105 protein-coding genes and 8 pseudogenes (1 of these 113 only partly in view) are annotated in these 111,937 nt (G+C 70.5%); 45 read left to right on the top strand and 68 right to left on the bottom strand.

Annotated elements, in window-relative coordinates:
• Positions 1–56 precede the first annotated feature (56 nt).
• A pseudogene (locus E6R62_RS05860) lies at positions 57–450 on the top strand (helix-turn-helix domain-containing protein); the annotation flags it as partial.
• A 159-nt stretch (positions 451–609) separates the two neighbouring features.
• Here E6R62_RS05860 and E6R62_RS05855 read toward each other — a convergent pair.
• The 3 genes from E6R62_RS05855 to E6R62_RS05845 form a co-directional block, all read right to left on the bottom strand.
• Positions 610–1,071: a DUF5709 domain-containing protein gene (locus tag E6R62_RS05855; protein WP_136212054.1), complete on the bottom strand. Its 462-nt coding sequence runs from the start codon at positions 1,069–1,071 to the stop codon at positions 610–612.
• A 195-nt stretch (positions 1,072–1,266) separates the two neighbouring features.
• Positions 1,267–3,000: an ATP-dependent DNA helicase RecQ gene (locus tag E6R62_RS05850; RefSeq protein WP_136212052.1), complete on the bottom strand. Its 1,734-nt coding sequence runs from the start codon at positions 2,998–3,000 to the stop codon at positions 1,267–1,269.
• 160 nt (positions 3,001–3,160) lie between these two features.
• Complete coding sequence (locus E6R62_RS05845; RefSeq protein WP_136212050.1) at positions 3,161–4,891, bottom strand: SpoIIE family protein phosphatase; 1,731 nt, start codon at positions 4,889–4,891, stop codon at positions 3,161–3,163.
• A gap of 274 nt (positions 4,892–5,165) precedes the next feature.
• On the opposite strand from E6R62_RS05845, the gene E6R62_RS05840 reads away from it, so the two are divergent.
• Together E6R62_RS05840 and E6R62_RS05835 are read left to right on the top strand one after the other, a co-directional pair.
• Complete coding sequence (locus E6R62_RS05840; RefSeq protein ID WP_136212048.1) at positions 5,166–5,609, top strand: ester cyclase; 444 nt, start codon at positions 5,166–5,168, stop codon at positions 5,607–5,609.
• Between the two features lie 10 nt (positions 5,610–5,619).
• Positions 5,620–6,726, top strand: coding sequence for a LuxR C-terminal-related transcriptional regulator (locus E6R62_RS05835; RefSeq protein WP_136212046.1), 1,107 nt, complete (start codon positions 5,620–5,622; stop codon positions 6,724–6,726).
• A 33-nt stretch (positions 6,727–6,759) separates the two neighbouring features.
• Here E6R62_RS05835 and E6R62_RS05830 read toward each other — a convergent pair whose 3' ends face one another.
• The 4 genes from E6R62_RS05830 to E6R62_RS05815 all read right to left on the bottom strand — a co-directional run bounded on the left by E6R62_RS05830 (position 6,760) and on the right by E6R62_RS05815 (position 10,466).
• Positions 6,760–6,975, bottom strand: a complete 216-nt coding sequence (locus E6R62_RS05830) for a hypothetical protein (RefSeq protein ID WP_136212044.1) — start codon at positions 6,973–6,975, stop codon at positions 6,760–6,762.
• Between the two features lie 338 nt (positions 6,976–7,313).
• Positions 7,314–7,787 carry a hypothetical protein gene (locus tag E6R62_RS05825; protein ID WP_136212042.1) on the bottom strand — a complete coding sequence of 158 codons (474 nt, stop codon included), beginning with the start codon at positions 7,785–7,787 and terminating at the stop codon, positions 7,314–7,316.
• Between the two features lie 135 nt (positions 7,788–7,922).
• The gene (locus E6R62_RS05820; protein WP_136212040.1) at positions 7,923–8,867 is read right to left on the bottom strand and encodes an alpha/beta fold hydrolase; all 945 of its coding nucleotides are present in this window, start codon (positions 8,865–8,867) and stop codon (positions 7,923–7,925) included.
• 420 nt (positions 8,868–9,287) lie between these two features.
• Positions 9,288–10,466, bottom strand: coding sequence for a PP2C family protein-serine/threonine phosphatase (locus E6R62_RS05815; RefSeq protein ID WP_240801490.1), 1,179 nt, complete (start codon positions 10,464–10,466; stop codon positions 9,288–9,290).
• Between the two features lie 317 nt (positions 10,467–10,783).
• On the opposite strand from E6R62_RS05815, the gene mscL reads away from it, so the two are divergent.
• On the top strand, positions 10,784–11,248 hold the full coding sequence (mscL, locus tag E6R62_RS05810) for a large conductance mechanosensitive channel protein MscL (RefSeq protein ID WP_136212036.1): 465 nt from the start codon (positions 10,784–10,786) through the stop codon (positions 11,246–11,248).
• Positions 11,249–11,290: 42 nt separating this feature from the next.
• Here mscL and E6R62_RS05805 read toward each other — a convergent pair whose 3' ends face one another.
• The 4 genes and pseudogenes from E6R62_RS05805 to E6R62_RS05795 form a co-directional block, all read right to left on the bottom strand.
• Positions 11,291–13,216, bottom strand: coding sequence for a glycoside hydrolase family 5 protein (locus E6R62_RS05805; protein ID WP_136212034.1), 1,926 nt, complete (start codon positions 13,214–13,216; stop codon positions 11,291–11,293).
• A 229-nt stretch (positions 13,217–13,445) separates the two neighbouring features.
• Positions 13,446–13,691, bottom strand: a complete 246-nt coding sequence (locus E6R62_RS41670) for a DUF2625 family protein (protein WP_276615535.1) — start codon at positions 13,689–13,691, stop codon at positions 13,446–13,448.
• Between the two features lie 118 nt (positions 13,692–13,809).
• A pseudogene (locus tag E6R62_RS41665) lies at positions 13,810–14,112 on the bottom strand (DUF2625 family protein); the annotation flags it as partial.
• A gap of 307 nt (positions 14,113–14,419) precedes the next feature.
• The gene (locus tag E6R62_RS05795) at positions 14,420–15,064 is read right to left on the bottom strand and encodes a dihydrofolate reductase family protein (protein ID WP_136212032.1); all 645 of its coding nucleotides are present in this window, start codon (positions 15,062–15,064) and stop codon (positions 14,420–14,422) included.
• A gap of 274 nt (positions 15,065–15,338) precedes the next feature.
• Between E6R62_RS05795 and E6R62_RS05790 the strand changes: the two genes are divergently transcribed.
• Both E6R62_RS05790 and dmpI read left to right on the top strand, forming a co-directional pair.
• The gene (locus E6R62_RS05790; RefSeq protein ID WP_136212030.1) at positions 15,339–16,229 is read left to right on the top strand and encodes a LysR family transcriptional regulator; all 891 of its coding nucleotides are present in this window, start codon (positions 15,339–15,341) and stop codon (positions 16,227–16,229) included.
• A 64-nt stretch (positions 16,230–16,293) separates the two neighbouring features.
• A complete protein-coding gene (gene dmpI / locus E6R62_RS05785) occupies positions 16,294–16,527 on the top strand; it encodes a 4-oxalocrotonate tautomerase DmpI (RefSeq protein WP_276615532.1) in 234 nt (77 codons plus the stop codon).
• 177 nt (positions 16,528–16,704) lie between these two features.
• Here the strand turns inward: dmpI and E6R62_RS05780 are convergent, their stop codons facing one another.
• The 8 genes from E6R62_RS05780 to E6R62_RS05745 all read right to left on the bottom strand — a co-directional run bounded on the left by E6R62_RS05780 (position 16,705) and on the right by E6R62_RS05745 (position 24,985).
• Positions 16,705–18,213: a DUF4246 domain-containing protein gene (locus tag E6R62_RS05780; protein ID WP_136212026.1), complete on the bottom strand. Its 1,509-nt coding sequence runs from the start codon at positions 18,211–18,213 to the stop codon at positions 16,705–16,707.
• Positions 18,214–18,507: 294 nt separating this feature from the next.
• Positions 18,508–19,272: a dienelactone hydrolase family protein gene (locus tag E6R62_RS05775; protein WP_136212024.1), complete on the bottom strand. Its 765-nt coding sequence runs from the start codon at positions 19,270–19,272 to the stop codon at positions 18,508–18,510.
• 148 nt (positions 19,273–19,420) lie between these two features.
• Positions 19,421–19,882: a hypothetical protein gene (locus tag E6R62_RS05770; RefSeq protein WP_136212022.1), complete on the bottom strand. Its 462-nt coding sequence runs from the start codon at positions 19,880–19,882 to the stop codon at positions 19,421–19,423.
• A gap of 237 nt (positions 19,883–20,119) precedes the next feature.
• Positions 20,120–20,998, bottom strand: a complete 879-nt coding sequence (locus tag E6R62_RS05765) for a hypothetical protein (RefSeq protein WP_136212020.1) — start codon at positions 20,996–20,998, stop codon at positions 20,120–20,122.
• A 10-nt stretch (positions 20,999–21,008) separates the two neighbouring features.
• Entirely contained in the window at positions 21,009–21,572 is a 564-nt protein-coding gene (locus tag E6R62_RS05760) for a papain-like cysteine protease family protein (protein ID WP_136212018.1), read from the bottom strand.
• A gap of 326 nt (positions 21,573–21,898) precedes the next feature.
• Positions 21,899–22,261, bottom strand: a complete 363-nt coding sequence (locus E6R62_RS05755) for a helix-turn-helix transcriptional regulator (protein ID WP_136212214.1) — start codon at positions 22,259–22,261, stop codon at positions 21,899–21,901.
• Positions 22,262–22,440: 179 nt separating this feature from the next.
• Entirely contained in the window at positions 22,441–22,815 is a 375-nt protein-coding gene (locus E6R62_RS05750) for a hypothetical protein (RefSeq protein WP_136212016.1), read from the bottom strand.
• A 193-nt stretch (positions 22,816–23,008) separates the two neighbouring features.
• On the bottom strand, positions 23,009–24,985 hold the full coding sequence (locus E6R62_RS05745; protein WP_136212014.1) for a putative Ig domain-containing protein: 1,977 nt from the start codon (positions 24,983–24,985) through the stop codon (positions 23,009–23,011).
• Positions 24,986–25,263: 278 nt separating this feature from the next.
• Between E6R62_RS05745 and E6R62_RS05740 the strand changes: the two genes are divergently transcribed.
• Complete coding sequence (locus E6R62_RS05740; RefSeq protein ID WP_136212012.1) at positions 25,264–26,085, top strand: TrmB family transcriptional regulator; 822 nt, start codon at positions 25,264–25,266, stop codon at positions 26,083–26,085.
• A 252-nt stretch (positions 26,086–26,337) separates the two neighbouring features.
• Here the strand turns inward: E6R62_RS05740 and E6R62_RS05735 are convergent, their stop codons facing one another.
• Positions 26,338–26,577, bottom strand: coding sequence for a three-helix bundle dimerization domain-containing protein (locus E6R62_RS05735; RefSeq protein WP_136212010.1), 240 nt, complete (start codon positions 26,575–26,577; stop codon positions 26,338–26,340).
• Between the two features lie 256 nt (positions 26,578–26,833).
• Here E6R62_RS05735 and E6R62_RS05730 point away from each other — a divergent pair, with 256 nt between their 5' ends.
• Positions 26,834–27,802 carry a metallophosphoesterase gene (locus tag E6R62_RS05730; RefSeq protein WP_168713982.1) on the top strand — a complete coding sequence of 323 codons (969 nt, stop codon included), beginning with the start codon at positions 26,834–26,836 and terminating at the stop codon, positions 27,800–27,802.
• A gap of 144 nt (positions 27,803–27,946) precedes the next feature.
• Here the strand turns inward: E6R62_RS05730 and E6R62_RS05725 are convergent, their stop codons facing one another.
• From E6R62_RS05725 to E6R62_RS05710, 4 genes are all read right to left on the bottom strand, one after another.
• The gene (locus E6R62_RS05725; protein WP_136212006.1) at positions 27,947–28,528 is read right to left on the bottom strand and encodes a TetR/AcrR family transcriptional regulator; all 582 of its coding nucleotides are present in this window, start codon (positions 28,526–28,528) and stop codon (positions 27,947–27,949) included.
• Positions 28,529–28,588: 60 nt separating this feature from the next.
• Positions 28,589–29,479: an SDR family NAD(P)-dependent oxidoreductase gene (locus E6R62_RS05720; protein WP_136212004.1), complete on the bottom strand. Its 891-nt coding sequence runs from the start codon at positions 29,477–29,479 to the stop codon at positions 28,589–28,591.
• Positions 29,480–29,745: 266 nt separating this feature from the next.
• Entirely contained in the window at positions 29,746–31,341 is a 1,596-nt protein-coding gene (locus E6R62_RS05715) for an FAD-dependent oxidoreductase (RefSeq protein WP_136212002.1), read from the bottom strand.
• 293 nt (positions 31,342–31,634) lie between these two features.
• Positions 31,635–31,811 (bottom strand): hypothetical protein, encoded by a 177-nt coding sequence (locus E6R62_RS05710; RefSeq protein ID WP_136212001.1) that lies wholly within the window; start codon positions 31,809–31,811, stop codon positions 31,635–31,637.
• Between the two features lie 273 nt (positions 31,812–32,084).
• On the opposite strand from E6R62_RS05710, the gene E6R62_RS05705 reads away from it, so the two are divergent.
• Positions 32,085–32,816, top strand: coding sequence for an SDR family oxidoreductase (locus E6R62_RS05705; protein WP_136211999.1), 732 nt, complete (start codon positions 32,085–32,087; stop codon positions 32,814–32,816).
• Positions 32,817–32,881: 65 nt separating this feature from the next.
• On the opposite strand, the gene E6R62_RS05700 is transcribed toward E6R62_RS05705, so the two are convergent.
• The 3 genes and pseudogenes from E6R62_RS05700 to E6R62_RS41660 form a co-directional block, all read right to left on the bottom strand.
• Positions 32,882–33,265 (bottom strand): thiol-disulfide oxidoreductase DCC family protein, encoded by a 384-nt coding sequence (locus tag E6R62_RS05700; protein WP_136211997.1) that lies wholly within the window; start codon positions 33,263–33,265, stop codon positions 32,882–32,884.
• Between the two features lie 87 nt (positions 33,266–33,352).
• Positions 33,353–33,541: a hypothetical protein gene (locus tag E6R62_RS05695; protein WP_240801489.1), complete on the bottom strand. Its 189-nt coding sequence runs from the start codon at positions 33,539–33,541 to the stop codon at positions 33,353–33,355.
• Between the two features lie 9 nt (positions 33,542–33,550).
• Positions 33,551–33,604: pseudogene (locus E6R62_RS41660) on the bottom strand (MarR family transcriptional regulator); the annotation flags it as partial.
• A 213-nt stretch (positions 33,605–33,817) separates the two neighbouring features.
• Between E6R62_RS41660 and E6R62_RS05690 the strand changes: the two are divergent.
• The gene (locus tag E6R62_RS05690) at positions 33,818–34,321 is read left to right on the top strand and encodes an SgcJ/EcaC family oxidoreductase (protein WP_136211995.1); all 504 of its coding nucleotides are present in this window, start codon (positions 33,818–33,820) and stop codon (positions 34,319–34,321) included.
• A gap of 59 nt (positions 34,322–34,380) precedes the next feature.
• The gene (locus E6R62_RS05685; protein WP_306432404.1) at positions 34,381–34,890 is read left to right on the top strand and encodes a DUF3291 domain-containing protein; all 510 of its coding nucleotides are present in this window, start codon (positions 34,381–34,383) and stop codon (positions 34,888–34,890) included.
• Positions 34,891–35,235: 345 nt separating this feature from the next.
• Here the strand turns inward: E6R62_RS05685 and E6R62_RS05680 are convergent, their stop codons facing one another.
• Positions 35,236–37,404, bottom strand: coding sequence for an MMPL family transporter (locus tag E6R62_RS05680; protein ID WP_240801488.1), 2,169 nt, complete (start codon positions 37,402–37,404; stop codon positions 35,236–35,238).
• A 179-nt stretch (positions 37,405–37,583) separates the two neighbouring features.
• On the opposite strand from E6R62_RS05680, the gene E6R62_RS05675 reads away from it, so the two are divergent.
• From E6R62_RS05675 to E6R62_RS05665, 3 genes are all read left to right on the top strand, one after another.
• Entirely contained in the window at positions 37,584–38,216 is a 633-nt protein-coding gene (locus E6R62_RS05675; protein ID WP_240801487.1) for a TetR/AcrR family transcriptional regulator, read from the top strand.
• A 755-nt stretch (positions 38,217–38,971) separates the two neighbouring features.
• A complete protein-coding gene (locus tag E6R62_RS05670; protein WP_168713981.1) occupies positions 38,972–41,974 on the top strand; it encodes a trypsin-like peptidase domain-containing protein in 3,003 nt (1,000 codons plus the stop codon).
• A 16-nt stretch (positions 41,975–41,990) separates the two neighbouring features.
• On the top strand, positions 41,991–42,614 hold the full coding sequence (locus tag E6R62_RS05665) for an NUDIX hydrolase (RefSeq protein WP_136211989.1): 624 nt from the start codon (positions 41,991–41,993) through the stop codon (positions 42,612–42,614).
• Positions 42,615–42,625: 11 nt separating this feature from the next.
• Here the strand turns inward: E6R62_RS05665 and E6R62_RS05660 are convergent, their stop codons facing one another.
• A complete protein-coding gene (locus tag E6R62_RS05660) occupies positions 42,626–43,825 on the bottom strand; it encodes a hypothetical protein (protein WP_136211987.1) in 1,200 nt (399 codons plus the stop codon).
• Here E6R62_RS05660 and E6R62_RS05655 point away from each other — a divergent pair.
• Positions 43,824–44,303 (top strand): CU044_2847 family protein, encoded by a 480-nt coding sequence (locus E6R62_RS05655; RefSeq protein ID WP_136211985.1) that lies wholly within the window; start codon positions 43,824–43,826, stop codon positions 44,301–44,303. The two genes, E6R62_RS05660 and E6R62_RS05655, sit on opposite strands and share 2 nt — an antisense overlap.
• 56 nt (positions 44,304–44,359) lie before the next feature.
• Here E6R62_RS05655 and E6R62_RS05650 read toward each other — a convergent pair.
• A pseudogene (locus E6R62_RS05650) lies at positions 44,360–44,653 on the bottom strand (transposase); the annotation flags it as partial.
• A 422-nt stretch (positions 44,654–45,075) separates the two neighbouring features.
• Positions 45,076–45,813 carry an SDR family oxidoreductase gene (locus tag E6R62_RS05640; protein ID WP_136211982.1) on the bottom strand — a complete coding sequence of 246 codons (738 nt, stop codon included), beginning with the start codon at positions 45,811–45,813 and terminating at the stop codon, positions 45,076–45,078.
• 217 nt (positions 45,814–46,030) lie between these two features.
• Between E6R62_RS05640 and E6R62_RS05635 the strand changes: the two genes are divergently transcribed.
• A complete protein-coding gene (locus E6R62_RS05635; protein WP_136211980.1) occupies positions 46,031–46,846 on the top strand; it encodes a helix-turn-helix transcriptional regulator in 816 nt (271 codons plus the stop codon).
• An 82-nt stretch (positions 46,847–46,928) separates the two neighbouring features.
• On the top strand, positions 46,929–47,444 hold the full coding sequence (locus tag E6R62_RS05630) for a cupin domain-containing protein (protein ID WP_136211978.1): 516 nt from the start codon (positions 46,929–46,931) through the stop codon (positions 47,442–47,444).
• A 112-nt stretch (positions 47,445–47,556) separates the two neighbouring features.
• Here the strand turns inward: E6R62_RS05630 and E6R62_RS05625 are convergent, their stop codons facing one another.
• A complete protein-coding gene (locus E6R62_RS05625) occupies positions 47,557–48,516 on the bottom strand; it encodes an alpha/beta fold hydrolase (RefSeq protein WP_136211976.1) in 960 nt (319 codons plus the stop codon).
• A 196-nt stretch (positions 48,517–48,712) separates the two neighbouring features.
• Here E6R62_RS05625 and E6R62_RS05620 point away from each other — a divergent pair, with 196 nt between their 5' ends.
• Positions 48,713–49,309 carry a TetR/AcrR family transcriptional regulator gene (locus E6R62_RS05620; protein ID WP_136211974.1) on the top strand — a complete coding sequence of 199 codons (597 nt, stop codon included), beginning with the start codon at positions 48,713–48,715 and terminating at the stop codon, positions 49,307–49,309.
• A 187-nt stretch (positions 49,310–49,496) separates the two neighbouring features.
• Positions 49,497–52,046 carry a SpoIIE family protein phosphatase gene (locus E6R62_RS05615; protein ID WP_168713980.1) on the top strand — a complete coding sequence of 850 codons (2,550 nt, stop codon included), beginning with the start codon at positions 49,497–49,499 and terminating at the stop codon, positions 52,044–52,046.
• On the opposite strand, the gene E6R62_RS40235 is transcribed toward E6R62_RS05615, so the two are convergent.
• From E6R62_RS40235 to E6R62_RS05600, 3 genes are all read right to left on the bottom strand, one after another.
• Positions 52,024–52,410: a hypothetical protein gene (locus E6R62_RS40235; RefSeq protein ID WP_206308656.1), complete on the bottom strand. Its 387-nt coding sequence runs from the start codon at positions 52,408–52,410 to the stop codon at positions 52,024–52,026. The two genes, E6R62_RS05615 and E6R62_RS40235, sit on opposite strands and share 23 nt — an antisense overlap.
• 473 nt (positions 52,411–52,883) lie before the next feature.
• Positions 52,884–54,926: a M4 family metallopeptidase gene (locus E6R62_RS05605; RefSeq protein ID WP_136211971.1), complete on the bottom strand. Its 2,043-nt coding sequence runs from the start codon at positions 54,924–54,926 to the stop codon at positions 52,884–52,886.
• 1,147 nt (positions 54,927–56,073) lie between these two features.
• Entirely contained in the window at positions 56,074–56,403 is a 330-nt protein-coding gene (locus tag E6R62_RS05600; protein ID WP_136211969.1) for a hypothetical protein, read from the bottom strand.
• A 272-nt stretch (positions 56,404–56,675) separates the two neighbouring features.
• Here E6R62_RS05600 and E6R62_RS05595 point away from each other — a divergent pair, with 272 nt between their 5' ends.
• Complete coding sequence (locus tag E6R62_RS05595) at positions 56,676–57,869, top strand: beta-lactamase family protein (protein ID WP_240801486.1); 1,194 nt, start codon at positions 56,676–56,678, stop codon at positions 57,867–57,869.
• A gap of 140 nt (positions 57,870–58,009) precedes the next feature.
• On the opposite strand, the gene E6R62_RS05590 is transcribed toward E6R62_RS05595, so the two are convergent.
• A complete protein-coding gene (locus E6R62_RS05590) occupies positions 58,010–59,539 on the bottom strand; it encodes a carboxylesterase/lipase family protein (protein WP_240801485.1) in 1,530 nt (509 codons plus the stop codon).
• 264 nt (positions 59,540–59,803) lie between these two features.
• On the opposite strand from E6R62_RS05590, the gene E6R62_RS05585 reads away from it, so the two are divergent.
• Positions 59,804–60,766 carry a MerR family transcriptional regulator gene (locus E6R62_RS05585; protein ID WP_168713979.1) on the top strand — a complete coding sequence of 321 codons (963 nt, stop codon included), beginning with the start codon at positions 59,804–59,806 and terminating at the stop codon, positions 60,764–60,766.
• A 97-nt stretch (positions 60,767–60,863) separates the two neighbouring features.
• Here E6R62_RS05585 and E6R62_RS05580 read toward each other — a convergent pair whose 3' ends face one another.
• On the bottom strand, positions 60,864–61,778 hold the full coding sequence (locus tag E6R62_RS05580) for an ArsR family transcriptional regulator (RefSeq protein ID WP_136211961.1): 915 nt from the start codon (positions 61,776–61,778) through the stop codon (positions 60,864–60,866).
• A 132-nt stretch (positions 61,779–61,910) separates the two neighbouring features.
• On the opposite strand from E6R62_RS05580, the pseudogene E6R62_RS05575 reads away from it, so the two are divergent.
• Both E6R62_RS05575 and E6R62_RS05570 read left to right on the top strand, forming a co-directional pair.
• Positions 61,911–63,185: pseudogene (locus tag E6R62_RS05575) on the top strand (MFS transporter); the annotation flags it as partial.
• A gap of 92 nt (positions 63,186–63,277) precedes the next feature.
• Complete coding sequence (locus E6R62_RS05570) at positions 63,278–64,168, top strand: PhzF family phenazine biosynthesis protein (protein WP_136211959.1); 891 nt, start codon at positions 63,278–63,280, stop codon at positions 64,166–64,168.
• Between the two features lie 181 nt (positions 64,169–64,349).
• On the opposite strand, the gene E6R62_RS05565 is transcribed toward E6R62_RS05570, so the two are convergent.
• Positions 64,350–66,521: a TerD family protein gene (locus tag E6R62_RS05565; RefSeq protein WP_136211957.1), complete on the bottom strand. Its 2,172-nt coding sequence runs from the start codon at positions 66,519–66,521 to the stop codon at positions 64,350–64,352.
• A 167-nt stretch (positions 66,522–66,688) separates the two neighbouring features.
• Here E6R62_RS05565 and E6R62_RS05560 point away from each other — a divergent pair, with 167 nt between their 5' ends.
• Positions 66,689–67,012: a hypothetical protein gene (locus E6R62_RS05560; RefSeq protein ID WP_136211955.1), complete on the top strand. Its 324-nt coding sequence runs from the start codon at positions 66,689–66,691 to the stop codon at positions 67,010–67,012.
• A 155-nt stretch (positions 67,013–67,167) separates the two neighbouring features.
• A complete protein-coding gene (locus E6R62_RS05555; protein ID WP_136211953.1) occupies positions 67,168–67,644 on the top strand; it encodes an ATP-binding protein in 477 nt (158 codons plus the stop codon).
• Positions 67,645–67,734: 90 nt separating this feature from the next.
• Here the strand turns inward: E6R62_RS05555 and E6R62_RS05550 are convergent, their stop codons facing one another.
• Positions 67,735–68,241, bottom strand: coding sequence for an SRPBCC family protein (locus E6R62_RS05550; protein WP_136211951.1), 507 nt, complete (start codon positions 68,239–68,241; stop codon positions 67,735–67,737).
• Between the two features lie 66 nt (positions 68,242–68,307).
• Between E6R62_RS05550 and E6R62_RS05545 the strand changes: the two genes are divergently transcribed.
• Entirely contained in the window at positions 68,308–68,910 is a 603-nt protein-coding gene (locus E6R62_RS05545) for a TetR/AcrR family transcriptional regulator (RefSeq protein ID WP_240801484.1), read from the top strand.
• 61 nt (positions 68,911–68,971) lie between these two features.
• Here the strand turns inward: E6R62_RS05545 and E6R62_RS05540 are convergent, their stop codons facing one another.
• The 6 genes from E6R62_RS05540 to E6R62_RS05520 form a co-directional block, all read right to left on the bottom strand.
• Positions 68,972–70,336 (bottom strand): amidohydrolase family protein, encoded by a 1,365-nt coding sequence (locus E6R62_RS05540; protein WP_168713978.1) that lies wholly within the window; start codon positions 70,334–70,336, stop codon positions 68,972–68,974.
• 325 nt (positions 70,337–70,661) lie between these two features.
• On the bottom strand, positions 70,662–71,522 hold the full coding sequence (locus E6R62_RS05535) for a helix-turn-helix transcriptional regulator (protein ID WP_136211947.1): 861 nt from the start codon (positions 71,520–71,522) through the stop codon (positions 70,662–70,664).
• Between the two features lie 225 nt (positions 71,523–71,747).
• Positions 71,748–71,906, bottom strand: coding sequence for a hypothetical protein (locus tag E6R62_RS39415; RefSeq protein ID WP_168713977.1), 159 nt, complete (start codon positions 71,904–71,906; stop codon positions 71,748–71,750).
• Between the two features lie 203 nt (positions 71,907–72,109).
• Entirely contained in the window at positions 72,110–72,370 is a 261-nt protein-coding gene (locus E6R62_RS05530; protein WP_136211946.1) for a hypothetical protein, read from the bottom strand.
• Between the two features lie 315 nt (positions 72,371–72,685).
• Positions 72,686–73,588, bottom strand: a complete 903-nt coding sequence (locus tag E6R62_RS05525) for a hypothetical protein (protein ID WP_206308655.1) — start codon at positions 73,586–73,588, stop codon at positions 72,686–72,688.
• On the bottom strand, positions 73,581–73,874 hold the full coding sequence (locus E6R62_RS05520) for a hypothetical protein (protein WP_136211944.1): 294 nt from the start codon (positions 73,872–73,874) through the stop codon (positions 73,581–73,583). The genes E6R62_RS05525 and E6R62_RS05520 overlap by 8 nt, the downstream gene beginning before the upstream one ends.
• Positions 73,875–74,751: 877 nt before the next feature.
• On the opposite strand from E6R62_RS05520, the gene E6R62_RS39410 reads away from it, so the two are divergent.
• Entirely contained in the window at positions 74,752–75,087 is a 336-nt protein-coding gene (locus tag E6R62_RS39410; RefSeq protein WP_168713976.1) for an ATP-binding protein, read from the top strand.
• 177 nt (positions 75,088–75,264) lie between these two features.
• Here E6R62_RS39410 and E6R62_RS05510 read toward each other — a convergent pair whose 3' ends face one another.
• Entirely contained in the window at positions 75,265–75,750 is a 486-nt protein-coding gene (locus tag E6R62_RS05510; RefSeq protein ID WP_136211940.1) for an ArsI/CadI family heavy metal resistance metalloenzyme, read from the bottom strand.
• A gap of 88 nt (positions 75,751–75,838) precedes the next feature.
• On the opposite strand from E6R62_RS05510, the gene E6R62_RS05505 reads away from it, so the two are divergent.
• From E6R62_RS05505 to E6R62_RS05495, 4 genes are read left to right on the top strand one after another with little or no spacing between them, the layout of a single operon-like run.
• Positions 75,839–76,231, top strand: coding sequence for a helix-turn-helix transcriptional regulator (locus tag E6R62_RS05505; RefSeq protein WP_168713975.1), 393 nt, complete (start codon positions 75,839–75,841; stop codon positions 76,229–76,231).
• A complete protein-coding gene (locus E6R62_RS05500; protein WP_206308654.1) occupies positions 76,228–77,001 on the top strand; it encodes an aquaporin in 774 nt (257 codons plus the stop codon). The genes E6R62_RS05505 and E6R62_RS05500 overlap by 4 nt, the downstream gene beginning before the upstream one ends.
• Positions 77,001–77,174: a hypothetical protein gene (locus tag E6R62_RS39405; protein WP_168713974.1), complete on the top strand. Its 174-nt coding sequence runs from the start codon at positions 77,001–77,003 to the stop codon at positions 77,172–77,174. Before E6R62_RS05500 ends, E6R62_RS39405 begins: the two co-directional genes overlap by 1 nt.
• Positions 77,171–77,680 (top strand): GNAT family N-acetyltransferase, encoded by a 510-nt coding sequence (locus E6R62_RS05495; protein ID WP_136211938.1) that lies wholly within the window; start codon positions 77,171–77,173, stop codon positions 77,678–77,680. Before E6R62_RS39405 ends, E6R62_RS05495 begins: the two co-directional genes overlap by 4 nt.
• 55 nt (positions 77,681–77,735) lie before the next feature.
• Here E6R62_RS05495 and E6R62_RS05490 read toward each other — a convergent pair.
• Positions 77,736–78,565, bottom strand: a pseudogene (locus tag E6R62_RS05490) (helix-turn-helix transcriptional regulator).
• 290 nt (positions 78,566–78,855) lie between these two features.
• Between E6R62_RS05490 and E6R62_RS05485 the strand changes: the two are divergent.
• Positions 78,856–79,389 carry a GNAT family N-acetyltransferase gene (locus tag E6R62_RS05485; protein WP_136211936.1) on the top strand — a complete coding sequence of 178 codons (534 nt, stop codon included), beginning with the start codon at positions 78,856–78,858 and terminating at the stop codon, positions 79,387–79,389.
• Positions 79,390–79,400: 11 nt separating this feature from the next.
• Here the strand turns inward: E6R62_RS05485 and E6R62_RS05480 are convergent, their stop codons facing one another.
• Together E6R62_RS05480 and E6R62_RS05475 are read right to left on the bottom strand one after the other, a co-directional pair.
• On the bottom strand, positions 79,401–79,949 hold the full coding sequence (locus E6R62_RS05480) for an NIPSNAP family protein (RefSeq protein WP_136211934.1): 549 nt from the start codon (positions 79,947–79,949) through the stop codon (positions 79,401–79,403).
• Positions 79,946–80,413, bottom strand: a complete 468-nt coding sequence (locus tag E6R62_RS05475; protein ID WP_136211932.1) for a hypothetical protein — start codon at positions 80,411–80,413, stop codon at positions 79,946–79,948. Before E6R62_RS05475 ends, E6R62_RS05480 begins: the two co-directional genes overlap by 4 nt.
• A 62-nt stretch (positions 80,414–80,475) precedes the next feature.
• On the opposite strand from E6R62_RS05475, the gene E6R62_RS05470 reads away from it, so the two are divergent.
• Positions 80,476–81,402, top strand: coding sequence for a YafY family protein (locus E6R62_RS05470; protein WP_136211930.1), 927 nt, complete (start codon positions 80,476–80,478; stop codon positions 81,400–81,402).
• Positions 81,403–81,579: 177 nt separating this feature from the next.
• Here E6R62_RS05470 and E6R62_RS05465 read toward each other — a convergent pair whose 3' ends face one another.
• Positions 81,580–82,224, bottom strand: coding sequence for a dihydrofolate reductase family protein (locus E6R62_RS05465; RefSeq protein ID WP_136211928.1), 645 nt, complete (start codon positions 82,222–82,224; stop codon positions 81,580–81,582).
• 536 nt (positions 82,225–82,760) lie between these two features.
• Between E6R62_RS05465 and E6R62_RS05460 the strand changes: the two genes are divergently transcribed.
• The gene (locus tag E6R62_RS05460) at positions 82,761–83,645 is read left to right on the top strand and encodes an aldo/keto reductase (RefSeq protein ID WP_136211926.1); all 885 of its coding nucleotides are present in this window, start codon (positions 82,761–82,763) and stop codon (positions 83,643–83,645) included.
• Between the two features lie 59 nt (positions 83,646–83,704).
• Here the strand turns inward: E6R62_RS05460 and E6R62_RS40655 are convergent.
• Positions 83,705–84,023, bottom strand: a pseudogene (locus E6R62_RS40655) (ATP-binding cassette domain-containing protein); the annotation flags it as partial.
• Positions 84,024–84,069: 46 nt separating this feature from the next.
• On the opposite strand from E6R62_RS40655, the pseudogene E6R62_RS40225 reads away from it, so the two are divergent.
• Together E6R62_RS40225 and E6R62_RS05445 are read left to right on the top strand one after the other, a co-directional pair.
• Positions 84,070–84,663, top strand: a pseudogene (locus E6R62_RS40225) (ATP-binding cassette domain-containing protein); the annotation flags it as partial.
• 232 nt (positions 84,664–84,895) lie between these two features.
• Positions 84,896–86,284 (top strand): S8 family serine peptidase, encoded by a 1,389-nt coding sequence (locus E6R62_RS05445; protein ID WP_136211924.1) that lies wholly within the window; start codon positions 84,896–84,898, stop codon positions 86,282–86,284.
• 97 nt (positions 86,285–86,381) lie between these two features.
• On the opposite strand, the gene E6R62_RS05440 is transcribed toward E6R62_RS05445, so the two are convergent.
• Entirely contained in the window at positions 86,382–87,833 is a 1,452-nt protein-coding gene (locus E6R62_RS05440; RefSeq protein WP_136211922.1) for an amino acid permease, read from the bottom strand.
• A 233-nt stretch (positions 87,834–88,066) separates the two neighbouring features.
• On the opposite strand from E6R62_RS05440, the gene E6R62_RS39395 reads away from it, so the two are divergent.
• Complete coding sequence (locus E6R62_RS39395; protein ID WP_168713962.1) at positions 88,067–88,243, top strand: hypothetical protein; 177 nt, start codon at positions 88,067–88,069, stop codon at positions 88,241–88,243.
• 176 nt (positions 88,244–88,419) lie between these two features.
• On the opposite strand, the gene E6R62_RS05435 is transcribed toward E6R62_RS39395, so the two are convergent.
• The gene (locus E6R62_RS05435) at positions 88,420–89,160 is read right to left on the bottom strand and encodes a maleylpyruvate isomerase family mycothiol-dependent enzyme (RefSeq protein ID WP_136211920.1); all 741 of its coding nucleotides are present in this window, start codon (positions 89,158–89,160) and stop codon (positions 88,420–88,422) included.
• 172 nt (positions 89,161–89,332) lie between these two features.
• On the opposite strand from E6R62_RS05435, the gene E6R62_RS05430 reads away from it, so the two are divergent.
• Complete coding sequence (locus tag E6R62_RS05430) at positions 89,333–90,721, top strand: CoA transferase (protein ID WP_136211918.1); 1,389 nt, start codon at positions 89,333–89,335, stop codon at positions 90,719–90,721.
• Positions 90,722–90,787: 66 nt separating this feature from the next.
• Here the strand turns inward: E6R62_RS05430 and E6R62_RS05425 are convergent, their stop codons facing one another.
• Positions 90,788–91,210: an ATP-binding protein gene (locus tag E6R62_RS05425; protein WP_136211916.1), complete on the bottom strand. Its 423-nt coding sequence runs from the start codon at positions 91,208–91,210 to the stop codon at positions 90,788–90,790.
• 292 nt (positions 91,211–91,502) lie between these two features.
• Here E6R62_RS05425 and E6R62_RS05420 point away from each other — a divergent pair, with 292 nt between their 5' ends.
• The 7 genes from E6R62_RS05420 to E6R62_RS05390 all read left to right on the top strand — a co-directional run bounded on the left by E6R62_RS05420 (position 91,503) and on the right by E6R62_RS05390 (position 99,516).
• The gene (locus E6R62_RS05420) at positions 91,503–91,847 is read left to right on the top strand and encodes an STAS domain-containing protein (RefSeq protein ID WP_136211914.1); all 345 of its coding nucleotides are present in this window, start codon (positions 91,503–91,505) and stop codon (positions 91,845–91,847) included.
• Complete coding sequence (locus tag E6R62_RS05415; protein WP_136211912.1) at positions 91,847–92,530, top strand: response regulator transcription factor; 684 nt, start codon at positions 91,847–91,849, stop codon at positions 92,528–92,530. The genes E6R62_RS05420 and E6R62_RS05415 overlap by 1 nt, the downstream gene beginning before the upstream one ends.
• Positions 92,527–93,669, top strand: a complete 1,143-nt coding sequence (locus E6R62_RS05410) for a sensor histidine kinase (protein ID WP_206308652.1) — start codon at positions 92,527–92,529, stop codon at positions 93,667–93,669. Before E6R62_RS05415 ends, E6R62_RS05410 begins: the two co-directional genes overlap by 4 nt.
• Positions 93,666–94,097, top strand: a complete 432-nt coding sequence (locus tag E6R62_RS05405; RefSeq protein ID WP_136211910.1) for a response regulator transcription factor — start codon at positions 93,666–93,668, stop codon at positions 94,095–94,097. The genes E6R62_RS05410 and E6R62_RS05405 overlap by 4 nt, the downstream gene beginning before the upstream one ends.
• Before the next feature lie 251 nt (positions 94,098–94,348).
• Positions 94,349–95,221: an oxaloacetate decarboxylase gene (locus E6R62_RS05400; protein WP_136211908.1), complete on the top strand. Its 873-nt coding sequence runs from the start codon at positions 94,349–94,351 to the stop codon at positions 95,219–95,221.
• A 133-nt stretch (positions 95,222–95,354) separates the two neighbouring features.
• On the top strand, positions 95,355–98,060 hold the full coding sequence (locus E6R62_RS05395) for a helix-turn-helix transcriptional regulator (RefSeq protein WP_168713972.1): 2,706 nt from the start codon (positions 95,355–95,357) through the stop codon (positions 98,058–98,060).
• A gap of 499 nt (positions 98,061–98,559) precedes the next feature.
• Positions 98,560–99,516, top strand: a complete 957-nt coding sequence (locus tag E6R62_RS05390; protein WP_136211904.1) for a helix-turn-helix domain-containing protein — start codon at positions 98,560–98,562, stop codon at positions 99,514–99,516.
• A gap of 6 nt (positions 99,517–99,522) precedes the next feature.
• On the opposite strand, the gene E6R62_RS05385 is transcribed toward E6R62_RS05390, so the two are convergent.
• From E6R62_RS05385 to E6R62_RS05320, 14 genes are all read right to left on the bottom strand, one after another.
• Positions 99,523–100,551: an alpha/beta hydrolase gene (locus E6R62_RS05385; protein ID WP_136211902.1), complete on the bottom strand. Its 1,029-nt coding sequence runs from the start codon at positions 100,549–100,551 to the stop codon at positions 99,523–99,525.
• Positions 100,552–100,672: 121 nt separating this feature from the next.
• Positions 100,673–101,398 carry an alpha/beta fold hydrolase gene (locus E6R62_RS05380; protein ID WP_136211901.1) on the bottom strand — a complete coding sequence of 242 codons (726 nt, stop codon included), beginning with the start codon at positions 101,396–101,398 and terminating at the stop codon, positions 100,673–100,675.
• Positions 101,399–101,660: 262 nt separating this feature from the next.
• A complete protein-coding gene (locus E6R62_RS05375) occupies positions 101,661–101,975 on the bottom strand; it encodes a GNAT family N-acetyltransferase (RefSeq protein ID WP_136211899.1) in 315 nt (104 codons plus the stop codon).
• 75 nt (positions 101,976–102,050) lie between these two features.
• Positions 102,051–102,680, bottom strand: a complete 630-nt coding sequence (locus tag E6R62_RS05370; RefSeq protein WP_136211897.1) for a CE1759 family FMN reductase — start codon at positions 102,678–102,680, stop codon at positions 102,051–102,053.
• Positions 102,677–103,933, bottom strand: a complete 1,257-nt coding sequence (locus tag E6R62_RS05365; RefSeq protein WP_168713971.1) for an LLM class flavin-dependent oxidoreductase — start codon at positions 103,931–103,933, stop codon at positions 102,677–102,679. The genes E6R62_RS05370 and E6R62_RS05365 overlap by 4 nt, the downstream gene beginning before the upstream one ends.
• Positions 103,934–103,986: 53 nt before the next feature.
• Complete coding sequence (locus tag E6R62_RS05360; protein ID WP_136211895.1) at positions 103,987–104,691, bottom strand: GPR1/FUN34/YaaH family transporter; 705 nt, start codon at positions 104,689–104,691, stop codon at positions 103,987–103,989.
• Positions 104,692–104,748: 57 nt separating this feature from the next.
• On the bottom strand, positions 104,749–106,683 hold the full coding sequence (locus E6R62_RS05355; protein ID WP_136212203.1) for an amidohydrolase: 1,935 nt from the start codon (positions 106,681–106,683) through the stop codon (positions 104,749–104,751).
• Between the two features lie 50 nt (positions 106,684–106,733).
• Positions 106,734–107,693, bottom strand: coding sequence for an alpha/beta hydrolase (locus E6R62_RS05350; RefSeq protein WP_136211893.1), 960 nt, complete (start codon positions 107,691–107,693; stop codon positions 106,734–106,736).
• A gap of 249 nt (positions 107,694–107,942) precedes the next feature.
• Positions 107,943–108,773, bottom strand: coding sequence for an alpha/beta fold hydrolase (locus E6R62_RS05345; protein WP_136211891.1), 831 nt, complete (start codon positions 108,771–108,773; stop codon positions 107,943–107,945).
• Positions 108,774–108,856: 83 nt separating this feature from the next.
• Positions 108,857–109,444, bottom strand: a complete 588-nt coding sequence (locus tag E6R62_RS05340) for a Dps family protein (protein ID WP_136211890.1) — start codon at positions 109,442–109,444, stop codon at positions 108,857–108,859.
• Positions 109,445–109,535: 91 nt separating this feature from the next.
• Positions 109,536–110,030: a DoxX family protein gene (locus E6R62_RS05335; RefSeq protein ID WP_136211888.1), complete on the bottom strand. Its 495-nt coding sequence runs from the start codon at positions 110,028–110,030 to the stop codon at positions 109,536–109,538.
• A gap of 4 nt (positions 110,031–110,034) precedes the next feature.
• Complete coding sequence (locus E6R62_RS05330; RefSeq protein ID WP_136211886.1) at positions 110,035–110,697, bottom strand: hydrolase; 663 nt, start codon at positions 110,695–110,697, stop codon at positions 110,035–110,037.
• A 265-nt stretch (positions 110,698–110,962) separates the two neighbouring features.
• Positions 110,963–111,124, bottom strand: a complete 162-nt coding sequence (locus E6R62_RS05325) for a hydrophobic protein (protein ID WP_136211884.1) — start codon at positions 111,122–111,124, stop codon at positions 110,963–110,965.
• Between the two features lie 464 nt (positions 111,125–111,588).
• Positions 111,589–111,937 carry the 3' portion of a hypothetical protein gene (locus E6R62_RS05320; protein WP_136211882.1) on the bottom strand. It continues 2 nt past the right edge of the window, so 349 of the gene's 351 nt are visible here — the last part of the coding sequence; the start codon is cut by the window's right edge — 1 of its three bases falls inside, at position 111,937; its stop codon occupies positions 111,589–111,591.

Genomic DNA, 111,937 nt, shown 5'->3' with positions numbered 1-111,937 from the left:
GTTTGCTGATCGAAAGGGAAGGAGGCCGGGGTTAACCGGATCGGCTCGACCAGGCCATGGAGCACATCGAGAGTCACCTCGACCAGCACATCGAGGTGTCCTCGCCGGCGCGGATCGCGGTCACGTCGGAGTACCACTTCCGGCACCTGTTCTCGTCGCCGGCGGTGATGCCGTTGTCGCAGGACGTCCGGCGCAGGCGGCTCAGCACCGCGGGAGCCGACGTGCCGGCCGGGGAACCGACCTTGCCGGAGATCGCGGTCCGCTACTGCTACACCTCGGGGGAGGCTTTCGCCCGGGCGTTCCGCGCCGTGCACGGTGTCGTTCCCGGCGAGGCGAGGCGTACCGGCGCGGCTATGAACTCGCAGCCCGGCTGCCCTTCCGCCTCACCGTCGAAGGGAACGGCACCATGCGGTATCGATCGTGGAGAAGGAAGCCTTCCGGGTAGTGGGCGTGGATCCCGGTGACCCGCACCGCTCGCTGAGCCGGGCCGCGTGACGTTCCGGGGCGGGGCGCCCGGCCCCGGAACGTCCGGACCCGTGGCTCGAAAGAGCCCGCCACCGCCCGCGCGTGCCAGGTACGCGCACACGCTCGGTCACGGCTCCGCGATGCCTAGGGGGTTTCGTCCGGCTCGTCCTCGACGACGTGGACGGCGGCTTCCTCGGCGCTCGCGGCACCCGAGTCGATGCCGTGGTCCTGGGCGATGAGTTCCTTCGTCGTGTCGGGATGCGCGCCCTCGTCCGGGGCGGTCAGACGACCCGCGCGGGCCGAACCCGTCTCGGAGTCCGGCAGGTCCTCCTGCCCACCGGATTCGGCAGCCGGATCCTGCCCGACGTCGGGGACCTCCTGCCGCAGCCGCTCGTCCAGCGACTCCCCCTCGTGCTGCTCTGCGGCGGTGGTGCCGTACTTCGTCACACCGAGTGGCTTTTCGGGAGGCGAGTAGCCCTCGTCCAGCATGTCGTCGTACGAGCGCTCGTCCACGGCGTTCTGGAGGTCCAGCGGGGCCGCGTCCTCCTGTTCCTCGTTCGTGCCGGTGGGCTGGTACACGTCGTCCGCCATCTGGTCGTCACTCATGGCTCTCCCCTGTCGAGTCGGCATTCGGCATGTTCGGCTGGTATATCCCTTACCGTGTGGTCTGCGCCTTTCCTGACTTCGCGGTTTTAAGCGCGTCCGCGAGGTGCGTCCTTGTTCCAGGTTCCAGCCGGCCGAAGAGCACCATGTGGGTGCCGTTCGGAACGCACACACCCGTCCCGAGGCAGCCCCGCGGCGTCAAGCGGTGTCTACCGCCGATTCGGCGCCGAGGGCGGTGAGCAGGTCCTGATCGGCGATGGCCGGCAGCGAGAGCGTGCGGTAACCCACGGTGTCGAAAAGGACGGTGATCCGGTCGCCGTCCTCGCTGAGGACCAGGCCATCACCCCACGTCGAGTGGCGTACGCGGCTCCCTGCCGGGAAAGCGGCGGCCGCCGGGTGCACGACGGTGGTGCCGCCGCCTCGCGGCAGTCCGTCCCCGGGACCCGCGTCTGGATCCGCGGCCCGCGACTCCGGGAGGACCTGCTCACACGTGTCGCAGTTCCCGCACGGGCCCTCGTACGTCTCGCCGAAGTACCCGAGGAGGAAGCGCCTGCGGCAGCCGGTGCCCTCCGCGTACGCCTGGATCATCTCCACGCGCGAGCGTTCGAGCAGCCGTCGGGCACGGGCGGCCTCGGCCGCTCGCTCGAGGGCGTCCTCGGCCGACACCCCTTCCACGACGGCGACCGCGCCCTCCTGGTCCGTGGTGGCCGCCCCGCTCTCCTCCAGGAGATTCGCGGCTGCGGTGACACGGTTGCGGGACAGGCCCGTCTCCTCCCGGAGGTCTTCCAGGGCGACGGGCTCCTCGTGCTCGTGCAGGCGGGCCGTCACCTCGGCCACCGTGTCCTCGGCCGGGCCCTGTGCCGCGAAGAAGTTCTGCAGACCGGTGTCCTGCGGCCGGTAGTGGAGCACGGCCAGGGCCGGCTCCCCGTCCCGTCCCGCCCGGCCGACCTCCTGGTAGTAGGCGTCGAGGGAACCGGGGACGGCCGCGTGCAGGACGAAGCGCACGTCCTCCTTGTCGATGCCCATGCCGAACGCCGAGGTGGCCGCGACTACGTCGAGATCGCCGGCGAGGAAGGCATCATGCACCCGCGCGCGCTCCGCGGCAGGCAGCCCCGCATGGTAAGCGGCCGCCCCGAGACCCAGTTCGGCGAGTTCGGCCGCATGGCTTTCCGTGTCCTTTCGGGTTCCCGCGTACACGATGCCCGGCTTCGGTTCGGCCGCCGCCCTCTCCACCACCGCCCGCCGCTTGTCGCCCTCCTCTTGGAACCGGCGGACTTCCAGCCGGATGTTCGGCCGGTCGAAGCCGGCTGCGACCACGGCAGGGTCGCGCATGCCCAGGCGTTCCACGATCTCGTCCCGTACGGGTGGGGCGGCGGTCGCCGTGAGCGCCAGGACCGTGGGGCGTCCCACCCGCTCGACCACCTGGGCCAGACGGCGGTAGGCGGGCCGGAAGTCATGGCCCCACGTCGACACGCACTGAGCCTCGTCGACCACGAAGAGCGAGGGCGCCGCCTGCGCCAGGCGTTCCACCACGTCGTCCTTCTCCAGCTGCTCCGGAGACAGGAACAGGTACTCGACGTCGCCGTTGCCCACCGCTTCCCATGCGGCGGCCGTCTCCCGTCGACCCTGGTCGGAGTTGACGGCCACGCCCTCGGGGGCGTCATGCCGCAGCAGCCCGGCGATCTGGTCGCGTTGGAGGGCCAGCAGGGGCGACACCACCGCCGTCGGGCCGGGAAGGCAGAGCGCGGCCACCTGGTAGACGGCGGACTTGCCCGCGCCGGTCGGCATCACCACCAGCGTGTCGCGTCCGTTCGCCACCGCTTCCATCGCCTTGAGTTGCCCCGACCGAAGCGCCTCCCAGCCGAACACGTCGGCGGCCGTGCGCCGGAGCCGATCGGCACTGACGCGGGTCGTCGATTCCGCTTCGGACATGACCCCTCCTGTTCCCCGCGGCCCTGTGTGGCCCGCTCTGAGAAATGGCCCCTGCCCTGGATCGCGGGTCTGATTCCGGGAACCGGCCAAGAGCCACGGTGAGGCGCGCCCCCCTTCCGATCGGAGGGTGTCGGGTCCGACCGGAATGTGTCGGGTCCGATCAGAGGGTGTCGGGTCCGGGCGCAGGCACGCGAATGGCGAGCATGGCCACGTCGTCGTCGTTGTCGAACGGGCGGGCTTGTTCCATCAGGGCATCGGTGAAGGTTTCCAGCGGGTGGCGGGCGAGGCGGGTGGCGCGCCGGCGCAGCCGTTCGAGGCCGTAGTCGAGGGTGTGCCCGCGGGATTCGATGAGTCCGTCGGTGTAGAGCACCAGTGTCGACAAGGGCGGCAGGGTGTGTGTGGCGTCTGCGCGGCGGACGCGGGCCTGGGTGCCGAGCAGCATGCCGTGCCCGTCGGTCAGGTACTTGGCCTCGCCGTCGTGGGTGACCAGCAGGGGTGGTGGGTGGCCCGCGTTGGTCCACTGCATGTGCCAGCTCCCGCCGGTGTGGGGCTGCAGTCGGCCCAGGATCATGGTCGCCATCGCGACATCGGTGATGTGTGGCAGGGCCTGGTCGAAGCGGTCGACGATGACGCTGAGCGGCTCGTCGTGGGACCAGGCGTAGGCGCGCAGGATGTTGCGCAGCTGGGCCATACCGGCCGCGGCGTCGAGGTCGTGGCCGGCGACGTCGCCGATGACGAGGGCGAGCGTCCGGTCGGGTAGGTGGAAGACGTCGTACCAGTCGCCGCCGACCTGGGAGGCGTGGGGGGCCGGTAGGTAGCGGGCGCTCATGTCCAGGCCGGGGATGCGGGGTAGCTGGGGCAGCAGGTGGCGTTGCATGGTTTCGGCGACTTTGCGCTGGCGCTGGTAGAGGCGCGCGTTGTCCAGGGCCAGGCCGGCGCGGCGGGTGAGGTCCTCGACCAGGGGGATCTCGGCGGTGGTGAACGGCTCCGGCTGTGTGGAGCGGCCCAGGGTGAGGGCGCCGAGGATCTCGCGCAGGCCGCGGATGGGCGCGATGACCGCGGAGTGCATGCCGGTGTGGTCGAAGAGTCTGCGCTGTTCGACGGCGACGGGTGAGTCCGGCGGCCCCTGATAGGTGTGCGGCGTCGCCAAAGTGGACCCCGCGCCCCGCAGGGCGCGGGACAGCGGCAGCGGCGAGGTCTCCGGGACGGAGAACACGGTTCCTTGCAGGTCCGCCCGGCGGGTGATGTGCCCGTCGTCGTCATGGGCGACCAGGTTGCGCTGGACGTCGCCGGTCTCGGTGACGAGGTCGATGACGATCCAGTCCGCCAGGAGGGGAACGACCAGTCGCACGAGCCGCTCCAAGGCCTCGTTGACGTCCAGGGTCGCGGTCAGCTGCGTGGTGGTCTCCGCCAGCAGGGCCAGCCGTTCCAGTTCGGGAAGCAGCCCGGCTTGGATGGCGGACACCGGCAGCGACACACCGGACGGGTCGTGCTGGTGGAACACCACCAGAGCCCCCGTCTCCCTGGGATTGATGCGCAGGGGGGTCACCAGCCAGGACGCCGTCAGCAGCGAGCCGTCCCCGCGAACGAAGAAGTCCCGCTCCTCCTGGCGCACCCGGCCGTCGATGAACGCGGCCATCATCGGGCACCGGCTGCGGGCCATGCTCATGCCGTTGGCCTGCCGGTGCAGCAGATCGTGCGCGTCCTGCCCCAGCAGATCACCCGCGTCACGGCCCAGCAGAATCTGCGCCTGTGCGTTCACGGCGACGATGACGCCGTCGGAATCCACCGCGTAGGCGCCCGCGCCCAGCCGGTCCAGCGCCTTGCCCAGTAGGCGCTGCAGCGTCGCAAAGCGCTCCTGAAGGCCGGCCGAACCAGAGTGACCGCTCATCCCCGCACCTCCACGCCTCCGGGCCGGCCAGGCGCCCTGGAACCGAAACCCACCAAGAGACGGGTGCCCGGCACAGCACCGGAAACACCCGCACGGACGCCACGCTGCCGTCGCCGCTGCTCGGAGACGACTGCCCCCGCCGGCGCCCATCGGTTCGACGTCGCCGATGAGCGTCCGAGCGGAGCCGCGGCCAGGTTCCACGAGTGACGGCCGAGCGGGAAAACCCCAGATTCCTGGGGTACCCGGGCCCCTTCCACGGATGAAGACTGAGGTCATGAACATCTCGGAGAACACCCTCGTCACCAACAAGGACATCGTGCGCGCCTTCATCGACGCGCTCTTCACCAAGGGCGACCTCGGCGCGGTCGACGACTACCTCGCTGTCGACTTCGTCGACCACGACCCTCCGTTGGGCGGCCCCCCGGACCGTGAGGCGATGCGTTCCGCCGGCGCGCTGTTCCGCCGAGCGTGCCCGGACTGGCACAGCGAACCCCACCTGGTGATCGCCGAGGGCGACCTGGTCGTAGAGCACTTCACCGCCGGCGGCACGCAACGCGGCGAACTGTTCGGGGCGCCGGCCCCGGCCCAGGGCCGCACCGTGACCCTGCGCGGGATCAACATCTTCCGCATCCGGGAGGAACGCATCGTCGAGCGGTGGGGCCGGCTCGACGAACTAGGCGTCCTGCGGCAACTGGGCATCGTCCCGGCACCGGCGTAGCGTCGAAGTCATGACAGGAGCGACGGCCGCGTCGGCGCGCCTGGAGCGCCGGACCTCGGCCATTGTGGCCCTGTGCCGGGCGGGACTGGACGCCGACGCGTTGCGCTCCGGCGTCCTGTCCCGACTGCGCACGATCGTGCCGGTGGACGCGGCCTTCTTCGCCACCGTCGACCCGATGACGTTGCTGTTCACCTCCGCGGTGGCGGAAGACCCGCTCGGCACGGCGACGCCACTGTTCCTGGAGAACGAATTCGGGCGCCCGGACGTGAACAAGTTCACCGCGCTGGCCCGGGCATCGCATCCGGTCTCCTCGCTCGACCTGGCCACCGGTGGCAACCGCGCGGCCAGCCCGCGCTACCGCGAGGTCATGGCCCCCCTCGGGCTCGGCGACGAACTGCGCGCGGCTCTGATGGTCGGCGACCACTGCTGGGGCGTGCTGTGCCTGCACCGCCAGGACTCCCCCACCGGGTTTTCCACCGACGAGCTGCGACTGATCGACCGCCTGGCACCACATCTCGCCGAGGGACTGCGACAGGCGCTCGGCAGCGCCGCGCGTGGCACGAGGGGACCCTCCCCGTCCGCCGACAGCCCGGCGCCCGGCATCGTGGTACTCGACAGCGACTACACCGTGGTCTCCATGAGCCCCGAGGCCGAACAGTGGCTCAGCGACCTCCCCGACGATCTGTGGCCCGGCGCGAGCGGGCTGCCCGTGCCCGTCCACGCGGTCGCCGCCCGATTGACCGCGGCCGAGCAAAGATCCTGGGATTGCGCGCCTCCGAGTGCGGTACGCCTGCGTGGCCGCTCCGGTCGATGGCTCAGCATGCACGCAACGCGACTGCAAGATCCGACGGGCCCGCGGATCGGCATCGTGATCCAGGCCGTGCCACCAGCCGAGCTGGGATCCCTCCTACTGAGCGCACAGGGCCTGACCCAAGCGCAAATACGCGTCGCCGCGCTCATCCTCAAAGGCCGATCCACCCACGAGATCGTCGCCGAACTGCACATCTCCGGCAACACCGTCCAGGAACACCTCACCGCGATCTTCGACAAGGTCGGCGTCCGCAGCAGACGGGAACTGGTGGCCGCGGTACTCGCGGACAACACACACCCTTCCTGAAGCCCACGCTGCGCCTGTGGGCGGGGTGGTGCATTACGCGCGGTTTTCGCCGACGTGAGCACTATCGGTGAAACGGATTGCGCGCGGGCCCTGGCCGAGAACACGGGAGATACGAAGAACCGCGGCCACCCAAACGATCACAGTCACCCAGAAGAGGCCCTCGATGCCCCTGAAGCCGCCCGTCACCAGCAGCACCAGAACCGGGCACGCGAGCAAGGCCGACACGGGCGGCAGCCCGGTCGAAGACACCCGTGACGGCCTCCGTCGGCTGCACGCCGCACCTCCACCACCCCGCGGATCCGTCAGGCCGGCCACCAGCTGATCCCACGCCGCCGTCTCCCCGACCGTCAGCCGCTCCCTCTCCACGGCCCACCCCCAGACACATCGCTCGCCACTCCTGCACCCGCTACCCCGAATGGGTTCGCGCATGCCGGGAGCCGGCCCGATACCCTCACGCGGCTTCCGCGGATGCTGCTCTGCACAGCAATGACGAGGGCGGAACCGACGTCGAGGCCTGTCGATTCAGCGGAGCATGCGCACACCGCCTCGTGGAAGCACTGGCGAAGCACACGCGACGGTGCCGGCTGTCAGTCCTTGAGCTTGTAGTTGCACGGTTCGGCCGTCTTGCCGTCCTGGTTGTCGGCGACCTGCTTGCCGTCGACCTTGATGGTGCACGGGGCGGGCTTGAGCATCCCGTCCGCCCCCTTGACCGAGCCGGGTACCACCGACACCGTGACACCGATCTTCAGCTCGGCGCCCTCCAGTTGCACGGACTCCGTCTTCGTCCAGGGCAGCGTCACCTGCTCGAAGTGGTTGGTGTTCCCGATCCACAAGACCTTGCTCGCGCCCGTGCCGCCCACCTCGAAAACCACCTCGTGGACAACGCCCTTCTTCCCCGAGGACGAGCCCTTCGCGCCGCCGCTCGCCGAGGCGCTCGGTGAGGCGCTCGGTGAGGCGTGGCCCGTCTTCAGCGGGGCGGCGCCCTCCTTCTCACTGCCGCACCCGGTCAGCAGCGAGGCCGCTGCGAGCAGGCTGATGGTGAGGATTGCCGTCTTGCGCATGTGCGTACTTCCCCGTTGTCGAGCTGATCGGTACCGATTCAGTAGGAGACCGTAGATCATGAAGTCGCGCGGAAGCACACCGCCCGCCCTCAGGGCGCCCGGGACGCCGAGCCGAATACGGAAGTTGCTGCGTTGTCAGATGTGACCGGAACGCGAGTGCCTCGCGTGCTCACCGCTTCTACGGCACCCGCCGCGGGCCGCGTCCCGGACGAGACGGTCCCGCTTTCCCGCCGCCCTCTGTCCGAGCGTGAGCATCGCCTCCGTGACCTCGCCGACCGCCGCATCGGGAATCACAGTGGCGGCCTCTTCTAGGACGAGCAGGCGTGCCCCGGGAATCTCGCGCGCTATCGCCTCGCCGTTGCCGACGGGGAAGAACGGGTCGCGGCGGCCGTGGACGACGAGCGTGGGCACCTCGATCGCGGGCAGGCGCTCGCGCCAGCGGGGTTCGCAGTCGAGCCTGGAGAACACCATGCCCATCTGGTTGGCCAGCTGGACCGGGGGTGCGGTGCCGGGAGTGCGGTCCCAGATGCGCGCGGCGATCGCCCGCGCGGCGACGGGGTCGTCGCCGCGGATCTCGGCGCCGGCGGCGGCGAACTCCGCCACCGACTCGCGGTCGGTCCAATCAGGCATCGGACGCGCGAACAGCCGGCTCATCGTCGCCCGGTCGTGGTCGGGAAGGTCATCGTCAGGCGGGCCAGGGCGGACCGAGCGGGTCCCGACCAGGGTCAGCGCCGAGAATGCGCCCGGATGGTCGAGCACGGCGACCCGGGCGACCATCCCGCCTACGCCTACCCCGGCGAGGTGCGCGGGCCTCCCGCCGAGCTTGTGGGCAAGGGCCGCCGCGTCGGCGGCGAGGTCGCGCAGGGTGTAGTCGGGAGCCTGCGGATCAGTCGTCGTCGACTCCCCGCTGTCGCGCAGGTCGTAGCGCACCACACGGCGTCCACCGGCGGCGAGGCGCTCGCACAGCGCGTCGGGCCAGGAGAGCATCGTCGTCCCGCCCGCGAGCAGGACGAGTGGCGCGTCGTGGTCGCCGAACGACTCGATGCCCAAGGCGATCTCATTGGCGTGGACAGTGGTCATCGGATCACCGGAAGACGTCGTAGGACGGGAGCGTCGCGGTCGATGCCGCGCCGAGCGCCGAGCGCTGGGACCGAGGTGTCAGCGATATGTCGAGTCATGCCAGGTAGACCCGGTCCGCCGCCCAAACTCATCGCTCACGCGCGAAACGGGCGGCGGACGGCGGCTCGCGGGCTCGACGGGACGACGCGCGTCGTTGCCCGCCGCGTACGGTACGGACCCACGGACAACCTGATCCGGCGTGCCGACCACGTCGACTCCGTCGCCTACCGAACGCCACCCACGCGGTGATTACGCCGTTCACCGCAGCTCGACCCGCACGCCGGCAGGAGGACGGGAGCCGGGACGCGCCGAACCGCGTCGATCCCGTCCCGCGCGACCGGGCCCCGGTACGAGCCCGCCCCGGGGCCGTGGGATGTCAGGTCAGGGCGTCGCGGACCCAGGTCGGCCGAACCAGTCCATGCACATCACCAGGGCGTCGTCGTCGGGGGCCGCGTCGCGGTAGGCGGCCAGTTCGCGCAGGATCCCGCCCGGGACCGCGGCCGCCGGCAGCAGGCTGGTGGCCTGGACGGCCCGGGCGAGCGCCCGCTCGCTGTACGCCTCGCCCGCCGCGGAGGCGGCCGCGTACACGCCGTCGCTGACGAAGACCAGCCGATCGCCCGGAAGCGCCTGGAAATCCTGGGCGACGTAGGGCGTCTCTTCGAACATCCCGAGCGGGAACTGGGCCTCGAACTGGACCCTTTCCACGGAACGGTCGCGGTAGCGCCACAACTGGGGCGAGCCCGCGTCGACCACCTGCCCGCTGCCGGTGGCCACGTCGAGCGAGATCAGAAGTGTGGAGACGTACTGCGCCCCGCGGTAGCGGCCGTAGATGGCCTGATCCGCCAGCGCCGCCTGGTCCGCGATCCCGACCCCCGCGCGACGCGCATTGCGCAGCGCGTTGACCGCCAGGTTCGTCAGGAGCGAGGCCTCGATGCCCTCGCCCATTCCGTTGGTGACGGTGAGGGTGAGGTTGTCCGCTGTGGAGGACCAGTCGAAGTTGTCGCCGTGGATGTCGTACGCGGGCTCCAGCTGTGCCCCGATCGCGAACTCCGGGCGCGAGCAGGAGCGGGCGGGCAGCAGTTGCCACTGCATCTCGGCCGCGAGGGTGAGTCGGCTGGCGCGCCGGGCCTGGAGGTAGAGGTCCGTATCGCGTTCGGCCACGACGATCTCGTGCCCGAGCAGCTCCGCGAGCTCGCGCAGTTCCTCCACCGCCTGCGCGGTGCAGTCGGCATCGGGCAGGCGCACGGTCAAGATGCCCAGGCGGTCGCCCCGGACCGTGACCGGCAGGTGCAGGTCCACGGCGCCATCGCGCGCGGCGTACTGTCCGTACGGCTCCTGACTGCCGAACGCCCGGCCCTCCGGACTCGTGCGCACGGACAGCGGCTCGGCCGTGTGTGGCAAGGACGTGACCGGCTGCAGGACCGTGAGGCTGTAGTCGGCCATCAGCAGTTCGACGCCCAGCGCGCCGAAGTGCTCGACCAGGGCGGCCCGAAGTCTGGGCAAGAGCTCGTGGGGCGCCGCGGTACGCAGTGCGCGCTCCACAGCCGGCAAATTCGTCACGACGAAGACATCCCTTGATGAAGAACGGCCAGTTGGACTCCGCCGCACTGACATCCCAGGGGCAGCGTCGCGTGGGAGAGCCCGGCACTCGGAGCGACGCCGAGCCGCCCGAAGCCTGCTCGCCGCAGGCCGGTACTCAGATGCCTAAAAAGTTGTCATGCGACAACTATAAACTCTACTCCCCCGACCGGGAAACATGCCGTCGCGGCGGGTTCACAGAACCCGCTCGCCCGGGGGCAGGGGTGAGTTCCGCGGTCGGGGGGCAGGCGATGTGGACAAGAAGCCGTCGGCGACGGTTCCGTATCCGGGAGGGGCATATGAGGGGCTTGGCAGGATTCCGCAGCTTCATCCTGCGGGGCAACGTGGTCGACCTGGCCGTGGGCATCGTGGTAGGAGCGGCCTTCACAGGCGTGGTCAACGGGTTCGTCAAAGCGTTCCTCACACCGCTGGTGGGGTTGGCCGCCGGAGCCGCGGGCGATTTCACCGACAAGTCGTTCACCCTGGGCGGGACCGACTTCCCCTACGGCGGCTTCATCAACGCCACCATCAGCTTCGTCCTGGTGGCCGCCGCCCTGTACTTCCTCGTCGTCGCCCCCATGAACAAGCTGCACGAGCGGTTCGCCCCTCACCAGGACGTACAGGCAGCGAAACGGGACTGCCCGGCCTGCCTGAGCGCCGTCCCCGCCGCCGCCCGACGCTGCGCGTTCTGCACCACCGACCTCACCCCCGCGACCACACCGGACGCCCGGCAGGCCGACCCCCGCCCCCGACAGCGGGTCTGACCGGCGACACCGCGGACCGTCCGGGGCCCCCTGAGGACTCGCTCAGCCGGCCGGCAGGGGCCGGCACAGGAGCGCCGCCGGGGTCGGACGGGCGGCGACACGGGTGGTGAAGGCGATGCCCGCCGCGTACTCGGATGCCTGGCACTGGCCCTTGTAGTGGCCGGAGGCGAAATCGCCGCCCCCGGCGCCCACCGGGCGGTTGTCGCCCCTGTCGAACCAGACCGTTCGGCCTCCGCCCGCGGGCAGCGCGGTTCGCGCCGGGGCACACAGCGCCGCCGAGACCCGCTCGCCGCGGACGCTGTATCCGATGAGGAACTGCCCTTGCGGACACTGGAGTTTGGTGTAACCGCCGGCCCAGTCGCCGCCGGGCGGGACGTACGTCTCGTCGCGGACCACCGTCTGGCCGGCGGTCGCGGCCCGCAGGTCGGAGGTGGAGCACAGGCCCCGGCCGCCGGTGTGGCCGAGGCCGGCCAGACGAGAGCCGTCGGGGCAGACGGCTTTGCGGGCGCCGGTGTCCCAGTCCCCGGTGGCGCGGGTGCGCAGCGAGGCGTTGTGGTCCCGGTGGTCGGTGCTCAGCTGGTACCAGGCGACGGTCGCGGGGACCGATCCGGTGCGGCCCGGGGCGGTGGTGAGGGTCGTCCAGGGGCCGGTGCGCCAGTCGGCGGGGTCGAGGATTCCGGTGCGGCGGCCGGTGGCGTCGTAGCGGAGCAGGGCCCAGCTGTCGCCGCCGGGGGCGCCCTGTGCGGTGGTGCTCCAACCGACGAGCGGCCAGTAGGCGAAGTCGGCGTCGGAGGCGGCGAGGTCGCCGGTGAGGTTCTGGAACCAGGTGCGCGGTGTGGTCCCGTTCTCGTCGGCGCCGATGCCGAACTCGCTGATCCAGACGGGGGCGGTGAAGTGCGTCCCGGTTTCGGCGGAGACGAAGAAGGCCTGATCGTAGAGGGTCTGCCGGAGCTCGGCGGGTGTCATGTCCTGGTAGCGCGCGTCATGGGTCTCACCGAGGCCGGTCGCACCGCTGTGGTGGGGGCCGGTGTACCCGTAGAAGTGGGCGGAGTACACCAGCTTGTTCGAGACGACGAGGGTGTGCGAGAGGGTGCGGACGGGAGTGAGAGCGGGCCGGCCGTGCGGGAGGCCGTCGAGGGGGATGCCGGTCCAGTTGATGCCCTCGATGACGATGAGCAGGTCGGGGTTGCCCTCGGTGAGGATGCGGTCGGCGGCCTCCTGCGCGGCGAGTTGCCAGTCGTGGGCGTCGCCCAGGCCCCAGTTGGGGTCGTCCCAGGTGTCACGGCGGACCTCGTTGTAGAGGTCGGCGCCGACCACGCGCGGGTTGTCGCGGTAGCGGCGGGCGAGGAAGACCCAGTCGTCGGCCCACTGGGTCGTGGAACGGCTGCTGTTCCAGCGTTCGTTGCCGTCGAGGCCGCAGCACCAGCGGGTGGTGCCGGTGTGGTCGTTCAGGATGACGGCGAACCCGGCGTCTGTGAGGGCGCGTACGACGGCGTCGTAGACCTGGAGCGGCGTACGGCCGCGCAGCTCCGGATTGGCGGTGACGGCGGCGTCCGGGACGGAGGTGGTCGCGTGGAGCATCTCGTTGGAGAAGGGCAGCCGGACGCTGTTGAGGCCGAGGGCGCGGAAGTCGGCGAGCAGGGCGGGCAGGGCGGTTCGGTCCAGGCCCAGGGGGATGCCGTGGGAATCCTGGCCCGCGTGGTGGTTGGCGGGGTCGCCCTGGTCGCCGGAGCCGTTCCAGGAGCCTTGGGCGCCGTCCCAGTTGCCGGAGCGCAGGCGGAAGCGGTTGCCTCGGGCGTCCACGATGTAGCGGCCCCGGGTGGAGAGCGGGGGTGTCCAGGAAGCGTCCAGCGGTGTGACGTCCGGCGCCGGGGCCGACGGGGCCGCGGAAGCGGCGGCCGTGGCGGCCGGCACGGCGCCGCCGGCCAAGAGCAGCACGCTCAGCACCACCCGCACGAGGCTCTTCATGTCGGCTCCCGCCGGCTGTGGCCACCCCGTCCCCGGGCGGCTGCGGCGCCAAGTTACCGTCCGGTCGCCGGACAGGGAAGGTATGGAACGCGATGTCGGCGGATTCCGGGCTGTACGAGGCTGAGGGGGGTGGCACCTCCGGGAGCGCCGACGGCACCTGGCGGCCTGGCAAGCGACACGTGCCTGCCACTGGTGAAGCCATGGAGGCCGGTCCTGATCCGAGGCAGGCTCACACCTCGCCGAGGTCTCCGGGATCGGCCGGCCCCAGCTGCCCGGCGAAATCGGCTGCCACCCCGAGCACTTCGCGCATCGGCACCGGCCGCCGACTCGTGGCAGCGAGATCCGAATGGGCCTCCTTGGACCACAGGAACGGAAAGACGGCAATCCCCTGTGAGGGGCCCAGGGCGCCGGCCTCCTCTCGCCAACCGGGCCAACGCAGCCCGGCATAGAACGTCTCCAGGTTGCCCGAGAGCAGCCAGGAGACCCACGCGGAGTGGCCGACCTCCAGCGCCTCCCACGCGAGCGTGTGCGGGAGCGAAGTAGATCATCTGACCTGGTGCCCCCGGGCGCCCCGAAGCCGAAGGGTCATGGCCGTTCAGCGCGAATACACCACCTACGACGTCGTGGCCTACGACGAGACCGACCACGGGATTCCAAGCGGCGTCGAAGACCGTGGGAAACCCGTTGACCTGGCCCAGGCTCGGCAAGCCCCCCGCAACGGCCGAACCTCCGCCGAACACTCGAAGCCATCCGTCGTCCAAGAGCAACCCGCCGGTGTTCAGCACGAAAGCACCGAGCATGGATCGCGCGGTGACCTGCATCTGCAAGAGGCACCGACGCCCCTCATCCCGGTCGACGGGAAGCAACTTCGCGGGCACGGAACTCGCGGTGACCATCTCGTGAAGCCGAGGCCAGGCCGGATCGTCCGCATCGGCCAACTCGTCGATCGCTCGCATCCGAGGATGATCGCACCAAGCCGTTCGATCTCGGCAACCAGCCCGAGATCCTTGAGGCCGATGCGCCGCGGGAGGCTGACCAGCGGCGAAGCGGCCGTGGGCGGGCTGCACCCTGCGAGCCGGCCGGGGCGGCCGCCCGGAGTCGGCGCCCTGACCTGAACACCCACCGCGGCCCGCCCCGCCGGGGCGGGCCGCCGGTATTCCGCGCCCGCCCGCAGAAGCACGGACCCGCCGTCGCGGGATGGCTTCATTCGGTGTTCGCGGCGCCGCGATCGGGTGCGCTCATGTCTCCCGTGGCGGGTGTTCCGTCGGCGAGTCCGTAGCGCAGGTGCACGGTGCCCTTCGGGCTGGCTTCCGGGGGTGCCATGAGCGTGACGTTGGTGGGTACCGCGCCACCGTCGAACACCTTCTTGCCGACGCCGAGCACGATGGGGTGCAGCCAGAGGTCGAGACGGTCGAAGAGTTTCTCGCGCAGGAGGGTCTGTACGAGATTCAGGCTCCCGACGACCTTCACGTTCTCGTGGCGTTCGCGGATCTCGCGCACCTCGTCGGCCAGGTTCGGGCCGAGGTGGGTGGACCCGGCCCACGAGAGGTCGGGCCGACCGCGAGAGGCCACGTACTTCGGGACGCTGTTGAAGAGCGTGGCGAAGTCGTTGTTCTCGCCACCCGCCTGGTGAGGCCAGTACGCCGCGAAGATGTCGTAGGTCCGCCTGCCGAGGAGCAGGGCGTCCGTGCCCTCGTACGCGGCATCGAATTGCGCCCCGGCGACCTCGTCCATCAAGGGCACCTGCCAGCCGCCGAACGGGAACCCCAGCGGGTCCTCGTCAGGGCCGCCGGGCGCCTGCCCGACGAGGTCGAGGGTCGCGAACATCTCGATGTGGATGAGGCCCATGGCTTGCTCCTGATGAGTCGGTTGTCTCCGTCAAGAGATAGACCGGCGGGGACCGGCAAACTCATCGCCACGACGGAAACCGGCTTCCCACCCGACGTGAAAGGTCCGTGGCGCACTGCAGAAGGGATCCGAAGCCAACCAATCCACCGGCGGCCCGCGGGCGCCGCGCGTGCGAGTCGGCGGATGTGGGGTGGGCAAACCCGCCGGCGAGCCATCGCCCCGACCTCCAGGTGGCCGCTGCGGGTCGCTCGACCTCGACGGTTACAGTCGAAAGATGGAACTGCGGCAGCTGAGCTACTTCGTCACCGTCGCCGAGGAACTGCATTTCGGCCGCGCCGCCGACCGACTGCACATCGTCCAGTCAGCGGTCAGCCAGCAAGTGCGGAGGTTGGAACGCGAGTTGGGGGCCGCCCTCTTCGACCGCTCGCCGCGCCACGTTCGACTCACCGGCGCGGGAGAGCGGCTGCTGCCCGAGGCTCGGGCCGTGCTCGCCGCCGCCGAACGGGCGAGGGCCGTCGTGCGGGAACGGAGCAGCCTGCGCCTCGGCACCAGCACCGGCCTCGGCGAGCACCTGGACCGGTTGCTCGGCGACCTGGCCGTCCTCGCACCCGATACCGCGGTGCAGCTGGTTTCGGCCGCATTCCGCGACCGCTTGGAGCAGGTCGCGGACGGCCGCCTCGACGCCGCCTTCGTGCGTTCTCTGGAGCCCGTTCCGGGCGTGCAGATCATGCCCGTGGGGAAAGACCCCCTGGTCGTAGCCCTACCGGCGGTCCATCCGCTGGCCCGCGAGAGGGACGTGGCCCTCGCGGATTTGGCCGGCCTGCAGCTCTGTATGACCACCCGACGCAACAACCCGGCCTTGGTCGACATGGTCGTCGAGGCTTGCCACTCGGCCGGCTTCGAGCCGCCACCCGGTCCGGTCACCGGCTCGTTGCAGGACATCCTCGCCACCATCGGTGCCGGCTCCGTACCGATGTGGACCGTCGTGTACGCGGCTCACGCACGCGTGCTCCTCAGCCCACGCATCGCCTTCCGCCCGTTCCGGGCCCCCGGCCTGGCCCTGCCCATCGGTCTGGCCGTCCGCCGCGGCACTCCGTCAGCCGGCGCCGAGGTGCTTCTGAAGGCACTCACAGCGCTCCCGGACAGCAGCGATCACGACGACTGATCGTTGCGTTCGCGGTCTGCCCCTTGGTCGGACGGCACCAGTCGGATGGACTGGGGTCACGCCGGTGAGTGACCCGGGAAGGCCGGGGAGCCGCCGCCGACAGAGGAGTTCCACCATGCCCATCGTCACCATTCAGCAGGGCCCCCGCGACGTCCAGTTGAAGCGCGAGCTCGTCCGGCGGGTCACGGACGCCTTCGTCGACGCGTACAAGATCCCGGCCGAGACGGTCCAGGTGTGGATCCACGAGGTACCGGCGGACAGCTGGGGCGCGGCCGGCACGCTCATCGCCGACAAGTAGGACCACCCGCGTACGGGGGCGCTCGAAGGCGCGGTGGGTATCGAGGTCCCGTGACCATCGAATCCACCGCACCTCGGCCCTGGTGTCCCAACGGCCCTGGTACCAAAGGCCGGGAGGCACCCTCGGACCGGACGCTTCGCGCACCGTATGCGCGCGGTGTCCTACGGGGAGAGGGGTTCAGTGCTCACAGAGGGAAAATTCTCGTTCGTATAGCTGCTCGTTGTGTTCGTCGACGAAGAACTTGCGCTCGTGCATGAGTTGTTCGCGATACTGCCTGGCCTGTTCGAGCGTCATGGTCGAGGTGTCGGACCACGGTTGTTGCGGTGGCACATCGGAGGTCGAGACGATCTGCTCCGCCGGGTCGACCAGGAAGAACGCGAGGATCTTCCGATGGCCCGGTCGGGTTGGGTCCACGAGGCGGAACGATCCGACGCGGTGTTGCAGGATGTTCGGGAACGCCAGGCAGCGGCCCGCCGGCGTGGATGCCGATCCCAGCGTCTGGTTCAGCGCGTCTTCGTTCTCCAGGCCGTAGACCTCACGCATGCCGTTGTCGTCGTTCTGTTCGTAGTGCGGGTCGTCGAGCGCCGCCCGGAAACCGAGCCGGCTTTCGGTGATGTTCTCGCTGTCCCAGTAGTAGATGCCGGTCGAGACGATCCGCTCGTTCAACATGCCCTCGACATGCCAGGAACCGCCCGGGTACTCGGGCTTGTCCGGGGTCAGATGGATGGTGGCCAGCTTGACGATGACCTGCAGACGCCGGCCGCGCAGGTCGACCCGGTCGGATTCATCGGGCAACCGCGGTGGGGTGAAGGCAGGGGCGTCGGGAATGACCGGGCGGCGGTTTTCCCACCAGTCGTCCTGGGCCTCCTCCCACGCGGCTACGGCTTCTTCGTAGGCGCTGCCATCACTGTACGAGGACTCGTCCGGATACTCCGGCTCGGAGTCATACCACCCGTAGGGATCGGCTTCGATCCGTAGGGGCCTCGGATGGCGCAGATCCGTGAGCACGTTCTCGAACATCGGGCGCAAGCGCGCGAACACATCCGGTAGGACGGTGGCCAGTTCACGATGCTTCTCGGGGTGGACGTTGTTGACGTACGAGCGGAAGGCCACATCTCCGTCGTCGCTGACGTCGACGTCCGTGGGCAGCCACTGGAACTTTTCCGAGAATTCGTACGTCGAGTAGCGGTCCGTCGGGTTCCGCCAAGCGTTCTCGGGGGCACCGCTCACCTCTCTCACAAGGCAGAAGAGTGAGGGATGAACCAGATCCAGTACCTGGCCGTCGGATCCGGGATGCCAGTCCTGTTCCGCTTCGGGAACCTGCTCCAGAACCCGAACCGCCTCGCGCAGCCGGGACCTGAGCTTGTCGTCGACCAGTGTGTCCGACTGCCACACCCCGTCAACGGCGGACACCTCGATTCCGGTTCGTCCGTCTCTCAACTTCGCGTAGTGCGGGAGTTCGGCGAGGACGTACTGAACCTGCGCTTCAGTGAGGCCCTGGGAAATCGCCTCTCGCGTCCACTTGGCAAGGATGTCGGCATCGTTTATCTTGTCGAACCACCCCGGCTTCGACCGAATGAGCGCGCTGCATTGCATCATCTGCAGTTCCCGCAGTGTTCGGGGTTTCGCGAACGATATGGAACGAGAAGCGCGAAAGGGCAGCGGGAAAGCGGACAGGCCGGTCAATTCTCTTGTTCCCTCGGGTCGGTGGGCGATGGCCGGAAGGATACTTCAGCAGACTGACACCGCACCGCTCCCCGCCCGCACCGGTACCGGGTGTTCGGTGGTGGCGGTCCAGTGGGGGTCTGAGCCTGTACACGTTGAAAGTCCACGACGGGATGAGTGTCCGATCACCGTCCCCGTCGCGCCGCGGTGGGACCGGCGCACACCCCGGCGCGCCCCAAGTACAGGGGGAAACACGATGGCGTCCGGCGGGTCCCTCCTGATCGCCGCGCGTGCTCCCCCGCCGCCTTCGAGCGACTACCGGGCGAGTCGGGTGGCGAAGAACTCGCGCACCCGGGCCCAGGAGTCCTCCGCCGCGTCCTTGTCGTACACACCGCGTCCCGGGAAGAAGAACGCGTGCTGCACTTCGGGGTAGACGACCGTCTCGTGGCGCACGCCGGCCGCTGCCAGGGCGTCACCGATCCGGCCGCGCTGGTCCGCGTCGATGACGTGGTCGAGTTCCGCGAAGAACAGCAGCATCCGCACATCCCGGTCGGCGATGGCTCCGGTTGCCTCCAGCAGCGGCTCCGGGCGGCTCAGCGCGGTCCCCGCGACCGGCAGCCACCCGGGGTAGAAGATCGCCGCTGCGTCGAGATCGAGGCGGCTCGCGGCGAAGTAGGCGATGTGGCCGCCGAGGCTGAACCCGAGAATCCCGCACTTGCCGTCGGCGCCCGCGTGTTCACGGACGTAGTCGGTACAGGCACGCAGATCCGTCTCGACCTCGTCCCGGGTCAGCCGGCCGAGCAGCTCGAAGGCGCGTTCCCTGTTGGCGTCGCTCTCCTCCAGGCCGCCGGCGGTCTCCGGGTCGCAGCGGTGATACAGGTTCGGGACGATCGCCACATAGCCGAGTTCCGCGACGCGCCGCACCACGGCCCGAACCTCCTCGGTCACCCCCCACAGCTCGGCGCAGACCAGCACGGTCGGGTGGCTGCCGCCGCCGGCCGGACGCGCCAGATAGGCGCTCATCGACGCCGAATCGCCTACCTGGATGGCCACATCCCGCGCCACGATCTCGTACGCCATGAGATTCCCCCTCGATTGTGGTGATCACCACACTCTGCCGAAGCACAGTCGCCCACGGAACCCCATATCGGCATACGGACAGCTGTCCCTCACACCTTCTTCCGGACGTCGGCGGGCAGGTGGTGCGCGGGAGCGGACACCGACTCCGCTAGTCGTCACAGCCGACCCTGCCGCCACCGCCGTATCTGGTGCCGTTGACCTCCACCCACCCGGTGATCTCGGCGCAGTAGGTGTTCGCGCCGGACACGTAGACGCCTCCCGCGTAGGTGGAGTAGGAGCCCCTGTCGTACCAAGAGGTCTGCCAGACGTAACGGCGGACGCGAATCTCCATGTTGTGCGAGCCGGCCCGGTTGTCGAAGGTCATCGCGCAGTAGGTGCCGCTACCCGCGCCGTCATACCAGACCTGGATGTAACCGACCCGGTCCGCCAGGGGCATGCGGGTGACCGGGCTGCCTTTGCATGACGAGAACGGCCCCGCGTAGCCGGGCGGGGCGTCGGCCGGGTCGGTCGCCGATGCGGCGCCCGCCCCGCCGAACACGGCACCCGCCACGAGCCCGCAGACCGCCGCGACGGATGGGACACGCCTTTTGATCCTGTTGATCCTGCTCACCACAAGCCCCCAGATCCTCGTGCGCCCGTCGGTCTGAGGCCCCGCGCAGACCGGCGGCCGACCGCTTTCCGCCCGGGCGGTGACCTCGAATTCCGTACATGACCGAACCAACGTAGCGAAGGGTGTGGCACCCGGGAAGTGACCGATCGAGGCAACGAGCCGCGCGGCGGCCTCGCTCCGTGCCGGGCCCGCCGGCTTCCGGCCAGGGCCCGGTACAGGGGTCAAGCGCGGCCGGGTTCAGCCGGTGCCGGTGTTGCGCCGCCTACGGAGGATGAAGGCGCCGCCGGCGAGCGCGAGCGCCGCACTCGCGGCGCCGACGACCACGGGCGCCCGCGTCGGGACGTCCTCCGTCTTCTCGGCAGGGGTGCCGTAACCGCTGGACATCCCCTTGGCGTCGTATTCCGATCCGGGCAGCTTATCGGCGTAGCGGGCCTTGACCAGCTTCTGGTATTCGCTCAGCGAGAGCGACGACCGACCGCCCAGGCCCTGCCGTGCCTGGTCGTTGAGCGGCTCGACCGTGGTGAGTCCGAGCCGGTACCAGGCGCGGATCTGCGGTTCGGTGAACACCAGGGTCCCCACGGTGGCCTTGCCGGCGTACGTGGCGTCGCTGTCTCCGTCACGCACCGCCGCCAGGTGCCAACCGCCGCCCTGGGTGGGGGCGAGCATGACGGTGGCGGTGCGCCCGTTGACGGTCGTGTTCAGGGCGGAGACCAGATGACGCAGCTTGAGGGCCTCGGTGGGGATCGGCGGGGAGGTCCCCGCGGCGAATCCGGGGCTGATCTCGTTCAGGGCCAGCGGGTCCTTGACCGTGAAGGCCGGCATGCCCTCGCACGGCTCGGCCTTGTCGGGGATCGGCTGCGCCGGCGCGGTTCCGTCGCCCTGGGGCACCGGAACGCTGAGGAACCGACAGACGGCGTCCCGGACGGAGCTCGACTTCACCAGGTCGAGGGCCGCCTGGTAGTCCGGGATGTCCGCCGGGAGCGGATCCTTCGCCGGAGCCGCGTGGACGGGGCCGGCGACGGACACCAGTGCGGACGCGCTCAGTACCAAGATGGTGGCCAGGCGGGAGAAGCGGGAGGCCGCCGCCGGCTGGTTGGGGGTTCTTGTGCCGCGCATATCGCCTGCCTTAACGGGAGATGCCGATCCGGGAGTGGGTCCACTTGAACGAGCCGTTGCTCACGTAGTCGTTGTAGTTCCACCACGTGTAGGTGGCGGTGTCCGGCCACGGGTCGGCGACGCCGATGGTGTTGTTGGAGGTGTCGAAGCCGTAGACGACGTTCATGTGGCCGCCGCCGGAGTTCCATCCGATGCGTACGGCGAGGGGACGGGCCGCCTTGACGTCGGTGTAGACCTGGTTGAAGGTGGCCGCGCTGTTCAGGGCCGATCCGGGGTGGGTCATGCCGAGGCTGCCCCAGGCCCTGGCCATGTCGTCGAGCGTGGCGGGCTGGTTGTTGCAGCCGTAGTAGGGCTGGGCCCGATTGCAGAAGTCCGTCTGCGTGCTGCCGAGTCCCTGGAATTTGGCGATCGTCAGACCGGAGGCGACCCAACACCATTGGGTCTTCTCCTGCTTGTACATGCTGATGTTGTCCTGCCCCGCCTCGGCGTGGGCCGGGCCTGTCGCGGCGAGGAACAATCCCGTCGTCGTCAGCACGATGGCCGAGGCCGTGGTCGCGAACGTGAGTCTGCCCATCTTCCTGCCTTCCCGCATAAGTCGGTGCCGGGCGATCTGGCAGACATATGACAGCGTGAAATGACGCCATCACATAGAGGGATGCGGGAACTACGCTCCTACGGGCGAATCGTCACATAAGCGCAGCCGGGTGGGCAGCGCCCCGGTCCCGGCCTCGGCGGCCGGTTCCCCGCTCCCCGGGTTTGCCTTCGCTCCCCCTGGCGGCGCCTTCCGGGACCGGTCCGCCGGCTGTCGGGCCGGCGTCGGACCTGGCCGGGCCGGGCCGGCGGCATCGGCTGGGGACATGGGCCGCTTCGCGGGAAGCCGGCACTCGAACGTCTTCGGGTTCAGCTTCGACGGCCGGCCGCTGCGGCCGCCCCCGGTTCCACCTGCCGCAGTTCGGCCAGGAGTTCGCTCTGACCGGCGAGGAGTTCGGTCAGGATGCGGCGGGCCGCGCGCAGGAGGTCGGCCACGTCGCCGCCGGCGAGCGCGTAGCTGACGGTCGCTCCGTCACGGATGGAGATGACGATGCCGGAACGGCGCAGGACCGCCAATTGCTGGGAAAGGTTGGACGCCTCGACGTCGATCGCGGCAAGGAGGTCGCGTACGGGTACGGGACCTTCCTGTAGGAGCTCCAGGACGCGGATGCGGACGGGGTGTCCGAGCATGCGGAAGAACTCGGCCTTCGCCTGGTAGAGGGGTACCTGCATTCCCACGGGGTGCTCCTGCCTGTTGCTCCGGGACTTGGGGCCGCGATGCTTCCAGCGAGTCGGCCACCCATAGATTCGTGCGGGCGGGCCCACGCATGCCCGTGTTTCATCTGTTTCAGATGTGCCGGATTGAAGAACTCTTCAACTCGTGGGCATGCGTGGGCGCCGAAATGCCGGGGCTAGAGCTCCAGAGCGGACTCGATGCGCTTGAGCTGGTGCCGGGCCATGGCCAGGTTGGACCTCGCCTTGTCCAGTACGACGTACAGGAACAGCCCGTTGTTCCCACGCCCCTTGAGCAGCCGGATGAGGTGGTACTGACCGCCCAGGGTGATGAGTACGTCCTCGATCTCGTCGTTCAGGCCGAGCATCTCCATGGTGCGGACCTTGGCGCGGATCACATCGGTGTTTCCCGCGGCGGCGACCGTCAGATCGAGGTCCTTCCCACCTCCCAGGGTTCCCAACGCCATGCCGCTGGAGTAGTCCACCAGCGCGACTCCCATCGCGCCCTCGATCGAGGTCATGGTCTCCTTCAAGGAGACTTCCACGTTCGCCATCGGCGTCCGCTCCCTTGCGTCTTCGGTTTACGCCCGGCACCCAATCCCCTGCGACACCGGACCCCTTGTGAAGCCCACGCTACCGAGCGTGCACAACAGTGTTGGGAGAATGGAAGATTGGGTGGAATGTCCACCGCGTGAACGACGGGCCCGGACCGATGACTGCGGCCCGGGCCCGTCGTTCACGCGGTGGTCAGCCGGTGGTGAGCGCGGTGTCGTCGATCACGAACGAGGTCTGGAGGGTCGAGTCCTCGGTTCCGGTGAACTTGAGGGTCACCGTCTGCCCCGCGTACGAGGACAGGTCGAAGGTCTTCTGCGCGTAGCCGGTGTTCTTGTTGAGGTTGGAGTAGGAGGCGAGGGTCGTGGAGTTCGCCTGCACCGTCAGCTTGTCGTAGGCCGTGGTGGTGGTCGTCTCCGCCGTGTCGATGTGCACGTAGTAGCTCAGGGTGGCGTGGCAGCCCGCCGGGATCGTCACGGTCTGGGAGAGCGAGTCCGTGTGGGTGGAGCCGTAGCCGTTGAGCCAGGCCTTCCAGGCGCCGGAGTGGGCGGCTTCGCCGCTGCCGTTGTCGACCACGCCCGCGGTGGCGGTCCAGGGGGCGGCACTGCCGGTCTCGAAGCCCTGGTTGCCGAGGAGCTGGGCCGGGGTGCAGTTGCCACCGACCGGGGTGACGGTCCAGGTGAAGGAGGTGGTGCCGCTGGCGTTGGTGGTGTCCTTGGCGGTCACGGTGACGTTGGAAGTGCCGGTCGTGGTCGGCGTTCCGCTGATCAGGCCGGTGGAGGCGTTGATCGACAGGCCGGCCGGAAGCCCGGTCGCGCTGTAGGTGAGGGTCTGGCCGCTCGCCGAGTCGGTGGCCTGGATCTGAAGGCTGGTGGCCGTGTTGACCGCGGTGGACCTGCTGCCCGGGTTGGTCACCGTGACGGTGTTGCCTCCGGTGGATCCACCGGTGAAGGCTGCCGTGCCGTTGGGGGTGCCCAGACCGGTCGGGCCGTCGTAGCCGGACTTCGCGGTGCAGAGGTAGCTGCTGCCGCAGGAGCCGTTGGCGCCGCTGGTCACGTCGTTGAGAGACGCGGTGTGGGCGTAGGGGTAGGAGGAGGGGTAGCTGCCCGCGGCGGGGGTGCCCGCCAAGGCGTAGACGGAGGCGATGATCGGCGCGGAGGCGCTGGTGCCGCCGTAGACGTTCCAGCCGCTCGCCTGGTAGCTGTCGTAGACGGCGAGGCCGGTGGCCGGGTCGGCGACGGCGGAAACGTCGGAGACGGTGCGCTTGGCGCAGCCTGTGTCGGTCTGCCAGGACGGCTTGGTGGTGTACGCGGAGCAGCCGGAACCGGCGCCGTTGCCGCCGGAGCTGGTGCCCCAAACGCTTTCGGACCAGCCTCGGGCGCTGCCGCTCGCGCGGCTGAGGGAGGTGCCGCCGACCGAGGTGACGTACTGGGAGGCCGCCGGGTACTCGACGCCGTAGCCGCTGTCACCGGAGCTGACGGTGATCGCGACGCCGGGGTGGTTGAAGTAGGAGGCGTCGGAACTGGGGTCGGTCGAGTCCTCGCCGCCGCCGTAGCTGTTGGAGACGTACTTGGCTCCCATGGTCACCGCACGGTTCACGGCGGCGCCCAGGTCCTCCATGGACGGCTGGGCCGCCTCGACGAGGAGGATGTGGCACTGCGGGCAGACGGCGCTGACCATGTCCACGTCGAGGGAGATCTCACCGGCCCAGCCGGAGTCGGCGGTCGGGTAGCTGGTGCCGCCGTTCTGGTCGACCTTCTTGAAGCAGCCGTTGGCCGTGGTGCAGGCAGGCAGTCCGTACTGGGTGCGGTACGTCGCGAGGTCGGACTCGGCGTTCGGGTCGTCGTACGCGTCGATGATCGCAACCGTCGCGCCGGAGCCGGCGGAGGCCGACAGGGCGTAGGCGCTCTGCAGGTCGGTGGGCCCGTAGCCGGAGGGGAGGATGCCGGGGGTGAGACCGAGGTGCTGCTGGAGATCGGTGCGGGCCAGCGCGTGGCAGGCCATGAAGCCGGCCTTCGTCGGCTCCGAGCAGAGCCGCTGGGTGTGCGGGGTCGTGGCGCCCGGGGCGCCGGCGAGGGCGGTCGAGGCGACGGACGGCGAGGCGACGGCCAGCATGCCGCCCGATATCAGGGCCACCGCCGAGAGCATGGCGGTGGCTCCCCTACGGGTCATCCGTCTGGCGGCGTGGGACAAGGCTGATTGCAATGAACGGCCCTCCATGGGGGGTTGACTCCCCGCGGCGTGGGATGACCCGGCTTGACCGGTCCATGACATGTCAAACGGCGGTGTCGACGCGGGATGGCGAGTGGCACGGGTTCATTGGTGCAGAGTGCCACCACGTGCAGTGGTGGCCACCGCAGAAGGTAGTGACGAGTGGGCCCAAGGGAATACCCCCCGTTGGGCAAAGGCTTGCTTTCGGTATGTGATCTCCGGGTATACCTTGTGCTGCCATGGAGTTGGACGACAGCACGGTCAACGACCTTGTCGCGCTCGGCTTGTCCCGGTACGAAGCCCGGGTCTACCTGACGTTGGTCAGGCGCGAGGCGTACACCGCCGCGGAGGTGGCCCGCGCCGCGGGCGTGCCCCGCCAGCGGGTGTACGACGTACTGGACGCGCTCGTCCGACGACAGCTCGCCGTCCAGCGTCCCGGACGCGTCGCCACCTTCTCCGCGGTGCCGCCCGATTCTGCCCTAGCGCGCCTGATGGCCCTCCAAAGGGAGTCGATGGACAGGCTCGACCACGTCTCGGCGGCGCTGGCCGCGGCCTTGGCGCCGATCTGGTCGGACGGCCGGACCCACACCGACCCCCTCGACTACATCGAGGTGCTACGCGAGCCCAAGGCCATCGCCGAACGCTTCGCGAGCATCCAAAGGCAGGCCGCCCACGAACTGCTCACCTTCTGCAAGCCGCCGTTCGTGGCGCCCGCCGCCAACAGCGAGGGCATCAAAGCCGTCCGCAGACTGCGCCGGGCCGGGGGCACGGCCCGCGCGGTCTACACACACGACGCGCTGTCCGACACCGAGGTCCTGGAGAACGTACGCCGCTTCGGCGAGGCCGGCGAGGACTCCCGATTCGCGCCGACGCTCCCGCTGAAGCTGGTCATCGCCGACGCCGCGCAAGTCCTGTGTGACATGCCGGACCCCGTCGCCGGCTCGGCTGCCACCACCGCCCTCTACATCGAACACCCCGCGCTCGCGATCTGCTTGAAGCTGGCGTTCCAGACGGTCTGGGACCAGGCCGAGGCCATCCCCCATTCCCCCGACCGTCACTGACGCCCCCTCACACGTCCGTGCACGGCGCATTCCGCCCCCCTGCCGCAGCCCGCCGGCCGCATCCCGCCCTGCCCCGAATCCCGCCTCGCCCTGACCATCGGCGGGCTCGCACCGGCGAGACGCCACGGCACGCGGACTTGGGGGTCGTCGCGGTCCCTGGAGGAGCCGTGCGATCCGTAGGCGTCGCTCCTCACGGCGGACGCCGTCACGTCCGGTGCGGTGGTCGCGACCTCCTTGGTCGCGCCATGGCTGCTACCGGCCACGCGAACCGTCCCACCGACCGCTCCGGCCATCGGCTGCCGCAACGAGGAGGTCATGTGCCCGGCGTTCCACCAGGACCGGCAAGTAGGTCCGCACCCGGACGTACCGGAGCTCGGCGTATCCGGTGGCGACCGAGTCCCGGATCACGTCCGGAGCGAGGCCGGGGAAGGCCTTGAACAACCGGTCGGCCACCTGTGCGAGGGTGGCGGCGTCCTCGGAGTCCTCCGGCATGCGGACCAGCCTTCCATTGCGGGATCGGGCCTCCTGCTCTGTGGCCCAGCGCGACCCGCGCCCGGAAGTCGATCTTCCGTCAATAGGTCGTCATTCTCTCCGGGGCGCGGCCGACGGGCCATCGGACGCATAGCGCTTCGGGCCCCACTCGTCATCCTCCGTCAACCATTGGGTCCTGTCCGGGGACCCCGAACGGATCCGTAAGCCTGCCAGGGTGACACGACGTCCCGCCCATCAACTCCTCACGGAGATGGCGATGAAGCGTTTCACGGCACAGGCGCTGGGCGTAGCCGCAGCCGCCTTATCCATCGGACTGGCCTCACTTCCCGCGACGGCCGCCCCGGCGAGACAACACACGGCGGCACCGGAGAACTTCACCCTGGTGGTCTTCCCCGACACGCAGTACTCCGCGGAGAGCTTCCCGCAGGCGTTCAACGCCCAGGGGAAGTGGGTCAAGGACAACACGACGACCCTCAACATCAAGTATGCGATCCACGAGGGCGACATCGTCGACGACTCCGACCAGCAGAACCAGTGGAACAACGCGACCAGCGCGCTGGGCCGGCTGACCGGCACCACGCCGTACATCCTCGGCGTGGGCAACCACGACATGGACGCGATGCCACTCGGCCAAAACCCCGCCGTGGTCCGTGACGCCAAGGCATTCAACAGAAACTTCCCACGCAGGGCGTTCTCCAGCCTGCCGACATTCGGCGGCTCGTACCCGGCCACGCAGAACGACAACAGCTACCACCTGTTCTCGGCGGGCGGCACGGACTGGCTGCTCCTCTCACTGAAGTACGCGCCCACGGACGACGAGATCGCCTGGGGCAACAAGGTGATCACCGACCACCCGAACCGCCAAGTCGCCGTCGTCACCCACGCCTACCAGAACGGGACGACGAAGGACGCGACCGGCCGCAAGCTGTGGACCGACCTCGTCAGCCGCCACGCCAACGTCTCGCTGGTCTTCTCCGGCCATTACGTCAACCAGGGCCTGATCACGGAGAAGGGCATCAACGGCAACACGGTCTACCAAATCCAGGCCGACTACCAGAACCCCTCCGCCCTGGAGCCCAACAGCTACTTGCGCATCCTCCGGTTCAATCCGGTCGCGAAGACGATCAGCGTGCGGACGTACTCGCCCTACCTGAACAAGAACATGACCGACGCCAAGAACCAGTTCACGCTCCAGAACGTGAACTTCCCACCCGCCAAGCGCTGATGGGCGACCCGCGTTCGGACATCCGGGGGCGGACCGGGGTGCCACCTACCCGGTCCGCCTCCGAGGCTGCCCCGCGGCGTGCGCCGTCCGCCCCGGCGGAGTGTGTCCGGACCGGCTCACCGCGGTCACGGTCAGCAGCTCGTCTCAGCCGGTCGACGGCGTGGCTCGCAGGCCCCAGAGCAGGTTGGTGAGGTAGCGGCGGGCGGTTTCGATCCGGTCTGCGGGCGGGCCGCCGTGGATGTTCACGGCGTAGGCGATGCCACACATGAGCGGGACCAGGTCGGCCGACGCCAGGTCGGGACGGACTACCCCGGCAGCGCGGGCCCGGTCCAGGAGGGCGGCGCCGGTCGACCACAGCGTCGATTTGAGTTCCGTGGTGCGTGGGAGCGCGTCGGTGGCCGCGGCCGTGACCGGACCCAAGGAGGCGTCGGTCACCTGCGCTTCGACCGTGCGCGCCAAGAAGCCCTCCAGGGCACGCCAAGGGTCGGTGTCGGCACGCGCCTGTTCGCCATGGGCGGCCAGGGCCTCCAGGCAAGGGGTGGCGACGGTCTCCAGCAGCGCTTCGGGCGTCGGGAAGTGGCGGTAGACGGTGGCTACGCCCACGCCGGCGCGGCGGGCGACGTCGTTGAGCTGCAACGCCATGCCCTGGTCTACCAGGGTGCGGGCGACGGCGACGATCCGGTCCCAGTTGCGGGCCGCGTCCTTGCGCAATGGCGTCGTCGTCATGGGGACATGCTAATCGGATGGCCCATCCGTGTTCCCGCCGCCCGCGCCGGCTTCAGGCAGTCAGGGGGCCGAGAGCGGCGCGTAGTGCTCGCTGAGGCGGCGCACGGCCTTGGCGAGGCGGGGGTCCGTCGCCGCACGGAACGGCGCCACCGGGCTCGCCTGGGCACCGACGACGACGCCGGTACGACCTGCCAGTGCGCTGTCGGTCGCGGCGCTGATCGAGGGCTTGGCCGCCACAGACGCCGGACCGGACGTCGAGCGTTCGAACTTGCGGCGAACCAGGGGCCACAGCAGTCGTAGGGCAGGGGAGACGATCTTCGGATCGGTCAGCGTGCCGTTGGTCATCTCGGTCGCGGCGCCCCCGGGGTCGGCGGCGAGGACCGATACCCCCGTGCCTTCCAGCCGCTTGGCCAGGTCGAGCGTGTAAGCGAGGTTGGCCAGCTTGGCGCGGCCGTACCAGTGGAAGCCGTAATAGTCTCCGGGCGGCTCGACCCCGTCGAACACCCGCTTCGCGACGCCCACCGCACCGGACGTGACGTTCACGATCCGGCTCGGCGCGCCGGCCGTCAGCGTAGGCAGCAGCAGTTCGGTCAGCAGGTACGGGGAGAGGTGGTTGACGACGAACGACGCCTCGACGCCGTCCAGTTCCCGTCGTTCCGGGAACATCGCCCCGACGTTGTTGACCAGCACGGTCAACGCGTCGGCCGAGGCGGCGTGCTCGGAAGCGATCCGGTCGGCGAGCACGCGTACCTCGTCCAAGGAGGCAAGGTCTGCCGCCACGAACCGGGCCGACGCTGCCGGGCCGACGGCGTCGATCCGGTCGACCGCCCGAGCGCCCCGTTCGGAGTCACGCCCGACCACGGTGACCGAGAATCCGGCCGCGGCCAATCCCAACGCCGTATGCAAGCCGATGCCGGCCGTTCCGGCCGTGACCACGGCAGTCCTCTTCATGGCGCGCTACCCCCAGATCAAACACATTCGGATGACCTATCCGCTTACTGCCGCCGACCGTAACACATATTCGGATGAGCTATCCGTTATCTGTCACGGCGGCTGCTCGGTCAGGCGACGGTCGACCACGCCGGCGACCTCGTCATCGACGGGGCCGCCCCCTGATCGCCCTGCGACGGTGGGGCCATCGCAGGGCGATCGATGTCGAGCCGCTCGTGCGGCACCGCCGGCAGTCCGAGGCACTCACGGCCGGACGACGACCCGACTCACGGCCGGCCGGAGCCCGCGCGCAGAGGTACGGGGTCGGTGTGGGCACAGCCCGTGACTCCGGCAGCGGTCGGGGCACCGAACCAACGGCTCGCGGCCTGCTCGAACGCCTCCGGATCAGGGTGATGATCACCGGCCCAGGCGACCACGCCGTCAGGCCGCACCAGCACGGCACCCACCCCGAGGTCGTCGCCCGCCGCCCCAGCGGCGTACCGTATCCGGCCCTCCCAACCCGTCGCCGAAACGTGCAGGCGCCGGTCGACGGTGAAATCGAGCACGACGCCCCGTCCGTCCTCCATGAGGCCGCCGAGGCGCGTGCCGTCCTCAAGCCCCTCCTCAAGAAGGAAGTCGGGGGCGCTGCGGCCGACCAACGGGTGCTCGCCGCCGAGGTCGTACCGTATCCACGAGCCCGAGAGCCTTTCGAACACATAGGTCGCTCCGTCACGGGTCCCGATGAGGTCGCGCACCACCGCCTGGATCGCCTGCGCGTACGGGTCCGGCCTCATGGTCGCCACCTGGGCGCGCGACCAGTCGAGCACCGCCGCACCAATCGGATGCCGCTCGTCGGCGTAGGTATCGAGAAGCCCGTCGGACGCGTACCCGTGCACGGTCGCCGCGAGCTTCCACCCCAGGTTCATCGCGTCGCCGATGCCGGTGTTCAGTCCCTGGCCGCCAAGGGGGGAATGGATGTGGGCGGCGTCGCCCGCGAGCAGGACGCGGCCCCGACGGTAGGCCGTCGTCTGCATCGCCCGATCGGTGAAAGTCGAGGCGATGTGGACCTCGTCGATGGTCACGTCGGTGTCGGACACGCGGCGCAGAACCGCCTGAAGATGGTCGCGAGTCGGCGGCTGCGAGCGATCGAACGCACCGCCGTCGAAGTCCATCATGGCGATGTGCCCGTCGGCGGGCATCCGGATGTACATGCCGGTCGACGTCAGGTTGAACCCGGGGCGCAGCTTCTCGGGATCGGCGAGAGCGGCTTTCAAGGCGTAACCGGTGAACTGGGGCTCCGTACCGACGAATTCGAAGCCCGCGAGCCTGCGCACCGTACTGCGTCCGCCGTCGCATCCGACGAGCCAGCGCGCCTCGTACGCGTCCGCGCCGGCATGTGCGACCACGCTCTGCCCGTTCGGGGAGACGGCCGTGACCGTGACGCCGCGCCTGATCTCGACGCCGAGCTTGGCCGCCTGCTCGGACAGTACCGTCTCGACCGCTTCGAGGTCCGTCATCATGCCTTCGAGTGCCGGGCCGCCAAGCCGGAACGGCAGTGCGGCGAGGTCGACTTGGTCTCCGTCGAGCACCATGCCGGCGAAGTGGCCGAACAACCGGGGACGCGGCGGCTCGCCCGCTTCGGGGGCCGCACCGAACACCTCTTGGACACCCGACGCGGCCCGCAGCGGTTGCAGCAGTCCACGCCGGTAGAACGCCTCGACCGACGCGGCGGACAGCCCTCGCCTCCCGAGCGGGGCCGCCCGTAACGGGAACCCGGGCCCCGACTCCCGTTCGAGCACCAGTACGGAACAGCCCGCGAGGCCAAGCTCGCAGGCGAGCGCCAGACCGACCGGACCGGCTCCCACGATCACTACGTCATGCACGAGAGATCCCCTCTTCGAATTCCAAGCCGGATGGGTACCCGGCAGGACCTCTCGAACGGTGTCAGCCCCCACCGACATCGCACCGACAGCACCGACAAGCCGCCGACACCACCGACTTGGCGGCCTCGGTGCGCGTGATCACAGTGCCGCCCCACGGAAAGGCGGGCGACCACCCCGGCCCGGCCGCCGGGACGGTTCGACCAAGCCGATACGCACGGCGCTGCCCCCGCTCTCCGAGGGTCACGGATGCGGGGGCAGCGCTGTTCCGGCTCTGTGGTGTCGGCCTCCGATACTCAGCGGCGTCGACCGCGGGTGGTCCAGGCGCTGCCGACGCCGGCCACGTGGAGAGCGAGCAGCATCAGCCCGAGGATCATGAAATTGCCGGACGAGAACACGTGGTTCGTCGAGATCTCCGCCGCGTTGATCAGGAAGCTGATGAAGAACAAGACCGCGGCCGCGATAGCAAGCATCACTGCTCCTTCCAGAAGGTGGCATCCGTCTGCCCGCGCATTGCGGCCGCATGCGAGCACGTTGCGGGTGGCCGACGAGCAGCTCCACCCGTGCCGGTGAGCACGCAGCGCGCCCTGGCCCGGGCCGTCGGCCGTGGGGGCCCGGACACGCGCCGAGCCCCGAGTCGGGTGCCGACTGGCGGCCGGCGGGCGAACGCGAGGTCGGATCCCCGCCGGCAGCCGCACCTGCCTTCTCATTTCATTGAACAAGCAACCAATTTCGAGGAGGCGTACATGAACGGCAAGGCGGTTCTGGTGACGGGTGGCAGCCGGGGCATCGGCGCGGCGATCGCGTTGGCGATGGCCGGGGCGGGAGCCGACGTGGGCATCACCTACACGGCGAATGAAGCGGCGGCCGAGGAAGTCGTGCACAAAGTCGAAGCCTTGGGACGTCGAGGCTTCGCCGTCCGAGCGGACGCGGGCCACATCGATGACGCGGCGGACGCCGTCGACCGGGCGGCGCGGTCACTCGGCCGACTCGACGTACTGGTCAACAACGCGGGCGTCGGCGTCCTCGGCCCCCTGGACGGGCTCACCCCGACCGACGTCGACCGCGTGCTCGCGATCAACGTCCGGGGCGCGTTCCTCGCCTCGCAGGCGGCAGCGCGCCACATGGGCCAAGGAGGTCGGATCATCACCATCGGCACGTGCATGACCCAGCGGGTGCCGGGACCCGGCGGAACCCTCTACACGATGAGCAAGTCCGCGCTGACCGGGCTCACCAAAGCCCTCGCCCGTGAACTCGGAGGGCGGGGCATCACCGCCAACATCGTCCATCCGGGGCCGGTGGACACGGACATGAACCCGGCCGACGGACCTCACGCGGCCGCCCAGGCGGCGATGACGGCCCTCGGCCGCTTCGGCCGTCCGGAGGAGGTCGCGGCCGTGGTCACCTTCCTCGCCGGAGACGGGGCCGCCTACGTCACCGGTTCCGAGTTCTCCGTCGACGGCGGCCACGCCGCCTGACCGCACCGTCTCGCCCGGCGCGGCCCGGCGAGGCCCGGCGAGGCCCGGTGCGCGGCAGGCGAGGATCAGGACGGCCGCCGGGCGGGAGCGGCACAGGCCCGCGTCCCTCCCGGCAGCCGTCCTCGGTTGTTCGCGATGACCCGGTAGACGGCATGGGCGATCCAGCGAACCGGTGGCAACGTCAGGACCGCGCCCACGACCGCCCACACCCCGCCGACGCGCAGCAAGAGCTTCGCCACCGCCTGGGCCCCGCCGTGCACGACACCATCGGGGGGCACCCACAGCACCTCGTACTCGGCGCGTGCCTGCGCGACGCCGAGGGCGTCCAGGTCGGTCGACTGCCACGCGGTGATGTCGCAGGCGGGACGGAGGAGGCGCTGCGCGGCTCCGGCCGAAGCCGTGCAGAAGCCGCAGTCTCCGTCGTAGACGAGTACCGGACGCGTTCTCATGACCCCATGGTGCCCCCTTCCGCGCGCATCACCGCGCGGGCCGCCGGCACCGGGCGCACCCGGTTCGGGGCCGTGGGGGCCTCGCGGTCAGGGGGCGGAGGCGGTACGCAGGTGCTCGACGGATACCTGATAGGCGTCGGCAGCGCGGGCGACATAGTCGAACAACACCTTCAGTTGGTCGGGTGAGTAGGTGGCGAGCAGTTCGCCGATGCGCTCGCGCGCGGGGGCCATGGTCCGGTCGAGGCCGGCGGGTGTGCCGATGGGTTCGACGATCACTTTCCGGCGGTCGTCCGGCGAGGGGACGCGGCGGACGTAGCCGGCCGCCGCGAGGCGGTCGACGAGACGGGTGGTCTGGCGGTACGTCGTGCGTTGACACGTACTCCTCCAATCCCTAAAGGAGGGGACCGCACACCCACCGGCGTCGCCGAGCCGCGTCCGGAGAGCGTTTGCCCCGACCGCACGGGCCCACGCGGTCCGCCACCGGCGGCCCGGGCGACCAACGGCACCAGCGCCCGTACATCACCTCCTCGTAGCGAACCAGGAGAGCCATCCGTGAACACGAACCAGAGCACCCCCGCCCACCGCGCCGAAGACACCGCCGCCATCCAAGCCCTGCTCCGGCGCAGCGCCGCCGCATGGGCCGACGGGGACGGAACGGCGTACGGCGCCTGCTTCACCGACGACGCCACCGACGTCACCTACGTCGGCACCGTCTACCACGGCGGCCGGGAGATCGGCCGCGCCCACCAGGCCTTGTTCGACAGCTTCCTCAAGGGCACCCGGCTCTTCCTCGACCTCGTCGACCTGCGTTTCTACGGCAGCGACGCCGCCGTGACCGTCACCCGCGGTGACGTCCGCAAATTTTCGGGGGAAGCGACCGAAGCCGGAAAGCCCGTCAAGCTCGGAAAGCTCGCCACCTACACGGTCATTCGCGACCCCGACGGGCACTGGCGCGTCGCCGCCGTCCAAAAGACCCAGCGCAAGAAGACCCAGCGCAAGCCCCTCATGGAGGCCTTCTCCTTCCGCGTCCAGCCCGCCACCCGCCCCGCCACCTGACACGTTCGACGGTCGGCGTGCGGTGTGACGGTTCGGCTGTCGGGTGCCGGATTTGCCGGTTGACTTGGCAGCTCGGGCAGGAGAATGCGCTCGACCAGGGCCGGCCGAGCGGCTATTGTCCCGGCTCCTGCGACAACACCGATCTTGGAGGTCATATCGTGCCCACCCTTCCGTGGACCGTTCCAAGTGCACCCGGCGGTACCACGTCCGCCCTCGTCATGGCGTCGCGCTTCGAGGTGCGGAGCCTGAAGGACGTACCGCGCTTCTTCGTCAAGTCGTTGTCCGCTTGGCGCCAGGTCAAGAGCGCCCCGGGCTGTCTCGGCGCGTCGCTCGTCGCGCGCCCGTTCAAGCGCACGTTCCTGACGCTGTCGGCGTGGGACAACCGCGGGTCGCTGATGACCTTCAACTCGACCGACCCGCACCGCGGCATAGTGACGGCGATGCGCCCGACGATGAAGACGTCGACCTTCGTCTTCTGGAACGTCGGCGTAGGTGATCTCCCCATCACCTGGGCCGAAGCCGAACACCGCATCGCCGAAAAGGCCGCGACGCAGCCGGACGACGCCTAGAAGCGATGCCGGGGGGACCTACGCGCCACTTGGCCGTTCCCACTCGCCTGGGCCCCCCGCTCCCGGGCTGCGGACCCGACGCCTCGGGGCGCCCCTGTCGTCCGGTGGCCGCCCCGAGCCTCCGGTACGACCGGTACGCCCCGGGGTGAGCCCGGTCGTGGCCGCCGGTCACAGATGGCCGGTCGTCTGACCTGGTCAGACAACCAGGCCGAGGTCACCATCGGGATCGATGTTTCCCCCCGCCGATGGAAGGCAGAGAGCCGATGACGTCAACCGCTACTCGTGCGGAGGCACCCTCCCACCGGATCCTCCGGCCGGGCGGGCGCGGTGGCGCGCAGTCGGCCGCTACCGTCCTTCGACTGCGACCCGCGCCGGGGCCGCGGCCGGCTCGGCGGCGACGTGCTCCTCATGGCCGTCGCCCTCGATGTCGACGTGCGGGAGGAGGCGGTCGAGCCAACCGGGGAGCCACCAGTTGCCGGAGCCGAGCAGGAGCATGGTGGCGGGGACCAGCAGGCCGCGGACGACGGTCGCGTCCAGGGCGACCGCGGTCGCCAGACCGATGCCGAACATCTTGACGACCGGGTCGCCGGAGAGCAGGTAGCTTAGGAAGACCGTCACCATGATCATGGCCGCCGAGCTGATGATCCGTCCGGTGCCGGCGAGACCCTCGACCACGGCGCGACGATTGTCCCCGCTCTTGAGGTAGGCCTCGCGCACGGCGCTCAGCAGGAACACCTCGTAGTCCATCGAGAGGCCGAAAAGCACCGCGAACATCAGCAGGGGCACGTAGCCGGGGATCGCCACCGCACCCTCCAGACCGATCAGCCGTGCGCCCCGGCCGTCCTGGAAGACCGCGGTGAGGACTCCGTATGCGGCGGCGACCGACACCAGGTTCATCACGGCCGCCTTCACGGCGACGACCGGAGAGCGGAACGCGAGCAGCAGGAGCAGGCCGGCGACGGTCAGGACGAAGCCGACGACGAGCGGCATGCGCTGCGCGATCCGGGTGTTGAGGTCGGCCTGGGCCGCCGGGGCGCCGCCGACGTGGAGGACCTGCCCGCTCCCCGCGGTCGCGGCGGGCAGGACCTCGGAGCGGAGCCGGCGGACGAGCGCGGCCGTATCGGGGTCGGAGGGGGCGGTGGCGGGGGTGACCTGCCACTGGACGGTGCGACCGTCGGCGGCCGTCACGGGCGGGCTGACGACGGCGACGCCTTCGGCGCCGCGCAGCGCGGCGCTCACGCCGGTAATGCGCGGGTCGGCGCTCTCCGCGTCTCCCCGCACCGGGGTGGGCAAGGCGTCGACGACCTGGAGGACGCCGTTGGCCCCCGGCCCGAACGCAGCGGCCATCCGGTCGTAGGCGGTACGACTCATGCTGCCGGCGGGCTTGCTGGCGGCGTCCAGTTGGCCGAGGTGGAGGTTGAGCGCCGGGGCGGCGAGGAGCCCGAGCAGGGCCAGCCCGGACAGCAACATCGCCCACGGCTTGGCCGCGACCAAGAGGGCGATCCGCTCCCAGCCGCGCGGGCGACCGGCCTGGAGGGAAGCGGTCGGAACGGGAGTCAGCCGCCTTCCCAGCAGGACGAGTGCCGCGGGCAGGAGGGTGAGGTTCACGCCCAGCGCCGTCACCACGGCTATCGCGGGAGCGATGGCCAAGGCGTACAGCAGCGGGACTCCGCCGAGGGCGAGGCCGGCGAGGGCGGCCATGACGGCGCTGCCGGCGAAGGCGACGGACTTGCCGGAACCGGCCGTCGTACGCACAGCCGCGTCCTCGATGTCGACTCCCTTGGCGCGCAGTTCGCGGAAGCGGGTGAGCCCGAACAGGGTGTAGTCGATGCCGACGCCCAGACCGATCATGGCGGCGATGGTCTCGGCGGCGTCGGGCACGTCCATCAGGTGACCGACCAAGCCGAGGACGGGCAGGGCGATGCCGAGGCCGATGATCCCCGCGAGCAGCGGGAGCCCGGCGGCGGCGACGCTGCCGAAGGTGAATACGAGGACCACCAGTGCGGCGCCGAGTCCGAGCGCTTCGCTGCGGCCGGTGCTCCCCTTGTCGACCGCCGCGGCCAGGAAGCCGCCCGGCGTCACCTCGATGCCCGCGGCGCTCGCCGGCGCCGCCGCGGCCAGCACGGCGGACGTCGTCTCGGGCGTCACGTCCCTTCCGCTGACGTCGAGTTCGACCGCGAGGTAGGCGGTGTGGCCGTCGGCGCTCATCGCCGTGGCACCGGCCGGGTCGTAGGGCGTGGTGACGGCGACCACGTGCGGCACCGCGGCCACGGCGGTGGCCGCACTGCGAACCGCGGCCATGGAGTCGGCGGCGGTGAGCGGCGCCGCGGTGGCGGGTGTGTGCAACATGACCGGCTGCTTGCCCGAAGCCGACCCGGGGAACGCGCGGTCGGCGATGTCCCGGGCGGCCTGGTTGTCGCTGCCGGGAAGGGTGACGGCCTCGCTCGTGACTCGGCCGAACACCCCGACGGCGGCGAGTGCCGCCGCCAACATCAGCAGCCACGCCGCAACCACGCGCTTCGGCCTGCGGGCGCACCAACGCCCCACACCGGTGAACATCTGCGGTGAACCGCCCTTCGTTTCGCGGCAGCGGGCCCGTAGGCGGGCCTGCCGAAACTAACTGCACTTCGAGTGCAAGACGTACACTTGCACTCGTGGTGCAACCATGTCAACGAGAGGGCGTAGGAGTACACGTGAAACAGACCGGAGCCGCCGCGCGCACCCCTGACGGGCGGACGGAACGCGGACGTCAGACCCGCGAGAAGATCGCCGACGCGATGCTGTCGCTGCTCGACGAGAACCAGGCGCACTTCCCCGCCGAAAAGGTCGCCGAGCGCGCCGGCGTCTCCCGCAGACTGGTGTTCCACCACTTCACGGACATGACGCAGCTGGCCGAGGTCGCCGTCAACCGGCGCCTTGAGCAGCTGCTCGCACAAATCCGACCGATCCCCGCCGAGGGACCGCGGGAGGCACGGGTCGCGGCCGTGGCCGAGCAGCGCGCCCGCATCCTGGAGGGCCTCACCCCGGCCAGGCTCGCCATCCTGCGACTGGAGAACCCGTCCGCACCGGTGCAGGAGGCAGTGCAGCGCATGCTGGACTTCGCCCGACTTCGGCTCACCCAGATCTTCAGCCAGGAACTGGACCCGCTCCCCGAACCCGCCCGCGGCGACCTGCTCAACGGCTTGGACGCGGTGACCACCTGGAGTGCCTGGTACCACTGGCGCTCCTGCGGCCTGAGCCCCGATGAGGCCCGACACGCCATGGCCACGACCATGCGGACGCTCCTCGCCGGTGCCGACCGGAGCACATCCGGCGAGCCCGCCTGACCCCCGGGACCGAGCGGAGGCGATGCGGTTGACGGCGAGGCCGGGAGTCCCGCCGGCCACCGCCACCCGGAACCCCCGGTGCGCGCCTGCGACAGTCCGACACTCACCGCGGACGGTGGCGTGTCCCGTGTCAACGGCCTCGGGTTGGGCACGCGTGCGTACATGACTCTGCTACTGCTGTTCCTGCTGCCTCTCGCACTGGCCCTCGTACTGCTGGCGACCGGCGAGCCGCACAAGCACGGCCGACACCGCCACACCCGCTGACCCCCGCCCGCAGCCGCCGCCCCGGGCGGGCGCTCGCGAGGCCGAACGCCTGGCCCGTGCGGGGTACCGGTGATCACGAGGTCCCCAAGCGCCCTGCTTCGGCTGGGGCTCGGCCGAGTGGTACGGCGACGGCAGCCTGATGCGGAAGCCGGTCGAGCGTGGCGGCAGCGGTGATGTCTCCCGAGGGCCCCCGACGCCCGGCGGATGCGTGATCACCGCCAAGCAGTTGTCGCCCGGATGCCGCTCATCGAGAAGGGTCGCAGCCTCCTCGGGGAGGGTGGTCGGCAGGCTTGGACAGCGCCAACACGGCGACAGCGCGTCATATGGTCGGGCGAGCGACAACGAACCAACACTTCCGACGGCTCTACGGACAGTGGCCCCTCTCCGCCGGGCACCCGTACGCAACATCGGGGGTCAAGCCCTCGGACGGCGGAATACTGTCGGGACGTCAGTCGGCAGCGATGCCTCGTTGGGTCACTCTGGAGGGATTGATGACCGATAGCCCGCATGGTGAGCCACTGGAGCGGCTGCGGGTCCTGACCGAGCGGAACGTCCTGGGCATCTGGGCGGACGGCACGTTCTGCGGGACCGGCTTCCTGGTGACACCCGACACCGCCCTCACCTGCGCGCACGTGGTGGCCCGGCGCGAGGAGAGCAGCCTGGCGGCCACGGTCGAGGGGCGCTCTGTGCCGATCGAGGTCAGGCGCCTGATTCCGGCGACGAAGGGCGCGGAATCCACGTACGGCTTTCCGGATCTCGCTGAACTGCGCTTGCTCCAACCTGCCTCCGACCTGCGAGGCGTGTGGCTCGGCAACTCGGCACCCACGCAGGCAGCCGCCGTGTCCGTTCACGGATTCAGCGGCCACACATTGGAACCAGGCGTCCAGCCTGACACCCTGCATCTCACGGTGGCCGGGCGGAGCGGGCGCTTCGTCCGGCTTCAATGGGACCAGGTGGTTCAGGGCTTCAGCGGTGGCCCGGTGCTCGACACGACAACGGGGCGGGTATGCGGAGTACTCAAGGCGTCCCGGCACGAGAAGGGAATGTCGGGAGGATGGCTGATACCCATCGACGCCGTGGAGGAACTCTCCCCGGGCCTGTTGGGCCGCAATCATGCCGCGCATCGGGCGGGGACGGTCTGGTTCGACGTCGCCCGCAACCGCGAGGGACGGCAAGCAGCCCTGTTCGGCCCCGATCCCGCACCCGTCTCGGGGAACACTCCGGCGCAACTGCTGGCGCGTGGGGCGATGCCGTTTGTGGAGCGGCCGGAGCTCGACGAGCTCAAGGACTGGTGCTACGAAGCCGACGATCAGCTGCTGCGTCTGCTGTACGCGCCGGGCGGTTCGGGTAAAACCCGCCTGGCCGCCGAACTGTGCCGTCAACTGAGGGAATCGGGTTGGATCGCCGGATTCGCGGACAGGGAGTCCCTCGGCAACCCGGTACACCGACACCAGTGGCTCGAAGACTTCACCGGCGCTCTCGGAGCGGAGTTCCCCTGCCTGGTGGTCTTCGACTACGCCCAGGCACGGCTCGACGACATAAGTGTTCTCATGGCGCATATCCATCGGTACCGGCCTGACGGCATCACCCTGCGGGTCTTGCTGTTGGCCCGTTCCGAGGAGCCGCTGTGGCAGGCGCTGAAGGAGGAGTTCGAGGCCCGGTACATCGAAGACTGGGCTCTGCGCGGTGCGAGTTCACTTCGGCTGCCCAGCACGCTGAGCACCCAGGACCCCGGGGACCTCGCCGGCGAGGCATTCGGCGAGTTCGTTCGCCTGTTGGGATGCCCGTGGGTACGGATGCCGTCGTCTCTCGCGCGTGGCGCCGCCCGGCAGGACTCGGTGTTGGGAATCCTTGCTGCCGCTCTCGATGCCGTGCTCACATTGCGCCAAGGCGACGAGTGGAAGGAAAGCGACGACCCGCTGGCACGGATCTGTCGGCATGAGATCAGCGGATGGCACAAGTTGCTGGAGGACCGCCTGGGGACGGGAGGTGCCTTCGCCGGACGTACCGGACGGCTGATGGCGGAAGGTCTGCTGCTTGTGCCCACTCTGGCCCGGGGGCGGGACAGGGGCGAGTTGACCGCTTTGCTGACTGCCGTGCGCGGGGCAGCCTTCCCCGGGCAGCCACCTGTCAACGCCCCAGCGCTGCATGGCTGTTTGAGGGCGCTGTATCCGTCGGCGGAAGGTGACCATGTCGCGCCCCTCGAGCCTGACCGTTTGGGTGAGATCTTGGTGCGCCGTGTGCTGGCGGAGCCCGAGAGCTCGGGAGACGAAGTCGCCTATCTGCGGAAGACGCTGGACGTTTCCATGCTTCGCGAGGAGCGGTCACGCCCCGGGGCCGTATTGGACACGCTTGATGTCCTGGCTCGTGCCCGTGGCTGCACCACCGTGGGCCGCGTCGCGGACCATCCTGCCCACGCTGTTCTGGACGGGGCGCTCGCGCAGCTCGTTCACGACAATCCTCGAGTCCTGGTTCCGGCCCTGGTGACCGTCGGCGCCCGCCTGCCGCACGCGGAAATCCTGGCGGCACTGGTCCAACCGGTGCTGGAGACCTGCGAGAGCGATCTGCTCTGCCTCGTCGAACAGCGGTTACCTCGCTATCCTTCCGGCCTCTCCGCGTTGTCGGCCCTCGTCCTCCAACGGCTGCTCGCAATGACTGACACGGAGAGCGACGACAGCAGCGTGCACGTGCGTATGCAGCGCCTGCGCAGGTGCAGTCTGCGCCTCGAAGAGAGCGGGAACCGCGGGGATGCCGTCAGGACAGCCGACGAGGCGGTTCTGCTCAGCCGCGATCTCGTACGCAAGTCCGCGCGATACACGTCTGACTACGCCGCAGCGTTGCACAACCTGAGCCTGCTGCGGCATCGGTCGGGGGAGACGCAGGCCGCGCTGGGACTCAGTGTCGAAGCCGTGTCCCTGTACCGACAACTCGTAGCCACGGCACCTCACATGCGCCACCGTACTCTCATGGACATGGCCGGCGCTCTCAGCCTGCTGGCGCTGCTGCGGCTCGGAGACGCTCAGGTCAACGGCGCGGCCCGTGATGCTGCCGAAGGAGTGATGCGGTGCGAACAGGTACCGGAAGGAGCTCGTGACGACGACGTGTACCTCGCCTGCCTGGAGACCCTGGCCGAGTGCCGCCATCGCACAGGCCTGACCGAGGAGGCGCTCGCCTGGAGCCTACAGGCGGTCGAGCGGCTGGAGGATCTGGTCAAGCTCAGGCCCGGTCGCTACGTTGCCCGGCTACCCGAGACCCTGCAGCGCCACGGCTTCGGGCTCCTGCGGGCCGAGAAGTACCGTGAAGCCTACTCGGTGCTGAGCCGGGCGGCGATGGAGCGCGCGGCGCTGCCATCGCGGACTTCGCCGCGACTGCGTGAGGAGCAGACGTTGGTACTCCAAGTCCTGACCCAGCTCAGTGACGAACTCGACGACTTCAGAAATGATCGTTCATCATGGCTACAGATGAAGAACATGCTCGACGGTCGCACGAACTGAGAGGACGCTGGTGTCGATGAACCACGAAGCGGCGGTCCATGCCGAACCCCCGCCCATCCGGCGGCAGCGGGCCGTGGAGGTCTTCCGTAACCGCTTCGGGGCGCTGTTCAACGATGAAGTGCTCTCGCCGTCGGGCGAGCAGGGCCGCTACTTGCGCTGGCAGTGGTCCCAGAACGGTGTGGTGATCGTTCCCACGGGGCGGGACGGTTTCGCTTTCGTCCCCACATACCGCTACTCGATCGGCGGGGTCTCCCTGGAGTTCCCCCGGGGCGGTTGCGAAGCAGACGAGGACCCGATCGTGGCGGCCGCACGGGAACTACGGGAGGAAACCGGATTCGACTGTGCTCCCAGCGCGTTGCGCCCACTGGGCGTTATCCACGCGGATACAGGCCTGATCGAATCGGACGTGCACGTCTTCACAGCGGAAGTCCGCCCCACCGGTTCGGCAGGCAGTCGGCCGGCCGCAGAGCCGGAGGCCATGGAGTCGGTCGCGGAGCCGATCTGGGCCTCGCGCACAGAGGTGGCGCAGTGGCTGCAGAGCGGCACCGTCACCTGCGGCGTGACGCTGGCCGCCCTGGCACTTGCACTCGCCGACCGCACCGGCTCCGGCTCCGGCTCCGGCTCCGAGCCTCCGATGTGAATGTCTCCTACTCAGCCGGCATAGGCGCCCGTGATCACGCGCTGCCGCATCTGCCGGGCATCGAGTTCGCCGATGTCGGCTGCGCCGTCCACGGCTGACACACCCCGGTCGACAACACGCAGGTCGAGGTACTCCTCCTCTGCGTCTGCCGTCGGGACATCCAGGCCGGCTCCGAGAGCCCCGGTCAGTGAGTCCTGGGAGATTCCGAAACGCATCAGATTGCGGTTGCCGTTCAGGACAGCCCGTGCGCGCTCGTCGGTATTGCGAAAAGCACGGACGAAGGCGTCCTGCATCCACCTGCTGAACTCGGTCATTGCTTCCATCAGACGGGGCAAATCCGGTTGGCCGCCGCGGCGCAACAGGCCCAGTTCGCGTACGAGGACGCTGCGGGACGGCTGCTCAGTGGCTTCCAGATACACCTCGACCGGCAATCTGCCGAGTAAGAACCCGTCGAGAAGGCTTCCGGGCAGCGTGGTGTACTTCAGGGCCGTTCGAGTCGCAGCGGTGCTCGGCAAGTCGACGACGCGCGGCGCCGCGGTCCCGGCCTGCAGTACATGAGGGAGTGCCTCTCGGTATGACTCACCTGCGGCGCGGTCCACGATGGCCAGAGCGAGCACGACCTCTGCGCTCCCCGACGATTCGGCCCGGAACGACTCTTCCCAATCCTTGACCGCGGCGAAGTACAGCGGCTCCTGTTCCTTCACGAAGTCAAGTGCGGCGTCGAACGTCGCGCGTGTTTGCCCGTCGGTACCCCGCCTCCGTGCCTCCAACAGCCGGACCACTCCGGCCTTGAAGGCCGCCGACACGGCGTCGAGGCGGTAACTGAAGGCGTGCGCACGCGTCATGCCGTCCAGCAGTTCCGCGTACGCCGCACCCGGCATGTTTTTGACGTGCCGTCTCTGCTGATCCTCGCGCACGGCAGTCAGTGTCTTGCCGTCCCTGCACGCGACCCGGATGCGGCCGCTGCTCAGTAGCGGCTCGAGATCCGATCGAACGCCCATGCGGCCGGCTTCCTGTGAGGACACCAGGGCGCGGAAGAGAGGAGTATTGAGCGCCTGCGAATCTCCGATGAGCAGGGTGTCGGACAGTACTGCGTGGAAGAGCACGCGTGCCCGCAGGTCCTCGGCGTTTGCGATCGGGGATTGCAAGTGGATCTCTACATCGGAGAGATACACCTTCTCCGACGATAATCGGGCATCTTGGCCAATCATGACCACTCCCATTCGTGACTGTGTGATGATTCTAGGGGCCCAGCAGCCGGGTGTCCTTGGAAAACCGGCATCTTCTGTAGTCGACGAACTCAACGGCGGGAGCGGATTCGTGTCCGATGCGGTCCAGGCAGTCATGCCAGACGGAACCTCGATATGGGTACGCGTCAACGACGATGACGAGGGGCCCCGGGACACCGGCTTCGGGGACCGCCTGTCACGGCAGCTCGCTGATCTTCCCCAGACGCTGGAGACCATCACACACAGCGTCAGATCCGGACTGCGGCGCGCCGCCCCGGACGAAGTGACGCTCGAATTCGGCATCGAAATCGCGGTCAAAAGCGGGCAGTTGGTGAGCGTGGTGACAGAGGCAGGGGGCAGCGCCACCCTCAGGGTGACCGCTACCTGGCGCAAGGGGGAGCCCGAGGTAGGCCTCGCGACGGAAGCCCCCGACGAGGGACCGGACGGGGACCTCCCCTAGGGCCTGGTCTGGCAGGTGATCACCTGCCAGGGCGTTCGCCCCCGTTGGCGCGCACGGGCTCGGGTGATCGTGCACTCGACAGATACGGTCCACTCCACGCGGCCCACCGCGTCGTCGCGACCTGGACGTGTTCCAACAGCTTCGCCCAGGTCCCGTCCGTTTCCCAGCGGGCGAACCGCTCGATGACGGCCTGCCAGCGCCCGTACCGCTCGGGCGGATCGCGCCACGTAGCCCCGGTCCGCGGACGCCACAGCAACCCCGTTGACCACCTGCCGGTGATCACGCCACAGGCGACCACGCCCGTCCACCCGCGGCAACAAGGGCTCCGTTCGCTCCCACGCCGCGTCCATCAGCTCGCCTCGACCTGCCGCGAGATCAATGACCAGAGTGCTCGTGCTCGTGCTCGAACTCCCGCGCGGGGTCCGTCACGAAACGGCTCAGCCGGTAGGTGGTCGACGGCCCAAGACGCCCGCACAGGGTGTCGACCCGAATCGTCGAACCGTCGACCCCTGACTCCCGAAGACGGCGCAACCGCGTACGCATCGCCACCTGGTCCCGATTCTCGGCGACCACTTCCCACTGCCCCGCGTCCGGCGCGTTGCGCGCAGCAAGCCGCTGCCGCGCGGTCTCCTGCCGCCGCCTCCTCTTCCCGTGTCCTGGCACCTGCCCAGAATCACCGGCCGGCGCCAGGGCGGCAAGGCAATTTGACCGAGTACGTACATGCTCGGTGAGCATTTGTCAGACAGGTCCGACGCCGGACGGGCGCGCGCCGTCAGCTCTGGGCGGTGGGCCGGACGACGATCTCGTTCACGTCGACCGCGGCCGGCTGTTCGATCGCGAAGGCGATGGCCCGGGCGATCGCGTCGGGCGGGATCGCGATGTCGTCCCGCATCCTCGTGATATCCGCCCTGACCCGGCTGTTGGTCGACGCCTCGGCGAAGTCGGTCGCCGTGGCACCCGGTGAGACGGTGGTAACCCGCAGGGAGCCCCCGGCTTCCTGGCGCAGCCCTTCGCAGATGGCCCGGACCGCGAACTTGGTGCCTGCGTAGACCGCCATGGTCGGCACGATACGAAACGCGGCCGTGGAGGCGATGGTGATGAAGTGCCCGGCTCCCTGCGCCCGGAAAACCGGCAGAGCGGCGCCGATTCCGTGCAAGACGCCCTTCACGTTGACGTCGACCATGTGGTCCCACTCTTCGACGCGCAGATCGTCGAGAGGCGAGATCGTGCCGACTCCGGCGTTGCTGACGAGTACGTCGAGGCGGCCGAATCGCTCACCGGCCAGCGCGACCAGAGCGTGCAGGTCGTCCCGCCGAGTCACGTCGGTGCGGATGTGTACCGCTGCGCCGCCCGCCTTCTCGATCCGGGCCACCACTTGCGCCAGGCGCTCGGACCGGCGCGCGCCGAGGACGAGTCGCGCGCCCCGCTCCGCGAGCAACAGCGCGGTCGCCTCGCCGATGCCGCTGCCGGCTCCCGTGATCGCCACCACTTTGCCCTTGATTCCAGACATGAACTCGCCCTTTCCTTCCGTGTCACCGGGGCCGAACCGCCGGGCGGCAGCAGTTTCCGGTGCGGCCTCCGGGAGCTGTCGCGCATGGGGCAGCCGAGTGCCGATGACACCGTGTGAGGCCGTCGGCGGTGCCGCGGCCTGCTGCTCGCACGCCAGTCTCCAGGGGTTTTAACCTGGTATCCAGACCGTACTTATCCTGGAACCAGAGGTGCCCATCATGCCCACGCAGCCGCACCAGCACGACCGGCGCAGTCAGTTGAGTGCGTTCCTGCGCAGCCGCAGAGAGCGCCTCACCCCCGACGAGGTGGGCCTGCCCCGCACCGGCCGCCGCCGGACTCCGGGACTTCGCCGAGAGGAACTCGCCCTGCTGGCCGGGATCAGTGCCACCTGGTACACGTACCTGGAACAGGGGCGGGAGATCCGCGCCTCCGAACAGGTACTGAACGCCATCGCCGCAGTGCTGCGGCTCGATGGTCACGAGCGCGCTCACCTCCTCCGGCTCGCGGGTCACGCGTCTGCGGCCGAAGTCGAGGGGCGCGAGCCGCTGACGACCGAGGCGGTGGCCGTCCCGCTGTTGCTCCAGCCGCACCCGGCGTACATCATCGGCGGCAACTACGACGTCCTCGGCTACAACCAGGCCGCCGACGAGCTGTTCCCGAAGCTCATCACCGAGGCGGACCGGTCGGGCAACCTGGCCCGCTGGGTGTTCCTCGAACCGGTGGCCCGGGAAGTCGTGCTCGACTGGGAACCCGAGGCACGCGGCCTGCTCGCCCGCCTTCGCACGCTGGCCGCACGCCATTGCGACGACCCGCGGTACACCCGACTGATCGAGGAGCTGCACGAGGGCAGCCCGCAGGTGCGGGACTGGTGGCCGCGGTACGAGGTACAAGCCCGACACAGCGGCCGGAAGCGGCTGCGGCATCCGCACCACGGCGCGATCGATTACGCGTACACCGCCTTCCACCTGGCCGAACAGCCGGAACAGACGTTGGTGGTCTATTTCGACAGCCAAGAACTACCCGGCAGGGCGTAGTCTCTTCGGTCAGCAAGTGGCCCACCTTCACGACGCCGAATTGGCCTGTCAGGCAGTCCAGTTGAGAGGTATCGTCGTGATCATGAGTGAGCAGAAGAACACGACCCCGACCCCCTCCCACGCGCTCCTGACCCGCCACGCGGAGGCGGAGACCTGCGCCGACCCGAGCAGCGTCATGAGACTGCTGGGTGAACCCGACGACACCGCCGCCGGGGGTTTCACCAGCTACCGGTCCACCTTCGCCCAAGGCGCGGTGGGCGCACCGGCCCACTTCCACACCAAGGCGACGGAGCTGTTCTTCGTGATCAGCGGATCCCTGCAGGTTCTGGTGGGAGAGGAGATCGCCATCCTGAATGAGGGCGACTTCCTCGCGGTGCCGCCGCACACCCCACACGCCTTCGCCGCCGCGCCGGGGGCGACCGCAGACGTCCTGTTCGTATTCACCTCGGGCATGGACCGGTTCGACTACCTGCGTCTGCTGAGCCGGGTGATGCGGGGCGAAGCGGACGCGAAGGAGATCGCCGAGAACGCGGAGCGCTTCGACAACCACTACGTCGACAGCCCCGTCTGGCGCGCCGCTCTGGAGAAGTCGGCGTGACGGCGGGGCGGGCGACGGCAAGGTGAGGCCGCCGCTCATGCGGAGGCCTCCGCCGCGGCGCGGGCGGCGACGCCCCGTGTCGCCGCCCTGCCGCGACGCGGCGCCGGCTCTTCTACTTGGCTTCGACCCGCCCGATGGCTCCGGGGGCGCTTACGAGTGCTTCACGCTCGGTCGGCCAAGCGGGTTCTCCGGGGTAGAGCTCGGTGCGGAGGTAAGCCCACGTGAGCCGCCGGAGGGCGGCCACCCGGTCCGGGTCCTCGTCCGTGGTTTCGGCGGCGTCGTACCCGGATATTCCACCGAGTCCGTGCTCCGCCCCGAACAGGGTGAGCAGGGTCTTGGGGGCGGGGGCGAGGGTGTAGGGGTCGGCATGCCAGTCGGGCCCCGTGTCGGTGAAGTGCCGGGGGTCGTCCCTGTCGCCGACGACGACGAGGGCGGGTGTGGTCATGGTGGAGAAGTCCGTGGTCAGGAGGAACGGCATGCTCGCGGCCGACGACTCCTTCAGGACATCGCCCCGGCCGGGTGCGGCCAGCAGCACACCCGCCTTGATCCGCGGCTCGATGAGGTCGACTTCCTTTCCGTCGTCCGGGTCCGTGAGACGGGCGCCGAGCAGGAGGGCGGCGGTGTGGCCGCCGAAGGAGTGTCCGGCGACGGCGACCTTGTCGTGGTCCATTCGGCCGGCGAGCTGTGGCACGACGCGCTCGATGACGTCGAGTCGGTCGAGGATGTTCTTCATGTCCTCGGCGCGTGAGCGCCACGACAGAGCAGATCCGGGAATGGCGCTGTGCAGGTGGCTCAGCGTCCGGGAGCTGAGGTGGGTGGGCTGGATGACGACGAAACCGTGCGCGGCCCAGAAGTTCGCGAGCGGTGCGTAGCCGTTGAGCGAGGACAGGTTGTTCGAGGGGCCGTGCCCGTGGGAGAGGAGGATGACAGGGAGGTCGGTTCCGGTCGCGGGTATGGAGACGCGTACCTGAAGGTCCACGAGGCGTCCGGGGACGGTCAGCACCACTGGGCTGAACGAGAGAACGGGCGCGGGCGAAGTGAAGGTGTCGGCTGCGGAGATGGATGCACTCATAAACGCGTATTTCCCCTCAATGGGCCCCGGCCGCCGATCGTGGGGCAGCGGCGGAGGCGTAACGGGAGCGTCCGGCTTCGACTCGACTCGATGAGACTCGATTCGGCAGGCGAAGCGGAACATTGTTCCGCTTACTGTACGGAACGCCGTTCCGTATAGTCAATGGTGATCGCCGATCGTCGTGAGGAGAAGCGTGGTGACCTCTGCAGGCCAGTCCGGGAAGGTGCCGGCCCGAAGCAAGAGGGCCGACGCGGTGCGCAATCAGCAGACACTGCTCGCGGCGGCCGCCGAGGTGTTCGTCACCTCGGGCGTCGACGCACCGATCCGTGAGATTGCGGCGCGAGCGGGCGTCGGAGTGGCGACGATCTACCGCCACTTCCCCACGAGGGCTGACCTCGTCGTCGCCGTCTACCGCCACCAGGTCGAGGCGTGCGCGGAAGCCGGCCCCACCCTGCTGGCCGACGCCGGCTCGCCGTTCGCAGCGCTGCGCCAGTGGATCGACCTCTTCGTCGACTTCCTGGTCACCAAGCACGGGCTCGCCAACGCGCTGCAGTCGGACAACAGCGGCTTCGAAGCGCTGCACACCTACTTCGTCGACCGCTTGATGCCCGTCTGTGCGCAACTCCTGGATGCCGCGGCCGAAGCCGGCGAGATCGGAACCGACACGCAGCCCTACGAACTGCTGCGCGGCATCGGCAACCTCTGCGTCGGACGCGACGGCGACCCCCGCTACGACCCCCGCCGGCTGATCGAATTGCTCCTGCGAGGACTACGGCGAGCGCAGTCCGCCTGACGGCGCCCGTACACCCACAGCCCCGCGCGCCGGGACGGCGGGGGCTACGGCAGCGGCCGGCACAGCGCCGTCTCGGCCGACACGCGTGGTGGTGACGGTGCGGGGCCTGCATCGAGGCGGATGATGGGATCGAAGCGGGAGAATGAGGCCCTACCCGAACCAGCAGGGCACCGAATGGGGCGGAGTGATGACAGACCCCCTGGCTGATGGCCGTGCCGGCCCGCTGAGGGAGCCGGGCGATGACGCATACGTCATCCTGGACGGCCAGGGCCTGCTTACCGCTTGGACTCCCGCCGCAGAGCGTCTGCTGGGCTGTGCGGGACAGGAGGTTCCGGGGCTGCGGTGCGCCGATCTACCGGTCGACGAGTCGGACCTCGCCGGCCTCGGGGCCCGGTTGCGAGAGGGAGCGGCCGAGACGGTACGGCTCGGTGCGGTCGTACTGCGACACCGCAGCGGCCGCTCTGTGGAGGTCGAGCTGGAGGCCCATCGCCTGGTGTGGACCGGAGACGGGTGCCGGTGGTTGGTTCGGGCGACGGAAGCGGACACCGCACGGCACCGGGAACTCGGCGCCGCACTGGTGAGGGGCCTGTTCACGGAGTCGCCGTTCGACATCGACGTCTTCGACACCGAGCTGCGCTTCCTGGCTCAGAACGCCGGGCGGCGTCGTGCGGGATGGTTCGGGGGCGAGGACTTCACCGGGCACACGATGGCCGAGGTCTCCCCTCCGGGCCTGCTGGACACCGATGCCTTCGAGGCACGGCAGCGGCAGGTCCTGGACACCGGTGAGGCCCTGATCAGGACGGAGCTGCGCGGCCGGTCCCCGGACGACCCCGACCACGAGTACATCTGGTCGGAGACGATCCTTCCGCTGCGCGATCCCTCCGGGCAGATCATCGCGCTGGCCCGCACGGTAACCGACGTGACCGAGCGGGCCCGGGCCGACGGGCGTCTGGCGCTGGTGAACGCTGCGAGCACACGGATCGGCACCACGCTGGACGTGGTGCCGACCGCCCAGGAACTGTGCGACGTGACCGTCCCGCGCTTCGCAGATCACGCTTATGTGAACCTGCTGAGCCCCGTGTTCGGCGGCCAGGAGCCGGTCACCGGTCCGGTGGTGGAGGCCATGCCCCTGCGACGTACGGCCCTGGCCACCGTTCCCGGCAGCCCGGCGGCCACGGTGGCCGCGACGGGCGAGGTCGACCCGTTCATCTCGGGTGCCGCGCCGCTGTACACGAGGGTCATGACCGAGGGACGGCCTCTGCTGCTGACGGGTGAGGAGTTCGCCGCGGAGCTGGAGCCGGGTGACCCCGAGGCGGCCGCCGAGGTGTTGGAGGAGGCCATCTGCTCATGGCTGCTGGTCCCGATGTCCGCGAGGGGCGCCGTCTTGGGGGCGGTGGAATTCATCCGCTACCGGCCGAGCCGCCCGTTCGAGCAGGACGACGTCCTGCTGGCGCAGGAGATCGTGGCGCGTGCCGCCGTGTGCATCGACAACGCCCGCCGCTACACCCAGGAACGCAAGACGGCTCTGGCACTGCAGCGCACCCTCTTGCCGCAGGAACTGCCCGCTCTCGCGGCCGTGGAGGCGGTGTCCCGTTACCTTCCCGCCAACGGGCACACCGAACTGGGCGGTGCCTGGTTCGACGTGATCCCGCTTTCCGGTGCGCAGGTGGCGCTGGTGGTGGGTGACGTCCCGGGGCAGGGCCTGCACTCGGCGGTGACCATGGGGCGCCTTCGCACCGCGGTGCGTACCCTCGCCGACCTCGGCCTGTCCCCCGAGGAGTTGCTCACCCACCTGGACGACCAGGTCAACCGGTTCCAAGGCGACGAGCACGACGAGGAGTTCACGGGCAGGGCTGCCGGCACGACCTGCGTATACGCCGTGTTCGATCCGATCTCGCGGTCATGTGTGGTGGCGCGAGCGGGTCATCCGGCGCCCGCACTGATCTCGCGCGAGGGAAGTCGTGATCTCCTCGATCTGCCGGGTGGACCGCCTCTGGGCATGGGCGGGGCTCCGTTCGAGAGCGGCGAGCTGACTCTGGACGACGGAGATCTTCTCGTGCTGTGCACCGCAGGACTGGCGAAGCCGTCAGACCAGGACATGGGCTCGGACACCGGTCCGCTCCCGGAGCCGGCGCGTGAGGCACTGGCGGAAGCGACGCGGGCCGCGACTTCCGAGCCGTCCCGCCCCGATCACGCTCTCGATGACATCAGCGACCGGCTGATCGGCCGACTGATCGCGTCCCGCCCGGATGAGGATGTGGCCTTGCTCGCCGTGCGCGTGCACGCACTGGCGACGGATCATCACGTCACCTGGGACCTCGATCCCGTACCCGAGATCGTCGGGCGGGCTCGCGCCCTCACGACGGCGAAACTGGCGGAGTGGGGATTGCAGGACCTCGACTTCACCACGGAACTGCTGGTCAGCGAACTCGTCACCAACGCCATCCGCTACGGCGCCCCACCGATCCGGCTTCGGCTGATCCGTGACCGGACTCTGATCTGTGAGGTGACCGACGCCAGCAGCACTTCCCCTCACATCCGACGTGCCCTGGTCACCGACGAGGGAGGACGGGGACTGTTCATGGTCGCGCAACTGGCCCAGCTCTGGGGCACCCGCTACCACTCCCGCGGCAAAACCATCTGGGCCGAACAACCTCTCCCCGACACCGACACCGACACCGACACCGACACCGATGACACCGGCCCCGCCCCACTCACGACGGAGCCGGGGAGTTGACCGCCTGTTCCACGATGTGACCGGCAGGAGAAGTGCCGGATCGGTCGAGCGGCGGCCAGGGATCGGCGAGCAGCCGTCTCGCCTCCGCGACGATCGCTCCGGCCATCTGCTCGCGTGTGCCGCCACAGACCGCCTCCCGGGCGTTGTACGCCTCGACCTTGTCGACCAGCGGCCTGAGCGCCTGCGGCCGGGCCAACGCACCCCATCCCTCGTACCTGATCACGTCACCGCCGGCCCCGGGGGCCAGACTCCCGTTCACGATCAGTCGGAGCAACCAGCGGACGAGTTCCCAGCGGGCCGCCTCCCGGGGAATGCCGGCGTGGACTCCGGCAAGGCCATCGGCCAGGCCAAGCTCGGTCAACACCTGGTCGAAAAGTACATCGGCGCTCTCGTAAGCGCTGCGCGACAGGGCCGCCGAAGTACGACCAGAAGCCGACGGCCGTGCGGGCCGGGAGACTGCTCGACCGCCCGGTGAATTCGTTTCGTACGTAGTCGGCGAGGTCGTTCCCGTAAAGGATGATGTCGGTCTGGGTCCAGAAGCCTTTGTGCTCAACGTCGAAGAGCATGCCCGCGACCGGGCGGGAGAGCCTCTCGGCAAGATCCTCGGGGTCGCCGCTTCGCCAGTCGGGCCAGGCTCGTGACCCGCACGGGAGCCGCGGCCATCGCGGCAGCATAGCGACCGGGCCCCTGCCCACACTTCACCGCCTGAGCCGGCATCGGCTCCATCCGCGCGACGTCGCCCGGGACGCGCCCGCCGTCGCCTGGGGAAACGAAGGTGCCCGGAGCCGTGGAGGCTCCGGGCACCTTCAGGTCATGCGGTCATGCGTGATCGGTTGTTCAGAAGGTGAGCTTGAAGTCCGTGATGGTGCCGACATCGGCGGCGCCCTTGTCCTGGACCTTCAGCTTCCAGGTGCCGTTGGCGGCCACGGCCGAGGCGTTGACGGTGTACGTCTTGTCCAGGTTCGCCGTGGAGTCCGAAGAGGAGCTCTGCAGACGGTACGAGGTCCCGTTGGGGGCCACGAGGTCGATCTGGAGGTCACCGATGTAGGTGTGGGTGATCTTCACGCCGACCTTGAGGGTGCTCGGCGCGTTGCCGCTGATGCCGGTGACGTTCACCGACGAGGTGACCGCCGGGCCCGGGGAGTCCGGGATGGCCACGCGGGTGGTGCTCTCGAAGACGTTCCCCGGGGTGGGGGTGCCGCCGTTCGAGCGGGTGCCCACGTTCACGGCGGCCCAGGCGTTGGTGACGTTGGTGACCTCGGCGCTGCCCGCCCCGTACAGCTCGGTGGCCGCGGCGATGGTGCCGTCGCGGGCGCCCTTGTAGTCGGTGCTGGAGTTGAACTTGCTGGTGAGCGCCTTGTACCAGATGAGCTGGGCCTTGTCCCGGCCGATGCCGGTGACGGGCAGGCCGTCGGAGGTCGGCGAGTTGTAGCTGACGCCGTTGACCGTCTTGGCGCCGGAGCCCTCGGAGGCCAGGTAGAACCAGTGGTTCGCCGGGCCCGAGGAGTAGTGGACGTCGAGATTGCCGACGCCGGAGTACCAGCTGTCCGCGGACCCGCCGTCCTTGCTCGGCTTGTCCATGTAGCGCAGCGGGGTGCCGTCGCCGTTGATGTTGATCTGCTCGCCGATGAGGTAGTTGCCCGGCGCGCTGGGGTTGTTGGCGTAGAACTCGACCGAGGTGCCCATGATGTCGGAGGTCGCCTCGTTCAGGCCGCCCGACTCGCCGCTGTAGTTGAGGCCCGCGGTGGCGGCGGTGACGCCGTGCGTCATCTCGTGACCGGCGACGTCCAGCGAGGTCAGCGGGTCGTTGTTGGCCGTTCCGTCACCGTACGTCATGCAGAAGCAGCTGTCGTCCCAGAACGCGTTGACGTAGGCGTTTCCGTAGTGGACGCGGGAGTAGGCGGCGACACCGTCGCCGCGGATGCCCGAGCGGCCGAGGACGTTCTTGTAGAAGTCCCAGGTGACCCCGGCGCCGTAGGCGGCGTCGGCGCCCGCGGTGGCGGCGTTGGAGTTGGCGCCGTTGCCCCAGGTGTCGGTGGACTGGGTGAAGAGCGAACCCGTGCCGGAGGTCCCGTGGTTCAGGTTGTACGTCTTGTGGCCGCCGCGGCCCGCGTCGTTCAGCGTGAAGCTGGAACCGGACTGCGAGGTGCCCAGGGTGACCTGACCGCTGTAGTGGGTGTTGCCGACACCGGTCTCGATGCCCTGCCACTGGTGGAGCTTCGCGCCCGTCTTGGCATCGGTGATGACGTGGAGCTGGTTCGGGGTGCCATCGTCCTGGAGACCGCCGACGACGGTCTCGTAGGCGAGGGTCGGCACGCCGTTGGCCATCCACACGACCTTGCGGGGCGCGATGTCCGCCTTGGCGGCCTTGGAGCCCACGGCCTTCGCGGCGTCGAGGGCCTGCGTGGAGGCGGCAGCCGGAGCGTCGGCCGGGGCGGTGGTGGAGATTCCCTGCAACTGCGCGGGGGACGCCTTGGACACGCTCTGGGTCGTGTTGGCCGCCGTACGGCTGACGACCAAGTCGCCGCCGAGGACCGGGAGTCCCTCGTAGGTGCGCTCGTACCGGGTGTGGGTGGTACCGTCCTGGTCCTTGACCACATCGTGGACGAGGAGCTTCTCCTGGGAGCCGAGGCCGAGCTCCTTGGCCGTGGCGGCCGCGGTGCTCTGGGCCTTGGCTATGAGCTCGGCGCGCTGCGACGGCGAGAGTTGTGCGGGCAGCGCGCCCGGGTTGCGTACCGGCTGGCCCTTGGGGGCGGCGGCGTTCGCGGTCCCCTCGGGCTGGGCGCTGGCGCTGCCCGCCTGGACGCCCACGGTGAGCAGGGCGGCTGCGGTGAGCAGGGTGGCGGTGGCGGTTGCATGACGACGAGGCGTGGACTTCACGCGGACTCCTTCTGCGTGTGGGGGGTTACCGGACGGCTGGAATCAAGCCGGCCGGGCAGAGCGTGCGGAGCTGTTCGTGCTGGGGATGGGGAGAGAGTGCCAGCGATCTCGATCTTTGTCAGGAGCGCGTCATGAATCAGCCGCAGCGAGTCCTGAATTCGGCGTTTGATGTTCGCTCAGCGGACACATCGGGGTGGTTTCCTGGCCACCCGGCCACCATCCCGGCCCTGTAGGGGACGGCAGTTGCCCGGGGAGTTGGGCCGTCCCCGGACGGAGCTGACGGCGTGTGTCGTTGGTGGCGTACCGCACATTTTTCGGGCAGAGCCCGGCTCGAATCCGTTCTGACGGACGGCACCTTCGAAGAAGCCCGCCGGCGTCACCGGTCCCGTGTTCGTCCTCTCCGGCTCCCCTGCGAGACCATCGCCGCGGCGACGGGGGACGCCGACCTCGTGCGCGTACGGCAATGCGTCCGGGTGCTTCGCGACGTCACCCGGGAGCGCTCGACGACGGCAGCCGCCGGTAGCTCCACCCACGGGCGCGATCAATCCGAGCGGCTCGGGACCCGGCGCACCTACTCTGAGCCGATGTACGAGACCCCGCGGCCCTGGCGACCGCCCGCCGGCCCCTGGCCGCGTCCGCGGAGACCGGCTGGCTGCGGGAACCGGCCGACGACGACGGACTCACCGGGTTCATGCCGCCGGCGCTGCCCGACGCGGCCTGGGTGCTCCACCCCATGTACGGACACGAACTCGGACACTTCGACATGCCGTACGTCGACAGCCTGCGCGCCTTCCTGAACGGCAACAGCGCCGGCCGGTCGGCTTCACCGGTCCGTCCGAGGTCAGCCTGGACCGTGCCGACCGGAACCGGCCTGTCGAGATCCTCACCGAGCACGGTCCTCAGGGCGCGGACACCCCGCTGTCTCGCCTACTACACCCCGCTGGGCCAAGGGGCCCAGGACTTCGACAACCTTCACGTCCGCGCCGGCCGGCTCGCCGACGCCAAGGCCGTGGACGACCATCCCCGAGGAAGAGGGGTGGACCCCCTCCAACCCCATCGAGACGAACGGTCCCCGCAGTCGGCCGCTCGGACGTCCCTCGGCCGTCACCGATGGCCGGGTCGGGTGAGTCCGGGTGTGGTGGGCGGTTCAGGGCGACGAGACGAATCCGTCCGACTGGTCGAGGTGAAACGGTGAGCCTGCGGCTCGTGGGGTCCAGCCGTTGGTGAGGGCAGTACGGATCCCGTCGGCGACCTGGGTCGGCAGGACCGGGCCTCCTCGGGCTCCCAACCAGTTGCCCGGATGCGGCTGGTCAGTAGTGATCACCAGTGTGGTGCCGGGAGAGTCGGCGTGCTCGACCGCGTATGCGAGAGGTGACCGGACCAGGCCCCGGTCATAGGTGGGCCGGCCACGCAGGCGCCATCGGTAGGTGGTGCCGTCGACAGTGATCAGCCGCGCTCCCTTTTTCACCAATGCCATGTCCACCCCTTTCCGGGCATGACGACCTTAGTGAACGACGGCCGGTCGTCGTCACGGCGGGGCCGTCCCGGTACGGGCGGCTCCGGACGACCGTCGTCGCCGCACGTACGCACCGGTGTATGACACGCCCGGCACGGGGGACCTGCGTGTCCGCCGACCGGACCCGGCGCCGTGCGCCGCGGAACCGGAACGCACGCGCCGCTGCTAAGCAGGCGGTACCGGCAGCCCGCACCGGCCGCCGGCCGACCCCGCCCCCACACCGGGAGACACCCGTGCCCAGCCGTGTACGCCGTTTCCGCACCGGCCTGTCCGCCGCCGCTCTCACCGCCGCCGCGCTCGGCGCGCTCCTCCCGCCCGCGCAGGCGGCCGGCGCGGGCGAGGGTGCCGCAGGAGGGCACCCGGACCACGACAAGCGCCTCCAGCAGCGGCTCGAACGGCTCGTCGCCCAGGACGACGGGCCGCCCGGGGCGATCGCCCTGCTCACCCGGGGCGGCCGGACCCAGGTGTACACCGCCGGTGTCGGGGACATCGCCACGGGACGGCGGCCGGACCCCGACGATCACATGCGCATCGCCAGCATCGCGAAGGCGTTCAGCGGTGCCGTGGCCCTTCGGCTCGTCGACGAGAAGGTCCTCTCCCTCGACGACACCATCGGCGAGCGGCTGCCCGGCCAACCGGCAGCCTGGCACGCGGTGACCTTGCGCCAACTCCTCCAGCACACCAGCGGCCTGCCCGACTACTCGGGCGACCCCGAGTTCCTGGCGATCCTCCAGTCCGATCCCCGCCACCTGTTCGACCCGCGAGCCCTCCTCGGCTTCGTCGCGGACGAGCCGCTGCTGTTCCGCCCGGGCACCCTGTACGAGTACTCCAACTCCGACAACATCGCCGTCGCGCTCATGGCCGAGGCCGCCACCGGCCGCCGCTACGAGGACCTCCTCAAGGAACTCGTTTACCGCCCCCTCGGGCTGCGGCAGACCAGCCTGCCCCTGGGCTACCGGCTCCCCCGCCCGTACCTGCACGGCTACGACATCACCCCGCCGGCCGAACCTCAGGACGTCAGCGAGGCCGTGAGCGCGTCCGGGGTCTGGGCCTCCGGCGGCATCGTCTCCACCCCGAGGGAACTGGGCGCCTTCATGCGCGCCTACGGGGGTCCCACCCTGCTGTCGGAGAAGACCCGCGAGGAACAACTCACCTTCCGCCCGGGCGACTCCTCGGAACCGGCGGGCCCCGGCACCAACGCCGCCGGGCTCGCGATCTACCAGTACACCACCCGCTGCGGCGTCCTCTACGGCCACACCGGCAACTTCCCCGGGTACACCCAGCTCGCCGCCACCACCCCGGACGGCACCCGATCCCTCACCTTCTCCATCAACACCCAGACCAACAAGAGCAACAAGCCCGCCCTGCTCGCCCGACTCCGTACCGTCGAGGAAGACTTCGCCTGCGCACTCCTCAAGGACCGCTGAGTCCGCTTCGTGCGGGCGAAGGCCTGCCGGCCGCAGGCGCGGACTTCCTACGTGACCCGTCCTGCGCCTGCGGCCGGCACGGCCCTCCCGCCGCTCAGGCACAGCCGCCTCCGAAACGGTCTTCACCTGCGCGCGCAAGCTCACCGGCGCAGGTGATCCCAGAAGGAGCAGTGGTGCGCGGCACCCACGTCGACGGGGTGGATTCCGCCCGGCCCGGGAGCCAACGACTGCACCGGCTGCGCGAGGGCCGGCGAAGGGCGGAAGGCAGGCCAGAGCGGCGCGTCGGGAGCGTTCGGGTTGCCGGTGCGCGCGAAGTTCGCCCAGTAGTCGATCATCCGGTCCGACAAGGCGCGCTGGGCGTCGGTCAGCGGTCGCTCGGTGGGGAAGGAGGAGAACAGGAACGGCATCTCGAAGCCGTGCGCCGCACCGTAGGGGAAGCCCCGGTTCGCCGGCAGACCGGCGAGGACCGGAGCATCCGGATCGCTGAACTCGTAAGCGCGGACGGGGAGGCCCGGGGCGTGAGCGGCCATGGCCCGGCCGGCTGCCAGGGTGGTGCAGGTGAACGACCGATCCGTCAGTACCGCGGCCCAGGCCAGTGCCGGCGTCGGGTGGTGGGCTGCCGGATACCGCGCCTCGACGGCCGGGGCCGCAAGCCCGAAGGCGTCCTCCAGACGGGTGCGGTAGTCGTTCTCGGTGCGGATCGGGAACGCGGCGAGCGACAGGCCGACGAACATCCGCATCTCGTCGTGATTGGTGCCCTGGATGACCGGCACCCGGAGGAAGTTCCCCGCCGCCAAAGCCTGGTCCGGTGCCGCGGGCAGCAGCGGGTTGCCGAAGGCGGGCCGGTTGAAAGACTGCATCAGTTGCGCGGTGGCCAGGCGATCCGTGCTCTGCCCGCGCAGACACGCCAGCACCTCGTCTCCCCCGCCCTCCGCGCAGCCCAGTTGTCGGGCGGCCTCGACACCGGCCGCCTGGACATCGCGCTGCGCCGCGAACGGCTCGTACGCCGGTGATCCCGGTCCGAGGGCGCCGCGGGGGAAGGACGTGAGGCAGGAACCGCTTTGGAGCACGGCCCGCTGGAAGAGTCCGGCGGCCGTCGGCGAGGTGAGGTGGGCGCAGATGCCGAGGGCGCCTGCCGACTCCCCGAACAGGGTGACATTGCCCGGGTCACCGCCGAAGCGCTCCGCGTTCGCCCGCACCCAGCGCAGGGCGGCCTGCTGGTCGGCAAGGCCGAACGGTGGGGCGGAACCCAGCTCGGGGTGGCCGAAGTAACCGAAGATGCCCAACCGGTAGTTGACCGTGACCACTACCGTGTCACCCCTGACCGCCAGTCGTTCGGCGCTGTAGTCGCTGCCGGACCCGCCCAGGAACGCGCCGCCGTGCATCCACACCATCACCGGCCGGCTCCCCCCGGTCGGTTTCGTCGACGGCGTCGTGACGTTGAGGTAGAGGCAGTCCTCCGAGCCGACGGCAGCGCCCGCGCCCGGCGCCACCATCTGCACACAGCGCGGGGCGGCCGTCGTGGCATCCCGGACACCCTGCCATGTGCCGGCGGGCACCGGGGCGCGCCACCGCAGCGGTCCGGTCGGCGGTGCGGCGTAGGGAATGCCGTCGAAGGTGGTGTACGAGCCGTGTGCCGCGCCGCGTACCAGGCCGTGGTCGGTCTGCACGACGGTTGCGCCCTGCGTCGTGGTTCGTGAGGGACCGGGTTGTGCGCCGGCCGCCGGCTCGGCGGTGGCCGCGAGTAGTGCCAGCGCGCACACCAAGAGGCGGAGCGCCGAAGGGAGCCCGTCTCTTCTGTGAGGACGCGATGCTGTCGTGGTCGGGGACATGGGTACCCACCGTTCTTGGCCGGGCGGAAAGGTTCGGGTCGGACCGGGTCGGCCGCTGCTCAGTACGCTAGAACCTCCCGTGCGCTGGAGGTTCAAGAGACTGTGACGCAAGACACGTGGAGCATCGGTGAGCTCGCGGCCGGTACGGGGATCCCGGTGAAGACGCTCCGCTACTACTCCGACAGCGGTCTTCTGCCCGTGACCAGCCGTAGCACCGGCGGCCATCGACGCTACGGTCCTGAGGCGTGGGAACGGATCGGTCTCATCAGACGGCTACGGGCGCTGGACACTCCGATAGCGGCCGTCACCCAGGTGGTCACCGGTGAGTGCTCCATCGGCGAACTGGTGGAAACCGAACTCGAAGCGGTACAGGAACGGCTGACCCGACTACGGTGGCGCCAGGCCACCCTTCAGTCCCTGGACGACTGCCCGAGCGAGGAACGGCTCCGCCGGCTGGAGATCCTCTCTCGCGTGCAGCGGCTCCCACAGGCGCGTCGCACCCTCACCGATCACTGGTACCGCGAGCTGTCCGCGGCCATGCCCAAGCGCCGGCTCGACATCATGATCGCCATGCTGTCACCCGACCCTCCGCAGGACCCCGATCCCGTGACGGTCCTGGCGTACGCCGAGCTTCATGTGCTCATCTCCACACCCGGATTCACCCGCTGGACCCAGGACCACGACCAGGAGATGAGGGACGCCCCGGCCTTTTACGGGGAGATCGACGAGGCTGCCGCTCTGACGGCGGCGGCTTTGGCCCAGGGTCTGCCGCCCGGCGCCGGGGACGCGGTGAACGCCTTCGTATCCGCCCACGCACGAGCGCGACGGGAGTCGGACACCCCCGCGTTTCGCGCACACCTGCACGGGCTGGTGTCGAGGTCATCCGGCTTCGACCCTCGTCTGGAGCGATATTGGTCGCTGGTCGGCACCGCCACCGGCGGACGCGTGCTCAACATGACGGTGGCCCACAGGTGGTTGACCGAGGGACTCTCGATGTCGATATCCGGCGGTGCACACGGAAGGCCGGTCGTCACCGCCGCCGAGGCGCGAGGATCGGCCCGCTGATCGCCCGGGCGCGGCCGGCGGTGGAAGGACATCTCCCACAACCGGGCGTGAGGGAGGCCGCAGGATCGGTGCACGTGGGCCCGTCCCGGCGGAAGGCCTACGCGCGTTCCAGCAGCGCGTCGCCCAGCTCGCTGGTGGCATAGTGCACCTCGCGCCGGTAGCGGTGGCTCGTGACGAGACCGGCCTCGCGCAGCACCGCGAGGTGCTGGGAGACCGCGCCCAGACTCAGCCCCGTACGGGCCGCCAGCTGGGTCGTGGTGGCGGGCGAGCTCGTGAACGCGAGCAGTCTGGCCCGGCTGCGGCCCAACAGGCGGGCCAGCCCGTCGCCGGACGCGCCGTGACACTCCCACAAGGTGCCGACCGCCCTCGACGGGTAGACGGCGGCCGGTGGCGTCGGCCCGGGGCCGGTCAGCAGCCGGCAGTGGACCGCGAAGGCGCTGGGCGCCAGGGTGATCCCCGCACCGTCCAGGTCGAGGAACTCCGAGGGCAGATGGGGGAAGACCAGGCGGTCGCCCGTCCAGTGCAGCGCGGGATGGAGGCGGGCGAGCACCTCCTGGATGCCGTCCTCGGCCAGTTGCCGCGTGCGATACGCGATGTCCGCCTCCAATACCGCCCGGATCCGGGGCCAGAACGGCCGGACCGCCGCCTCCCACCAGGCGCGCAGGGCGTCCGCCAGCTCCGGCAGAGCCGCTCCGGACTCCTCGGCCGAGGTGGCCGACAGGTTCGCGAGTTCCTCTTCGAATTCGGCCAGCGGGCAGCGTGGAGGGGGCGTCAGGAAGTCCGGGAGGTCACCTCGCAGGGGATCGACGACGGCCAGAGCCCGCAAGGGTGCGGTCCGCGCGGCCAGGGCCCGGTCCTCCCGCAGTGCCCGTACCGATCTGAGCCAGGGCAGGTGGATGGCGTAGCGCCCCGGGTCCGAGGCGGCGGAGAAACTGGTGACGGTCTCCCAGAGCGGTGATATCGCGAACCTGACGCCCGCGACGTCCCGCACTCCGAACCGAACCTCACCCATGCCCCGCCCCCTCCGGCCGCCAGCGAAAGCCCGCGCGCCTACGAAGCCCGCCGGCAGGCGCGTCGGCCCGCCACCTTTCGGTCCAGACTAAAACAATGGCCGCCCCCGGCAGGCCCGGTGATCTTCGTACCCATGACGCACCTCCGCCCGGACGCCGCTCTCCGCCCCCGACGCGGCCGCCCGCTCATCGGCTCCGGCTTCCGCCCGCTGTGGATCGCCGACACCGTGAGCCAGTCGGGTTCGGCCATCACCCTGCTCGGTCTCCCCCTGGTGGCGATCGGTACCCTCCACGCCACACCCTTCGAGACCGGCCTGCTCGTCGTCTGCGAGTACCTGGCCTTCCTGCTCATCGGCCTGCCCGCCGGCGCCTGGGTGGACCGGCTGCCGCTGCGACCCCTGCTCGTCTCGGGCGACCTCGGTCGCGCCGTCCTGCTCCTCTCGATCCCCGTCACGGCCTGGCTGGGAGCGCTGACCCTCCTTCAGCTCTACGCCGTGGCGCTCGGGATGTCGGTGTGCACGGTCTTCTTCGACGTGGCCGCACAGAGCGCGCTCCCGCGGCTGGTGGGCGGCCCGCGGCTGGTGCGGGCCAACGTGAGGCTGGAGGCCACCCGCAACATCACCCAGGTCGGCGGCCCCGGCCTGGCCGGAGGACTGGTGGGTGCGCTGACCGCGCCCGTCGCCCTCGCCCTCGACGCCCTCAGCTTTGCCCTCTCGGCGCTGCTCCTCTCGCGCGTCGGCCCCCTCGGCAGGCGGTCCGGACCGCGGCCGGGGACCACGTTGCGCGCCGAGATCACCGAAGGTCTGCGCTTCGTCTTCCGCGACCGTGCGCTGCGGGCCCTCTGCCTCGGCGCCGCCATCTCCAACCTGTGCGGCACCGTCGGCGCGTCCATGCTCCTGGTGCTGCTGGCCGGCGACCTCGGGCTGTCCCCGCTGCTGTGCGGTGCGGTGTTCACCGCGGAAGCCGTCGGCGGGCTGATCGGCAGCCTGCTCACCCGGCGGATCGCCGCACGGCTCGGCCAGGGGCGCGCCATGTGCGCGTCGCTGGTCGTCAGCGCCCTGCTGTGGCTGCTCGCGTTGCCCTTCTACCGGGCGGACTGGCGGTTCGCGGTCGCCGTCGTCCTCCAGGGGCTCGGCTGGACCGCCTTCGTGACCTTCAAGGTCTTCTCGGTCGCCTACCGCCAGCGGCTGTGCCCCGAGCCGCTCCTGGGGCGGATGACAGCCACCTTCCGCTTCCTGGTGTGGGGGGCGATGCCGGTGGGCGGGCTCGTCGGAGGGTTGCTGGGAGATCGGTTCGGGGCCCGGACCGCCCTGTGGACCGGGGCGCTGGGCGAGCTCCTCGCCGTGATCCCGCTCCTCCTCTCGCCGCTGCGGACGACACGCGAACCGCCGGACCCGGAGGAACGCGGCCATGTCCCCGCGGCAGCACGGCCCGAACCTGGGCTCCCCCGCTCCCCCGCCCCATCGGCTCACCGCCCCCCGTCCCACTCAAGGAGCACCCCGTGCGCTACACCCACGTCGACGTCTTCACCGACCGCCCCTACAGCGGCAACAGCCTCGCCGTCTTCCCCGAAGCCGAAGGCCTCACCCCCGCCCAGATGTTGGCCGTCACCCGGGAACTGCGGCACTTCGAATCGGTCTTCCTGACCCGGGACTCCGCGCGGCCGCGCACTCACCGGGCGCGGGTCTTCGACCTCGCCGGCGAGCTCGACTTCGCGGGTCACCCCCTCATCGGTGCGGCGAGCGTGCTGCACGCTTTGGAGGGCGACCCCGGCGTCACCGGGGACGAGACCACTTGGACCCTGCGGCTGCCGGCCCGCACCGTGGAGGTCGCCACCCGCCGCCGCGGACCACGGCAGTACGACAGCACCTTGCGCGTCGGCCCCGCCGAGTTCGCCGGCCGCCCGTACGGTACGGACCCGGCGATCGCCGCCGAGATCGCCTCCTGGTTCTCCCTCGGACTCCACGACCTGGACCCGGGCCTGCCACCGGAGACGGTGTCGACCGGCCTGCGCTACCTGGTGCTGCCCGTACGGGGGGAGGCACTGGCGCGCGCCCGCGTCACCATCCCGCTCGACGCTCCGCTGGCCCGGCTCGGGGCCGAATTCGCGTACCTCCTCGACACCACCGCCATGGAAGGCCGGCACTGGACCAACGACGGCCGCCTCGAGGACACTGCCACCGGCAGCGGCGCGGCCTGCGCCGCCGCGTACCTGCGCCGCCACGACCGCGTCGGCGACGGAGAGCGCACCCGGTTGCGGCAAGGCCGCTTCACCGGCCGGCCCAGCGAAATGACCATCTGCGCACACGGCGGCGGGGAGGCCGTGCACACGGTGGAGGTCGGTGGCTCCGTCGCGCTCGTCGGCAACGGGCAACTGGCCGAGCTGCCCTGACCCCTACGACACCCACCGGCCGGTGTGAACCCCCGTGCCGACATCGAGAAACCTCCGGCCGTCCCGCGCGGAGGCAGGTCGGCCGGAGGCCTCAAGTCGGTGGCGAGGAAAGCGAAGGGACTAATTTCAGGAGTGTGGAGAAGGAAGCCCCCTCATGGCCTCGCCACGAACACGTTAACAGTCAGGCGGGGATCAGGTCACTCAGGTTTTCGGGAGTGACGATCCGCGACTGCCGGTGCAGCCCGGCGGGGCGCTCCAGGCCGATGTAGGTGACGGGCCCCGCCGGGACCGTCTTGCCGTCCCAGGCGGTGACCGTCGTCGCGCTGCCGGTCATCAGCTCGGTGAGGTAGCGCACGGTGAGCTGCTCGCGCTCGACGATGCCGCGCAGCAGCGTCGCGACCGTCACCCGGTTGCCCTCGACCCTGTTCGACGACGGGGTCCCCTTCAGGTACAGGTGCAGCCACTTGGCGCGCCAGCGGCCGTCGGACCCGCGCAGGAAGACCAGTGGCAGGGCGACCCGGCCCGGACCGCGCAGTCCCGACTTCGCGCGTACCGTGCGCGGCTCGAACGGGCGTCCCTTCTGCTCGCCCTCGCGCAGCATGAACCCGAAGAACGACTCCTCGACCTCCTCGAAGCCCTCTCCGGAGTAGATGTTGATCTGCGGCACGACGCAAGTGGCGCGTACAGCGCCCAGGCGCAGGTTGATGAACTCCGAGGCTCCGTCGGGGGCGCTCGTGATGTCGCCGGAGTGCTCCCCCTCGACACCGCGCAGGTTGGTGTACGACAGCCAGGAGGCGGTCGAGTAGTCGGCGTTCAGGAGCGCGGCGGACAGGTCGTAGTCGGTGGAGCGCTCGCTCTGCTTCCAGTACACGAAGAATCGCAGCAGTTCTCCGTCGACACGGGACACCGAGCCGCGCGGCAGCACGCCGAGCCCGGACTCGGTGGCCTTGCCGCTCAGCGGCAACGCCACGTCCAGGACCTCCGGGTCGATCAGCAGGTGGTCCGCGGCGGGCAGCCGGCGGCGCAGCTCCGCGTCGAGTGCGGCGATCAGCCGCTCGCGCTCGGGCGCGAACACCGGCCGGCGCGTGTCGTCGGTGACCCAGGCCCGGCCGAGGCGGTTGACGAACAGGCGCTGCTCGCCGGTTTCCTGCTCACGGTTGTGCAGGTGCTGGCGCACCGACAACAGGACCCGGCCGGAGACATCGCGGACGACCTGCTCGGCGGCGACCACGATGACGTCGCGCTCTTCCTGGGTGGAGGAGTCGCGAAGCAACCGATCCAGGGAGCGGAAGAGTTTGCCGGGCGCGGCCTTCAGCAGCTCTACGGCCGTTGTGGTGTCGCCGCGGGCAAGCAGTTCCTCGACCCGGCTGTCCAGGGAGCGCGCCGTCTTCTCCCCGCGGGCGACGGCGAACACGTCGGCCGCGTGCGGCCACTGCGGGTACTCGTGCGGGTGCAGCCGCTCGCCGAGCCGCTTCCACATCTCGCGGTGGGCGTGTACGTCGGCGAGCTTGGCCGGCGCCGCGGCGACGACCGCGTCAAGGGCCGCCAGCAGCGCCCGGCGCACCGAGCGGGGCAGCGTGCGCAGCCGTGTGGGCTCCTGCAAGGTCACGTCGCCGCCCACGAGCGCGCAGGCCAGGCGGAGCCCGTCGGTGACCGTGTCGAGGAGCAGGCCCGTACCGACCATCAACCGGGCCTGGTTGACCACGGCCCGGTTCTCCCGTACGGGGATCTTTTCGGGCTGCGGCCGGTCGGCGCAGTGGCCGGCGAGGTCCCGCAGGTCACACAGGCCGTCCTCGCCGAGAGGGGTGGTGCTGCCGGCCAACGCCAGGTAGAGGGAGGTGATTTCGGCGTCGAGTGTGCCGCCCAAGTGCAGGACCGTCATACGGTCTCCCGCCGCGGTGATCAGCTCGTCGTGGTGAGCGAGCATCTCGGCGTAGGTGTGCGGCTGGTTCCCGTACGACGGGAGGGTGAGCAGGTTCACCACCCCGGTGCTCAGCTGCTCCAGCGTGCTCGCGCGCGTGGCGTCGTCGGCGAGCGCGTCGGCCAGGCATCGCATCCAGAAGTCGAACGTGTCCGGGACATTGGCAGGGAAATCGACGAAGTACACGTTGTGCCGCACGTGGTCGCCGACCATCTCCCGGACGGTGTCCAGCGTCCGTGCGGCGGTCTCGATCACCGCGTCCTCGGAAAGCCCCGACAGGTGCGCGAGCAGCTCGGCCGAGAGCTTGAAGCCCACGGACATCAGCGCGGCGTCGAACCGCCGCGCCGCGACAGCGCCTTCCCCGGCGCGTCCTGTGGGGCCGGGAATACGGTGGGTGTGCCGGATGACCAGGCGTTCGAGTCGGTGGACCATCCCGGGATGATCCCAGGGCGAAGCGAACGGTCGCACCCGGTTTTCCCGGTGCGGGGCACGGGCGCATACGCGACGTCCGGCCCTCACGGCTCCCCGAACGCATGGAACACCGACGCCCGGGGCACCCGCACGGACCAGGTCAACCACGCCGAGAACCAGGAGAGCCCATGATCCGCTACGCCGTGACCTGCGACCGGGAGAGCTGCCTCGCCCTGTACCTGGAGCCCGAGGGTACGGAGAACGCCCGGTTCGAGGACCTGATCACGGAAGCGGGCTGGGTCCTGCGGCCGGCGGCCGTGGTCCTACCGGGCTACCCGGCCGCACCGGACGCGCTGGCCCACCTCTGCCCCGCCTGCGCAGCCGAACGCGGCCCGGTCCTCGAACGCGGAGACTGCCCCGCCTGTTCCGGCTCGACCGAGGACACCGATGCGGGGACCACCTGCCACTACTGCCGGAAGGTCGTCCCCCACCTCGCCGACAGGTGGTGCTGACGCGCGGACGCGACGAGTGGAGCAGCACCCGCGGCCCGGACCTGCCGTTCGGTTCCCGGCGACATCCGGATCATCCGGTTGATGCATACGGTTGGATCCAGGGGGCAAGCGGTCCCGGGTCGGGGTGAATCACTTGGGTGTAAGGCGGGGGCTGTATGGACCGGGTGGAAGCGGATCAGGCGCGGCGATCTCGTGTTGGTGGGCTGCCGGCGGTGTCCGCCGTCTTCGAGGGCGACAGGAAGATCGCCGAGGCGCGTGCCCTGGCCCGGGCTTTCCTGGTCGATGTGCAGGCGGTGCATGGGCTGCCCGTGTCCGAGCGTGCGATGGACATCGTCGCCCTGGTGGTCAGCGAGCTGGTGACCAATGCCCGCAAGCACGCCCCGGGACTGTGTCTGCTGACGCTGGACATCGAGGACGGGGCCGTCGAGGTCACGGTGTGGGACGGTGATCCGGCAATGCCGATCGTCAGGGCCCCCGACCCGGAGCGGGTGGGCCAGCACGGCCTGGAAATCGTCATGGCCCTGTGCCGAAGCTTCGAAGTGCGCCGCGAGCCGGTGGGCAAGCGGATCAAGGCGACCGTGGTGCTGGCCGACGACCCGGGCGGCGACATGGCCGGCCATCAGCTCGGCTGACGCGGTCCGCCGACTCGCTCGGCACTCAGCCGGCCGCCGCACCGGTCTCCTGACCGCGCCGCGGTAGCCGGCAGGAGTGCGACGGTGTGCTCAGGCGGCCGGGCTGCCGGACGGGACCGGAGTCGGCGGGAAGAAGCGACGCATCAGGCGGACGCGGAGGGACCAGCGGGCGGGCCGGACGACACGGCCCGTGGCCTCCCGCTCGATGTTGTCCAACAGGTCGGCGAGGAGCGCTTCGTGGAGCGGGCGGATCGCGAGCGGCCACAGCAGACGCATGCCCCCGGCGAGATGCCCGGATGCCGTGTGGACGACCTGACAGCGTGCCGGCCCGTCGGGGATGACGACGAATTCGTGGTAACCCTCCAGGCCCAGCCCGGGGGTGAAGGCGAAGTGGACCCGGCTGCCGGGTTCGTACGCGCTCACCTCGTAGCGGATCCTGCCGTGTCCACCGGCCGAGCCGACGGCGAGTCCCGCGTCGAGTCGCAGCGGTGACCAGGCCGCCGGCCACAAGCGGTCCTGCGGAGTGCTCAGGAGGTCGAGTAGTGGTCCGACCTCGGACGCCGGTGCCTCGACGGTTCGGCGCTGGACATTGCGCATGCTGTGCCTCCTCCGGCCGCACTCCATACGGGTGCGTATGGAAGGACCGTACGCTACCGTATGGAGATGGGACAAGAACGCCGTCGGCTGTCCGCGAACGACTGGGCGGAAGCCGCGTTGACCGCTATCGGCGCAGGCGGGGTGGCCGCCGTCGCGGTGGAGCCGCTCGCGAAACGGCTCGGCACCACCAAGGGCAGCTTCTACTGGCACTTCGCGAACCGAGAGGCGCTCGTCGAGGCGGCACTCTCACTGTGGGAACAGCGCTTCACCGAGGCGACCATCGCAAGCGTGGCCACCGAGCCCGATCCGGCAACCCGACTGCGGATGCTCTTCGCCCGGGTGAGCAGGGACGCGGAACACAATCCCCTGGCCGTCAGCGTGCTCGCCTCGGCCGGCCATGAACTCGTCGCGCCCGTCGTGCGGCGTGTGATGGAACGACGCACGGCCTACGTCGTGAGCCTCTTCGAGGAAATCGGATTCCCGCCCGAGGTGGCGCTCCAGCGGGCCGTTCTGGGGCTCACCGCCTACGTCGGGCACAACCAACTGGCTGTGCGGCTGCCTGGGCTGCTCCCCCTCGGCACGCAGGACCGGCTGGACGAGTACGTCGACGCGACGGTCGAGTTGCTCCTGCGTGACGCACCGGCACAGAGCCCACCCGCGACACCGTAGGGGCGCTCGCCCACCCGGCCCTGTGCCCGGCGCCGTCGAGGAGGCCCGACTCGGCGGCGCGTCAGGCGGCAGCCCGCAGGCGGACGGCGGCGGCTTCGGCCTCTCGTACGACGCGCTCGGTGTCCACTCCGACCAGGCGGCCGTCGAGTTTGAGGGGACGGCCGTCGACGAAGACGGAGTGGACGTTCTGGGGGCGGCCGTTGAAGACGATCTGGTTGACCCAGTCGAAGCGCGGTGCGAAGTTCAGTGTGGCGGGGTCGATCACGATGAGGTCGGCCCTCTTGCCGGGGGTCAGTGAGCCGATCCTGTCGGCCATGCCGATGGCTTCGGCGCCGCCGAGCGTTGCGGACCGCAGCGCGTCCTGAACCTGTGGGAAGACCTCGGCGTTCAGCGAACGAGCCCGTTGGAGGCCGATGGCGGTCTTCATCAGGGCGAAGAAGTCCGAGGTGTCGTTCGTACCGCCGTCCTGGCCGAGTCCGACCTTCACGCCCTGCCGGGCGAGGTCCGGCAGCCGCATGACTCCCGAGGCGAGCCTCATGTTGCTCAAGGGACAGTGCGCGGCGCGTACATCGTACGAGGCGACGACGGCGATCTCGTCGTCGCTCAGGTGGATCGCGTGGTTCATCAGCAGTCGCGGGCCCAGCGCGCCGATATCGGTCAACACACCGATCGGGTCGTCCGCGCGTTGTTCGATGCGTTCGAGTGCGTGGCTGTTGAGCATGACGCCCAAGTCCTGAGCGATCTCCCAGTGGGCGCGGTTGAGTCCTTCGAGGGCCCGCGCGGCGTGCGTGGCGATCTGGGCCGAGGCGAGGGGGACCGGGTCGATGAGTTCCTTCTTGACCCGCGTCAGGAGGGTGGCCTGCGGCTCGGCCTGGAACATGGCGTAGGCGAAGCGCACTCCGGTTTCGGTGAGGGCCCGCACGTATTGGACGGTGGTGTCGTACGGGATGGCGTCCACCCAGTCCACGACCGTCGTCACGCCGGATTGAACGGTGTCGAGGGCCGCCAGGCGTACGAACCGGTACATGTCAGCCGGCGTGATCCGCGGAAACGTCGCCCGGTTGCATTCGGCCAGCCATCCGAACAGGTCGCGGTTGGCACAGCCGCCGCGCATCGAGGACTGCCACAGGTGGGTGTGGATGTCCACGAACCCCGGCATCAACAGCTTGCCGGAGGCGTCGATCACCTTCGTGCCCGGCGGTGTGGGGACGTTCGCACCGACCGCCACGATGACGCCGTCGCTCAGGAGGACGTCCGCGTGCCCGACCAGACCCAGCGGCCCGCTGCCGAGCGTGGTGTCCATGGTGAGTGCCAGGGAGGCGTTGTGGAGCAGGGTCGGCCGGGGGGCCGGGCTGTCCCCGCCGGGCGTCCGGTCTCTCGACTGAGCCGGCCGAGCGCCGAGGGTGAAGGGAGCGGCTACGGCCATGCCCAGACCGGCCAGAACGCCACGACGACTCGGCGCCTCGGGCGTTGCGGGGTGCGGGACCTGAGGGGCAGGTGTGGCAGGACAGTCGCTGTGCGGGGCCATGTCGTGATACCTCCCGGTGGGCGCAGGACAGGCAGGTCACATCCACCGACCGACGGCGCGTCAGGTGTCCGGCGGATACCTGGATGGTCCGCCCTGTCGAAGCCTTCCGAAAGAGGTGCGTCAACATTTTGTGGAAGTTTACTTCGTCCCCCTCGTGGCGTGGGCCGCCCGGATTCGGGCGCATGCCTGCGAGGGGCCGCGGCGGCGGCTCTGTCACACGGCGTCAGTGGGTCTCGCAGTACGCCTTGACCATGCCGTCGATCAAGTGTCGGGAGTCGTCCGGATTCAGGGCTTGGGCCTGGAGGTGGTCGAACATGACCTGGTAGGGGTAGCGCTCGGCGTGTTTCTCCAGGTAGAGATCGCTGGTGAAGCGTTCGAGATAGACGACTCCCGCGTCGGAGTCGGGATACGTGAGGATGGAGAACTGTCCTAAGACCCCGGGATGGGCTCCGGAACTGTGAGGCAGGACCTGCACGGTGATGTGCGGTTGCGCGCCCAGGGAGTTCAGGTGTTCGAGCTGCTCGCGCATGATGTCGTGGTTCCCGACCATGCGGTGCAGTGCCGATTCGTCCAGGATGGCCCACAAGCGCAACGGGCGGGCGGGGTGGTGCGCGCGGTGTTGACGTCGCAGGCGGACCTCCAGGCTCACGGCGGCCTGTTCGTCGGTGGGGCACGGAACGGATTGCGCGATGACCGCGGCCGCGTACCGGGGAGTCTGAAGGAGACCCGGTACCAGCAGGGCGTCGTAGGAGTGGATCGCGGCGGCCGCCGTCTCCAGGCCGATGTACACACCGTAGGGGACGTCACCGCAGGAGACCCACCAGCCTTGACGGCCGGACTCCTTCGCCATCCGCATCAACGAATCGACGACCGCCTGGTCGGTGATTCCGTAGATCCGGCACAGGTCCCGCACATCACGCGGGTTGATCGGGCGGCGTCCGGTCTCGATGAGACTGATCTTGGGCTGGGACACCATCAGGCGCTTCGCCGCCTGTGATGACGTCATGCCCGTGGCCTTGCGGAGCTGCCGGAGCTCCGCGCCCAGCCGCCGTCTTCTGACGGTGGGATTCACATTGGCCGCCATGGGCGGTGTACCTCCAGCTCAGGACTTCACGCAGAGGTCACCTCACCCCACGGCCGACATCGGCATACGCATTGTGCATAGGCGATCCGGTACGCGCGACATCCGCATGGCCGGCGTCATCAGTTCGAGCTAACGCCCCTCCAACGGTCCTGGCCGCAGGCGGTAAACCGAGCGGAGTGCGTCTCAAGAGGTGGACACGTCGCAGGACCGGTCGGGGGCGTGTGTTCAGTGGGTTTGGCCGATCCAGCGTCTGACGGCCTGGTAGGTGATCTCGTCGACTCCGGCCAGCACCCCGATCGCGTGAGGGTCGTCGGCGAGCAGGGTGATGCCCGCTGCGGTCAGACACGCCTGGAGTTCGAGCCGTCGCCGGTCTTCGGGGCTCACGAGTGCGGGCGGACGGCCGGACGGCGGGACGCGATCATGGAGGTGGGGGTGTGAGTCTTGAGCGCTCGGGTCCTCGTCCTCGCCCAGGCCGCGCAAACCGGGAAACCGGTAGGGGTCGAGTGCCCCCCGCGGCAGCCTCGGGGCCGGAACGGCGCCCGTGCGGTCGGGTTGTGAGCCGAACGCCGGCGGATCGGCCATGGTGTTCACAGGTGCTGGCCTTGTAGGGCGTGGGCGCCCGCGGCAATGACTTCGGCGAGTTGGTTGGCGACCGCTGTGCTGCACCCGCCGAGCCGGACAAGCCCACGGCAGCCGACCGGTCCGTCGTTGCAGAGCGAGGGAAGGGTCAAGCCGGCGAGCGCCAATGCGGCCTGCAGGTTGGTGACGGCTTCCTCGCCTGCCTGGTAGGCGGCGTCCTGGCTCCGCTTGTACCGGAGTCGTTCGGCGTGGGTGAGCTCGTGGGGCATGGTGCTGTCCTTGTGGGAGGCGTCGGGACGGATGCGGAGGGGTGGGGCGGGCGCCACCCAGGGGGCGGCGAGCGCCCCCGGTGCGGTGCCGGTTGCGTGGAGGGCGGCCGCTCACGGCGCAGACCCGTGGGGCTGAGACCGTCGGCAACCCGTGACTAATGCGTTTTGATCTTCGTTCTCGTATTGCAAGTGATCACGCTCCTTGAGCGGGGGAACGGAATGGAGTGATCGAGAGGCCGTCGACATCCGGCTGCGCCGTGCCCTTCGCACCGCGAGGCGTTGTCATCGTCGACGACGGGCGAGCCGGGACGTCCGTCATGAGCCGTAGCGGAATCTGGGAGGGGCGGGAGCGCGGCCGGCCCTCTGGTCCATCACCGGATAGTCGGGGAGTGCGGTGTCCGGGCCGCTCACGACCGTCGGTTGCCGCAACAGGCGGAGCGAGCGGCCGCGGTGCCGTGGAACGGGTTGGCGGGGCGGTCGGGTGAGGGTGATCTGGCGGACCAGTTGCTGGAAACAGGCCAGCGCGGCGATGGGCGGGAGCGTGGCCGCCGCCCGAGCCGCGAAGGTGCTGGGCGCCTGAGCCACGCACAGGAGCGTGGCAAGGGTCGAGAACAGCAGGACGATGGACCAGGAGTGCACGGCTCGACGTTGATGCAGGGCCGCTCGGAGGATGGAGAGGGAAGCGACCACCCACGGCCCGTAGATCAGCAGCGGCCACCAGCTGACGACGTCGTCCGCGGTGCGCGGGCCGGCGCTGTGGCGCAGGGCCTCGCAAATGGCCAAACCGCTGAAGATGCTGACCACGGCGGCGATCGCGGCGACCAGCACGGCGGTGAAGAGACTGCCCGTCCTGAGCAGGGTCACAACCGATGATTTCGGCGGGGTCCGACGGTGCCCGTGGCGGGCCGGCGGTCGCGGCCTTTCATCCGTTCCGTGCGCGGGCTCGGTGACCATCCCGACGGGAGTGTCCGCATCGACGGTCTCGTCGAAGCCGAACTGGTCGAACGTCGTGTCCGCGAGCCTCGGTCGCCTTGCCTCCTGGAGGAGATGGGCGAGTTCCTCGGCCGGATCCCACGGGACATGCAACTCATCGGATCCCACCAGCGGTTGCTGATGGGTCGTGTGTTGCTCGAAGCCGGACGGCGGGCAGAAGGCGGATACTTCCGGGTGGGACGGGTGGAATCCGCCGCCGTCGTGCCGCTCGTACTGTTCAAACACCTGGGGTCTCCGGGCATTCGCCGAGGGCCGTTTCCCGCGGTTCCGTGTTCGGCGAGCGTCGACGGAACTCGTTCTGGATCCGGCTCATCTCCTCCAGGAAGTCCTCGAAAATCGAGGACGAATAGTGGAGATCCACTTCACACCCTTCGTTGCGCAGCGTCGCGCCCTTGCTCGGGGTCCAGCCGGTGTATGTCCATTCGCCCACCCGTGCGCCTTCGGTGCCGACAACGTGTCCGTAGCGGCCCGCGCTCCGCAGAAAAATTTCTGCGTGGTTTGCATTTGTCATAGTCCATCAACGCTTCCCACAGCAGGGAGGGTGTGGTCCGTTCAGGTGATGGCACGCGTTGTAAACAAGTCTTGACCAGTGTCTTTAATCATTTCTGTGTCCACGGAGCAAGCGTGGTGACAGCACGTACCCGGGCTTGTCCGAAGCGGTCGTCCCAGCTCACGGGAAGGACCGGGCGGCGATCGGATGGCGCCCACCAGGCAGCGCCAAGGCCCCCCGCGCACCGGTTCTCGGCGCGCACTCCGCCCTGTCGGGGCGCTCGCGCATGCCCGCGCGCCGCTCCCGTTCGAGCCGCCGGAGCCGTGACCCGCTACCCCGCCTGGATGCAATCGGCTGACAGGGCGCATCTCCGCATATGCCGTTGCGTTATGTCGAGGACGAAGGGCACCGCGACACGCGCCGCCCTCGTCACCAGTCACCGGAGAGGAACCGCTGTGCCAGACACCCTCCTGAGAATCGCGTTGATCTGCGCTGTCCTGGGCACGGGATGTGCTGCTTGGACGTCGTCCGGAATCGGGCGAATGCACCCCTTGGACGTCCGCGAACTGCGGCGTCAGCAACGCTTCAAGCACGTCCTGTCCGGCAAGTCGGAAGCGGCGAAACCCCAGCCGAACGAGACTCCGATCACGGCGAAAACGGTCAACGTCCCCGTCTGTACCGAATGTGGCGCCTCATCAGGCCGGACTTGAGTTCGGGCCCGCGGCCTGCGGCGAAGCCACCGGCGTGGCCGGCAGACCTACCCGAGGAGATGAACACAGGCGTGATCGTTCCGAATAGGGCCGTCCCTCCGCTTACCAGGCAAGAGCAGGGGAAAGCGGCCTGCATGGAAAGGACCGACTGTTACCAGATCAGGCCGGGCCCGCCCGGATTGCGATGTGTGGAGGCAAGGGAGCTGGCCCAGAGCGTCCTGGCCGAGACGGGAGCGCCCCCGCAGCAGGTAGAGGACGTGGTCACGGTGGTATCGGAGCTGGTCTCCAACGCCCGACGTCACGGCGGCGGCGTCACCGCGTTGCGCATCACCGCCCGCGCCGGCGCCGTCACCATCGAGGTGTCCGACCGCTCACCGCGCCGACCACGCGTACAGCCTTGGGCTCCGGCGCAGCCGGGTGGCTTCGGATGGCGGATGGTCAACCGCCTGGCCCACACCACCGGCATCCACTCCCACCACGGGGGGAAAACCGTCAGCGCCACCCTCGTCGCCGGCGGGAACTAGGGACTGTCCGGGCGGTTTGCGTGCCCTGAGGGCCACGAAGACCTTGGCGTTCCCCGCGTTCCGGGCCTGGGGGACTGCCATCGCGGACGTGCCGGGCGCGTGGCGGCCCACTTCCACGCCCTGATATCGGGTCGGTTCCGGGAACTCGTCAGGCCGGCTCCGCGGCGGCAGCCGGGGTCAGCTGCCGCAGCCGCACCTCTCGGCGGTCTGATCGGCCGGGGTCCGGACCGTGTCGACGGCCTGCCCGTCCGGGGCGCAACAGGCGCCCGGGGCGGTGGCGGGCTTCCGCGGGGTGCCCGCGTCGGCCTTGACGACATAGACCTCCCACGGCTCCTTGCCGGGACCGGCGACCCACACCTTGTCCTGCAACGCGTAGCAGCAGGAGGTGTCGTTCTCCTCGAAGGTCGCCAGGCCCGCGTCCTTGAGCCGCGTGGTGGCCGCGGTGACCTCGTCGGTCGCGGTGACCTCGATGCCGAGGTGGTCCAGGCGGGTCTCCTCTCCGGGCTCGCCCTCGATGAGGACGAGCTTGAGCGGGGGCTCGGTGATGGCGAAGTTGGCGTAGCCGTCGCGCCTCTTGGCGGGCTCGGCGGCGAAGAGCTTGGAGTAGAAGTCGATCGAGGCGTCGAGATCGGCGACGCGCAGGGCGAGCTGGACACGGGACATGGCGGTCTCCCCTTGGTGAACATCTGTTTCGACATCTGTCGATACAACCGAGCTTGCCACCGGTATCGACAGCTGTCAATATTGAGCCATGTCGAAACAAGTGGGTCTGCCGGTGCTCGCCAAGGACGACGCGGCGTGCTGCGCGCCGATGGTCCGCGAGCCGCTGGGCGAGCAGGACGCGGCCGAGCTGTCGCGGATGTTCAAGGCGCTGTCGGACCCGATCCGGCTGCGGCTGCTGTCGCTGATCGCCTCCCACGAAGGCGGCGAGGCGTGCGTGTGCGACCTCATCGGCCCGTTCGACGTCTCCCAGCCGACCATCTCCCACCACCTGAAGGTGCTCCGGGAAGCCGGGCTGGTCGGCTCCGAGCGGCGTGGAACCTGGGTGTACTACTGGGTGCTCCCCGACGCCCTGTCGAAGCTTTCCGCCCTGCTCCAGATCCCCGCCGTGTCCTCGAAGGCCACTGCCAAGGCCACCGCGTGAGCGCGCGGGCGCCGCTGGTACGGCGAGCGACGGTCGAGGGACTCGGGACGGCCGCCCTGGTCACGGTGGTGGTCGGCTCCGGTATTCAGGCCACCGAGCTGACCCGCGACATAGGGGTGCAACTGCTGGCCAATTCCCTCGCCACCGTCTTCGGCCTCGGTGTGCTGATCGCTCTGCTGGCCTCGGTGTCGGGGGCGCACTTCAACCCGGCTGTCACCCTCGCCGCCTGGTTCACCGGCCGCCGCACCGGCGACTCCCCCACCCTGCGCGACGTCGCGGCGTACGTGCCCGCCCAGGTCGCCGGGGCGATCGCGGGCGCGGTGGCGGCCGACGCCATGTTCGGCAAGCCACTGGTTCACTTCTCCACCCACGACCGGTCCGCCGGGCACCTTTGGTCGGCCGAGGTCGTGGCCACCGCCGGGCTGGTCTGGCTGATCTTCGGCCTGGCCCGCGCCGGCCGCGCGCACCTGGCACCGGTACTCGTCGCCTCCTACATCGGAGCGGCGTACTGGTTCACCTCCTCCACCAGCTTCGCCAACCCGGCCGTGACGATCGGCCGGGCATTCACCGACACCTTCGCCGGGATCGCCCCCGCGTCCGTGTTGCCGTTCCTCGCCGCCCAGCTGATCGGCGCCGCCGTCGGCCTGGGCTTGACCGCCGTGTGCTTCGGCCGTCCGGCCGCCGTGGACGAGGACGAGGTCCTCGTTCCCCACGGCGGGCAGCAAGACGCCGCTCCCGCCCGTCTCGCCGAAGAAGGCGCGCTGCCCTGATGAGCACCTCCGCCACCCCGTCCGCGCCGTTCATCTGTGTGTGCGACGCCGACCGCTCGCGGATGGCCACCGTCTCCCACGCCCGTCCGGGCGGCGGCCTGGGTGAGGTCCGCCCGCCCGGTCCCGGCCCCGCCGACCTGGTCACCGAAGCCGTCATCCTGGCTGCGGCATGAGGGCCGCCGCGACCGGCTTTCGCATCGCGCCGATGCGGCCGGAACACGCCGAACAGACCCTGGCGATCTACCGGTTGGGCATCGAGGAGGGCAACGCCACCTTCGAGACCATCGCCCCGACCTGGCAGGCGTTCGACGCCGCGAAGCTGGACGAACACCGCCTGGTCGCCTTGGACGCGGGCGGCCGGGTCCTGGGCTGGGCCGCCGTGGTGCCGGTATCGGACCGATGCGCATACGCCGGCGTCGTCGAGCACTCCGTCTACGTCCACCCCGAGGCCCGCGGCCGCGGCGTCGGCCTGGCCCTGCTGACCGCCCTGATCGCATCCACCGACGCCGCCGGCATCTGGACGGTGCAGTCCGGCATCTTCCCGGAGAACACCGCCAGCCTCGCCCTGCACCTGCGGGCCGGGTTCCGCGTCATCGGCACCCGCGAACGCATCGGCCGCCACCACGGAACATGGCGCGACGTGGTCCTCGTGGAACGCCGCAGCCCCACGATCACCTGACCTGCTCGCGCACCAGCTCCGGTTCGGCGCGTACCGGTAGTCGAAGCCCCGCGCGCTAATGGCCGTGGTTACCCGGTGTCCGCCGGCGGGCGGCCCGGTGTGAGGTGGCGTGGAGGGACCAGAGCAGGCCCAGGGCCTGTGCGCTGGGGCTGTCGGGTTCCGCCTGGTATACGACCAACTGCCGGCCGGGAGCGTCACGTACGTCGAAGGTCTGGTATGTGACGGCCAGCGAGCCGACGTCCGGATGCAGCAGGTGCTTGGCCTCCTGGCTCTTGCCGCGTACGACGTGGGCGTTCCGCAGGCCGGTGAAGTCCGTGCTTCGCCGGGTGAGGCCGTGGACGACTTCCCGCAGCCCGGGCCGTCCGGGTCGAGCCGGCAGCCTGCCGCAGGCGGCCCACAACGGCCTGGGCCGTGTGGTCCCACCGCCGGTAGAACTGCCGGCCCGCCGGGTCGAGGAAGGTCATCCGGGCGAGGTTGTCCATCCGCTCGAACGGGGAGTGCAGGGCCCCGGCCAGGGCGTTGGCCGCCAGGACGTCCAGGGTCCGGTTGATGACGAACGCCGCCGCGGCCGGACAGCCGTCCAACAGTTGAGTGGGCGAACCGGCCGCCGGGCACCGTCCCCGCCAGCCGGTGGAGGTGCGCGAGCTCGTTCGGGTCGAGCCGTAGGGCACGGCCGAGCGCGTCGAGCACCCGGGCCGAAGGGTGGCGCTCCCGCCCCTGTTCCAGCGGGGTGTAGTAGTCCGCGTTCACCCCGGCCAGGACGGCGACCTCCTCCCGGCGCAACCGCGCGACCCTGCGCACCCCGTGGCTCGCCACGCCCACGTCCTGCGGCCGCAGGGCCGCCCGGCGTGCGCGCAGGAACTCTCCCAGATCGTTGTCGGTCACGCCTTCACCCTAGGCCGCGCCGCCCGTGTCCTGCCTGGGTGCGCCGCACCCAGGCAGGACACGGCCTGGCCGGTCGTCGACCTCCCGCCCAGACTCGGTGGCGCGGAACGGATCCGCATCCTTCGACGAACGGAGTCCGTCCTTGACGGGCAGCACAGAACAGGGCCGGGCCGACGTGGTCGGCATGTGGGTGACGGCAGACGGCCACATCCGCCAGGAAGCCCCCACCGAGGACAGCCGGCGCCGGGCCCGGTTGGCCAAGGGGCGACACGAAGCAGGACCATGCTGGGATGGATCACTTGTCACATGTGTCACCGGCAGCGGTGGTGCGTCTCACGTGCTACACGAAGACCGAGCAGACGGAAATCCTCGGCGAGGGTGCCGACCCCTTCGGTGTCGCCGACACCGGCCTGACATGGCTGCCCAAGAAGGAGCACTTCGGCATCAGGCTGGAAGACCGGCTCGTGGCGCATACGGGCCTGCTCCGGACGCCCATATCGATCGGGGGCGTCGAGACCGAGGTGGTCGGGGTCGGCGGCGTGGCCGTGGCACCGGACGCACGTGGACGAGGACTCGCCCGCCTCGTCATGACCGCCGCCCTGGACCACGCACGGACGATGGGCCCGCAGTACGGACTTCTCTTCTGCCGGCCCCCGCTCGTCCCGCTGTACCGGCGACTCGGCTGGCGGGTGTTGGACCAGGACGTCCACGTCGAACAACACGAAGGGCCCGTGCTCATGCCGCTTCGAACCATGTGGACGTCGCTGCACGACGAGGCGGACTGGCCGGCCGGGGCGGTGCGGCTGCTCTCGTTCCCGATGTGATCAGTCAGGACTCAGGTCGTCACCGGTTCCAGCCGAAGCGTCCGGCTGGGCCAGGGCGGCGGCTCCGAAGCGCCGAACCAGACCCTGACGTCCTCCCCGGTGCGGACCGGCAGGCGCGGGTAGTCGTTCTCGGCGTGCTCGGTGCGGTGCAGCGCGTGGCCCGGGCTCAGGTACCGGGCGGCGTACCCGTCGAAGGCGGCCGCCCCGGACGGATGGCAGACGGTCGCGAGCACCTCGCGGGCGCCGGGCGCGGGCGTGAAGCCGGGTCCGCGCAGCAGCAGGACGTCGTCGCTGTCGGTCATGGTGGCGTTGGCCACCTCGCGGTGCTCGCGCCAGACCGGGCCGGTGTAGAAGGACTCCAGCGAGCGCCGACGGCGCGCCATATCGGGGAAGGAGCGCAGCCAGACGAAGCGGTTCGGGTCGTCCAGGTCGCGGAACCGGCCGCCGACGGTGATGCCGACCGCCCGCTGGCCGGTCACGAACTCGCGCTCGAACAGCTCGATCAGCGTTTCCCGGGCTCCTGGACGCAGGGTGTACTGCCGGAGTTCGACGATGCTCATGCGCCGGCCTGCCCGGTTCGGGTGAAGTCCATGGTCCAGTTCTGCTCCCAGGTGCGGCCGTCGTCGGCGGAGAACTCCTGCTCCCAGCGGGCGTGGTCCGGTCCGAGGCGGTACCAGGTGAAGTGCACCCGGATCGGGCGCCCGTCGTGGGTGTCGTCACCGTAGAAGTCGCCGCGTTCCCCGGTGAAGCCACCGATCACGGGCGGGTCCAGCCGGCCCGTCCGACTGTCGGACCAGTGGATCGACCAGCGTCCCGTCTCGCGGTCGAGCAGCCGCAGGGTCACTCCCTGGCGGCCGAGGGTGGGGAAGGTGATCTCGTCGATGTTGCCGGCGCCGCCGAACAGCGGGCGGATCACGGCATGGCCCGGGAACTCCACCCAGGTTCCGGTGCCCGGTGCGAGCGGTGCGGTGAGACGGCGGTTGGTCACGTCCCAGGAGCCGTGCAGGAAGTCGAAGTCGTTCATGCGCCGCAGGTTAGGGACAGTCCCCTGACATCTGCTGTCAGTGGATGTGGATACTGGGCGGCATGCGTGCGAGCCGGCTGGTCACTCTGCTCCTCCTGCTCCAGAACCGGGGCCGGATGACCGCCCGGCAATTGGCCGAGGAGCTGGAGGTCTCCGTCCGTACGGTCTATCGGGACGTCGAGGCGCTCGGCGCCGCCGGCATCCCGCTGTACGGCGCCGCCGGACACGCGGGTGGCTACCGGTTGGTCGGCGGTTACCGGACCCGGCTCACCGGACTCACCGCGGACGAGGCGCAGGCCGCGTTCCTCGCCGCGCTCCCCGGCGCCGCAGCCGACCTGGGCCTCGGCGAGGCGCTCGCCACCGCCCAACTCAAATTGCACGCCGCGCTCCCGGCGGAGCTGCGCGAGCACGCCGGGCGGACCCGGGAACGCTTCCTGCTCGACGCGCCCGGCTGGTACAGCGACGCCGACCGCACGCCCTACCTGGCCCCGGTCGCCGCCGCCGTGTGGGAGCGGCGGGCAACGGTGCTGCGGTACCGGCGCTGGCGGGCGCCGGAGGAGATCGAGCGGCGGGTGGAGCCGTACGGCCTCGTACTGAAGGCGGGCCGCTGGTACCTGGTGGCGGGCGGCCCGTCCGGGATCCGCACCTACCGGGTCGACCAGATCCTCGGCATCCGGCCGCTGGAGGAGTTCCCCGCTCCGGAGGGGTTCGACCTGGGCGCTTACTGGGACGACTACGTGGCCGACTTCCGGGCGCGGCTGCACACCGGGAAGGCCCTGGTGCGGCTCACCCCGGAAGGCGCCCGCCGTCTCGGGGTGACGCCCACGAGCGACGGATGGACGCAGGCCCGAGTGCCGATCGAGTCGATCGACCACGCCTACGGGGAGTTCCTGCGGATGGGCACGGACATCGAGGTCGTGGCACCGGACGAACTCCGGGACCGCATCGCCGCGACCGTACGGACCTTGGCCGCCCGCTACGCGGGCTGACCCCGGGCGGAAGGTTCTCCCGGCTCCGTCTCCGACCCCGTACTCCCACTCCGGTCGCGATCAGCCGGACCGCATCGGCCTTCGAGGCCGGATGACGGCCCGCGGCCCGGCTCCACGGCCCGCCTCGGGGCCGGCCCCGGGAGGCGAAGCGGTCCCGGGGCGGCCGTCGGGAGCCGGTTACTTCCTCCAGAACAGGTGGTGCTGCACCCCGCTCGGGCTGGGCACTACCTCCAGGTGGAACCGGTCGAGCAGTTCGTCGGGGGATTCCCACAGTCGTAGGCCGGAACCGAGCTTGATCGGTGAGACCGCCACATGCATGGTGTCGACGAGGTCGGCGTCGAGGAATTCCCTGACGGTGCTCACGCCGCCGCCGAGCCGGACGTCCTTGCCCTGCGCCGCCGCCCGGGCCTGCTCCAAGACGGTGGCGGGGTCGCCGTCGACGAAGTGGAAGGTGGTGTCGGACAACGTGAACGAAGGACGCTTGTGGTGGGTCAGGACGAACACCGGAGTGTGGAACGGGGGCTCGTCCCCCCACCAGCCCTGCCACTCCAGGTCCTGCCAGGGACCTCGCTGGGGCCCGAACTTGTTGCGGCCCATGATCTCGGCGCCGATGTTGTGGGCGAAGTCCCGCGTGAGGTAGTCGTCCAGGCCCCGGGTCCCTCCTGGGGCGGTCCGCATGGGCCAGCTCGCCGTGGCACCGGCCCAGGCGAACAGCTTGCCGGGATCGACATGACCGAACGGCCTTTCGAGGGTCTGCTCCTCACCGGCACCGATCCCGTCACTTGAGACGTTGAAGTTCTGGACCCGCAGTAGCTGAGTCACTTGCTCCTCCTGTGTTGTCGACAACGGTGGTAGGACTCGCCGGACGGGGAAAACTCATCGGTGTTTCCGTGGCCGGCGAGGGGTTCGCGTCCCCGGGCGGTCACAGCGTGATCCGACTGATCCGACCGGAAGGCCCATTTCCTGCTTGGTAGCACGTCTGCGACCTCCGCTCGGGCAGCGGATCGCCGGGCGGCACCCTAGAACCGTGGGTAGCGGGGGTGCCTAGCCATGAGAGCAGCGGGGCGATCCGGGCGTCGTCCTCGGGCGGCGGCCTGCAGGGTCAGGCAGAAGTGCCGCCTGGACGTCCAGAAGTGCCGCCTGGACGTCGCCGGTCCCACCGCCGCAGAGCGCGGGACACGGAGCGGTGGCGCAGGGGTCGACAGTTTTCCTTACTACGTGTCCACCGTTTCGGCACTTCTGCCGGCGACCGGATGCGCCCAGGATGAACCGTCGAAGCGCGGCGGCGTACCCGGAGCGCTCGCCGCATCCGCCGCCCCGGCCCTCTGGGCAACATGGACACAGGAGTAGAGACGCACATGAAGTACCGCCCCCTGGGGACCACCACGGTCAGTGCCATCGCCTTGGGGGCCATGCCCCTTTCCATCGAGAACCGCCCGGATGAAGAGCGAGCCGTCGCAACCATCCATGCCGCCCTCGACGCAGGCATCACGCTCATCGACACGGCCGACAGTTACCACTGGCACGCCGACGAGCGCGGCCACAATGAACTGCTCATCGCCCGTGCCCTCGCCCGCTTCGGCGGCGACACCTCAGGCGTCCTCGTCGCCACCAAAGGGGGCCGGGGCCGTCCCGGCGACGGCGGTTGGACCGTCACGGGCACCCCCGCCCATCTCAAGCAGGCCGCCGAAGCCTCGCTCAAGCGGCTGGGAGTGGAGGCGATCGGCCTGTACCAGCTGCACAAGCCCGACCCTGACGTGCCTTGGGCGGAATCGGTCGGCGCCCTGCGCGAACTCCTCGACGCGGGAACCATCCGGGCCGCGGGTATCTCCAATGTCACCACCGACCAGATCCGTGAGGCGCGCTCCATCCTCGGCGACGCGCTCGTCTCCGTGCAGAACCAGTTCTCCCCCGCCGTTCGCGACAGCGAGCCCGCACTGGAGCTGAGCACCCGACTCGGCCTGGCTTTCCTGCCCTGGAGCCCGTTGGGCGGCATCTCCCGCAGTTCCCTGGACGGGCCGTCCGGCCCCACCTCCGCCGGCACCGCCTTCCACCGCATCGCGGTCGAACGCGGCGTGAGCCCGCAGCAGATCGCCTTGGCCTGGCTACTGGCCCGCTCCCCGCTGGTCATCCCGGTGCCGGGAGCCGGCCGTCCGGCGTCGATCCGGGACTCGGCCGAGGCCACCGGGATCGAACTCGACGCGGCGGAACTGGCAGAACTGGAGACAGCCCTGCCGAAGTGAGGGGCCGAGGCCTTCGGAACGGGTCGGTCGGACCATGGCCTCGGCCTGCCGTGTCGCCCTCACCGGCCGGCCCCCTCCTCCGCGACGGGCCCGACGAGGCGGCCGTCGCGCCATTCCACCACCCGGTCCGCCAGTTCGATCAGGCTGGGGTCGTGGTGGCGACGAGGATGGTGACCGACTCGCTGCGCACGCCCGCACGCAACAGCTCCATGATCGACCGGCCTGTCTCCGAGTCGAGCCGGCCCGTGGGTTCGTCCGCGATGATCAGGTCGGGGTTGTTGGCCAGGGCGCGGGCCACCGCGACACGCTGCTGCTGCCGCCGAAAAGCTCGCCGGGGCGCTGCTCGGCGTGGGTGGCGAGGCCGACCAGGGCGAGCAGGGTCCGGGCGCGTTCTGGGGTTGCGGCGGCGTCAGGGCGTGGCGCGCTGTTGCCGTTCCTGACGGCCGCGCAGAACGTCGCGCTGCCGACGCAGTTGAAGGGTGGCGGTTCCCGACGCGGCGCGGGCGCACGCCGCGCCGCACGGGTCGCGGAGATCCTGGACGCCCTCGAAATGGGCGATCTGGCGCACCGGCTGCCGGCGCACCTGTCAGGCGGCCAACAGCAGCGCGTCGCGATCGCCGTGGCCATGGCGGACGACCCCAGGGTCCTGCCGGCCGACGAGCCTACGGGCGAACTGGACTCGGAGACGGCCGCGGCGGTCTCCGGGACCTTCCGCACGGTGAGAAAGGAACTCGGCGTGACGGTGGTCATCGTGACGCACGATCCCATGGTGGCGGGCGAGGTCCGCCGCACCGTGGCGATCCGTGACGGCTGCACCAGCAGCGAGGTCCTGCGCCGCCTGGTCACCGACGAGCACGGCGCGGAATCGATCAGCGAACGCGAGTACGTGGTCCTGGACCACTCCGGCCGGGGCCAACTCCCCCCGAAGTTCCTGGAGGCCCTGGGCATGCAGCACCGCGTGGCGGTCGACCTCGCGCCGGACCGCATCGAGCTGCGTCCGGACCGGAGTCACGGCTGAGCCGTTTCCGCTCGCGTGGTTCGTCGGCCACGGTCGGAACTCCGGTCGGCTGCCGGGCCCGTCGCAGATCCGCCGTGGGATACCGCCCATGATTGGGTCAGGAAGCGTCAAAGGATTCGGAGTCAGGCAAAGCGTTCGACATCAAGCGACAAAGCTCCTTGTCCTGTGCATGACCTCCCGATGGGATCACGGAAGCCGTTACGTGCGGCTCCACCCCACACAAGGAGCACTCATGCGCATACCTCGCCCCCGGCTCCGCGCCGCGGTCGCCACGGCAGGGGCCACCGCCCTCGCCTCGGCCGCCCTGGTCGCCACGCCCCTGAGCGGGGCCGCCTCGGCGGCCCCCGCCGCCGGTCGGCAGGTCAAGCCCGTTCCGGCCGTCGCCGGACACCAGTTGGTCCGAGCCGTCGGCAGCCCGCTGTCCACGGAGCAGTGCCAGGCCAAGTGGAAGATCGCCTGCTACGGACCGCTGCAGTACCGCCAGGCGTACCACCTGGACCCGCTCTACAAGGCCGGCATCACCGGCAAGGGCCGGACCATCGTGATCGTGGACTCGTTCGGCTCCCCGACGATCCAGCACGACCTCGACGTGTACAGCAAGCAGTTCGGTATTCCCAGCAGCAAGGTCCAGGTGGTCAAGTGGGGCGACGTCCCGGCCTGGGACCCGAAGAACGCCGACATGACCGGCTGGGCCGGTGAGTCCACGCTCGACGTCGAAATGGCCCACGCCATGGCGCCGGACGCCAAGATCGTGCTCGTGGAGACGGCGGTCGCCGAGACCGAGGGCGTCACCGGCTTCCCCGAGATGATGTCGGCCGAGAAGTCCCTGATCGACCGCGGCATCGGCGACGTCATCACACAGAGCTTCGGCGCGACCGAGAACACCTTCCCGGGCTTCGACAAGGGCGACTTCTCCAGCCTGAAGAACTTGCGGTACGCCTTCAAGGCGGCGGCGGCCCACGATGTGACGGTCCTCGCCTCCTCGGGTGACGGTGGCGCGACGGACAGCACGGCGGACGGCAGCGGTTACTACAAGGAGCGCGTCAACTCCTGGCCTTCGTCCGACCCGCTGGTCACCTCGATCGGCGGCACCCAGTTGCACCTCGACGACAAGGGCAACCGCCTCAGCCCCGAGAGCGTCTACAACGACAACGGCGCGGGGGGCGGCGGCCAGTCGCACGTCTTCGCGCGGCCCTCGTTCCAAAACGGCGTCCGCGGCGTCGTCGGCGATCGGCGCGGCACCCCGGACATCTCGATGGCCGCCGCCGTCAACGGCGGGGCTTGGGTGTACTCCAGCTACGACCCGACCGCGGTCGGCTGGGACGTGTCCGGCGGCACCAGCGAGGCCGCGCCGCTGTTCTCCGGCATCGTCGCCCTCGCCGACCAGGCGGCCGGCCACCGGATCGGCAACCTCAACGACGCCCTGTACTCGCTGTACAAGGACCAGGGCTACAAGCCGGCCGGCGGCCTCGTGGACGTCAACGACGGCACGAACAACAGCTACGCGGGCGTGACCGGCTACACCGCGGTCGACGGCTACGACATGGCGACCGGTCTCGGCACCATCGACGCGGCGCGCTTCGTCCCGGCCCTGGCCCGGGAGAGCCGCCGCCCCTACTGATCCCCGCACCGCGCACGACGTCACGCACGGCGCCGCCCGGTACCCCGGGCCGGCGCCGTGCGCACCTCTCCTCTGTCGGGAGGGTCCCCCTACCTGTTCAGGGCGTGCCGTCCGGCTTGTTCGAGGTACCGCTCCCGGCCGCCTCGGCGAGTCCCGAGTGCCGGTAGGAGTAGCCGAAGTAGATGACGAGGCCGATCAGGAACCAGACCACGAACCGGATCCACGTCTCGACCTGGAGGTAGGTGATGAGCCAGATCGAGGCGACCACGCCGACGGCGGGGGTGAAGGGCATGAAGGGCGTACGGAACTGCCGCGGCAGGTCGGGACGCCGGTACCGAAGGACGATGACGGCGGTGCACACCACCGCGAAGGCGAGCAGGATGCCGATGTTGGTCAGCTCCGCGGCCGCGCCGATCGGCACGAAGCCGGCGATGAGGGCCGACGCCACGCCGACGATCCAGGTGACGCGGGTCGGGACGTGCCGGGTCGGGTGCGTCTTGGCGAACCAGTGGGGCAGCAGTCCGTCGCGGCTCATGGAGAACCACACGCGCGTCACGCCGAGCATGAAGGTGAACATCACCGTGAGGATGCCGATGATCGCGCCGACCGCGATCACGTCGGCGAACGCACCGAGCCCCACCGATTTGAAGGCGCTGGAGAACCCGCTCTCGGGGTCGATCTCCTTGTAGTTCTGCATGCCCGTCAGGACCAGGCAGGCGAGGACGTACAGCACCATGGCGATGGCGAGCGAGTAGATGATCGCCCTGGGCATGTGGCGTTGCGCGTCCTTGGACTCCTCCGCCGCCGTGCTCATCGCGTCGTATCCGAACACGGCGAAGAAGACCGTCGCCGCCCCGGTGAAGGCGCCTCCCACGCCGAACGGGAAGAAGGGTGTGTAGTTGTCGGTGTCGATGTGGAAGAAGCCGACGACGATGACCAGCAGGACGACCAGAACCTTGAGCGCGACGACGACCGTCTCGAAGCGCGCGGCGTTCTTGATGCCGAGGTTGAGCAGATAGGCCGTGAACAGGCAGAGGACGGCGGCGATGAGGTCGACACGGTGGCCCTCCCCCGTCCCGGGCGCGCCCAGCATCCAGGTGGGCAGGCCGGCGCCGGTGTTCGTCAGGAGGAAGTTGAAGTAGCCGGAGATGCCGATGGCGACGACGGCGACGATGGCCGTGTACTCCAGCAGCAGATCCCAGCCGATGAACCAGCCGGCCAGCTCGCCGAGGACGGCGTAGCCATAGGTGTATGCGGAGCCGGCCTTCGGGATCAGCCCGGCGAATTCGGCGTACGAGAAGGCAGCCGCGGCGCTGGCCACGCCGGCGATCAGGAAAGAGATCAGTACGGCCGGCCCGGCGATGCCGTTGGCGACCGTGCCGGCGAGCGTGAAGATGCCGGCGCCGATGATGCCTCCGACGCCGATGGCGGTGAGCTGCCAGAGCCCGAGGGTCCGCGTGAGCTGCTCGCTGGGAGCGCCTTCGATCTCGTCGATGTGCTCGATCGGCTTGCGGCGCAGTACGCCTTCTCCCATCCGCAGCCTCGACATGTGCGTCCTCTCCTCGGGTGCTGACGGGGGTTCATGATGTCGCAGACGCCGAGTCGGCGGGGTTAGGCGCTCCGCAGGTCCTCGCCGGCGGAGCGGATCCGGTCGGCACTTTTCGGGTGCCCGCGGGCCGGCGTCCGCCGCGTCCCGTCCGCCGCCGCTCCCGTCATTCTCGCGGGGGCCGAGCTCCTGGCCCGGCCCCGCGAAAGTGGTCTTGAGGACGTCACAGGATCTCGATGGAGTCGACCTTGGGCGGGCGGACGCTCTGCCGGCCGCCGTCGCGCGACCAGATCGCCGCCGTGGGTGACGCCGACCCCGTCCCCGTCTCCCTGCCGGTCGGCACCATCACCGTCGACAAGCCGATCGTCACCAACTGGCACACGTCCCCGCAGGACGCCGTTCCGTTCGCCTGAACGGGCCGCTCGACCGAACGAGCCCGCGCGGGACGAGCGGTGCGGCCGTTCGACCGTGGTGTGCGGTGGCGGCCTTGCGCTCGGCTCTCTCGTCGCAGCCTCGGTCCACCCCGCTCTCCCGTCCGCCCCCGGGACGCCTACCCCGTGGCCTCGCCCGCCGGTTGCCGTTCCTTCCCTCACTGCCTCCAGGTCGGGAGGACGGGCAGAGCGCCGGCCGGGCCGGTCGTGAGGGTGTTCCCGTCGCCGCGGCCGATCAGCCAGGCGAGGATGTCCGCTCTCGAACCGGCTACCAGCGGACCCGTGCCTGCGCCGACGCAGTGGACCGCGCCGTCCTCATCCGCCCTGAGCCGCACCGGGGGCATCGCTGGGTCTTTCCGCAACCATGTCAGCGTCTCGTGCAGTTCGCGGGTTGTGAAGGCGTCCGGCCAGTGGTGTGGCAGGTAGGTGGTTGCCAGATCCACGTGGTGGACCTCCTGCTCCCGCAGCAGGCTCCACAGCACACCGCGTACCGGGCGCATTCCTCCCCCCAGCCACCGCACCGGTGCGTCCCAGGCACTCCCGGGATGTTCCACAATGGCCCGGAGGACCCCGCGTACGGATTCCTCCAGATCCCCGGAAATCTCGCCTGCCTCGCGAAGTGCCCCCTGCCGGATCTCCCGGGCCCGGGTTTCCTCGTCCGGGTACTGGGGCAGATCCGTGCCGGTCCGCGCGGCCGTGAGCAGACGCACCCGGGAATCCGCGCCGCGGGCCAGGTGAACCAGGACGTGCGCGCGCGTCCACCCGGGCAGACGCGAAGGTTCCCCCATCTGTTCGCCGGTCAGGGACCGGGCGGAGTCGAGCAGACGGTCGGCGGAGGACGTCAAAAGCGGAAGGAGGACGTGGGGTTGATCCCTCTCGGGATCGCCGGATGTGCTCATGCCCGGTCTTCTTCCCCCGCGGAGCCGTCTCACCGGCTCCGGCTTCCCGACCGAGCCGGGAACCGGCGTCGAGCCGCGGCACCGCTGCTCGAATCCCACCCGACACCCGTGCCCGCACCGTCCGCCGAGGAGCTCCCCGTCCCCCGCGGTACCCCGGTGTCATAGTGCGGGCATGAGATCTCCAACCTCCACCGGTACTTCGCAGGCCTGGGCGGCGCTGGGCGCCGATGCCTCTCTGCTCGACCGGGTGTCCTACGGCGGACCGTCCGGAGGGCTGCCGGCGCGGCTGCCCGTCATGGAACTGGCGCGGTCCACCGTCGCGGTGTGCTCGCTCGCCGCCGCCGAACTCACCTCCGTACGCACGGGGCGGCCCGTGCCCCGGGTGCGGGTCGATGACGAGGCGGTCGCGACGGCGTTCCTCAGCGACCGGCTGGTGCGGCTCGACGGGCGAGCGTGGTCGACCTTCGCGCCGCTGTCCCGGTTCTGGCGGGCGAGCGACGGATGGGTCCGCACCCACGCCAACTACCCCCACCACCGTGCCCGATTGCTCGCCGCGCTCGGAGTGTCGGGGGACGCTCGCGAGGATGTGGCGCACTCGGTGGCGGGGGCGATCGCGGAGCGTACGGCGCGAGAGGTTGAGGAGACCGTCTACGCGGCGGGCGGCCTGGCCGTCGCGGCACGCGGTCCCGAGGAGTGGGCCGGAAGCGAGCAGGGGGTCTTGGTCGCGGGGCAGCCGCTGTTGACCACGGCACGTATCGACGACGCCCCGGGCCGGGTGCTCGGTGACGCCGCGCTGCCGTGCGCGGGGTTGCGCGTGCTGGATCTGACAAGGGTGCTCGCCGGGCCGGTCGCCACCCGGACCCTGGCGCTGCTCGGCGCGGACGTGTTGCGGATCGACGCCCCACAGCTGCCGGAGAGCCAGGAGGCCCACAACGACACGGGCATGGGAAAACGCTCGACCACCCTCGACCTGGGTGACGCCACCGACCGCCGGATCTTCGAGGAGCTGCTCCGTGAGGCGGACGTGGTGGTCATCGGTTACCGGCCGGGGGCACTGGACCGGTTCGGGCTCGCGCCCGACACGCTCGCCGAACGCCGTCCGGGCCTGGTGATCGCACAGCTGTCCGCCTGGGGCCGCTACGGGCCCTGGCACGAACGGCGCGGCTTCGACAGCCTGGTCCAGGTGGCCACGGGCATCGCCGAGCTGGAGGGCTCGGCGGACGCACCCGGCGCGCTGCCCGCCCAGGCGCTCGACCACGGCACCGGTTATCTGCTGGCGGCCGCCGTGCTGCGCGCGCTCACCGAGCAGCAGCGCACGGGCGGGAGCCAGCTGGTCCGCTCGGCCCTGACGCAGACCGCGCACTGGCTGGTCCACGGCCTGGCCTCGGCTCCGGGTGGGGAAGGCGGCTTCGACGCCGGGCGCCGGCTGACCGAGACCGACAGCCCCATGGGCCGACTGCGCTACGCGCTGCCGCCCGTGTCGTACGAGGGCGGGCCGGTGGACTGGGGCCGCCCTCCCGGGGTGTGGGGCAGGGACGCCCCTGTCTGGATCGGCGTCTGAGGAGCACCGAAACGGGCCGTCCCACGCCCGGGGCCGGTACCGGCCTGCCCCAGCCGTTCCGGTCCGTCACACGGCGTCGGGCTGCCAGGCCAGCTCCGCGTGGACGGTCTTGCCGTCGCGGCGGGGGACGACGCGCACCCGGCGGGCGAGGCCGCGGACGATGGGCCACCCGCGTCCGCCGGTCCGGTCGGGAGTCCGGGAGTACGGAAGGCCGGGGCTGGAGTCGCCCACGCTGATCTCGATCCCGTCGGGCAGCAGGGCCAGCTCCAGGGTGATGGGGCCGGGGGCGTGGCGGACGGCATTGGTCACCAGTTCGGAGACCACCAGCAGGACGTCGTCGTGAAATGTGTGGCCGACGTGCGGGGCGTGGTGGCGCAGGAGGGCGACGGCGACGTCCCGGGCTTTGGCTATGCAGCCTCGCGCCCCGTCGAAGTCCACGCACACCTTCGTCGGCTGCGTGTCGTGCGGAGTGGCCGGCGGGAGTTCCATCCCCACTCTCTTTCCACTGGGTGCCTCACCGCTTGGGCGCCTCACCGTTGCTTGTGACACCACCGCGCTGCCGGGGCCCCTGTCGCCTGCTTCGCCCCCTTCCAGCAGGGTACCCAGCCCCTTCGAAACATTTACGAGATCGCGTTCCTCGCGGCGGTGGGCTTTTGCACCGATCTGCCCGCACGTGTAGTGATCCGTTCGGGAGAACGGGTTCCCTTCTAGTGCAGATTCACTAGTCTGACCTGGTGCCCATTACCCAGGCTGAGGGTTGCCGCATGAGAGAAGACTCGACATGACCGGCCCGTCGTTCCGGGTCTATGTGAGGCTCGACACGGACGCTACTGCTCTCGGGCTCGTCGGCGCCCTGGACCTGGACGGTACCGCGCAGTTGCGTGCCGCCTTCGCCGACTGCTTCGCGCGGTGCTCCGACCGTGTCGTGCTCGACCTGTGCGATCTGCGTTTTTGTGACTGCGCGGGGCTCAACGTGCTGGTGGAGGCCAAGGCCACAGCGGATAGGATCGGCATCGAGCTGTGCGTGGAGGGCGCCCACGCGCAGGTGGCCCGATTGTTCGCCCTCACCGGCGCCGGCGACCTGTTCGCCGACGACATGCCGCGTCTACCTCCGAGGACCGTCTGATGCCTTCGACACCGCAGGCCGCACCGGATGCCGCGTCGCGCACCGCCTGCGGGCGCATCACCATCCTGCTCGTCGAGGACCACGACATGGTGGCCGAGGCCATTCGGATCGCCCTGGACCGCACCGACGACCTGACAGTGGTCGGGCGCAGCCTGTGTGTGAAGGACGCGCTGGCCGACGCCGCCCGACTGCGGCCCGCCGTGGTGGTGCTCGACCGGCGACTGCCCGACGGTGACGGGATCTCCGCGATCGCCCCGCTCAAGGCCGCCGCCCCCGGTACCCGGGTGCTGCTGCTGACCGGTGACGGGACCCCGGCGATGGCCGCCCACGTCGCCGAGGCCGGAGGCTCGGGCCTCATCCTCAAGGCCGGCAACCTGGCCGAGCTCAAGGACGGTGTACGTCACGTGGCGGCGGGTGACGTGGCCTTCAGCGAGGGCCTCCTCGCCGGCGCGCTGGACCGGCTGATCGGCGCGACCGCCGACCTCGGCACCACCCTCACCCCACGGGAACGCGAGACCCTCGGCCTGCTCGGGGACGGCCTGGGCGCCGCCGAGATCGGTCGGCGGCTCGGTGTCGCCCTCAACACCGCCAGGAACCACGTCCAGCGGGTGCTGGAGAAGCTCGGTGCCCGCTCCCAACTGGAAGCGGTCGCCGTGGCCCGGCGCGAGGGCCTGCTCCCGTGACCGGGAACGGTCCCGCCGAACAAGGCGGCGCCCTCGGCCCGACCGAGACGGCGTTCACCCTGCTGGTCACGAGCGTCGTCGACTACGGCATCTTCATGCTCGACCCCCGAGGTCACGTGACGACCTGGAACACCGGCGCCGAGCGGATCAAGGGCTACCGCGCCACGGACATCATCGGGCAGCACTTCTCCGTCTTCTATCCGCCCGAGGACATCGCCGCCCGCAAACCCCACCTGGAGCTGGAAGCGGCCATCGCCGACGGCCGCTTGGAGGACGAGGGCTGGCGCATCCGCAAGGACGGCTCCCGCTTCTGGGCCAACGTGGTGATCACTCCCCTTTTCGACGAGACCGGCGCACTGCGCGGCTTCGGCAAGGTCACCCGGGACATGACCGAGCGCCGCGCCGCGGAGCAGGCGCTCACCGAACGCCGCCGCCTGTTCACCCACCTGGTGGAGGCACAGGAGTTGGAACGCCGCCGTATCGCCTGGGACGTGCACGACGACTCCATCCAGGCCATGGTCGCCGTCGGCATGCGGCTGGAGCTCCTCTCGGAACAGGCCGGTGAACCGTACGCGAGTGAGCTCTCGCAGCTCGACGTGTCGGTGCGCGAAGCGGTGGGCCGCCTGCGCAACCTCACCTTCCGACTCCAGCCACCCGGTATGCACCAGCACGGCTTGGTGGAGTCGCTGTCCCAGCACCTGGACGACGTCGTGGCCGGGGACTGGGGCCTCGCGCAGTCCTTGGAACACGACCTCGTGAAGGAGCCGGCCCCCGCGACCGCGATCACCATCTTCCGCATCGTGCAGGAGGCGCTGTTGAACGTGCGCAAGCACGCGCAGGCGCGCACCGTGAAGGTCAGCGTCACCGTCGAGAGCCGGGGGCTGCTGGTCCGGGTGGCCGACGACGGCACCGGGCACCCGGCCGTCGCCCGCAGGTTGCACGAGCACTTCGGGCTGATGGAGATGCGCGAGCGGGCCGAGACGGCGGGCGGCTGGTGGTCCCTGCGCAGCGAGCCCGGCACCGGCACCACCGTGGAGTTCTGGGTGCCCGACCTTCCGTCCGGTGTGCTGGACGAACCACTGCCGGGCTCACCCGTCAGCGGCATCGACACCTCGGCCTCCCTCCGGCGGCCCTCGTGACCGGGTCGACGACGCCCGGGGACCCCCTGCGGGTGCTGATCTGCGACGACAACAGCATGCTGCGTGCGGCCCTGGGGAAAGTCATCCGGGCCCAACTCGATCTCGACCTCGTCGGCAGCGCGGCCGATGCCGACGAGGCGATCCGGCTCGCCACGATTCACCGGCCGCATGTCGTGGTGCTCGACGTACGCTTCCCCGGCGGCGGCCCGTACACCGCGCAGCAGGTCGTCCTCGCCGTCCCGGGCGTGCGCGTCCTGGTGTTCTCCGCCTACGGCGACCAGGGCGCCCGCACCGAGATGGCCGCCGCCGGCGTCTCGGGATACCTCGTCAAGGGCATCACCAACGCCCGGTTGCTGGCCGACATCCGGGCTCTGGGAACCGAAGCCCTTGCCTCGAACGCGACCCCGCGGCGGTCACCGCGGGCCTGACCGCGAGATCCGGCGGCGGTCCCACCCGTGCCGGCGGACGGGCTGCCCACACGGTGCACACGGCACGGCGCACTGCCGGCCGGTGCTCGGTGACGTCTCCGTGGTGAACGGGCTGGGCCGATGGGGTGAGCAAAGCGCCGGTAGGGCGCGAACCCGCGGTGGTTCTCGAAATCATCAGGTTTGCGTAAAGCGCTGTCGTGTCGCAGCCACTGCCCTGCCGTCATGCGCATTGCGCTTGGAGAGAGCTGACGATGAGTTACGGGAACGAGCTGCGAACCCGGATCGCCGAGCCCGGCACCACGCCCCTGATCGGCGTGTACGACATGTACTCGGCCTCGGTCGCGGCCGGACACTACGACGGGATGTTCGTCTCCGGCTTCGGGTTCGCCGCGTCGCACTACGGACTGCCCGACATCGGGTTCATCGCCTGGCCGGACATGCTGTCCTTCGTCCAGCGGCTGCGCGGCGCCTTCCCCCGGCACCACCTGCTAGTGGACATCGACGACGGCTACGTCGACATCGATGTGGCCTGTCATGTCGTCGACGGGCTGGAGCGGATCGGTGCCTCCGGGGTGATCCTGGAGGACCAGAAGCGTCCGCGCAGGTGCGGACATGCCGACGGCAAACTGGTCCTGCCGCTCGCCGAGTATCTGGAGAAGCTTGAGGCCGTGCTGGCAGTCCGCGGGGACCTGGTCGTCGTCGCCCGTACGGACGCCACCGAGGAGGCGGACATCCTCCACAGGGCCGAGGCTTTGGCCGCCACGGACGCCGACGCCGTCCTGGTCGACGGGGTCCGCAGCACGGAAGGAATCCGGCGGATCCGGGCGGTCGTCGGCTCGAAGCCGCTGCTGTTCAACCAGATCGCCGGAGGAAAGTCACCGCGCCTCTCCCTCGGTGAGCTCACCGATCTCGGCGTCGACGTGGCCATCTTCAGCACCCCGTGCCTCTTCGCGGCGCACCGCGCCATGGACGCCGCCCTCACCGAACTGCGGCTCGCCGACGGACGACTGCCCGCCGCCGAAGGGGCCGACGAGATCGGCGTCGGCGAGTCCACCAGGCTGCTGGCCCGGAACTTGGGCCGGCCCCGGCCGGTACCCGTCGCGCGGGCGAGTGCCGAGGTGTGACCAGGGCACGCGGTACGGGCCGCATACGCCGAATTCGTCGATGCGTGTCCTGCGACTATGCTCCGGACAGTTGCCACCGCCTCGCGTAAGAACGGCGGATGCCGCCATAGCGTGAGAAGGTTCGGGAAATACCGTGTTGATCGGGCGTCACGACGAACGGGCGGCCATGACCGCGGCACTGTCACCGGAAGCGGAGACGGCCTCGCTGGTGCTCCTCGGTGATCCCGGGGTCGGCAAGACCGCGCTCCTCGACACGGCGGTGACCGAGGCCCTTTCCGCCGGGACGAAGGTGCTCCGGGTCCGGGGCAACGCGGCGGAGACCGAACTCGCCTTCGCCGGTCTGCACCAGTTGTTGCTGCCCGTCCTGGACCGGGTCGACGGGCTGCCCGCCCGACAGGGCGCGGCGCTGCTCGGCGCCTTCGGGCTCGGCGATGACCCGACGCCCCCCGACCACATGATGATGAGCCTGGCCGTGCTCACCCTCACCTCACAGGTGGCGTCGACCCAGCGCCTGCTGCTCGCCGTGGACGACGCGCAGTGGGTCGACCCCGGAAGCTGCCAGGTGTTGGGCTTCCTCGCGCGCCGCCTCGCGGGAGAACCGATCGGCCTGCTCGTCGCGGCGCGCGGCACCCACCGACCCGACTGGCTGGACCGGTCCGTGCCCGAGCTGGTGGTACCGGCGCTGTCTTCCGCGGAGGCGGAGGAACTTCTCAGCACCCAGCTGGACCCGCCCACCGGCTCCGCCCGGCGCCGGGTGCTGGCCACCGCCGCGGGCAACCCCCTGGCGTTGGTGGAGCTCTCCCGTTCCGCGGCCCGGGACGGGGCGCTCCCGACGGGCCGCCAGGTCCCGGTCACCGATCTGCTGGAGCGGACCTTCGCCGCGCAGGTCGACGCGCTGCCCGAGGCGACGCGCGAGGCGCTGTTGGTGGCGGCGGCGGCCGAGGGCGCGGGCCTCGCGGCCGTGTCGGGGGCGCTGCCACCCGGTACCGACATGGACGTCTGGCTGCCCGCGGAAGAAGCGGGGCTGATCCGCCTGCACGCGGACCGCCTGGACTTCCGTCACCCGCTTGTCCGTTCGGCGATCTACAGCGCCGCCCCGTTCACCGTACGCCGCCGCGCGCACCTCGCCCTGGCCGCCGCCCTGGAGGGCGACCCCGACCGCCGCGCCTGGCAGTTGTCCGCGGCGACGGTGACCCCCGACGCGTCCGTCTCCGGCGCCCTGGAGGCCACCGCCATGCGCGCCTTCGCCCGGGGGGCCATGTCGGAGGCCGTCGCCGGCCTGGAACGGGCCGTGCAGCTGAACCCCTCCCCCGGCGAGCAGACCCGGCTGCTGGCGACGGCCGCCTACGGCGCGATCCTGGTCGGTGACATCACGCAGGCGCAGGCGCTGGGCGCCCGCGCCACGGAGCTCAACACCGACCCGGCGGCGGCCCCGTACATCAACGCGCTCACCGGTCTGATAGCCATGCTGATGATGCGCATGGACTGCGCGTTCGCGCTGGTCGTGCCGGAAACGGTGCGTGACGCGGCGCAGATCGACGCGAGCACCTCGACCATCGCGACGGGGATCGTCTACCACTCCGGCAGCCCCGCGCAGCGGGCGCGAATACGCGCGGTCCTGGCCACGCGCCGGCCGGAAACGGAGCCTGCGCACGCCTTCCACCTGTGGGACATCGGCGTCACGGACCCCTTCGGCGGCGGGAGCGCCGTGCGCGGCCACCTGTCGGCCGCCGCGTCCGCCCCGGGCCGGGCCCCTACGGAGACCCACACGCTCGGGGTGCTCAGCATGGTCTTGGACGAGACCGAGACGGCGGTCACCCTGCTCCGCGAAGTGGCCAACCCCCAGTGGGAGGACGCGGATGCCTTCCATGCCGGGATGACCGCCGCCGACCTGGCGTGGGCCAACCTGGAAAGCGGTCGCTGGGCCGACGCGCGCCTGGGTGTAGAGCGGTTGGCCGGGCGGTTCCTCGCGGGTGAGCGCAGCCACGGGGCGGCGCGCGCGCTCGCCGTGCTGGCCACGCTCTGCGCGCTGACGGGAGAGCCCGAGACGGCCTTGCGGCACGCGACGGCGGTGCTGGCCGCGACCGAGCCGGCCGGGGTGCTGGGCACCGTCGTCCGGGCCCGGCGGGCGGCGGCGCTGGCGGCGATGGCGCTCGGCGACCCCACGTCCGCCTTCCACCACCTGCGGAGCCTGTTCGACCGGTCGGGCGCTCCCGTGCACTACCACCTGTCGTGTTACGCCGTCGCGGACTACGCTGCCGCGGCCGTGCTCACCGGCCGCGCCGAGGACGCGGCGACGGCCCTGGAGTACGTGTCCGCCGAGGTCGCCGACGGCGCGTCGGTGCGCCTGCGCCAGATCCTGGACCGCGCCGGCGCGCTGCTCACCGAGCCGAACGAGGCCGGCCCCCGGTTCGAGGCCGCGCTGGCCGATCCGGCCGGCCGGCGGTGGCCCTTCGAACGGGCCCAAGTGTGGCTGGAGTACGGCGAGTGGCTCCGCCGCCGGCGCCGGATCGCCGAGGCCCGGGACGCCCTGTCCAAGGCGCGCGACCTGTTCGAGGGCTTGGGCGCGGTGCACTGGAACCAGCGTGCCCAGGCCGAACTGCGCGCTGCCGGGGTCGATGTCGAGTCCGCTCCCCGCGACGGCCTGAACACCCTGACCCCGCAGCGCCGGCGGATCGTTCGGCTGGCCGCGCAGGGGCTGACCAACCGCGAGATCGGCGAGCGGCTCTTCCTGTCGCCGCGGACGGTGGGGACGCACCTTTACCAGGCGTTCCCGGTCCTGGGCGTGACCTCGCGCAGCCAGCTGCGCGACGTGGTCGATCAGGACGCCACCGACTGAGGCGGCGGTGACGGGCGGGACGGCGCGGCGCCGGCGGTGGGCCCTGAGGCGGACAGCGCGCGGGGGCGGGCACGTCGCACGGCAGAGCCTAAGTCACATGACGGATGGCACCGACGACGGGTGGAACGAGACTGGGCGCAGCAGTCGGTCCAGTACCCAGGAGGTCCCGTGATCCTCGTTCACCTCGCGCCGGGCCGGTCCCTTCGGCCCGATGCCGGCCGGAGTCGGCCACGTCGGGGCGGCCCCCGTGCCCGCAGTCGCGCGGCGACAGCCGGCCGTCCCTGAGCCGCGCCGGCCACGCGGGCCCCTGAGCCCCCGTCGGCCGCCCGTTCGCGTCGCGGATCGCGGCGCCCCGCGCCCCGCACCGGCGCGACGGACCCCGCAGGCGCATCCCGCAGACCCGCTCTTCCCTCTCCGATCCACGGCATCACGGACCGCGCTTCCCTCTGCTTCGGCTCGGTCACGCACGGTGCCCGCACGAACGCACCAAGGAGTCACGATGTCCGTCGTGCTGTCCACCCTCCCCCTGTCGGCCACCGAACGGGCCGACTACTGGCACAGCGTGGTGTCCGACACCTTCATACCGCTCGACGTCTCGCTGCACGAAGCCGAGCCCTCGGTGGGGACGATCGCCAGCGATCGGCTCGGCCCCCTGCAGATCTCCGTCGTCGAAGCGGGCCCGCAGACGGTGACGCGTGACAGACGCCTGATATCCCGGGGCGGTGCTGAGTACGTCACGGTCACCCTGCAGCACCGGGGTACCGCCAGGCTCACCCAGGACGGACGCCAGGCCCTGGTCAGACCCGGCACCTTCACTTGTTCCGACGCCGGGAAGCCCTACAAGAGGGAGCAGCCGGACGACTTCCGCTTCACCGCCTTCCGGGTGCCGAAGCAGGGGCTCGGGGTGTCGGACGGGGACCTGCGGGCGGTGACGGGGACCGTATTCGGCGCCGACCGCGGGACGGGCGGCCTGGTGGCCGGGTACCTGGCGCGGCTCGCCGAACGGGCCGCGGACTTCGACCCCTACACCGGCCGTCAACTCGCGATGACCGCCGCGGACCTGCTGACCGTCCTCGTACGGGAGCGGCAGGGACGGCTGAACCCCCACGCGTCGGAGGCGGCCCGCGGGATGCTGGCACGCGTCAAGGAGTACATCCTGCTGCACCTGGCGGACCCCGACCTCTGCCCTGAGAGGATCGCGTCGGCGCACCACATGTCCGTGCGGTACCTGCACAAACTGTTCCGGGCGGAGGAGGCGACGGTCGGGCGCTGGATCCACCGCGAGCGCCTCGATCGGTGCCGCCGTGAGCTCGCGAGGCCTTCGGGTTCCGCGCCGACCGTGTCGGCGGTCGCCCAGCGGTGGGGTTTCGTGAACCCCTCCCACTTCAGCCGGGCCTTCCGCGCCGCGTACGGCATGTCGCCCCGGGAGTGGCAGTCGAGCGCCCGACAGGCTTGAGGGTGGTCACGGAGCCTGCGGTCGCCGTTCGTGCAGCGCCCCGCGCAGTGCGCGCGTGGCGAGCAACAGTGCGGCCTGCGCCCCGCAGGTGGCGCGCAGGGCGTTGACCGCGACGAAGTCGTGGAGGGCGCCTTGGACGCGTACGGCCGCGACGGCGACGCCGGCCTCCCGCAGCCTGGCGGCGTAGGCCTCCCCCTCGTCGCGCAGGACGTCGGCCTCCGCGGTGACGACCAGGGCCGGGGGCAGACCGGCGAGTTGGTCGGTGGTGGCCCGTAGGGGTGACGCGGTGATCTGGGCGCGCTCGACCCGGCTCGTCGTGTACTGGTCCCAGAACCACCGCATCGTGTCGCGACGCAGGACGTAGCCGGTCGCGAATCGGTGGTAGGACCCGGTGTCGAAGTCGGCGTCGGTCACCGGGCAGAACAGGACCTGCTGGAGCAGCGGGACGTCGCCCCGGTCCTTGGCCAGCAGGGTCAGCGCGGCGCCCAGGTTCCCGCCGGCCGAGTCCCCCACGACGGCCAGGCGGGTGCCGTCCAGATCATTGGCGGCTCCTTCGGCGACGATCCACCGCGCGACGGCGTAGTTCTGTTCCAGGGCTACCGGGTAGCCGACTTCGGGCGACAGGTCGTACTCGGGGAAGACCACGGCGGCGTCCGCCCCGACGGCCAGTTCGCGGACCAGCCGGTCGTGGGTGGAGGCACTGCCGAGCACCCATCCCGCGCCGTGGATGAAGAGGATCACGGGCAGCGCCCCTTCGGCGCCCGCGGGCCGCACGACGCGGACCCAGACCCCTCCGGTGGGGCCGCCGGGCACCGCGAGCCACTCCTCGTCGACGGCGGGCAGGGACGTCCCGGCCGCCTGGAGTTCCTCCAGCGCCTTGCGGCCGTCCGCCGGACCGCGCAGGTGCCGGTAGTGCGGCCGGGAGGCCGCCCGGGCCAGGGCGCGGGCCGCGGGTTCGAGCACCGGCTCGGGGCCCCGCCCGGGGCTCGCGTCGGCATGGGCGTCGAGGTCGGTCGCCGGCGTCACCTCGGGCATCGACAGCTCCTTACAGGTCCGGGGAAAAGCGCAGGTGCCCGCACGGACGGGTGTCGTGTGGACGGGTGTCGTGCGGACGGTCCGGGCCGCCCGCACGACACGCGCGACGAGGGGGAAGAAATCAGTGGGCGGTGGAGCGCACGGCGTCCTGGATCAACTCGGCGACGCGCTCGGGCCGGGACAGCATGACCAGGTGGGAGGACTCGACCTCGACGGTGGTCATGCCGGCCCGCTGGTAGCCGAAGCGCTCCACCTCGGGGTTGATGGTGCGGTCGGCGGTGGCGACCAAGCCCCAGGACGGTTTGGTCCGCCAGGCGGCGACGGGTGCGGCCTCGGCGAACGCCCTTGCCGCCAGCGGGCGTTGGGAGACGGCGAGGACGGCTGCGAGCTCGGGGGCGACGTCCGCCGCGAAGAGGGCCGGGAACTGCTCGACGTCCACCGAGACGTCGGTACCGGGCTCGGTCGACCCCTCGACGGGGAAGGGCGCGTACACGAGGGCGTCGGCGAGGTCGGAGGCGGGGAAGCGCCCTTGCAGCTCACCGAGGCTCTCGCCATCCTCCAGCGCGTAACCCGCCAGGTAGACCAGCGCCCGGACGTTGTCCTCCGCGCCGGCGACGGTGATGACGGCGCCTCCGTAGGAGTGGCCCACCAGCACCACCGGGCCGGGGATCCCGCGCACGACCGAGGCGATGTACGCGGCGTCACCGAGGAGGCTGCGGTTGGGTACCGCCGGGGCCAGCACGTTCAGGCCGTGCGCGGTCAGCAGGGGGACGACCCGCGCGTAGCCGGAGGCGTCGGCGAACGCGCCGTGGACCAGGACGACGGTCGGTAGGGAAGCAGGGGACATGGGGGTGCACTCCTCGAAGGGCGGGGGGCGGGCGGTGCGGGATCGGGGCGTCGGGCCCCGGTCACGACGAGGACGCTACGGGCGCCCGGCCCGGGCGCCTTGCCCGTCGGTGCCCCGCTTCTGGCCTCTGCGTGCCCGGCCCGCGGCTTCTGACCTCTGCGTGCCCGGCCCGCGCCGCTGTCCCGCCGGCGGCCGGGAAACGACGCGGCCCGCCGCCGCGCCGTGGGGCGCGGACGACGGGCGTCGTGGGTACCGGTGCCGCTCAGAGGCCGAACCGGCTGCGGCGGGCCTCGGGTACCAGGTCCGCGTAATGCGGATGCCTGCCGATCCAGCCCCGGATGAAGGGACAGTACGGGAGCACGTCGAGCTCGCGCGTCCGTACGTCGTCCAGGGCGCCGCGGGCGAGGAGGCCGCCCAGTCCGCGGCCCGCGAAGCGCGCGTCGATCTCGGTGTGGATGAAGGCGATCTCGCCCTCGCAGAGGAAGTACTCGGCGAAGCCCGCCGGCTCCGTCCCGCCCTCCCCGACGAGCACCTCGTACCGGCTCTTGTCCGGCCGGTCCACGACCTGTGGCTCCATGGTTCCTCCTGTGTGGTCGCATGCGGTGGCCGTCCCGGGGGTGCGTCCCGGGACGGTGTCGGCGGGGGTGGTGGTTCAGTCCCCGCCGGGGCGCAGAGCCGCCAACTGGTGCTCGAACGGCACTACTTCCTCCTCCTGCCGGGCCTGCGGCGGCGCGTCGGTCACGAGCCGCGCCAGCTCGGCGGCAGCCCGTTCGACGCGAACGGCGAGTGCGGCCGTCCGCCCGTCGCCGGCCGTCCCCCAGTCCTCGGGGGCAGCGAAGACGGCGGTCGGGGCCACCGTGGCGCGCAGGTGGGCGAAGAGCGGCCGCAGGGCGTACTCCAGGGCGAGGGAATGCCGTGCGGTGCCGCCGGTGGCGGCGACGAGTACCGGCTTGCCGGCGAGGGCGTCCCGCTCCACGATGTCGAAGAAGGACTTGAACAGGCCGCTGTAGGAGGCGCTGAAGACGGGTGTGACGGCGATCAGGGCGTCCGCCCGCGTCACGGCATCGAGTGCCGTGCGCAGTGCGGGCGCGGGGAACCCGGTGACCAGGTGATGGGCGATGTCCACGGCCAGCTCGCGCAGTTCGACCACCTGCGCCTCGGCGGCCCCGGCCGACTCGGCCAGGCGGTCGGCGGTGGCCGCCGCGAGCCGGTCGGCGAGCAGTCGTGTGGAGGAGGGCAGGCTCAGCCCGGAGCTGACCACGACCAGCCGCGCCGCGCTCACCGCCGCACCTCGGTGGAGCCGGTGGAGCCGGTGGAGCCGGTGGAGCCGGTGGAGCCGGTGGAGCCGGTGGAGCCGGTGGAGCCGGTGGAGCCGGTGGAGCCGGTGGAGCCGGTGGAGCCGGTGGAGCCGGTGGAGCCGACGGACGAGACGGTGGCCCCGACGGCCGACGAGGCGGTGGCCCCGGCGCGGGCGGTCACCCGGGCCGCGTGGGTCGGTCCTTGCGGGACCGTGGCGGGCCGGCCGGCCGCGAACTCCTTGCGCAGCACCGGGATCACCTCTTCCCCCAACAGGTCGAGCTGCTCCAGTACGGTCTTGAGCGGGAGGCCTGCGTGGTCCATGAGGAACAGTTGCCGCTGGTAGTCCCCGAAGCTCTCGCGGAACGTGAGCGTCTTCTCGATCACCTGCTGCGGGCTGCCGACCGTCAGCGGTGTCTGCTCGGTGAACTCCTCCAGCGAGGGGCCGTGTCCGTAGACGGGCGCGTTGTCGAAGTAGGGCCGGAACTCGCGTACGGCGTCCTGGGAGTTGCGACGTATGTACGCCTGTCCGCCCAAGCCCACGATCGCCTGCTCGGGGGCGCCGTGGCCGTGTTCGGCGAAGCGCCGCCGGTAGAGGTCGACGAGCCTGCGGAAGTGGTCCGTGGGCCAGAAGATGTGGTTGGCGAAGAAGCCGTCACCGTAGTAGGCGGCCTGTTCCGCTATTTCCGGGCTGCGGATCGAGCCGTGCCAGACGAACGGCGGGACGTCGTCCAGCGGGCGCGGGGTGGACGTGAAGCCCTGGAGCGAGGTACGGAAGCGGCCCTCCCAGTCCACCACGTCCTCGCGCCACAGCCGGTGCAGCAGGGCGTAGTTCTCGACAGCCAGCGCGATGCCGTCGCGGATGTCGTGCCCGAACCAGGGGTAGACGGGGCCGGTGTTGCCGCGGCCCGTCATCAGGTCGACGCGCCCGTCGGCCAGGTGCTGGAGCATCGCGTAGTCCTCGGCGATCTTCACCGGGTCGTTGGTGGTGATCAGGGTGGTCGAGGTGGAGAGGATCAGCCGCTCGGTGCGCGCGGCGATGTGGCCGAGCATCGTGGTGGGTGAGGAGGGAACGAACGGCGGGTTGTGGTGTTCTCCCGTCGCGAAGACGTCGAGCCCCACTTCCTCGGCCTTGAGGGCGATGGCCACCATCGCCTTGATCCGCTCGTTTTCGGTGGGTGTCCGCCCGGAGGTCGGATCGGGCGTGACGTCGCCCACCGTGAAAATGCCGAACTGCACAGAGATCACCTTCGTCGGAACAGGGGTGGGGTGGGAGGGCTGCGGGCCTCCCGTCACAAAGTGCGCCGCACTCCCGCATGGCGTTCGAGGTTGCGCAGTTGCACCGCCAGGTCGCCCTCGACAGCGGTGTGGGCGGGCCCGCTGCGCCCGATGGGCAGCACCTCCTCGCTGCGCATGTCCTCCAGCATCAGGGCGAAGGCGGCGTACGTCGCGGCGAGCGCCACCACGAGCCCGAGGGCCCCGGAGACCTGCGTGAGCCACTCGACGCCGGTCAGCCCCGCCAGCCCGGTGGCCAACCACCGGGGCGTCGAGACGACGAGGACGAGCCACAGGGCACGCTTGGGCCGGGTCACCGCCGCCATCAGGGCCCCGAAGCACAAGAAGGCCAGGTTGAACACGCCCAGCACCCGCGGTCCGCCTGCCGCGCCGGTTCCCACGACCAGCGAGTACGCCAGCCAGCTGCCGGCGAACGTGCCCATGAGGGTGGCGGCGATCACGTCCCGCGCCCCGAAGGCGAGGACACTGACCAGGAGTTGGAGGGCGAACGCGGGCAGCACGCACAGGGCGACGGCCCTGCGGTCCGCGGCTTCGAGGACACCGAGCTGGAGGCACCCCGTCATCACCGAGGCGATCGCCACGGTGAAGAAGCCGAGTGGCATCGGTGACGCGATGGGGCGCAGGTTGATCCGGGTCATCGACCTCAGATCGGGTTCGAACCGGCGCCCGGCGGGCGGGTCTTCGTCGGGAGGTGTACTCATGTGTCGGGCTTCCTCGGCTGTCGTTGCGGGCTCTCGGGGCGGGGCGTCGGCGGCCCGTCAGGGCGCGAAGCAGGGGTCGGTGAAGGGCGGGGAAGGGGGCGCCCCTGGGTTGGAGCCGCGCGCGGCGCGCCACCGGCGGTGGTCCTCTGATTCGGCGACGGCCTCGGCCATGCGGAGCGCTTGCCGTGCGCCCGGGGACTCGTGGCCGGCGGGCTCGGAGCCGCCGTACTGGTCGTGGCCGAGCCGGTCGCGGCCGGACTGATAGCCGCCGAAGCGGGCCACCGGGGCCCAGGTCGGGCTGACGGGCGGGACGGTCTCGTCCAGGCCCTCGTACTCCGCGCTCGCGTAGACGATCCGGCCGCCGACGACGGTGAGCACGGATTCGATGTCCGGGATCGCGGATTCCGGCACGGTGAAGAAGTCGTGCGTAAGGATCGCGAGGTCGCCGTACCAACCCTCCCGCAGGGCGCCCTTGACGTCTTGTTCACCGGTGAGTTCCGCGCCGCCTCGGGTGTAGAGGCCGAGGGCGGTCTCCCGGTCGATCAGGTTCGCGGCCGGGTAGAGGGCGGTGCCGCCGACGGTGCGGCCGGTCACCAGCCAGTGCAGCGAGACCCACGGGTTGTAGGACGACACCCGGGTGGCGTCCGTGCCGGCGGCCACGGTCAGCCCGCGGTCGAGCATGGCCCGTACCGGCGGGGTGTGCGAGGTGGCTTCGGCGCCGTAGCGGTCGAGGAAGGCCGCTCCCTGGAAGGACATCCTGTTCTGCACCGACAGCGCTCCGCCGAGGGCCGCGATGCGGTCGAGGCTGTCGGCCGAGACGGTCTCGGCGTGGTCGAAGAGCCAGCGGTTGCCGCCCGGGAAGAGCCCTTCGGCGGCGAGCTTCTCGAACACGGCCAGATCCCGGCGGATCGTCTCGTCGTAGGTGGCGTGGAGCCGGAACCCCCAGCCGTTCTCCATCAGCAGCCGGACCGCCTGCTCGAACTCCGTCTCGAAGTCCGCGGCGAGCTCCGGCCGCGGTTCCGAGAAGTTCTCGAAGTCGGCCGCGGCCCAGGTCAGGTTCTCGCCCGCGCCGTTGAGGCGGAGCCACTCGTCCCCGTCCTGCGGTTTCACCGTCTCGATCCAGCGCTTGAGGTCGGCGAGCTCCTGCCCGGCCGTCTGCGGGAACAGGTGGTAGGCGATGCGCAGTGACAACTCTCCCGAGCGGGCCAGGTCGATGACGGTGGCGTAGTCGTCGGGGAAGTTCTGGAAGCCGCCGGCGGCGTCGACCGCCGAGGTCAGTCCGAAGCGGTTGAGTTCGCGCAGGAAGTGGCGGGTGGAGGTGCGCTTGTCCGCGACGTCGAGCGTCGGGGCCGTGGCCAGGGTCGAGTACAGGATCAGGGCGCCGGGGGCCGCCAGGAGCACCCCGTTGGGCTCGCCGTCCCGTCCCCGGACGATCTGCCCGCCCCGCGGGTCGGCCGTCTCGCGGGTGAACCCGGCGGCCCGAACGGCGGCCCGGTTCATCAGCGCGGACTGGTAGAGGTGCAGGACGAAGACCGGGGTGTCGGGCGCGGCCGCGTTCAGTTCCGCCACCGTCGGCATGCGACGTTCGGCGAACTGCTCCGCGGTCCAGCCGCCGACGACGCGGATCCACTGCCCCTTGGGCGTGCGGCCCGCCTGCTCGCGCAGCATGGCCAGCGCTTGGCGCAGGCTCCGTACGCCGTCCCAGCGCAGCTCCAGTACGTAGTTCAGGCCACCCCGGATGACGTGCAGGTGGGAGTCGTTGAGCCCGGGGACGACCCGGCGGCCGAGCGCGTCCACGATCCTGGTCGCCGGACCGACGAGGGCGGCGAGGTCGTGGTCGTCCCCGAGGGCCACGACGCGGCCGTCACGGATGGCGACGCCACGGGCCGTGGGGCGGGCCGGGTCGCCGGTATACACCTTGGCGTTGCGGACGACGAGGTCGGCGGCGGGCTGCCCCGGGTCCCGGGTGGGCAGGACCCCCGCCACGGGCATGCCCGTCGTCGCGGGCCCGTCCTTCGTACCGGGCGAGGTCGTCGGACGGCTCACGCCAGGGCCTTGCGCAGAGTGTCGGCGGCCAGGCCGATGGCCAGGGACGCGGCCTGCGTGTCGCGGAGCGCGTTCAACATGACGAAGTCGTGGATGGTGCCCTGGAGGCGCAGCGCGGCGACGGGGACGCCGGCGGCGCGGAGCTTGGCGGCGTACGCCTCGCCCTCGTCGCGCAGGACGTCGGCCTCGGCTGTGATGACGAGCGCGGGGGGCAGGCCGGTGAGCTGGTCGAGGGAGGCCCGCAGCGGGGAGGCGGTGATCTGTGCGCGCTCGGCCTCGTCGGTCGTGTACTGGTCCCAGAACCACCGCATTGCTTCGCGGCGCAGGAAGTAGCCGGTGGCGAACCGCTGGTAGGAGTCGGTGTCGAAGGCCGCGTCGGTGACCGGGTAGAAGAGGACCTGGTGGACGAACGTCACGTCGCCGCGCTGCTTGGCCATGAGGGTGAGGGCGGCGCTCATGTTGCCGCCGACCGAGTCGCCCGCGATGGCGACGCGGCTGCCGTCGAGGTCCTTGTGGCGGCCCTCGCGGGCGATCCACTGGGCGACGGTGTAGTTCTGCTCGATGGCGACGGGGTAGCGGGCCTCGGGCGACAGGTCGTACTCGGGGAAGACCACCGCCGCGCCGGCGCCCACGGCGAGTTCCCGCACCAGACGGTCGTGGGTGTGCGCGTTGCCGAAGACCCAGCCCGCTCCGTGGAGGTAGAGGACGACGGGAAGGGGGCCGGTGAGGCCGCGCGGGCGGACGATCCGGGCGCGTACCGCCCCGGTGGGGCCGCCCTGGACGGTGATCCACTCCTCGTCGACGGGGAGCAGGGGGACGCCCTCGCCGTTCTGCACGTCGTCCACGGCCTTGCGGCCGTCGGCGACGGGGATCTGGTACAGGTACGGGGGCTGGGCGGTGGCATCGGCGAACGCCTGGGCCGCGGCGTCGAGTACGGGCGGGTGCTGGTCGGACATGGATCGGCTCTCCTTCAGGGGGGCGGGAAGTGGTTCGGCGGGTGCCGTGGACGGCGTCGAGGATCGCTGCGGTGACCGGTACGGGCCGGGAAACCGGTGCGGGCCGCGAGTCCGGAGCGTCGGCGGCCGGGGCGGTCGCTGCTTGCGGTGCGTGCGGGTGCGGTTGTGCCCAGGAGGGGCGGCCCTGCCGTAAGGGAGGCGCGGGAGGCGCGGGCCGTACCCCGTCCTGGGTACCGGGTACGCGCCTGCTCAGGCGAGGAAGGCGAGCAGGGCGGCGTTGACCTCGGCGGCGTGGGTCAGGATGAGGCCGTGCGGGCCGCCGGGCACGGTGACGAGCTCGGCGCCGGTGATGCCCTTCGCCAGCGGGATCGCGGTCGCCTCGATGGGCAGCGTGCGGTCGGCGTCGCCGTGGATGATCAGGGTGGGGACGTCGATGCGCGGAAGGTCCGCGCGGAAGTCGGTGAGCCAGGCCTGGACGCAATCGAGGGTGCCCTTGGCGGAGGCGCCGACGGCGACGTTCCAGGAGGCCTGGACCGCCTGTTCGCTGATGCGCTCGCCGCCCAGGACGTCGACGTTGTAGAAGTCGGCGAGGAAGGCGCTCATGAACGCGAACCGGTCGGCGGTGATGGCGTCTTCGATGCCCTTGAAGACGCCCGCGTCCACGCCGGCGGGGTTGTCGTCCGTCTTGAGCAGGAAGGGCGGGACCACGCCGATCATGACGGCCTTGGTGACGCGCTCGCTGCCGTACGTGCCGAGGTAGCGGGTCACCTCGCCGGTGCCCATGGAGAACCCGACGAGGACGGTGTCGCGCAGGTCGAGGGCGGTGAGCACCTCGTTCAGGTCCGAGGCGAAGGTGTCGTAGTCGTAGCCGTCGGAGGGCTGGTCGGAGCGGCCGAAGCCGCGTCGGTCGTATGTGATGACGCGGTGGCCGGCGGCGAGGAGGGCGGCGGTCTGCTTCTCCCAGGAGGCGCCGTTCAGCGGCCATCCGTGGATGAGGACGACGGGCTGTCCGGTGCCGTGGTCCTCGTAGTAGAGCTCGACGGGGGCGGAATTGCCTTCGGCGACCTGGATGAACGGCATGGCGGAGTGCTCCTTCGGTGGGTGGGTGTGAAGGGTGGGTGGGTGTTGCGGGCGAGGGGTGCGGTCGGCGCCGGCGCCCCGCGTCAGGCGCGCACCAGGGGTGTGTCGACGAGGTGTTCGGCCAGGAACCACACCTGCGCCTCACCGGTGCGGACGACCTGGGAGATGAGCAGGTCGTTGCTGCCCTCGTCGCCCTCCGCGGACAGCCGGGCGGCGGCGTCCCGCGCGTCGATCAGGATGCGCTCGTGCGCGTCCAGGAGCCGCGACAGCATGACGGGGACCTTCTCCACCCCGTTCGGCGGGCGGGGTACCGATGTCAGCTCGGCGACGTGGCGCGGGTCCGCGACGGCGACACCGCCGAGGCTCTGCACGCGCTCGGCCAGGGTGTCCACGAGCGCCAGTTGCTCCTGGGCGTGCTTGTCCAGCATCAGGTGGAGGGAGTAGAAGGTCGCGCCGCGCACGAGCCAGTGGTGCTTCTTGTAGAGGGAGTACAGGATCTGCGTGTCGGCGAGGACGTGGTTCAGCCGCTGGCAGGCGTACATGCGGGCGTCGTGGCCGAGGCCGAGGGGGAGCTGCTTGAGCGTGCCGAACGACTGGATCTCCTCCCCCGTCTGGTGGAGCAGGGGCTGACCGCCGCCGCGCGGGGGTGCGGGGGTGTGTGCGGGTTCCATCGGGGGCTCCTGTAAATGGGTGTGGGTGAGCCCGGCCGTACGGGCGAAGGGGGTGTACGCGGACGGCCGGGCCCGTTCGGGGGTCCTGCGCTCAGCCGGTCCGTGCCGGACGGTGCAGGACGAGGCGGGTGAGCAGCCCGCTGCCGACGCCTGCCGTGAGGACGAGCGCCGTCCACCACAGCGGGTACGGCGCCAGACCCAGCTCCGCGTCGAGGGACCAGGCGCCGGGCCCGGTGGCGGCGAGGGCGGCGGCGCTGACGATCAGGACCAGGGGGTACTCGTAGCCGTCGTTCTGGACCCAGAGGCCGTTGTGCCACTTCACGGTGAGGGCGACGGTCATGACCCCGATGGCGCCGGTCGCGGCGAGCGGTGTGAGCAGCCCGGCGGCGAGCAGCAATCCCGATCCGATCTGGCCGCCGCCTGCCGCGAGGGCGGTGAGGGTACCGCCGCGGAAGCCGTCGCCGCGGAACTCGGCGGACCCGCCGTCGAGTCCTCTGCCGCCGAGGTGCGAGCTGATCTTCTGCACGCCGTGGCCGGCGATGAGCAGGCCCACCAGCAGGCGCAGGACGAGGATGCCGGTGTCCAAGAGGTCAGCCGGCCGCGTGCGCGCCGATGACGGCCTGCGCGTACACGACGCCCAGACCGTAGGCGCCGGCGTGGGCCTTGACGATCTCCATTACGGCCCCGTACGTCTCCTGGCGCGCCCAGTCGCGCTGGAGTTCGAGCAACACCTGGACCCAGGTGACCGGTACGGCGCCGGCGGCCAGCATGCGCTGGAGGGCGTGCTCGTGCGCGGCGGGGCTGACGCCGCCGGAGGCGTCGGAGACGACGTAGACCTCGTAGCCCTGGTCAAGGGCGGACAACGCGGGGAGCACCAGGCAGACTTCGGTCCACAGGCCGGACAGGATGATCTTCTTGCGGCCGGTCGCCTTGACCGCCTCCACGACCGCCTCGTCCTCCCAGGCGTTCATCGTCGTACGGTCCAGCACCTCGTGCTTCGGGAACACGTCGGCGAGCTGCGGCAACAGGGGTCCGGAGAAGGACTCCGCGGCGACCGTGGTGAGGACGACCGGCACGTCGAACGCGCGGGCCGCCTTGGCGAGGCCGACCGTGCTGTTGACGATCGCGGCGCGGTCGCCGCTGCCGGTGCCGAAGAACATCTGCGGCTGGTGATCCACGAACAGCATCACGGAGTTGTCGGGCGTGAGCAGGTCCCCGCTCGGGGCAGCGTGCACCGTGCTGGTGTCGAACATTTGGGGGGTGTCCTCTCGGAACGGTCGGAAGTGAGCGCCGCCTGCCGCGTCCCACGCGGCTCGGCACTCCTCGAACCTATGACCGTCCCGCCGGCCGACTTGTCCGTCCGCGCACCGTGGTTGGCACGACGACGCACGCTTCCCGGCCGCCCGGCCCTACGCCTTTCCTCCGGACGCCGAGGTCCAGGTCAGGACAGCCGTGTGGGGTCCGGCCTCCGGGAAGGCAGGACCCCACACGGCTTACGGAAGGCCGGGCCGCTGCGGACTACCAGCGGTACCAGCGTCCACCGCCACCCGCCGGCCGGGCGACGAATCCGATCAGCCACAGCACGAGGACGGCGATCGCGACCCACCACAGGATCTTGATCGCGAATCCCGCGCCGAACAGGAGCAGTGCGAGCAGAAGAACCAGAAGCAAGGGAACCATTGTCATCCACCTCCGAACGGCCGACTGCCCTCCAATGCGCCGCCCATGCGTTCGAACTCTTCCGGTTCTCATCGGCTCCCGCGGGGCGCCGGCGCTGTCCGGCTCTTCGGCCCCCGTCATGACGACGATCACGCCTACGGCCGGTGGTCGAGGCCAGTGGTTGCGTGGGGGCTACGGCGGCGCTTCCCAGGACCTCGACAACCATTCCGAACGCGTTCGGGCCGGGCGGCCTGCGGGAGACGACCACGGTGGTCAGTCCGTCCCAAAGCAGACCGCCCACGGCACCGGCCAACATCCCCGAGCCACCGATCACCGACGCCGGTCCGCGGACCACAGACGCGTAGGTCCGGGTCACGCGGGACGCCGTTCCACAGGGCGCTGCCGCCGGCCTCAGGACTACTCCGCGCGCCCCGGCTACGGGGCGTCCCTGACCAAGACGCGGTACGTTTTCGATCGCTTGGGATTCAGAGCCACCGCTGTGCTGCCTCGACGCTGTCGCCTCCACTGGTGTTGAACGCGATGGCGGCTTGCGGCGCATGGCGGCGGATCAGGTTCACGACCTGCTCGAAGAGCGGAAGCAGCGGCTCGGTCTTGCGGATCCCACCGCCGACGACCACGACATCCCATGGCTTCTCGGTCAGCGATGCGACGAGGGTCGCCTCGGCCGATTCGTCGAACACGATCAGCGACATGGCCGCGTCGATTCCATGCTCACCGAACCGGGCCAGCTCCGCATCGAGCGCCACACGAAGCGCCTCTCCGTCGACGCCGCGTATGGCATTCGGGTCGTAACCGACGACAAGGGCAGAAGAC

Source organism: Streptomyces sp. A1136 (assembly GCF_004795055.1).
In the GTDB taxonomy this organism is placed as follows: domain Bacteria; phylum Actinomycetota; class Actinomycetes; order Streptomycetales; family Streptomycetaceae; genus Streptomyces.
This window is presented reverse-complemented; position numbering and strand designations above follow the sequence as displayed.

Bases quoted from the DNA above. Each gene is read 5' to 3' on its own strand.
- E6R62_RS05425 (WP_136211916.1), bottom strand. From the start codon at position 91,210: ATGGAACTCCCGCCGGCCACTCCGCACGACACGCAGCCGACGAAGGTG.
- E6R62_RS05325 (WP_136211884.1), bottom strand. From the start codon at position 111,124: ATGGTTCCCTTGCTTCTGGTTCTTCTGCTCGCACTGCTCCTGTTCGGC.
- E6R62_RS05350 (WP_136211893.1), bottom strand. From the start codon at position 107,693: ATGTCCGACCAGCACCCGCCCGTACTCGACGCCGCGGCCCAGGCGTTC.
- E6R62_RS05375 (WP_136211899.1), bottom strand. From the start codon at position 101,975: ATGGAGCCACAGGTCGTGGACCGGCCGGACAAGAGCCGGTACGAGGTG.
- E6R62_RS05735 (WP_136212010.1), bottom strand. From the start codon at position 26,577: ATGCCGGAGGACTCCGAGGACGCCGCCACCCTCGCACAGGTGGCCGAC.
- E6R62_RS05825 (WP_136212042.1), bottom strand. From the start codon at position 7,787: ATGCGCAAGACGGCAATCCTCACCATCAGCCTGCTCGCAGCGGCCTCG.
- E6R62_RS05330 (WP_136211886.1), bottom strand. From the start codon at position 110,697: ATGTTCGACACCAGCACGGTGCACGCTGCCCCGAGCGGGGACCTGCTC.
- E6R62_RS05600 (WP_136211969.1), bottom strand. From the start codon at position 56,403: ATGGCATTGGTGAAAAAGGGAGCGCGGCTGATCACTGTCGACGGCACC.
- E6R62_RS05485 (WP_136211936.1), top strand. From the start codon at position 78,856: ATGGATCACTTGTCACATGTGTCACCGGCAGCGGTGGTGCGTCTCACG.
- E6R62_RS05745 (WP_136212014.1), bottom strand. From the start codon at position 24,985: ATGACCCGTAGGGGAGCCACCGCCATGCTCTCGGCGGTGGCCCTGATA.
- E6R62_RS05470 (WP_136211930.1), top strand. From the start codon at position 80,476: ATGCGTGCGAGCCGGCTGGTCACTCTGCTCCTCCTGCTCCAGAACCGG.
- E6R62_RS05510 (WP_136211940.1), bottom strand. From the start codon at position 75,750: ATGTCCCGTGTCCAGCTCGCCCTGCGCGTCGCCGATCTCGACGCCTCG.
- E6R62_RS05615 (WP_168713980.1), top strand. From the start codon at position 49,497: ATGACAGACCCCCTGGCTGATGGCCGTGCCGGCCCGCTGAGGGAGCCG.
- E6R62_RS05670 (WP_168713981.1), top strand. From the start codon at position 38,972: ATGACCGATAGCCCGCATGGTGAGCCACTGGAGCGGCTGCGGGTCCTG.
- E6R62_RS05705 (WP_136211999.1), top strand. From the start codon at position 32,085: ATGAACGGCAAGGCGGTTCTGGTGACGGGTGGCAGCCGGGGCATCGGC.
- E6R62_RS05565 (WP_136211957.1), bottom strand. From the start codon at position 66,521: ATGGTCCACCGACTCGAACGCCTGGTCATCCGGCACACCCACCGTATT.
- E6R62_RS05665 (WP_136211989.1), top strand. From the start codon at position 41,991: ATGAACCACGAAGCGGCGGTCCATGCCGAACCCCCGCCCATCCGGCGG.
- E6R62_RS05540 (WP_168713978.1), bottom strand. From the start codon at position 70,336: ATGGCCGTAGCCGCTCCCTTCACCCTCGGCGCTCGGCCGGCTCAGTCG.
- E6R62_RS05380 (WP_136211901.1), bottom strand. From the start codon at position 101,398: ATGTCCCCTGCTTCCCTACCGACCGTCGTCCTGGTCCACGGCGCGTTC.
- E6R62_RS05435 (WP_136211920.1), bottom strand. From the start codon at position 89,160: ATGAGCACATCCGGCGATCCCGAGAGGGATCAACCCCACGTCCTCCTT.
- E6R62_RS05340 (WP_136211890.1), bottom strand. From the start codon at position 109,444: ATGGAACCCGCACACACCCCCGCACCCCCGCGCGGCGGCGGTCAGCCC.
- E6R62_RS05430 (WP_136211918.1), top strand. From the start codon at position 89,333: ATGAGATCTCCAACCTCCACCGGTACTTCGCAGGCCTGGGCGGCGCTG.
- E6R62_RS05700 (WP_136211997.1), bottom strand. From the start codon at position 33,265: ATGAGAACGCGTCCGGTACTCGTCTACGACGGAGACTGCGGCTTCTGC.
- E6R62_RS05720 (WP_136212004.1), bottom strand. From the start codon at position 29,479: ATGAAGAGGACTGCCGTGGTCACGGCCGGAACGGCCGGCATCGGCTTG.
- E6R62_RS05390 (WP_136211904.1), top strand. From the start codon at position 98,560: ATGTCCGTCGTGCTGTCCACCCTCCCCCTGTCGGCCACCGAACGGGCC.
- E6R62_RS05420 (WP_136211914.1), top strand. From the start codon at position 91,503: ATGACCGGCCCGTCGTTCCGGGTCTATGTGAGGCTCGACACGGACGCT.
- E6R62_RS05835 (WP_136212046.1), top strand. From the start codon at position 5,620: ATGACAGGAGCGACGGCCGCGTCGGCGCGCCTGGAGCGCCGGACCTCG.
- E6R62_RS05580 (WP_136211961.1), bottom strand. From the start codon at position 61,778: ATGGGTGAGGTTCGGTTCGGAGTGCGGGACGTCGCGGGCGTCAGGTTC.
- E6R62_RS05360 (WP_136211895.1), bottom strand. From the start codon at position 104,691: ATGAGTACACCTCCCGACGAAGACCCGCCCGCCGGGCGCCGGTTCGAA.
- E6R62_RS05655 (WP_136211985.1), top strand. From the start codon at position 43,824: ATGACCACTCCCATTCGTGACTGTGTGATGATTCTAGGGGCCCAGCAG.
- E6R62_RS05845 (WP_136212050.1), bottom strand. From the start codon at position 4,891: ATGAGCGGTCACTCTGGTTCGGCCGGCCTTCAGGAGCGCTTTGCGACG.
- E6R62_RS05790 (WP_136212030.1), top strand. From the start codon at position 15,339: ATGGAACTGCGGCAGCTGAGCTACTTCGTCACCGTCGCCGAGGAACTG.
- E6R62_RS05530 (WP_136211946.1), bottom strand. From the start codon at position 72,370: ATGCCCCACGAGCTCACCCACGCCGAACGACTCCGGTACAAGCGGAGC.
- E6R62_RS05560 (WP_136211955.1), top strand. From the start codon at position 66,689: ATGATCCGCTACGCCGTGACCTGCGACCGGGAGAGCTGCCTCGCCCTG.
- E6R62_RS05495 (WP_136211938.1), top strand. From the start codon at position 77,171: ATGAGGGCCGCCGCGACCGGCTTTCGCATCGCGCCGATGCGGCCGGAA.
- E6R62_RS05415 (WP_136211912.1), top strand. From the start codon at position 91,847: ATGCCTTCGACACCGCAGGCCGCACCGGATGCCGCGTCGCGCACCGCC.
- E6R62_RS05855 (WP_136212054.1), bottom strand. From the start codon at position 1,071: ATGAGTGACGACCAGATGGCGGACGACGTGTACCAGCCCACCGGCACG.
- E6R62_RS05550 (WP_136211951.1), bottom strand. From the start codon at position 68,241: ATGCGCAATGTCCAGCGCCGAACCGTCGAGGCACCGGCGTCCGAGGTC.
- E6R62_RS05480 (WP_136211934.1), bottom strand. From the start codon at position 79,949: ATGAGCATCGTCGAACTCCGGCAGTACACCCTGCGTCCAGGAGCCCGG.
- E6R62_RS05725 (WP_136212006.1), bottom strand. From the start codon at position 28,528: ATGACGACGACGCCATTGCGCAAGGACGCGGCCCGCAACTGGGACCGG.
- E6R62_RS05535 (WP_136211947.1), bottom strand. From the start codon at position 71,522: ATGGCGGCCAATGTGAATCCCACCGTCAGAAGACGGCGGCTGGGCGCG.
- E6R62_RS05750 (WP_136212016.1), bottom strand. From the start codon at position 22,815: ATGGCGAACGTGGAAGTCTCCTTGAAGGAGACCATGACCTCGATCGAG.
- E6R62_RS05545 (WP_240801484.1), top strand. From the start codon at position 68,308: ATGGGACAAGAACGCCGTCGGCTGTCCGCGAACGACTGGGCGGAAGCC.
- E6R62_RS05755 (WP_136212214.1), bottom strand. From the start codon at position 22,261: ATGCAGGTACCCCTCTACCAGGCGAAGGCCGAGTTCTTCCGCATGCTC.
- E6R62_RS05820 (WP_136212040.1), bottom strand. From the start codon at position 8,867: ATGACCACTGTCCACGCCAATGAGATCGCCTTGGGCATCGAGTCGTTC.
- E6R62_RS05660 (WP_136211987.1), bottom strand. From the start codon at position 43,825: ATGATTGGCCAAGATGCCCGATTATCGTCGGAGAAGGTGTATCTCTCC.
- E6R62_RS05475 (WP_136211932.1), bottom strand. From the start codon at position 80,413: ATGAACGACTTCGACTTCCTGCACGGCTCCTGGGACGTGACCAACCGC.
- E6R62_RS05520 (WP_136211944.1), bottom strand. From the start codon at position 73,874: ATGACAAATGCAAACCACGCAGAAATTTTTCTGCGGAGCGCGGGCCGC.
- E6R62_RS05635 (WP_136211980.1), top strand. From the start codon at position 46,031: ATGCCCACGCAGCCGCACCAGCACGACCGGCGCAGTCAGTTGAGTGCG.
- E6R62_RS39405 (WP_168713974.1), top strand. From the start codon at position 77,001: ATGAGCACCTCCGCCACCCCGTCCGCGCCGTTCATCTGTGTGTGCGAC.
- E6R62_RS05460 (WP_136211926.1), top strand. From the start codon at position 82,761: ATGAAGTACCGCCCCCTGGGGACCACCACGGTCAGTGCCATCGCCTTG.
- E6R62_RS05385 (WP_136211902.1), bottom strand. From the start codon at position 100,551: ATGCCCGAGGTGACGCCGGCGACCGACCTCGACGCCCATGCCGACGCG.
- E6R62_RS05355 (WP_136212203.1), bottom strand. From the start codon at position 106,683: ATGCCCGTGGCGGGGGTCCTGCCCACCCGGGACCCGGGGCAGCCCGCC.
- E6R62_RS05400 (WP_136211908.1), top strand. From the start codon at position 94,349: ATGAGTTACGGGAACGAGCTGCGAACCCGGATCGCCGAGCCCGGCACC.
- E6R62_RS05555 (WP_136211953.1), top strand. From the start codon at position 67,168: ATGGACCGGGTGGAAGCGGATCAGGCGCGGCGATCTCGTGTTGGTGGG.
- mscL (WP_136212036.1), top strand. From the start codon at position 10,784: ATGAGGGGCTTGGCAGGATTCCGCAGCTTCATCCTGCGGGGCAACGTG.
- E6R62_RS05445 (WP_136211924.1), top strand. From the start codon at position 84,896: ATGCGCATACCTCGCCCCCGGCTCCGCGCCGCGGTCGCCACGGCAGGG.
- E6R62_RS05730 (WP_168713982.1), top strand. From the start codon at position 26,834: ATGAAGCGTTTCACGGCACAGGCGCTGGGCGTAGCCGCAGCCGCCTTA.
- E6R62_RS05805 (WP_136212034.1), bottom strand. From the start codon at position 13,216: ATGAAGAGCCTCGTGCGGGTGGTGCTGAGCGTGCTGCTCTTGGCCGGC.
- E6R62_RS39395 (WP_168713962.1), top strand. From the start codon at position 88,067: ATGGAGTCGACCTTGGGCGGGCGGACGCTCTGCCGGCCGCCGTCGCGC.
- E6R62_RS05710 (WP_136212001.1), bottom strand. From the start codon at position 31,811: ATGCTTGCTATCGCGGCCGCGGTCTTGTTCTTCATCAGCTTCCTGATC.
- E6R62_RS05840 (WP_136212048.1), top strand. From the start codon at position 5,166: ATGAACATCTCGGAGAACACCCTCGTCACCAACAAGGACATCGTGCGC.
- E6R62_RS05795 (WP_136212032.1), bottom strand. From the start codon at position 15,064: ATGGGCCTCATCCACATCGAGATGTTCGCGACCCTCGACCTCGTCGGG.
- E6R62_RS05850 (WP_136212052.1), bottom strand. From the start codon at position 3,000: ATGTCCGAAGCGGAATCGACGACCCGCGTCAGTGCCGATCGGCTCCGG.
- E6R62_RS05775 (WP_136212024.1), bottom strand. From the start codon at position 19,272: ATGGCGTACGAGATCGTGGCGCGGGATGTGGCCATCCAGGTAGGCGAT.
- E6R62_RS05505 (WP_168713975.1), top strand. From the start codon at position 75,839: ATGTCGAAACAAGTGGGTCTGCCGGTGCTCGCCAAGGACGACGCGGCG.
- E6R62_RS05640 (WP_136211982.1), bottom strand. From the start codon at position 45,813: ATGTCTGGAATCAAGGGCAAAGTGGTGGCGATCACGGGAGCCGGCAGC.
- E6R62_RS05440 (WP_136211922.1), bottom strand. From the start codon at position 87,833: ATGTCGAGGCTGCGGATGGGAGAAGGCGTACTGCGCCGCAAGCCGATC.
- E6R62_RS05630 (WP_136211978.1), top strand. From the start codon at position 46,929: ATGAGTGAGCAGAAGAACACGACCCCGACCCCCTCCCACGCGCTCCTG.
- E6R62_RS05625 (WP_136211976.1), bottom strand. From the start codon at position 48,516: ATGAGTGCATCCATCTCCGCAGCCGACACCTTCACTTCGCCCGCGCCC.
- E6R62_RS05740 (WP_136212012.1), top strand. From the start codon at position 25,264: ATGGAGTTGGACGACAGCACGGTCAACGACCTTGTCGCGCTCGGCTTG.
- E6R62_RS05345 (WP_136211891.1), bottom strand. From the start codon at position 108,773: ATGCCGTTCATCCAGGTCGCCGAAGGCAATTCCGCCCCCGTCGAGCTC.
- E6R62_RS05760 (WP_136212018.1), bottom strand. From the start codon at position 21,572: ATGGGCAGACTCACGTTCGCGACCACGGCCTCGGCCATCGTGCTGACG.
- E6R62_RS05765 (WP_136212020.1), bottom strand. From the start codon at position 20,998: ATGCGCGGCACAAGAACCCCCAACCAGCCGGCGGCGGCCTCCCGCTTC.